The sequence below is a fragment of the Enterobacter sp. Taxon_2 genome, assembly GCF_058355295.1.
Window position 1 is genome coordinate 343,211 of record NZ_CM178024.1, and the last position, 113,467, is coordinate 456,677.

Genomic DNA, 113,467 nt, shown 5'->3' on the forward strand with positions numbered 1-113,467 from the left:
ATTGCGGGCGTCGGCGATGCGAAGCAGTTAGGTCGTATTGGTGCGAAAACCATTATCTATTTCGAAGTGATCACTACGGTGGCGATCATTCTCGGTATCACCCTGGCGAACGTGTTCCAGCCGGGTTCCGGGATTGATATGTCGCAGCTGGCTACGGTGGATATTTCGAAATACCAAAGTACGACCGCTGACGTGCAGAGCCACGCGCACGGCCTGATGGGCACTATCCTGTCGCTGGTGCCGACCAACATCGTGGCGTCGATGGCGAAGGGCGAGATGCTGCCGATTATCTTCTTCTCGGTGCTGTTTGGTCTGGGGCTCTCTTCTCTGCCGGCGACGCACCGTGAGCCGCTGGTCACCGTGTTCCGCTCTATCTCCGAAACCATGTTTAAAGTGACCCACATGGTGATGCGCTACGCGCCGGTAGGGGTGTTTGCGCTTATCGCCGTCACCGTGGCGAACTTCGGTTTTGCCTCCCTGTGGCCGCTGGCGAAGCTGGTGATCCTGGTGCACTTCGCCATCCTGTTCTTCGCGCTGGTGGTGCTGGGGATCGTGGCACGTCTGTGCGGGCTGAGCATCTGGATCCTGATTCGTATCCTGAAAGATGAGCTGATTCTGGCCTACTCCACGGCAAGCTCTGAGAGCGTGCTGCCGCGTATTATTGAGAAGATGGAAGCCTACGGCGCGCCAGCGTCGATCACCAGCTTCGTGGTGCCGACCGGTTACTCCTTTAACCTGGACGGATCAACGCTGTACCAGAGTATCGCCGCTATCTTTATTGCGCAGCTGTATGGCATTGACCTGTCGCTCTGGCAGGAGATCGTACTGGTACTGACGCTGATGGTGACGTCCAAAGGTATTGCAGGCGTTCCGGGCGTTTCGTTCGTGGTGCTGCTGGCAACGCTTGGCAGCGTCGGTATTCCGCTGGAAGGTCTGGCATTTATCGCCGGTGTGGACCGTATCCTCGACATGGCGCGTACGGCGCTGAACGTGGTGGGTAATGCCCTGGCGGTGCTGGTTATCGCCAAGTGGGAGCACAAATTCGACCGCAAAAAAGCGCTGGCGTATGAACGCGAGGTGCTGGGTCGTTTTGATAAGACGGCTGACCAGTAACATCCTAAGCCCGGTGGCGCTGCGCTTACCGGGCCTACGGGTTTTGTAGGCCGGGTAAGGCGAAGCCGCCACCCGGCACTTTACTCCCCGCTTAACGCATCAAACTCTTCGCATCCCGTATCAAACCCTTCCGTGCAGCTCAGGTTCAACCAGTACAGTGCTTTCTGCTTATTTGGCGTGATAAAGCCTTTCTCGCCCTGCCTGAACAACATCCCCGCCCAGTACTCGGCGTAGCCCGTACGCGAAAGGGCTGAACTCCGCTTGAACCACGAGGCGGCCTGCACGTCATCCTGGGCCACCTCTACGCCGTTGGCATAAATCAGCCCCAGCAGCAGTTGCGCATCGACCGCAGAGTCGCTGTCGATATCTTCGGTTGCCGTTTGCAGCAGTCTGATGGCCTGGGGGTAGTCAGTTTTCCCCGCCTGAGTATTCACCAGAATGCGCGCCAGCATGATCGCGCCGCGTTTGCTGCCAGCAATGTTTGCCTGTTGGGCCAGGGCTTTGGCCTGTGCGTAATCGCCCTGCGTAAAAAGGATTTGCGACAACAGAGCCATGGCGTCGACATCGCCGCCTTTTGCGGCTTTCTCTGCCCACAGCGCGGCCTGCTTGCTGTCACCGGAGCTGAAGTACGTATCAGCAAGATAATACTGGGCACGCGCATCGCCGGCTTCCGCCTGCTTCTGATACTGGCTGCCTATCTCATCCGCGCGGGCGAAGGACGTTAAAAACACTAACAACAGAAAAATGGCTTTCATGGATTCTTATCATCTGGGTACACGCCGCGCAGTATAATCGCGGGCGCAAAAGAAAAAAATGGGTGCATTAAGACCTCAGCATCCTACAAGCCGGGCGGAACCGTTGTTCCGCCCGCAGAGGTTAGCCTGCGACGCAGGCTAATTTCGCCGCCACCTCCTGATGCTCACTCTTTATTGTGAGCTCGCAGAGCTTCCCGCGAGTAATAAAGGTAAATATCACTATCGTCAGGCAGATAATAAAGACGATGCCTAACGCAGTTTTTAATGGCGTCATGCCTTTTACTCCTTGTCAAAAAAAGAATAAGAGGCTACTCTCAACTTGTCGGAGTTGAGGGAGTAGCCTCGGGTAAATGAAAATTTCCCGGGGCTTCCTGCTTTCTGTCCCTCAACAATGCTCAAGACAGAAAGTCTTAAGCACCCGCCGCACATCTTATCTCTCTGAATTAAAATGCAAAGATGTAATTTCTTTTCGCGAAAATTACATTATTTCTGCGAGCCGCTTTCCAGAATAATAATTGATATTTTTAATGGATTAAGCGGAAATAAAAAGGGAGTGAATATTTCACTCCCTTTATTCATCGTTTAATTAACGGCATCAACCCATTGCGCTTTCGCGCAGTCGGGCTTTCAGCTTGTTATATTCGTCGATCACGTACTGTTCCGCCGCGTGCTGATCCGCAATCGGCTCAACGTTGACGGCGCAGTATTTATACTCCGGCGTTTTGGTTATCGGGCTTAAGTTCTCCGTTACCAGCTCGTTACAGGCACCAATCCACCACTGATAGGTCATATAGACCGCCCCTTTGTTTGGACGGTCGCTGACCTGCGCTCGGGTGATGATCCGCCCTTTGCGCGAGTTCACCCACACCAGCGCGTCGTCCTCAATACCAAGGCGCTGCGCGTCGGCGGTATTGATTTGCGCATAGCCCGGTTCGTCCGCCAGCGCCGCCAGCGCGGCGCAGTTACCGGTCATCGAACGACAGGAGTAGTGCCCCACCTCACGTACGGTGGAGAGCACCATCGGATACTCGTCAGTGAGTTTATCGATCGGCGCGACCCAGTCGCAGGTGAAGAACTGCGCCAGCCCATTCGGGGTGTCGAACTTCTCTTTAAAGAGGTACGACGTCCCCTGGTCGGTCTCTGACTCATCGCGGCACGGCCACTGGATATACCCCAGCTCACCCATTTTTTCATAGGTTGCCCCGTAGAAGTCCGGACACAGACTGCGCAACTCGTCCCAGATCTCCTGAGTGTTGTTGTAGTGCATCGGGTAGCCCATGCGGGTGGCGATTTCGCTGATGATCTGCCAGTCCGTTTTCAGGTCCCACTTCGGCTCGACCGCCTTAAAGAAGCGCTGGAAGCCGCGGTCTGCCGCCGTGTAGACGCCTTCATGTTCGCCCCAGGAGGTCGACGGTAAAATCACATCCGCCGCCGCCGCGGTTTTGGTCATGAAGATATCCTGGACAATCACCAGCTCCAGATCCTCAAACCCTTTGCGCACCGCCGAGAGCTCGGCGTCGGTCTGGAGAGGGTCTTCACCCATGATGTAGGCCGCACGCACTTCGCCATGCGCCGCGCGGTGCGGCAGCTCGCTGATGCGGTACCCGGTGTGTTCCGGCAGGCTTTCCACGCCCCAGGCTTTCGCGAACTTGGCGCGGTTCTCCGGGAACTTCACGTATTGATAGCCAGGATAAGTATCCGGCAGCGCGCCCATATCGCAGGCGCCCTGCACGTTATTCTGACCGCGCACCGGGTTCACGCCGACGTGCGCCTTGCCAAGGTTTCCGGTCAGCATCGCGAGGCTGGTCAGAGAGCGGACGGTTTCCACGCCCTGGTAGAACTGGGTCACGCCCATACCCCAGAGGATGGCGGCGGTTTTTGCCCCGGCATACATTCGTGCCGCCTGGCGGATCGCCTGCGCGCTGACGCCGGTGATCGCTTCAACCGACTCCGGCGTATAGCCTTCGACTATTTTCTTATACTCTTCAAAGCCTTCCGTACGGGTCGCGACAAATGCCTGGTCGTACAGGTTCTCCTCAATGATGACGTGCCCCATTGCGTTCAACAGCGCGATGTTCGAGCCGTTTTTCAACGCGATGTGCATATCCGCAATGCGCGCGGTTTCAATTTTGCGCGGATCGCAGACGATGATTTTCGCCCCATTCTGCTTAGCGCGAATAACGTGGTTCGCGACGATAGGGTGAGAATCCGCCGGGTTATAACCAAAGATGAAGACGAGATCGGTATTATCTATCTCGTTGATGGCATTACTCATTGCGCCGTTACCGACCGACTGGTGCAGACCTGCAACCGATGGGCCGTGTCAGACGCGAGCGCAGCAGTCGACGTTATTGGTACCAATAACGGCGCGCGCGAATTTTTGCATTACATAGTTGGTTTCATTTCCCGTCCCGCGGGAAGAGCCGGTGGTCTGAATTGCATCCGGGCCATACTTGGCCTTGATGGCGCTCAGGCGCGTGGCGACGTAATCCAGCGCCTCGTTCCAGGAGACGGCTTCCAGCTTGCCGCCGCGCTCGCGGCGGATCATAGGGGTTTTCAGGCGCGGGGTGAGGATTTGGGTATCGTTAATAAAATCCCAGCCGTAGTAACCTTTCAGGCACAGCGTGCCCTGGTTGGTTTTCCCCTGTGCGGCCTCTGCCCGGACGATTTTGCCGTTATCGACCACCAGGTGGATCTTGCAACCTGAGGCACAATAAGGGCAAACCGTGACGACTTTTTTCATCAGTCTGCTCCAGTTAATCGAATCATTCGCACCCACTATGCAGCTTCTATGCCATGTTTTTCGTATGGGTATACCCTGACTTTACGGCCCCTTCGCGGTGAAAACCCTGACAAAAAACAGCCAATCGTCAAAATTGACGTGTCGACAAGGCAGTGGATGTGACATGGGTTGAATTTCCGTCACTGAAAAAACCATTTGACTGGAGCCGACGGCAGAATGGTTCAGACTTAACATAATCCCCTGACGGAAGCATACGATGAAACCGGCGATTCTGGTGGTTGATGACGATACGGCAGTCTGCGAACTGCTTCAGGACGTGCTGAGCGAGCACGTCTTTAGCGTGCTTGTCTGCCATAACGGCCAGGATGCACTGCGGCAGGTGCAGCAGGAGCCGAATATCGCGCTTGTGCTGCTGGACATGATGCTGCCGGATATCAACGGCCTGCAGGTTCTGCTGCAGCTGCAAAAGCAGCGACCGGCGCTACCGGTTGTGATGTTAACCGGGCTGGGCAGTGAGTCAGACGTGGTGGTGGGGCTGGAGATGGGGGCCGACGATTATATTGGCAAACCATTCAACCCGCGCGTGGTGGTCGCCCGCGTGAAAGCGGTATTGCGCCGTACCGGCGTGCTTGCTGCGGAATCCCCTGCAGCGCCCGTCGCGGGCATTGCGTTTAACGGATGGACGCTTGATACCACCCGCTGTGAGCTGAGCGATCCGCAGCGTAATCCCGTCCCGTTAACCCAGGGCGAGTACGGCCTGCTGCTGGCGCTCACGCAAAATGCCCGTCGGGTGCTGAGCCGTGACCGGCTGCTTGAGCTGACCCACAGCGAAAGCGCCGACGTGTTCGATCGCACGATTGACGTGCTGATCATGCGCCTGCGCCGGAAAATAGAGGCTAACCCGCATCAGCCTGCGCTCATCAAAACGATACGCGGGCTGGGTTACGTGTTTGCCACCGATGTGAGCCGGCCCGAACAGGCGGCATAAGGCTTACGTTATCGCCGGAACAATGATGGCGGCAAAAATCGTGATGATGCACAGATACTTGAGGGCGTAATAGGCCTTACGGTTTCTTTTTTTCAGACGCTGCCCCCGCTCGCGACCCGCATGAACGTATTTAAAGATGCGGTTAATGCCGCCAGTGCTGTCATTCTCGTCATTCGGTGAGCTGGCTGCAGACATTAGCGTGGTCCCCACCCAATGGTTAACCGCCTGCGCCCAGCGCCATTTCATCGGACGCTCAATATCGCAGAAGAGAATAATGCGCGTTTGATCCGTTTTATTCTCTGCCCAGTGGACGTAGGTCTCATCAAAAATAACGGCTTCACCGTCCCGCCAGCTGTGGCGCTGCCTGTCGATTTCAATAAAGCAGCGATCGTCATTCGGTGTGAATAAGCCCAGATGGTAACGAACCGAGCCCGCGTAAGGGTCCCGGTGCTTGCCAAGCTTCGCCCCCGCCGGCAGCTCGGCAAACATGGCCGCCTTCACCGAAGGGATTTCACTTACCAGCCGGGTCGTCACCGGGCATAAAGACTGTGCGGAGGGATGGGCATCGGCATACCACTTCAGATAAAAACGTTTCCAGCCGCGTTTAAAAAAGGTGTTAAAGCCAGCGTCGTTATTATTTTCCGCCGCCTTAATATGATGCTGCAAACGCAGCGCCTCTTCGCGAATAATCAGCCAGTTTTCCGTCAGCTTATTTAATTCCGGGAAGCGTTCAGTTTCAAAGAAAGGCTGCCTGGCGGGCAGGGAAGAAAACGTCGTCATAAACATATTGATGGGCGCCATGAACGTCGAATGGTCGAAGAGCTGACGAGAAAGCGTCTGTTTTTCTTTGCCGCGTGAATGCGCATAAATAACGCTGATAATGAAAATACCGATGATGATGACTGCGAACATTTTTCCCTTGTCCTCTTTCTATCTCATTTCGGAAAAGCGTGCGGACAGTGTACTACCCACGCCGAATATGCCAGATGGAGAGAGTGTAGTTCGGGGATGTAAAATTCATAGAACTGTAATGAAATATCGCAATTATTGTTAAATTAAACGCTCTCGCGAATAAACGCCTGCAGCTCGGCCAGCGTTTTTGCACCGTCAATCGCATTGGCTGCCAGCAGGCTTGCCCGCGCGCAGGCGTGCGCCAGATAAATACTCTCTGTCAGCGGCAGCGATTCATGGCAACCGTATAAAAACCCCGCGCAAAACGCATCGCCCGCGCCGACGCTGCCGATAATCTCTTTCTGCTCCAGTAACCATGACGGGATCCAGCGACCTTGCTCACCCGGCGCTTCCCCCCATGCCCCTTCCGGACAGTGGATCACAACCCGCTGACGAACGCCTGCTGCCAGCAGCTGTGCGGCGGCTTCAGCAATATGGGCTGTGTTCAGCGCATCGCTGCCGTCGCGCATCTCCAGCCCGCTAAACTCCCCGGCTTCCAGCTCGTTAATGACCAGATAATCAAGATGGCGCAGGGCAGGGAGCACCAGCGGCTGGTAGCGCGGGTCGCCCTTGCGGGACACCAGATCGAGCGACGTTTCATACCCCTGGTCGCGCATTTGCGCCAGCAGCCGCGCGCTGCGGGTGCCAAATTCGTCATCGGGCATATCCAGGCTGTCGAGCAGCAGCAGGTAGCCGAGATGGAAGATCTTCATCGATCCGTCTAAGCGATCGAAGGCGGGAAGATCCAGCAGGCGGTTGGCGCCCGGCGAGTGGAAAAAGGTGCGCTGTCCGCTGGGATCGGTCATCACCTGCGACATGGAGGTTGGCGCAAAGGTGGTGCGCTGTACGCGCTGGCGGTTGACGTGGTACTGGTCGAGCATCGCCAGAATGTAGTCCCCGTCGCCGTCTTCGCCAATCAATCCCACCGCCTGCAGCGGCAGGCCTGCGTGCATTTTCGCCAGCGTCAGCAGGACGTTGAGCGGCGCGCCGCCGGTTGAGCGTTCGCTGTGGGTGATTTCCGCCAGCCAGCCGCGCTCCGGCCACTGCACGATCTGGTGGACGTGGTCCACCAGCATATTGCCTGCGGCGATGATGCCTTTGCGTTCCATTATGCCTGCCCCGCGCTGCCGAAGATGCGCATCTGTTCGGCGACCGTATCGGTTATCGCCTCTTCTATCCCCAGCAGCAGCTCGGCAAATTCATCATACAGCGGCTGGCGCTTTGCCATACGCTGCTCAACGGCGGCGAGCGCGGCCTGCGACATGCCGGTATAGAAATTGATTTTATGAATGCCCAGCTCAATCGCGCGACGGAAGTCGGCATCGCTAATCCCGGAGCCGCCGTGTAAAACCAGCGGCAGCCCCGTCTGCTGACGGATGGCGTCCAGGCGGGGGAAATCGAGTTTCGGCTCGCCCTTGTATTTGCCGTGCGCGTTGCCGATAGCAACCGCCAGCGCGTCAATGCCGGTTGAATCGACAAATTCGCGCGCCAGCTGCGGGTCGGTAAAGCACGCTTCATCCGCATGCCCGTACAGCGCGCCGCCTTCATCGCCCCCGACCGCGCCCAGCTCCGCCTCCACCGAGACGCCCACCGCATGGCACATCTTCACCACTTCCCGCGTCTGGCGGATGTTTTCCTCATAGCTCAGCGTAGAGCCGTCGAACATCACCGAGCTGAACCCTAAGCGCAGGGCGCGCACTACGGCGTCAAAATGCAGGCCGTGATCGAGGTTGAGCACCACGGGAATAGCGTGACGGGCGGCTTCGAACTTCACCGCTTCGACAAGGGAATCCAGCGACACGTACTTAAAGTGCACTTCGGCGATATTGATGATAAACGGCGAGCGCTCCTGCTTTGCGGCGGCGAACAGCGCGCGCAGGAAGTGGGAGTCGAGCACGTTAAACGCGCCCAGCGCATAGCGGTGTTGTCTGGCGTGCGCAAGACCGTCGGCAAGAGAAATCAATGGCATCATTCACCCCTTATATCCGAAACAGGTTGTACTCGTTGCACAGCACCAGCAGCGCCGGTTCGTCTTCTTCGATGTTGTTATAGCGGGCAACGGGCTGCAAAAAGTGGTTGTCGTGCTCGTCGTCGTTTACTGAGGACACTTCACCGACCAGCACGTCGCCGAAGCCGCGTTCGCCCCAGAAGCTGTGGTAAAGACCGGGCGTCAGGCAGATGCTTTCCCCTGGCGTGAGGCGCAGCTGGCTGCCGGGGGCGTGGGTCTGACGGTAGCCGTCGACGGTGACCGTCACGTCGGTGTTTTCCGTCTCTTCATGCGCCCCGGCATTCCACAATTCTACAATCAGGTTCCCGCCGCCCCGGTTGATAATGTCTTCTCGCTTACGCCAGTGAAAATGCATCGGCGTCACCTGGCCGTCGCGCACGTGCATGATTTTTTCGGCATAGCCTTTTTCATACGGCACGCCGTTGGGCGAGCCGTTGCGCAGGGTAAACAGCGTCAGGCCCTCAGCGGCAAAGTTATTGCCGCCAAACGCCGTCACGTCCCAGCCGAGCTTGAGGTCGAACACTTCCTGCCACGCGGCCTGGTCAAGCTGCTGCCATTTTGTTGGCGGAAAGCTGGCAAAAGGCGGGAGATGAACGTCGTGCATGGAAAAGAACTGCCGCGTGTGGCCGAGAATTTCATTGATGTCGGAGCGTTTCATGGGGACTCCTTGAAAACAGTTCCCTCTCCCTGCGGGAGAGGGAAAAGGATCATTTAACCGTCCACCCCTTATACGTGCCGACGTTCTTTTTATCGATCATCGTCACCGGGATCAGCACGGGCGCTTTCGGCGCAGGTTTGCCCTGGAGAATGTCATAGCCGATCTCCACCGCTTTTGCCGCCATCACCTGCGGATCCTGCGCTGGGGTCGCCACAAACAGCGAATTTTCGCGCTTCAGCGCTTCCTCACCGTCCGGGGAACCATCCACGCCGACGATAAAGAACTCATTGCGCTGCGCCTGCTTCGCGGCCAGATCGGCGCCGATCGCCGTCGGATCGTTAATCGCAAACACGCCGTCGATCTTCGGATTGGCCGCCAGCAGGGAGGTCATGACTTCCAGACCGCCTTCACGACTGCCTTTGGCGTTCTGGTTATCCGAGAGCACTTTGATATCCGGGTGTTTTTTGAACTCCGTCTGGCAACCTTCCACGCGGTTTTGCACCGCTGAGACCGGCGGCCCGTTGATGATCACCACGTTGCCTTTGCCTTTCAGGCGGTCGGTAATGTACTTACAGGCCATTTCGCCCGCCTGGGTGTTATCGGAGGTGATGGTGGCATCAGCCCCTTCCGCCGCCACGTCAACTGCCACGACCACGATCCCGGCGTCCTTCGCGCGCTTCACTGCCGGGCCGATCCCTTTGGAATCCGCGGCGTTGAGGATGATCATGTCTACCTTCGCGGCAATAAAGTTGTCGATCTGAGCCACCTGCTGGCCCAGATCGTACCCGCTGGAAACCAGCGTCACCTTGACGTTATCCCCAGCCAGCTTGCGCGCTTCCAGCTCGGCACCTTTGGTGATCTGCACGAAGAACGGGTTGGCCAGATCGCCCACCGTCACGCCGATGGACTTCAGATCTTTTGCCTGCGCAAACGGCGTTGCGGCAAGCAGCGCGCCAGCACAGAGCGCGGTCACTAACGGTTTCAAACGCATATGGTTTTCCTCGAAGCTGTAGGGTGTTGTTGTTATGCACTTTGATGGTGTCGGGTACGGTATTTGTCGATCAGCACCGCTATGATGATCACCGCCCCTTTGATCACCAGCTGCCAGAAGTAGGAGACGCCCATCAGCGTCATGCCGTTGTTGAGAGTGGCGATGATCAGGGCGCCGACCAGCGTGCCGGTGATCGTGCCGATCCCGCCGACGAAGCTGGTGCCGCCAAGGATCACCGCCGCAATCGCATCCAGCTCGTAACCCGTGCCGAGGTTGCCGTTAGCGCTGTACAGGCGTGAGGCGCTCATGACGCCGCCGAGGCCGGAGAGCAGACCGCTCATGCCGTAGACAAACAGCAGCACCAGCCAGACCTTAATGCCCGTTAAGCGCGCCGCCTGCATGTTGCCGCCCACGGCGTAGATATGAACGCCGAGAGTGGTGCGGCGCAGGATGAACCAGCAGATAGCGATGACCGCGAGGGCGATCACCACCAGCCACGGAATCGGGCCGAGATAGTTATTGCCGATCCACTCAAAGTTGATGTTGGAGTTAATGACCGTCGTGCCGTCGGCCAGCAGATACGCCGCACCGCGCAGCGCCGTATAGGTGCCGAGCGTCACGATGAAGGGCGGCAGTCCGGCGAAGGCCACCAGCGCGCCGTTGAACAGGCCCAGCACCATGCCGAGCATCAGCGCGGCCGGAATGGAGAGCATGGCGAATTCGGGAATGAGAGATACCACCATCGCGGCCACTGCCGTGGTGCCCAGAATCGAGCCCACGGAGAGGTCAATCCCGCCGGTTAAAATGATGAAGGTCATTCCCGCCGCCAGCACGATGTTGATCGACGCCTGACGGGTAATGTTGAGCAGGTTGCTCTCGGTAAAGAAGTTCGGGGCAATAAAGCCAAATACCGCCACAATCAGGATCAGAATCGGCAAAATGCCGACCGTTTGCATCAGATCGCTCATCAGCATTTTTTTTGCGGAGGCGGATTTCGCCACCTGCTGCGGACTGGTTGAATGTGTCATGGTTACACCGCCTGATGATGAGTGTCGTTCACGCCGGTTGCCAGCGTCATGATGTTTTCCTGAGAGATGTCGCGCCCGTGGAGCTCGCCCGCAATGCTTCCTTCACGCATCACGTACACCCTGTCGCTCATCCCCACCACTTCCGGCAGCTCGCTGGAGATCATCAAAATCGCCACCCCTTTGCGCGCCATCTGGTTCATGATGCGGTAGATCTCGCTTTTCGCGCCGACGTCCACGCCGCGCGTGGGTTCGTCCAGAATCAGAATGCGTGGGCCAATCGCCACCCAGCGGGAGATCAGCAGCTTTTGCTGGTTGCCGCCCGAGAGGCCGCCTGCGCGCACCTGAGAATGCGGTACGCGGATGTTAAGCAGGGCAATGGCGTCATCGGAAATCGACTGGGCTTTTTTACGGTTTAGCATGCCGAAGGTGGCATCGCGTTCCAGCGTCGCCATGGTGATGTTCTCCTGCGCCGCCAGCTCCAGAAACAGCCCCTGCTCCTTGCGGTTCTCGGTGAGAAAACCGATGCCGTTTTCGATGGCCGCACGCGGGGAGTGGATCACCACCGGCTCGCCGTCGACCTCAATCATGCCGCCCGTGGCTTTGCGCACGCCGAAGATAAGCTGCGCCAGCTCGGAGCGTCCGGCCCCGACCAACCCCGCCAGCCCGACGATTTCGCCGGAACGTACCTGTAAACTGCACGGCTGTACTTTTTTACCGTCGGTGAGGTGGTGGACGTTGAGGCGCGGGCTGCCGAGGGGGATATCACGCTCTTTGTTGAACAGGTCGCTTAACGGGCGGCCCACCATCATGCGCACCAGCTCAGAGGCATTCAGCTTGTCGCGCGTCAGGCTGCCGACGTACTGCCCGTCACGCAGAACGCTGACGCGGTCAGAGAGTTCATACACTTCCGCCATGCGGTGGCTGATATAGATGATTGCCATTCCTTCATCGCGCAGGCGCAAAATCAGTTCAAACAGGCGATGCGTTTCCCGCGAGGAGAGGGCGGCGGTGGGTTCATCCATCACCAGAATGCGGCTATTGCGGTGCAGCGCGCGGGCGATCTCCACCTGCTGCTGCTCGGCGATGGTCAGCTTCATCACCAGGTCGGTGGCGCTGAACTGCGCGCCGAGACGGTCAATCACCGCCTGCGCCTGGGCGGCCATCTCTTTGCGCTGCACCATCCCGCCGCGCGACAGCTCGCTGCCGAGGAAGATATTTTCGGCAACGGTCAGATTGGGCGCGAGCTGCATCTCCTGATAAATCAGGGTGATGCCCGCGGCCAGTGCATCTTTCGGCCCTTTAATATGAAACGGCTGGCCGTCGATCAGGATCTCGCCGCTGGTGGCGGTATAGGCTCCGGCGAGGATTTTCATCAGCGTACTTTTTCCCGCGCCGTTTTCCCCCATCAGCGCGTGGATCTCACCGGGGAAAACCGTCAAATCCACACCCTTGAGCGCGTGGAAACTGCCAAACGTTTTGGCAATGCTGCGCATCTCTAATACCGGGGTTCTGCTCATGGCGGATCTCCTGTGAATGCCGATTTCTGCACTTCATCACAGGTGCGTAAATGCAAAATGTCAGAAGCTGTTCATATTTGTCATAGTTATGAATAGCTAATGTGGATCACAGTTACGGAGTCAACATGTCTTCACGCCCCCCGTTTTTCGCCAGCGCCCGCGGACGCCTGCTGATATTTAATCTGCTGGTGGTCGCCGTGACGCTGATGGTGAGCGGCGTGGCGGTGCTTGGCTTTCGTCACGCCAGTCAAATCCAGGAGCAGGTTCAGCAGCAAACGCTGGATGACATGACCGGCAGCATGAACCTGGCCCGCGATACCGCCAACGTGGCGACGGCGGCGGTGCGGCTCTCGCAGGTTGTGGGGGCGCTAGAGTACAAAGGGGAAGCCGAGCGCCTGAAGCAGACGCAAATGGCGCTGCGCCGCTCCCTGGAACAGCTTGCCGATGCGCCGCTGGCGCAGCAGGAGCCGGCGCTGGTGGCGCGCATTATTCAGCGAAGCAATGAGTTACAGCAGAGCGTAACGGAGATGCTTGAGCGCGGTCAGCGACGCCATCTGGAACGTAACGCGCTGCTCAGCTCGCTATATCAAAGCCAGAGCTACCTGCGTCATCTGCAGAACATCAACCGCCGCTATGGCAGCAATGTTCCGGATGCGCAGCAGCTGATGGAGATGGATCGGCTGATCGCTGCTGCCATCGACACCCCTTCGCCGCGCGCGACCGTTCATCAACTGGACGCAGTGGCCGCAACGCTGCCCCGAAATGCCGTACAGCCGGTCGTGAAGGAGGTTCTGCCTGATTTTAATGCCGAGCTAGGCAAACTCGCCCCGCTATCGAAGCAGCTGGAAGAGAGCGATCTGGCGATAAGCTGGTATATGTTCCACATCAAGGCGCTGGTGGCGATCCTCAACAGCGACATCAATCAGTACGTCGGGCAGGTGGCGCAGGCCTCCCGGCTTCGTACTGACCAGAGTCATCACGAGCTGCAATCCATCAGCGTGTTTATCAGCATCTTCGCCGTCCTGGCGCTGATCATCACCGGGTGCGCCTGCTGGTATATCTACCGCAATCTGGCCTCTAACCTGACGGCCATTTCCCGGGCGATGTCGCGCCTTGCTCACGGCGAACAGGATGTTTCCGTTCCTGCCCTCCAGCGGCGCGATGAATTGGGTGAACTGGCGCGCGCGTTTAACGTTTTTGCCCGTAATACCGCCTCGCTTGAGCACACCACGCGCCTGCTGAAAGAAAAAACCACGCAGATGGAGATCGACCGCGTCGAGCGTCAGGGGCTGGAAGAGGCGCTGCTGCACAGCCAGAAAATGAAGGCGGTCGGACAGCTGACCGGCGGGCTGGCGCATGATTTTAACAACCTGCTGGCGGTGATCATCGGCAGCCTTGAGCTCACCGACCCCGAATCAAAAGATGCGCCGCGCATTACCCGGGCGCTGAAGGCGGCCGAGCGTGGCGCCTTACTGACCCAGCGCCTGCTGGCGTTTTCCCGCAAGCAATCCCTGACGCCACATGCGGTAGAGATGCTGCCGCTGCTGGAGAATCTTCGGGAACTGATGCGCCACTCCTTGCCCGCCACCCTGACCCTGGAGATTGAAGCGCAATCACCGGCCTGGCCCGCGTGGATAGACGTCAGCCAGCTGGAAAACGCCATCATCAATCTGGTGATGAACGCGCGTGATGCGATGGAAGGGCAAAGCGGGGTGATTAAAATTCGCACCTGGAATCAGCGTGTCACCCGCAGCGACGGTCGCAGGCAGGATATGGTGGCGCTGGAGGTCATTGACCGCGGCAGCGGCATGTCGCAGGAGGTGAAATCCCGGGTCTTTGAACCGTTCTTCACCACCAAGCAGACCGGAAGCGGGAGCGGGTTAGGCCTGTCGATGGTCTATGGCTTTGTGCGCCAGTCCGGTGGGCGCGTGGAGATTGAAAGCGCGCCGGGACAGGGGACGACCGTGCGGCTTCACCTCCCGCGCTCGACGCAGCCCGCCGCTGCAGATGATGAAGCGCTGTCAGCCACCGCCTCCGTCGAGAGCGAGCGCCTGGTTCTGGTGCTGGAGGATGAGGCGGATGTCCGTCAGACCCTGTGCGAGCAGCTGCATCAGCTCGGCTATCTGACGCTGGAAGCGGACAACGGCGAGCAGGCGCTGAGCATGCTGGCGGCGTCACCGGATATTGGCATGTTTATCAGCGACCTGATGTTGCCCGGCAGCCTCAGCGGAGCCGAGGTGATAAACCATGTGCGTAATCATTATCCGCAGCTTCCGGTGCTGCTGATCAGCGGCCAGGATTTACGACCCACGCATAATCCTCAGCTGCCGGACGTTCCGTTACTGCGTAAGCCGTTTACGCGGGTGCAGCTGGCGCAGGCGCTGCGGAAAGTGATGGTAATTTGAGATTCCTCCGCTACCCCCGTTCCCTACCGTTCATTATCGTAAGGTCAGTTCACCTGCGAGTCTGGCCTTATGAAACGTTACTCAACCGCTCTGTTATTCGGTCTGCTGTCACTCACCAGCCAACTGGCTCATGCCGATATTGTTGATGATGCTATTGGCAACATTCAGCAGGCGATCAACGATGCCTATAATCCCAGCAGCAGTCGCAGCAGCAGCGATGACGATCGTTATGACCGCAGCCGTCAAATCGACAGCCGACAGTACGACGATCGTCGTAGACAGCTTGAGGACAGACGACGCCGTTTAGACGAGCGCCAGCGACAGCTGGATGACGACAGGCGTCGGTTAGAAGAGGATGAGCGCAGGTTAGAGGACGATTACGATCGAGGCTAAGTGCGGCCTGTTGCCCTCACCCCAACCCTCTCCCACGGGAGAGGGAGAAAACCTAATCCAGCACCAGCACCATCCCGTCATACCCCGCTTCAATGCCGTCGGGCAGCGGATTATCCATCATCCACACGTCAAACTGATGGCTGATGTGGGTCAGGATCACCTGCGGGCAGCCAATCGCCTCGTTTAGCGCAATCACGGTATTTAAGTCGCAATGGTTTCGCGGCGTATCGTCGCGCGGTGCATGGCTGCAGTCGATAATCATCGCCTGCGGCTGATTGTTGAGCAGGAACTTTACTGTTTTTTCCGGCAGCCCGGCGGTGTCGGAAAGCCAGGCCACGCGGCTGTGGGCCGACTCCAGCAAATACCCGAAGGTCAGTTTTGAATGGTTGAGCGGCAGCGGCGTGACCCGCATTCCCTGAAGCTCAAACATCACAAACGGTTCGACCGTGTGGCTGAAATCCAGAATCCCCGGATGTTTAAACAGGTCGTCGCATCCTGCTTCGTCCGGCGGACCGTAAACCGGAATCGTCGCGCCAACGCCCCAGCGCAGGGGAAAGAGACCCTGAACGTGATCCATATGGTAGTGCGTGAGCAAAAACTGCTGGAAGCTGCCTGCGGGCCAGTCGTCCATCAGGTGCGGAATGCCCGCGTCCAGCAGCGTCACCGCATCGTTGAATTTGACCACCGCGCTACAGGGGCGACGGCGATAGGTCTCCTGCAGGCGCGCCCGGCGACACGCCGCGCAGTCGCAGCCAAAGACCGGCACCAGCTGGGCGCCGCCCGTTCCCGTCAACGTGATTGTCAGACTCATAACGCACCTCTACAGCGGTTTGGTGAATCGGAAATGGCTCTGCGTGTATCCTTCACGAACGTAAAAACGGTGCGCGTCTGTGCGCTTCACGCTGGTGGAAAGTTCGGTCAGCTCCGCGCCGGCCTGCCGTGCCACCTCTTCCGCCCAGGCCAGCAACTGGCTGCCCACCTTTAACCCACGCGCCTGCGGCATCACCACCAGCTCCTGGATTTCGCCGATCCAGCGCGCGTGATGGAGGTGAAACTGCATGTGCAGGCCGATCATGCCGACAACATGTCCGCCCAGCTCGGCAAGCTGGTAGCGCATATTGTGATCCTGGAGGTTGGCAAGAAATCCGGCGTGGAACGCCTGATGGTCGAACTCTGCCTGTTTCAGTTCGCAGATCAGGGCATAGACAATCTGCGCATCGTCGGCAGTAGCGGGGCGAAGCTGGCAGTCAGGCATGCTGTTTCTCCTTCTGACGGATAAGCGATAAAAAGGTATCGACTGACTGTAGCAAACTTCCGTCGTTATTGAGGATGTGGCAGTCGGACGGGGCATAGCGGGCCGCACGCTCTAGCCGCTGATCGATCTCACGGGCTGATTCACGCCCCCGGCTCTGCAGCCGGCTGCGCAGAACGTCCGGCGAAACCTGCAGACAGACCGGTAGTAGGGCTGCTCCATAGCGGGCGCGCGCTTGCGGTAGATGCGCGCGGGAGCCGTTAACCAGCACATCGAACCCCGCATGCAGCCACAGATCGGTCTCAATGCCGATCCCGTAGTAATAGCCGTTGGCGTGCCAGCTCAGCGCCAGCAGGTTTTGCCCGGCACGAATGAAAAACTCCTGCTCGCTCAGGGCGATATGGTTTTCACTCCCTGCATTGGCCGCGCGGGTAATATAGCGGTGCGCCACCAGCAGCTGCGGATGTTCCCGCTGCCGTAAGGCGGACAGCAGGCTGTCCTTACCGGAACCTGAAGGCCCCATTAGCCAGATTAATCTCCCCATCAGAACACCCTTTTTCCCTGACGCCAGACGTGGTCGATATGAACGTGCTCGCCCTTACGGTGGGCGAGTACCAGGTCCGCACGTTTCCCTTCGGCAATTTCTCCGCGATCGTGAAGGTTAAGCGCCGAGGCTGGGTTTTTCGTCACCAGGCGAATCGCCTGCGGCAGTGTAAAGCGGTTGCCCTCGTCGTCGGCCACTCGGAACGCCGCATCCAGCAGGCTGGCGGGGTAGTAGTCGGACGAGAGGATATCCAGCAGGCCGAGGGAAGCGAGCTTGCTTGCCGCAACGTTGCCGGAGTGCGAGCCGCCGCGCACGATATTTGGCGCGCCCATCAGCACGTTCATGCCGTGCTTGCGGGAGGCTTCAGCCGCTTCAAACGTGGTGGGAAATTCGGCGATCACGCTGCCAAGCTGGTGGGATTCAAGCACGTGATCGTGCGTGGCGTCGTCATGGCTGGCCAGCGCGATATTGCGGTCCCGGCACATCGCCGCAATCCTGAGACGGTTAGGCTGTGACCATTGTGCCGCAAGCGCCAGCTGCTCTTCTTCGTAACGGGCCATCTCCGCATCGCTGAGAGAATATTTCCCCTGATAGTATTCGCGATATTTCTCAATATTGGCGAACTGACGCTGTCCCGGCGAGTGGTCCATCAGAGAGACCAGAGAGACCGGCTCGCGCCCGACCAGTTTTTCAAATAGCGGCAGGGTGGTGTGGTGCGGCAGCTCGCAGCGCAGGTGCAGACGGTGCTCGGCGCGGTTGAGGCCGCGTTTTTGCGTCTCCTCCACGGCGTTGATCATCTTCTCCAGGTTCTCCAGGCGATCGCCGCCGTCGCGCACGTCGCCAATGGCCACCGCGTCCAGTACGGTAGTGATGCCGCTGGCGACCATCAGCGCGTCGTGGCTGCTCATGGCTGAATGGGCGGGCCAGTCCACCTTCGGACGCGGGGTGAAGAATTTGTCCAGATTGTCGGTATGCAGTTCAATCAGCCCCGGCAGCAGCCAGCCGCCGTCACCGTCCATCGCTTCAGGGGTACGGCTTTGGGTTTCGGCAAAGGCGCGAATAACGCCTTCATGGACTTCAACCGAGCCATCAACGACTTCATTTTCCAGTACCAGCTTGACGTTATTGATAATCATGCGGGAGTCCCCATTGGGTGCAGTCTGTCTGCGACGCGGGTGCGAACGGTCTCGTCGTGGAAGATCCCGACGATCGCCGCCCCGCGCGCTTTGGCCTGTTCGATCAGCGCCACTACGGCCGCGCTGTTTTTATCGTCGAGCGAGGCGGTGGGCTCATCAAGCAGCAGAATCGGGTAGTCGACAATAAAGCCGCGGGCGATATTGACGCGCTGCTGCTCGCCACCGGAAAAGGTCGACGGGGCAAGGTGCCACAGGCGCTCGGGCACGTTGAGGCGCGTCAGCAGGCTGGCGGCTTTGGCGGCGCAGGTTTCGCGCGGCACGCCGAGATCCAGCAGGGGCTGCATCACCACGTCGAGGGCGGAGATCCGTGGGATCACCCGCAGAAACTGGCTCACCCAGCCGATCGTCGAGCGCCGCACTTCCAGCACTTTACGCGCGGGGGCTTGTACCAGATCCACCCACTCATCATTGTGGCGAATGTGAATATGGCCTTCGTCGGGCAGATAGTTGGCATACAGGGAGCGCAGCAGGGTCGATTTTCCGCTGCCGGAGTGGCCGTGCAGCACCACGCATTCGCCGCGATTAACCTCCAGAGAGGCATTTTGCAGCACCGGCAGACGCACGCCGTTTTGCTGGTGGAGCACAAAGGTCTTACTTACGTTTTGTACTTGGATCATGTTGGCCTCGCGATTCGTTTTGCCGGGTGGCGGCTTCGCTTTACCCGGCCTACAGGTGCTGTGTTCGTAGGCCGGGTAAAGCGCAGCGCCACCCGGCGGCAGTAACCTCAGTTCTGCAACACGGACGACACCAGAAGCTGGGTGTACGGATGGTGGGGATCGTCGAGCACGCGGTCGGTTAACCCACTTTCCACCACCTGGCCCTGCTTCATCACCAGCAGACGGTCCGCCAGCAGGCGCGCGACGCCCAGATCGTGGGTGACAATGACCACCGCAAGGTTCAGATCTACCACCAGGCCGCGCAGCAGGTCGAGCAGGCGCGCCTGCACCGAGACGTCCAGCCCGCCGGTGGGTTCATCCATAAACACCAGCTTCGGGTGCGTGACCAGGTTGCGGGCGATCTGCAGGCGCTGCTGCATACCGCCGGAGAAGGTGGTGGGCAGGTCGTCGATGCGCGAGGCGGGGATTTCAACTTCTTCCAGCCAGTGCTGCGCCGTAGCGCGGATATTGCCGTAATGGCGCGCGCCGGTGGCCATCAGGCGTTCGCCGATGTTGCCGCCCGCCGAGACCTGACGGCGCAGGCCGTCCATCGGGTGCTGATGCACCACGCCCCACTCGGTGCGCAGCAGGCGGCGGCGCTCGCCCTCGCTCATGCCGTAGAGGGAGTGTCCCTGATAGAGTATCTCGCCGTGTTGCGGCGCGAGGCGCGCGGAGATGGACTTCAGCAGGGTGGTTTTGCCGGAGCCGGACTCGCCGACGATCCCCAGCACTTCGCCCGGCCACAGCTCGAACGACACGTCGCTAAAGCCTTTGCCCGGCGCGTAAAGGTGGGTCAGGTTGTTAACCGAAAGCAGCGGTTTCATTGGCCGTTCGCCTCGCTCTGTTGGCGGCAGAAATCGGTGTCGGAGCAGACAAACATCCGTTTGCCCGTGTCATCCAGCACCACTTCATCCAGATAGCTGTGTTTGGATCCGCAGATGGCGCACGGCTCATCCCACTCCTGCACCGTAAACGGGTGATCGTCGAAATCCAGGCTTTCGACACGCGTGTAAGGCGGGACGGCGTAGATGCGTTTTTCACGCCCGGCGCCGAACAGCTGCAGGGCGGGCATCATGTCCATCTTCGGGTTATCGAATTTCGGGATCGGCGACGGATCCATGACGTAGCGCCCATTCACCTTCACCGGGTAGGCGTAGGTGGTGGCGATATGGCCGAAGCGGGCGATATCCTCATACAGCTTCACCTGCATGACGCCGTACTCTTCCAGGGCGTGCATGGTGCGGGTCTCCGTTTCGCGCGGCTCGATAAAGCGCAGCGGCTCCGGAATTGGCACCTGGAAAATCAAAATCTGATCTTCAGCGAGCGGGGTTTCCGGAATGCGGTGACGGGTCTGGATCAGCGTCGCGTCTTCGGTTTTTTCCGTGGTCGCGACGCCCGTTACCCGCTGAAAGAAGTTGCGGATCGACACGGCGTTGGTGGTGTCGTCCGCGCCCTGGTCGATGACCTTCAGCACGTCCGCCTCGCCGATCACGCTGGCGGTGATCTGAATACCGCCCGTGCCCCAGCCGTAGGGCATCGGCATTTCGCGGCCGCCGAACGGCACCTGATAGCCCGGAATGGCCACCGCTTTAAGTATCGCTCGACGGATCATGCGTTTGGTTTGCTCATCCAGATAGGCAAAGTTGTAGCCGCTTAAGTTAGCCATTGGCGCGCTCCCGTTGCAGGCGTTTCAGCAGTTCCAGTTCGGCCTGGAAATCGACGTAGTGCGGCAGCTTGAGGTGCGAGACAAAGCCCGCGGCCTCAACGTTATCCGCGTGGGCCAGCACGAACTCTTCGTCCTGCGCCGGGCCTGCAACGTGCTCGCCGTAGTCCGGTGCCTGCAGCGCACGGTCAACCAGCGCCATCGCCATGGCCTTGCGCTCGCCGAGGCCAAACACCAGCCCGTAGCCGCGGGTAAAGTGCGGGTCTTCATTTTCGGGCGCGACAAAACCGTTCACCATTTCGCATTCGGTCATCAGCAGTTCGCCGACGTTGACGGCAAATCCCAGCTCTTCCGGCACGATTTCGACGTCGATGTAGCCGCTGCGGATCTCAGCCGCAAACGGGTGGTTGCGCCCGTAGCCGCGCTGGGTGGAGTAGGCCAGCGCCAGCAGATAGCCTTCGTCGCCGCGCATCAGCTGCTGCAGGCGGGACGATCGCGAGCACGGGTAAACCGGCGGCGTGCGGGTGATGTCATCCGGCTGCGCGCCGGAATCCGCTTCCGCCTTCGCCAGACCCTGTTTCGCCAGCAGGCTGAAAACGTGCGGAGACGGTTCCTGTTCAGCGTCAGAGGTACTGAGCGGCGGCGCTTCGCCGTTCGCCAGCAGGGTAAAATCCAGCAGGCGATGGGTGTAGTCACAGGTAGGGCCAAGCAGCTGGCCGCCGGGGATGTCTTTATAAACGGCAGAAATGCGGCGCTCCAGGCGCATCTCCGCCGTGTTCACCGGCTCGCTGACCGCCAGTTTGGCAAGCGTGGTGCGGTAGGCGCGCAGCAGGAAGATGGCTTCCACGTTATCGCCGCTGGCCTGCTTCAGGGCCAGCGCCGCCAGCTCGCGGTCGGCGATGCCGCCCTCGGTCATCACCCGGTCGACGGCGAGATTAAGCTGCTGTTCAATCTGGGCGACGCTCAGCTCGGGCAGCTGTTCATCGCCCCGTCGTCTGTGCGCCTGCAGCGCATGGGCGGCGGCGATAGCCTTCTCGCCCCCTTTGACGGCAACGTACATCAGCACACCTCCACATGGGTGGTCCGCGGGATTGCCAGCAGGCGTTCGCCGCAGGTCAGGATCAGGTCAATGCCCAGCGGGAACGGGTGCGGGCGTTCGGTCAGCTCGTGAATGATGCACTCCGGCAACTGCGGCGCGACCATGCGCTCGTCGGCGATGCCTGCCCCGGTGAGGCGCAGCATGCGGCCGCCGCTGAGGCTGGAGACCTGCAGGATCAGCGTGGCGCTGGTTTCCGGGGCGACGGCGCTGCCTTCGCTCAGGGCGTTGAGCTGTTCATGGCTGATTTGCTCGTCGGCCACGGCAAAAACCGCCTGCCGGGGCTGATCGACCAGCGGGGCGCCGGTGTGAAAGCGCAGGTTCTGGCTGGCGATGTCGTTCGACAGCGCGCCCGAGAGCCACACCGGGGTGTCGTTATCGGCAAGCGTCAGCAGCACGCTGGTGGTCGCCAGGTTCAGCGGCAGCCAGCCCTGGGAGAGCTGGTGCAGCGAGACGATCACGCCCGGCTCGCTCATCGCCTTCAGCAGGCGACGAAAACTGTGTTGGGCATCCTGGACGGCCAGGGTAAAAGCAGGTTGAAGCGTCATGCGTTGTCTCCGCGAACGAGCGTAAAGAAGTCGACCCGGCTGGCGTTCACTTCGGCCTGACGTGCGGCAATGCGCGCGGCGCGGTCAGCTTCCAGCGGGGCAATAAGGGTTTCCATCAGCGTCTGGAAATTCGGTTGTTCCTGTAAAAGCGCGTCGATCACCGCGCAGCGCTCGGCGTGGGCTTTATCACGCCCGAGCACGTAGCTGTAGCCCAGCGTGCCGCTGTTCAGACGGATCGCCGCGCGGGTGAGGGTGGCGTCTCCGGCGAAGAAGCGCTCGCCGGTGCCGCCCATGCGCGCCTGGATCTGAACGAGGCCGATCTCCGGGGCGCGGAGGGTGTCGTAATCGGGTGCCAGACTAAGGGCGCTCATGCGGGCAGAGAGCGCGGCAGGCTGGCTGTGGGCCAGAACGCGCATCCAGCGCTGTCGGGTGGCGGTGTCGAAGTGCATTCAGTGCTCCATGGTGAATTCGATCATGTCGGCGCGGGTCAGGCTGACGGAGTATTCCGTCGCGTTGATCTCGCCGTCACGGTGGTTGAGGGTGCGCACGCAGAGCAGCGGGGCCATATTGGGAATTTCGAGCACCTTGCTCTCTTTCGCCTGCGCGCGACGGGCGCTGATGCGCGTCTGTGTGCGCTTGAGCGCAATGCCTGTCGCATCCTGAAGAAAATCATGCAGCGATCCGCTGGAGAAATGCTGCAGCACGGGCCAGAGGGCAAGGTCCGCGAAGTAATGGTCTATCTGGCACACCGCCACGCCGTTGACGCGGCGCAGGGTGCGCAGGTGGATGACGTTATCGCCCTCCTGAATCCCCAGCGCGTCCGCCACGTGGCTGGAGGCCGGGCGTAATACCGAGAGCAGCTTTTCGCTGGTCGGGTGGCTGCCCTGATCCAGCAGGTTCTGGCTAAAGCGCGCCTGGGCGTTAAGCGGGTAGTCGAACGGGCGCATCAGCACCAGCACGCCCACGCCCTGACGGCGCTGGACCCAGCCGCGCTCGACCAGCTGGTCAATGGCGCGGCGCAGGGTGTGTCGGTTCACCTCATAGCGGTCGGCAAGCTGCTGCTCGGCGGGGAGGTAGTCCCCGCAGCGGTAGTGCGTGCGTAGCTCCACTTCGAGCTTTGCCGCAATCTCTTGCCAGCGGGTGGGGTAACTGGTCGGATGTCTGGATAAGTGCATAGAAAACAAAGCCTCGCTTCTCAGATGAAGTGCTTACGCAAACGTTGAGAGAGGAAATCCAGCAGGCTGACGGTGACGATGATGAGTACCATCAGGGCGCAGGTTTGCTGGAACTGGAAACCGCGAATTGCTTCCCACAGGGTGACGCCAATCCCGCCTGCGCCGACCATGCCGACGACGGTGGCGGAGCGAACGTTGGACTCAAAGCGGTACAGGGAGTAGGAGATCAGCAGGGGCATCACCTGCGGCAGGACGCCGTAGAGGATCTCTTCGATTTTGTTGGCACCCGTTGCGCGGATGCCTTCCACCGGGCCGGGCTCGATGGCTTCGACCGCCTCGGAGAGCAGCTTGGAAAGCACGCCGGTGGTGTGGATGAACAGCGCCATTACGCCGGCGAACGGACCCAGGCCGACGGCGACCACGAACAGCATCGCAAAGACCATTTCGTTGATGGCGCGGCAGGCGTCCATCAGGCGACGCATGGGCTGATACACCCACCACGGCACGATGTTTTCGGCGCTCATCAGGCCAAATGGAATAGAGAGAACGACGGCCAGCGCGGTGCCCCAGACGGCGATTTGCAGGGTGACCGCCATTTCGCGGAGATAGTCCTGCCACTGGCTGAAGTCCGGCGGGAAGAAGTCGGCGGCGAAGGTCGCCATGTTGCCCGCGTCTTTGAAGAGCAGCGGATCCATTTCCGCGCCCTTCCAGGAGATAACCAGCACCGCCAGCAGGATGGCCCAGCTTATGAGCGAGAACCAGCTGCGCTTTGGCGGTGGGAGGGTGATGGTTTGCATGTTGGCTCCTTTGGGTTTAGTCCCCTCTCCCTTGAGGGAGAGGGTTAGGGTGAGGGGGAAATGTGCGCGCTGATGCCCTCACCCCGGCCCTCTCCCACAGGGAGAGGGAGAAAGGCACTACTGCACCGCTTTATTCACGCTGGTCATTGCACCGAGCGCGGCGGTCAGGCGGTCGAGGTCTTCAAGCTGGGCCTGAATCGCGGCCACTTTGCTGGTTTTCTCCTCGTCCTTCAGGCCTTTGTTGTCCTTCACGCCCTGCATCTCTTTAAACAACGCCAGCTGACGAATCGGGACCAGCTGCAGGTCGCTTGACGGGCGGAACGGTGCCCAGCCCAGACGTTCGAGGACTGCTTTCTCTTCCGGCGTTTTGCCATAGGTCATAAAGAAGTCGTACACCTTGTCCTTGGTGCTTTCGGACAGGTTTTTACGCCACACAATCGGGTCGCCGGGGATCAGCGGCGATTTCCAGATAACCTTGATCTCTTTCAGCTTGTCCGGTGCGGAGGTCTTCAGCTTGTCGAGGTTTTCGGTGTTGTTGGTGGCAACATCCACCTGCTTGTTGGCCACGGCCAGAGCGTTGGTTTCATGACTGGCGTTCACCGTGCGTTTGAAGTCGCTGGCGGAGGCGTTGTTTTTGGCGAAGACGTAGTAGCCAGGGACAAGGTAACCCGAGGTGGAGTTCGGATCGCCGTTGCCGAAGGTCAGCTCTTTGCGTTTGGCGAGCATGTCGTTGAGGTTGTTGATTGGGCTGTCTTTGTTGACGATCAGCACGCTCCAGTACCCCGGGGAGCCATCTGCCGCGACGGTCTGGGCAAAGACCTGGCCGTTCGCGCGGTCCACCGCTTCCATGGCGGAGAGGTTGCCGTACCAGGCGATGTCCACTTTGTTAAAGCGCATCCCCTGGATGATGCCCGCGTAGTCCGGGGCGAAGAAGGCGTTCACTTTGATCCCCAGCTTGGTTTCCATATCTTTCAGGAACGGTTCCCACTGAGGCTTCAGGTTCTGCTGTGATTCCGTCGAAATAATGCCGAAGTTCAGCGCTTTTTCCTGCTCTTGTGCATACGCCGGGCTTAGGAGGGTGCTGAGGCTGAACATGCTGGTAAAGGCCAGCGCGGCAACGGCTTTGTAGCTCATGTACTTTCCTCGGATCGGGTTTAATTAAGCAGCCTGCGCGTTCTCTTCGACGCGGTTAATGCTGCGGTAGAGATGGTCAAAACGTTCGTTATCAAACTGATGGCTCGCGCCATCAAAGAACACGTGTCCCTGACGCAGGGCGACAATGCGTTCGCAGTAGCGCAGGGCGTAATCCACCTGATGCAGCGTGACCACCACGGTAATGCCGTCGTTCTGGTTAATGTCGCGCAGGGTCTCCATCACGATGCGGGCGGACTCCGGATCCAGCGAGGCAATGGGTTCGTCAGCAAGAATGATTTGCGCTTTCTGCATCAGGGCGCGGGCGATGGCGACGCGCTGCTGCTGTCCACCGGACAGGGTGGAAACGCGCTGGTGGGCGAAATGCGCCATGCCGACGCGGGTCAGCGCCTGTAAGGCTTCCTGCTTTTGGGAAGGGGAGAACCAGCGCAGGCAGGTACGCCAGAACGGGGTGCTGCCGAGCGCGCCAATCAGCACGTTCTCCAGCACCGTCAGGCGGTTTACCAGGTTGAACTGCTGGAAGATGTAGCCCGTCTGGGCGCGGCTCTTGCGGATATCGCTGGCGAGACGCCCCGCGCGCTGCACGGTATTGCCCAGCAGCTCGACGTGGCTTTCCGGCGTTTTATCGCAGATGATAAGGCCGCTTAAATGACGCAGAAGGGTGGATTTACCTGAACCAGATGGCCCGAGAAGCGCCACCATGTCGCCCTGCTGGACGGTCAGATCAACGGCATGCAGAGCCTTATTGTGATTGAAGGTCTTGCTCAGTTTCTCGACGCGGATGACAGTTTGCATGTGCTGGGCCTCACGATAAATGTGGCCTCATGCTGGCGCATCAATGTGACATTTGGGTTAAGTCTGGGTTGCGGGAGTTTGAAGAGTTGAGCGGAGTTTGATGACAGGCGGAGGCAGAACGCCCCCGCCAGAAAATTAGTGCTGCTGTTTAACGACGTTAATCATCCACGGCACGCCGTATTTATCGGTGACTTTACCGAAACCGTGTGCCCAGAAGGTTTCCTGCCAGCCCATTTCGATATTCCCGCCCGCGGCGAGGTTGTCGAACCAGCGCTTGCCTTCATTGACGTCCTGGGTATCGAGTACCAGCGTGAAACCCGCGTACTGTGCGTTGCTGCCCGGCGGCATCCCGTCGCTCATCATGATATCGCTGCCTGCAATGCGGACGTTGGAGTGAGCGATAGCGGAATCCGGAAATTTCATACCGGACGGACAGCCTTCCTCGCTGTTATCGCTTTTTGGCATTTCGCCGAAGGTGATTTTATAGAGAGGTTCTGCGCCGACGGCTTGCTGGTAGAAGGCGGTGGCCTCTGCGCAGTTGCCGGCGAAAGAGATGTAGGGACTTAACGGCATAATCTTTACCTCACGTAAGAAAAGCCCATTAAGTGTAGTTCCCGAAAGCCCGGTAAGCGAAGCGCCACCGGGCGGGTAAATCAGTTCTTTTTCACGAACTCTGATTTCAGTTTCATCGGACCGAAGCCGTCAATTTTGCAGTCGATATTATGATCGCCTTCCACCAGACGGATATTCTTCACTTTGGTGCCAATCTTCAGCATGGAAGAACTGCCTTTTACTTTCAGGTCCTTAATCACGGTTACGCTGTCGCCGTCCGCCAGCAGATTGCCGTTCGCATCTTTTACGACAAGTGCATCAGCATCGTGTGATGGTTCGGCATCATTCCATTCGTGAGCGCATTCCGGGCAGATGAACATGCCATTATCTTCATAGGTGTATTCAGAATTGCATTTCGGGCAGTGTGGGAGTGACATATCGGTATCCTCAAAAAGTGTAAACGCGCTGGAAGTGCCAGCTAAATGACGGCAGTGTGCCGAAAAAGGCGGCAAGTATAGCGCAAATCCACACGGTTGTCGGTGATATTGTGAATTAAAAAAGATGCAAAAAGCGTATCGGGAGTGACACTTCCTGTCAGTCAGATAAGCGATGCTTACGTCATTAGCACGGTGGGAAAAAATTGATGCTAAATATATCGAATATTTTATTGCAGCAAATTGCTACGCCCCTCCATTTCGGATAAGGTGAAGCAACACATCGTTATTTATCTCCTGACCTCGCTGCCATACATATCTTTTGGCAGGGGCGTATTACCTCTCTTTTTAGATGGGTAAATAATGATGATATATCCTGAAGTTTCTTAAAATTGGGCTACGCTTTTTTCTTTTGGCTGTCAGGCCAGGAGGAGAGCTTTACACGCCATGCAAGGATAGCGAATTATTTCTGATTATCATCAATCAGTTATATTTCGGCGAACATGTTTTCCACACGTGATCATATAAGCCTGAACAACATAATTAATACCAGTGGCTTAATAAAAGTAATAAATTTGCGTTAAGGAAAGTCTTTTATCATGCACACACAGACCATTTTTGAATTAAGCCAGGAAGCCGAGCGTTTGTTACAGCTCGCCCTGCAAAATCTTGATACGTTGAAATCAATGCCGGCTGCGATGCTGGAGAGCACAGCGGCTGCCATTACGGGTGAAAAGAACAACGTTTTACCTTTGCATTTTAGTGCGCGCGGCGTCGATGCACAGCAGGCGATGCTGAATAATGAATTACGGAAAATAACCCGGCTGGAAATGGTCCTGGCTATTGTTGGCACCATGAAAGCGGGGAAATCGACCACCATTAATGCGATTGTAGGGACCGAAGTGTTGCCGAACCGCAATCGTCCGATGACGGCGCTTCCCACCCTGATTCGGCACACGCCAGGTCAGAAGGACCCGGTGCTGCATTTTTCACATGCCTCGCCGATTGATGAATTGATTCAACTGCTCCAGAAAAAGCTATGCGATTACGATCGGGGGAAGCTGGCCCAGCATCTTGAAATTGATAAAGACATGAATACGCTGCTGGAGCGCATTGAAAAAGGAGAAGCTTTTGAGAAGCATCACCTTGGCGCGCAGCCGATATTTCATTGTCTGAAAAGCCTCAACGACCTGGTGAGACTTTCCCAGGCGTTAGGTGTGGCGTTTCCGTTCTCTGAATATGCGGCTATCGAACATATTCCGGTCATTGAAGTGGAGTTCGTGCATCTTGCGGGTCTGGATGCTCATCTCGGACAGCTGACGCTGCTCGATACACCCGGGCCGAATGAGGCCGGACAGCCACATCTGCAAAAAATGCTCAACGAGCAATTGTCCCGTGCGTCGGCGGTGCTGGCCGTGATGGATTACACCCAGCTTAAATCCATCTCTGATGAAGAAGTTCGCCAGGCCATTTCCGCTGCGGGAAAATCAGTGCCGTTGTATGCGCTGGTCAATAAATTCGATCAGAAAGATCGCAATAGCGACGATGAAGAGCAGGTCCGGGCGATGATCTCCGGTACCTTAATGAAGGGCAATATTTCGCCTGGCCAGATCTACCCCGTTTCATCCATGTGGGCATATCTGGCGAACCGCGCGCGCTACGAGATGAGTACCCACGGACAGCTGCCGGATCATCAGGAGCAGCCCTGGGTGCAGGATTTTGCCGAGGCTGCGCTTGGACGTCGCTGGCGCACGGCGGACCTGGACGATATCGATCATATTCGTCATTCTGCCGATTTGCTCTGGGAAGATTCGCTGTTTGAACAACCCATACGCAAATTGATTTACGCCGCCTATGCCAATGCCTCGCTATACGCGCTGCGTTCGGCTTCGCATAAGCTCCTTAATTACGCACAAAATGCCCGGGAGTACCTCGACTTCCGCTATCAGGGTCTGACGGTTGCCTTTGAGGCGCTGGAATTGAATATTGCACGTCTGGAAGAGGACACGGCGCTTCTTCAGACGCGCCAGTGCGTCGTGAGCGATGAGGTGAAACATGAAGTTGATGAGGCGCTGAACGCCACTGCGGACTTTATGGGGGCCCAAAAAATCGCGCTTAACCATGCGATTGGCGAGGTGTTCAGCGCTCGGCATATTCTTGATCTGGCAGGCATCGATCGGCAGAACCCTCACGGTGGCGAGCCGCACGAGCTGAAGCAGCTGGTTCTGGACGATGAAGGGCAGGCGCAGATCGCGCTGAGTAAAATCCGCTCCTCCTGCGAGCTGGTGATGCTGGATGCGCAGACGAAGATTTGCCGGGAACTGGCGTTACGCTTCGACCAGCTTGAGTCTACGCTGGCGCGTTCCCTGAACGAAGCCATGCGCCCTATCGAAGCACGTATTAAAGAGCATCTGAGCCATGCGGGTTTTCGGGCGCGAATCAGTTTCCCGGCGTTTCAGGCGAGCCAGCTTAACTTCAATACGCGGGCGCTGTTTAACGATGCGATTGCGCAGGATGACAGTCAGGCAGACCCGCCATCAGGCGGGAGCAGCATGCGGGAAACGGTCTCTCGCTGGCTCAATAATCCGGGCTGGGGCTGGGATGAGTATGTGGAAACGCGCACGCGCTATGTTATCGACATTGCGCAGCTACATGACAAATTTAAGCAACATATTGAGCAGTTTTGTGAACAAATACGTAAAGCTTTGTCCGCGCAGGTCGATGTCTCTGTTACGGCAGGAATGGCAACGTTCTTTGCAGAATTTTCGTTGTGCCTGACCGGGTTACAGGAAAGCTTGCGTGATAGCCTCGCAGTGCGTCAACAGAATGAGCATTCAACCCGAGCGCTCTGCCAGTTGTTGAAGCAAAGTATCACTACTGCGACGTGGATACAGGAAGATACCCGACTGTTACGCGATGATATTCAAACTCTATTCGCGGCAGAGCAACCATGACAACACCACTACTGGACGGTCCCGGGCGAACGCTGGAGTGTATTAATCCAAAATTTATGGTCGATCTGGTACAGGGGGGAGACGCGGCGCGTCATCCTCACCTGGGACCACAGCAGCTTCAGTTTCGTGAGCGTTTGACGCAGGAAATCATGACGCATACCCGGCTACGCCCCTGGGCGATGGCGGGGATGCTCAATGAAAATGCGGGGCTGCGCCTGGGGCTGGCGGAAAAACTGGCCGGCATGCTTGATCCGGGTCATCTCGCGCTGACGCTGATGGCAGAGAAGCTGATTGCTTTGCGCCAGCAGACTCACCCGCGCGCCCCGCAATCCCCTGGGCTGATGCAGCAATACGGTGAACTCGCTTCTCATTTTACCCAACGCGCAGCCTATAAAGAGAAGGCGTTGACCCAGCGCGGGCTCACGGTGCAGGCGGGCGAGCATAGCGAGCAGATTTTCACCCGCTGGCGGGCCGGGCACTATGATGGCTGGTCGCTGGCCGGGCGCTGTTTTATTGTCCTGGAAGAGCTGCGCTGGGGGGCATTTGGTGATGCATGCCGCCTCGCGAATGAAGATGTAGCGGCAATGCTTAAGGATAACCTGCGCAGCATGGCGGCTAACTATCTGGCGCAGGGCATTAATGCGTCACCCACGACCCGCCATTTCTATCACCAATGGCTGACAACGCCGGCCTCTCCGGGTTTAATCGATCATAAAGACATGCTGGGGTGGCTGGGGGACTGGTGTCAGGCGGATCAACATCCGGTGAGCTGGTCAGTCACGCAAAACTGGCAGACCGTCGCGCTGGGTATGCCGAGGCTCTGTTCGGCAAAACGGCTGGTTGACGGGATGGTGGAAGAGATTTTTGGGTAAACCCCTCACCCTGACCCTCTCCCCGCAGGGGAGAGGGGATGGTTTGGGGCGGTGTGTTAATGATTCATTTCTATTGGTTTCGGTTCAGGCTGGGCCTCTTGCATATTCCCGTAGCGTTTCGCATACAGCGCCGTGATGATTGGCACCAGAATCGCGGTGACAATGACGCTGGCGGCAACCAGCGCCGTCGCTGAAGCGGCCACCGGTTCAAAGGCCGGGTTAATCTGGGCAATAATCACCGGGTTTGCGACGGCAGCCCCTGCGGCTGAAGAGGCGGCGACGCCGGCCGTGCCGTTTCCTCCTCCGATCACGCGGTCGGCAATGATCAGCGGAATACCGGTAATGACGATCACGGCGACCCCCAGCACAATACCCAGCAGGCCGGTATCGAGGATAACCTTCAGATTAATGGTGTTCCCCAGTGCGAAGCCGAAGAACGGGATCAGCACCGGCGTGGCTTTGCTGAAGAAATCACGCAGATCGTGATCGAGATTGCCAAGGGCAAAGCCGATCAGGAAGGGCAGGATCGCGCCGACAAAGTGGTGGGGTTCAAAAGAGGCCAGGCCAGCAGACCCCAGGATCAGCATCGTCATCAGCGGACCAGATTCCAGAGACATCAACACAAATGCGCCGGACTCTTCTTTCGTCCCATACTGGTTCATCAGGCTGGCGTACAATCCGCCGTTAGTCATATCCATCGCCGAGACAATCGCCAGGACCGATAATCCCGCGAAGAACCCGGTCTGAATTCCAGTCTCCGGGATGAACATCGCGCATATCATTGCTACCGCCCAGGCTACGGCTATTTTGGTTATCACCAGCGTGCCGGATTTCCGTATTACAGTACCTGTTGCCCGCAAATTAATGGATGCGCCGATACAAAAAAACCAGACGGCAAGAATCGGAACCGTGCCCGTTATCATGCCTTTTGTGAAACCGCCAAAATAAGCCCCGGTATCAGGGGCAAGGGTATTCAGGATGGCGCCCAGTACCAGCGGAACCAGCATCATACCGCCGGGTATGCGTTCTATCGTGGCTTTAATCTTCATGGACAAACCTCACATCGGATCCCGCAGGACGGGTGACAGGTGTTAAAAATTAGTCAATAAATTCAATTAATTGCTCTTGTCGTTTGCGGTGTTTTTTCGATAATCCTGCACGCATAATTAAATGTGTGCTCTCGATTAACCTCATTCTGTAAAACATAAAACGCTGAATTCGGATTTATCATGCGATCATTGGAATATCGATTCAATGAAAATAAAACATCGTTTTAGTTATCTTTGTCACATATTCAATGTAAAACCTGAGTCCGGTTCCTGTTGATGGAAATTTATGTAAATTTGATGTGAATTAACGTGGTTTGTTTTTCTGTTACGAAAGAAATAATGACGTGCGTGAGGATGCTCTTTAGGTAGGTTAAGGAAGTGCTTATTGGCACTCCTTGACAAAAATTTGACTAGGTTGACCGGACGCGAAAATATGTGTGAAGTTGATCACAAATATAAACGCTGGTAGGGTAAAAAGGTCATTAACTGCCCAGGCAGGCGTCAACAGGTTCGGTTGTATCGGCGTAAAACGTCAATGTAAGTAAACCTGCTACGCTTGAATAAGGCGATTCGCATGGAGCGGATCCCATGGTTCACAGAACGCAAACTGGACTGTGAAACAGACAGGGCCGAGTCAACGAGGATAGCTATGCTAAGAAGGAAAAAGATTAAACCCATCACACTTCGCGACGTCACCATTATTGATGACGCAAAGCTGCGTAAAGCCATTACCGCAGCCTCGCTCGGTAATGCGATGGAATGGTTCGATTTTGGTGTCTACGGCTTTGTGGCCTATGCGTTAGGTAAAGTGTTTTTCCCCGGGGCCGATCCCAGCCTTCAGATGATTGCCGCACTGGGTACGTTCTCCGTTCCCTTCCTGATTCGCCCGCTGGGTGGACTGTTCTTCGGTATGCTCGGCGATAAATATGGTCGTCAGAAAATCCTTGCCATCACCATCGTCATTATGTCGATCAGTACATTCTGTATCGGCCTTATCCCGTCTTACGCCACCATCGGCATTTGGGCACCGATTCTGTTGCTGATTTGTAAGATGGCTCAGGGCTTCTCCGTGGGGGGTGAATACACCGGCGCCTCGATCTTTGTTGCCGAGTACTCCCCGGACCGTAAGCGCGGGTTTATGGGAAGCTGGCTGGACTTCGGCTCGATTGCCGGGTTTGTTCTGGGCGCGGGCGTGGTGGTGCTGATTTCAACCGTAGTGGGAGAAGCGAACTTCCTCGACTGGGGCTGGCGTATCCCGTTCTTCCTGGCACTGCCGCTGGGGATCATTGGTCTCTACCTGCGTCATGCGCTTGAAGAAACGCCTGCGTTCCAGCAGCACGTCGATAAGCTGGAACAGGGTGACCGCGAAGGGCTGCAGGATGGTCCGAAGGTATCGTTCAAAGAGATCGCCACTAAGCACTGGCGCAGCCTGCTGACCTGTATTGGCCTGGTGATTTCGACCAACGTGACCTATTACATGCTGCTGACCTACATGCCGAGCTATCTGTCGCATAACCTGCACTACTCGGAAGATCACGGTGTCTTGATTATTATCGCCATCATGGTCGGTATGCTGTTTGTGCAGCCGATTATGGGCTTGTTGAGTGACCGTTTTGGCCGTCGACCGTTCATTATTCTGGGCAGCGTTGCGCTGTTTGCGCTGGCAATCCCGGCATTTATTCTGATTAACAGCGATGTGCTGGGGCTGATTTTTGCCGGTCTGCTGATGCTGGCGGTGATCCTTAACTGCTTTATCGGGGTGATGGCCTCAACGCTGCCCGCGATGTTCCCGACACATATTCGCTACAGCGCGCTGGCCGCGGCCTTTAACATCTCGGTGCTGATTGCCGGTCTGACCCCGACGCTTGCCGCCTCGCTGGTGGAGAGCACGCAGAACCTGATGATGCCGGCTTATTACCTGATGGCGATCGCGGTGATTGGTTTGATTACCGGTATTACCATGAAGGAGACGGCGAATCGTCCTCTGAAAGGCGCGACTCCTGCGGCATCGGATATTCAGGAAGCGAAAGAGATCCTGCGTGAGCACTACGATAACGTAGAGCAGAAGATTGAGGATATTGACGCAGAGATTGAAGAGCTGCAGAAAAAACGCTCCCGACTGGTGGACCAGCATCCACGCATCAACGAGTAATAAAAAAACCCGCCAACGGCGGGTTTTCTTTTATTAGCATCCGGCGGCGATGTAGTCGCCATTGGCACTGATAGGGATCACCGTCAGGAACAGCACCGTCGCGAACAGGATCAGGACTATCCCTCCGGCTATTTTGACTGCCGGTACGAGCCATCTTAATGAGGCGCTTTCTCCGAACCAGCTCACCGTGCGCTCGCGGGCGTAGCGTACTGCCAGTGAAAGCCCCACGATAGAAAGCGCGGTTCCCAAAGACATGGTCATGACGGCGGCCACCCCCCAGGTGACAATGCCCAGCGCGTTCGAAAACATCAGAATCATGATCGCCCCGCTGCACGGGCGTGCGCCAATCGCCAGAATCACACCAAGACGGGTTTTCCAGTCGCTTTGTGTCAGGTTTGCCCCCACGCCATGATGACCGCAGCCACAGTGTTCATCGTGCTGATGAAGCGGTTTGATGGCTGAGATCGTTAACCTGTGTGGACGCAGGCTCTTCAGCGCCTGGTAAATAACAAACGCGCCAAATGCGCCAATAAGCACTGCACTTATCTTCTCCACGTACCAGCGGCTGGTACTGATATCCCCTGAGGCGAGGTTAAACCCTATAGCCAGAATAAAGACAAAAAGAATGGCGCTGACGCCCTGCATCAGGCTACCCAGAAAGGGGACGACCCGGGCGGCCAGCTCGCTTTCCTTATTGGTGGTCAGATAGGTCGTCACAATGAATTTTCCATGCCCGGGTCCGATGGCGTGGAGAACGCCATAAAGGAAAGCGCCCGTTAACAGCCATAATCCGCCGCTGTACTGGTGGTTATTAAGCTGCAGCAGATACATCACCAGATAACGGTGCAGCGTAATTTGTGTGGCGAGACACCACTGGATAAAAGCGTTCCAGTGCGCATGCAGGGTAAAACCGGCAAAGAGGATTGCCAGCAGCATCACTCCTGCTGTAGGGAGACGCCAGTCACGGGCGAGGCGTTGTGTGGTCATGAGGATGGGCCTGCACAGGGGAGAGTATTTGCCGCTAGTATAGTTGATCTTCCCGCGCAATTCGTAGGATCGCATCGCGATCCGCTCATGACTGTGGATAACTTTGTGTATAAAAGGGTATAAGGCGGGGTTTTGCTGGGGAATGCAGCAGTCAGTCATTTTTTTGCAACTTTTCGGTTGCGGTCGTTCGGGAACTCCCTATAATGCGCCTCCATCGACACGGCGGATGTGAATCACTTCACACAACAAGCGGTTCGGTTGAAGAGAAAAAATCCTGAAATAACGGGTTGACTCTGAAAGAGGAAAGCGTAATATACGCCACCTCGCAACGGTGAGCGAAAGCCGCGTTGCACTGCTCTTTAACAATTTATCAGACAATCTGTGTGGGCACTCAAAGTGACATGGATTCTTAACGTCCTCGGACGAAAAATGAATACCAAGTCTCTGAGTGAACATACGTAATTCATTACGAAGTTTAATTCACGAGCATCAAACTTAAATTGAAGAGTTTGATCATGGCTCAGATTGAACGCTGGCGGCAGGCCTAACACATGCAAGTCGAGCGGTAGCACAGAGAGCTTGCTCTCGGGTGACGAGCGGCGGACGGGTGAGTAATGTCTGGGAAACTGCCTGATGGAGGGGGATAACTACTGGAAACGGTAGCTAATACCGCATAACGTCGCAAGACCAAAGAGGGGGACCTTCGGGCCTCTTGCCATCAGATGTGCCCAGATGGGATTAGCTAGTAGGTGGGGTAACGGCTCACCTAGGCGACGATCCCTAGCTGGTCTGAGAGGATGACCAGCCACACTGGAACTGAGACACGGTCCAGACTCCTACGGGAGGCAGCAGTGGGGAATATTGCACAATGGGCGCAAGCCTGATGCAGCCATGCCGCGTGTATGAAGAAGGCCTTCGGGTTGTAAAGTACTTTCAGCGGGGAGGAAGGTGCTGAGGTTAATAACCTCAGCAATTGACGTTACCCGCAGAAGAAGCACCGGCTAACTCCGTGCCAGCAGCCGCGGTAATACGGAGGGTGCAAGCGTTAATCGGAATTACTGGGCGTAAAGCGCACGCAGGCGGTCTGTCAAGTCGGATGTGAAATCCCCGGGCTCAACCTGGGAACTGCATTCGAAACTGGCAGGCTAGAGTCTTGTAGAGGGGGGTAGAATTCCAGGTGTAGCGGTGAAATGCGTAGAGATCTGGAGGAATACCGGTGGCGAAGGCGGCCCCCTGGACAAAGACTGACGCTCAGGTGCGAAAGCGTGGGGAGCAAACAGGATTAGATACCCTGGTAGTCCACGCCGTAAACGATGTCGACTTGGAGGTTGTGCCCTTGAGGCGTGGCTTCCGGAGCTAACGCGTTAAGTCGACCGCCTGGGGAGTACGGCCGCAAGGTTAAAACTCAAATGAATTGACGGGGGCCCGCACAAGCGGTGGAGCATGTGGTTTAATTCGATGCAACGCGAAGAACCTTACCTACTCTTGACATCCAGAGAACTTTCCAGAGATGGATTGGTGCCTTCGGGAACTCTGAGACAGGTGCTGCATGGCTGTCGTCAGCTCGTGTTGTGAAATGTTGGGTTAAGTCCCGCAACGAGCGCAACCCTTATCCTTTGTTGCCAGCGGTTAGGCCGGGAACTCAAAGGAGACTGCCAGTGATAAACTGGAGGAAGGTGGGGATGACGTCAAGTCATCATGGCCCTTACGAGTAGGGCTACACACGTGCTACAATGGCGCATACAAAGAGAAGCGACCTCGCGAGAGCAAGCGGACCTCATAAAGTGCGTCGTAGTCCGGATTGGAGTCTGCAACTCGACTCCATGAAGTCGGAATCGCTAGTAATCGTAGATCAGAATGCTACGGTGAATACGTTCCCGGGCCTTGTACACACCGCCCGTCACACCATGGGAGTGGGTTGCAAAAGAAGTAGGTAGCTTAACCTTCGGGAGGGCGCTTACCACTTTGTGATTCATGACTGGGGTGAAGTCGTAACAAGGTAACCGTAGGGGAACCTGCGGTTGGATCACCTCCTTACCTTAAAGAACCTGCCTTTGCAGTGCTCACACAGATTGTCTGATGAAAAGTAAATAGCAAGGCGTCTTGCGATTGAGACTTCAGTGTCCCCTTCGTCTAGAGGCCCAGGACACCGCCCTTTCACGGCGGTAACAGGGGTTCGAATCCCCTAGGGGACGCCACTTGCTGGTTCGTGAGTGAAAGTCACCTGCCGTCATATCTCAAAACTCATCTTCGGGTGACGTTTGAGATATTTGCTCTTTAAAAATCTGGATCAAGCTGAAAATTGAAACGACACATCTTAAATGGTGTGTTCGAGTCTCTCAAATTTTCGCAATCAGAAGTGAAACATCTTCGGGTTGTGAGGTTAAGCGACTAAGCGTACACGGTGGATGCCCTGGCAGTCAGAGGCGATGAAGGACGTGCTAATCTGCGAAAAGCGCCGGCGAGGTGATATGAACCTTTGACCCGGCGATGTCCGAATGGGGAAACCCAGTGTGATTCGTCACACTATCGTTAACTGAATACATAGGTTAACGAGGCGAACCGGGGGAACTGAAACATCTAAGTACCCCGAGGAAAAGAAATCAACCGAGATTCCCCCAGTAGCGGCGAGCGAACGGGGAGCAGCCCAGAGTCTGAATCAGCTTGTGTGTTAGTGGAAGCGTCTGGAAAGTCGCACGGTACAGGGTGACAGTCCCGTACACGAAAGCACACAGGTTGTGAACTCGAAGAGTAGGGCGGGACACGAGGTATCCTGTCTGAATATGGGGGGACCATCCTCCAAGGCTAAATACTCCTGACTGACCGATAGTGAACCAGTACCGTGAGGGAAAGGCGAAAAGAACCCCGGCGAGGGGAGTGAAAAAGAACCTGAAACCGTGTACGTACAAGCAGTGGGAGCACCTTCGTGGTGTGACTGCGTACCTTTTGTATAATGGGTCAGCGACTTATATTCTGTAGCAAGGTTAACTGTATAGGGGAGCCGAAGGGAAACCGAGTCTTAACTGGGCGTTAAGTTGCAGGGTATAGACCCGAAACCCGGTGATCTAGCCATGGGCAGGTTGAAGGTTGGGTAACACTAACTGGAGGACCGAACCGACTAATGTTGAAAAATTAGCGGATGACTTGTGGCTGGGGGTGAAAGGCCAATCAAACCGGGAGATAGCTGGTTCTCCCCGAAAGCTATTTAGGTAGCGCCTCGTGAACTCATCTTCGGGGGTAGAGCACTGTTTCGGCTAGGGGGCCATCCCGGCTTACCAACCCGATGCAAACTACGAATACCGAAGAATGTTATCACGGGAGACACACGGCGGGTGCTAACGTCCGTCGTGAAGAGGGAAACAACCCAGACCGCCAGCTAAGGTCCCAAAGTCATGGTTAAGTGGGAAACGATGTGGGAAGGCACAGACAGCCAGGATGTTGGCTTAGAAGCAGCCATCATTTAAAGAAAGCGTAATAGCTCACTGGTCGAGTCGGCCTGCGCGGAAGATGTAACGGGGCTAAACCATGCACCGAAGCTGCGGCAGCGACACTTAGGTGTTGTTGGGTAGGGGAGCGTTCTGTAAGCCGTTGAAGGTGTGCTGTGAGGCATGCTGGAGGTATCAGAAGTGCGAATGCTGACATAAGTAACGATAAAGCGGGTGAAAAGCCCGCTCGCCGGAAGACCAAGGGTTCCTGTCCAACGTTAATCGGGGCAGGGTGAGTCGACCCCTAAGGCGAGGCCGAAAGGCGTAGTCGATGGGAAACAGGTTAATATTCCTGTACTTGGTGTTACTGCGAAGGGGGGACGGAGAAGGCTATGTTAGCCGGGCGACGGTTGTCCCGGTTTAAGCATGTAGGCGGAACGATTAGGTAAATCCGGTCGTTTTTTAACGCTGAGGTGTGATGACGAGGCACTACGGTGCTGAAGTAACAAATGCCCTGCTTCCAGGAAAAGCCTCTAAGCATCAGGTAACACGAAATCGTACCCCAAACCGACACAGGTGGTCAGGTAGAGAATACCAAGGCGCTTGAGAGAACTCGGGTGAAGGAACTAGGCAAAATGGTGCCGTAACTTCGGGAGAAGGCACGCTGATATGTAGGTGAAGCCCCTGCGGGTGGAGCTGAAATCAGTCGAAGATACCAGCTGGCTGCAACTGTTTATTAAAAACACAGCACTGTGCAAACACGAAAGTGGACGTATACGGTGTGACGCCTGCCCGGTGCCGGAAGGTTAATTGATGGGGTTAGCGGTAACGCGAAGCTCTTGATCGAAGCCCCGGTAAACGGCGGCCGTAACTATAACGGTCCTAAGGTAGCGAAATTCCTTGTCGGGTAAGTTCCGACCTGCACGAATGGCGTAATGATGGCCAGGCTGTCTCCACCCGAGACTCAGTGAAATTGAACTCGCTGTGAAGATGCAGTGTACCCGCGGCAAGACGGAAAGACCCCGTGAACCTTTACTATAGCTTGACACTGAACACTGGTCCTTGATGTGTAGGATAGGTGGGAGGCTTTGAAGCGTGGACGCCAGTCTGCGTGGAGCCGTCCTTGAAATACCACCCTTTAATGGCTGGTGTTCTAACGTAGACCCGTAATCCGGGTTGCGGACAGTGTCTGGTGGGTAGTTTGACTGGGGCGGTCTCCTCCCAAAGAGTAACGGAGGAGCACGAAGGTTAGCTAATCCTGGTCGGACATCAGGAGGTTAGTGCAATGGCATAAGCTAGCTTGACTGCGAGAGTGACGGCTCGAGCAGGTGCGAAAGCAGGTCATAGTGATCCGGTGGTTCTGAATGGAAGGGCCATCGCTCAACGGATAAAAGGTACTCCGGGGATAACAGGCTGATACCGCCCAAGAGTTCATATCGACGGCGGTGTTTGGCACCTCGATGTCGGCTCATCACATCCTGGGGCTGAAGTAGGTCCCAAGGGTATGGCTGTTCGCCATTTAAAGTGGTACGCGAGCTGGGTTTAGAACGTCGTGAGACAGTTCGGTCCCTATCTGCCGTGGGCGCTGGAGAATTGAGGGGGGCTGCTCCTAGTACGAGAGGACCGGAGTGGACGCATCACTGGTGTTCGGGTTGTCATGCCAATGGCACTGCCCGGTAGCTAAATGCGGAAAAGATAAGTGCTGAAAGCATCTAAGCACGAAACTTGCCCCGAGATGAGTTCTCCCTGAGACTTTAAGTCTCCTGAAGGAACGTTAAAGACTATGACGTTGATAGGTCGGGTGTGTAAGCGCAGCGATGCGTTGAGCTAACCGATACTAATGAACCGTGAGGCTTAACCTTACAACGCCGAAGGTGTTTTGGCGAAGAGACAGACACGATTTTCAGCCTGATACAGATTAACAGAATTTGCCTGGCGGCTTTAGCGCGGTGGTCCCACCTGACCCCATGCCGAACTCAGAAGTGAAACGCCGTAGCGCCGATGGTAGTGTGGGGTCTCCCCATGTGAGAGTAGGGAACTGCCAGGCATCAATTAAGAAGAACCCCGTACCGAAAGGTGCGGGGTTTTTTGCTTTGTGCGTCAGAAATCATGGCGGATGGCGGCTTCGCCTTATCCTGCCTGCAAAATCCGTAGGCCCGGTAAGCGCAGCGCCACCGGGCAGACCAGACCGCACGATCTTACTGGAAAGAGATACAGGAATATAAAAACAGGGAAGGTTTTGGTAAGCGCAGAAAAGCAAAAACCCAGCCATAGGCTGGGTTCTTTAAATAGTGGTGCCCGGACTCGGAATCGAACCAAGGACACGGGGATTTTCAATCCCCTGCTCTACCGACTGAGCTATCCGGGCAACGGAGCGCATTAAACCGCAATCACGCTCTAGCGTCAACATTATTTCGGGAAAAGCTGTTCAACTGCTTAAGTTTGCGGCAATCTGGCGGTTTACGCGCCGAATACGTCGAATTTAACAGGTTCGCTTACGTCAATGCCCCGCCCATACGGCACTGAGCAAAGCGCAGAATATCTTCCGCCAGTCGGTGCGCCGTATCTACGTCGGCCTGGCTACGGTTCACCAGCATGCGGCTCAGGCAGCCCTCCAGCACCAGCTCCATCTGTTTCGCCACCATTGCCGGGTCATCCACTTCCAGCGTGGTCAGTAGCTCGTGGGTGAAGTCATGTGCCGCCCGTTTTTGCTGATCCGCCAGCTGATGGACAGGATGGCTTGGGTCGGGAAAATAAGTGCAGGCGGCGATGAACAGACAACCCGGGTACCGGTTGTTGCTGACACATTCCGTCAGGGCGGTATAGCGCGCCAGCAGCTTTTGTTCCGCAGTCAGTTCTTCATTCAGCATCAGCTGCCTGCGCCAGACATCAACCTGCTGGCTGAGATAGCGCAGGGCATCATAAACAAGCGCCTCTTTATCCGGCCAGAAGCGCTTAAGATCATCCAAGGGGTAATCGATACGGTCGGCTACCATCTCAAGCGTGGTGCTGGCGATCCCTTGAATCTCAAGTAATTGCAGGGCTTGTCCCAGTACGTCTTCACGTTGCACGGTTATCTCCTCCGCTATTCCCAACGGTTTGTCCCGTTTAAAGTGTTGTTTACGGTTGGCGATTGCGCAAATGCGCGTTAAATGCAGCTGCATCCATAAACCCGGTTACACGCTTTTCTGGCTGCTCCTGGCCCTGCTGATTGAAGAACAGAATGGTTGGCAGCCCGAGCACGTTAAGCTGCTTTAGCAGAGCCTTATCCTGCGCATTATTGGCGGTCACGTTCGCCTGAAGCAAAACGGTCTCTTTCAGGGCGCTTTGCACCTGCGGATCGCTAAAGGTATATTTCTCAAACTCTTTGCAGGCAACGCACCAGTCGGCATAGAGATCGAGCATCACCGGTTTGCCTTTTGCCTGTGCGAGCGCGCTGTTGAGCTCATCAACGTTCTTAATCTGGATGAAGTTCAGATGCGCCTGCGTCTGGCCTACCGGCGAGCCGAACGCCCAGTCCTGAAGAGGACGCACGCTCACCAGCGCGGCGGCGAGCAGGAGGATTTGCACCAGGCGCATCCACGCTTTTTTCGCCCCCAGACTGACGATAAACGCCCAGGAGAAGAATGCTACGCCGAGCATCGCCCACAGACGCAAACCCCAGACGTCGCCGATAATACGCTCGAGGAGGAACACCGGCAGCGCCAGAATCACAAAGCCAAACGCGGTTTTCACCGTCTCCATCCACGGGCCGCTCTTCGGCAGAAGTCGATTGCCGAAAACCGTGACCAGAATCAGCGGCAGGCCCATGCCCAGCGCGTAAAGGTACAACGTACCGCCGCCAAGCCACAGATTCCCGCTCTGGGCAATATAGAGCAGGATGGCGCTCAGCGGTGCGGTGGTGCAAGGGGAACAAATTAAACCAGCGATGGCTCCCATCGCGAATACCCCACCCGCCGAGCCACCCTGCTGGCGATTACTCATTAGCGTTAAGCGAGTTTGCAGAGACGACGGTAACTGCAGGGTAAACAGGCCGAACATCGACAGAGCCAGCAGGATAAACACCACCGACAAGCCAATAAGGACGTAAGGATGCTGCAGTGCGGCCTGGAACTGTAACCCGGCAGCGGCAACCACAAGGCCAAGGGCTGTGTAGGTCAACGCCATACCCTGCACGTAAATAAAGGCCAGCAGCAGCGCGCGGGCGGTGGAAAGCCGTTGCTTACCGCCCAGCACGATGCCAGAGATGAGCGGATACATCGGCAGCACGCACGGCGTAAAGGCAATGCCGATACCGATCAGCAAGGCCCACAGCGCGGAGAACGGAAGGTCTGACGCGGCTTCACTTTTACCGCTCTCCCCAGAGGGGAGAGGGGAGAAAGCGGCGGCAGCCTTAACTTCGCTGAGTGGAACGACCTTCGTTTCAGGCGGATAGCAGAATCCCGCGTCCGCGCACCCCTGATAGGTCACCGTCAGGGTCGCACCTTTATCCGCCTGATTCACCGTAACAGGCACGCTCAGGCGCTGGCGGTAGATTTCACTCTTGCCGTAGAACTCGTCCTCATGCCACTCGCCAGAGGGCATCTGTAAAGCGCCCACGCTGGCCTGAGCAGGTGTAATGCTTACCTGCTTGCGATAGAGGTAATAACCCTCTTTCACCTGCCAGTTGAGCGTAAGGTCATGCTGGTTTTGCTGAAAATCGAAAACGAAAGCCTGGTCGGCAGGGATGAAGTTCGAACGGCCGGGCGCGTCAAACAACCCGGCAAAAGCTGACGTGCTGCACAGCAGCAGGATCAGCGTAAGGAAGCGTTGAGCCATGAGAGATAGTCGTTATCGCCATGAACCACTGGCAGGACCAGCAGCTCCGGGGTTTGGTAAGGATGATGAGATTTGAGGCAGTCCAGGAGAGCCTGCTGATTCGCCAGATTAGTTTTGAGCAACATCTGAACTTCGTACTCTTGCTCCAGCTTGCCTTCCCAGTAATAAAGGGAGGTGGCACCGGGGAGGAGCGTCACGCAGGCAGCCAGTTTTTCGGCCAGCACTTTGGCGGCGAGATCCTGGGCAGAGGCTTCATCAGGGGCGGTACACAGTACGACAACAGCATCAGGCGTGTTCACAAGTCGACCTCCTCATCACGAAAGTCTTCACTATATCACGCAAGGCGATTGGTCATTAATGAAACGGGCCGCAGAGCGGCCCGATTTTAACTATTTTTACAACCACTCACCGTTTACAGCACCACGCCGCCAATGATAAAGCCGAGGATCACGCAAAGCGAAATGGCAACCACGCCCGGGATCAGGAACGCATGGTTAAACACATACTTACCGATACGGGTTGAGCCTGTGTCGTCCATCTCCACCGCCGCCAGCAGGGTTGGGTAGGTTGGCAGAACGAACAGGGCAGAAACCGCCGCGAAAGAGGCAATCGCCGTCAGCGGGGTAACGCCCAGCATCAGTGCCGCAGGCATCAGCGCTTTGGTGGTCGCCGCCTGGGAGTAAAGCAGGGTAGCGGCAAAGAACAGCACCACCGCCAGCAGCCACGGATAGTTGTGCAGCAGGTCGCCTGCTACGGTCTGAATGTCGCTGATGTGCGCTTTCACGAAGGTATCACCGAGCCACGCCACGCCCAGCACGCACACGCAGGCGCTCATACCGGATTTGAAGGTGCTGGCGTTCAGCACTTCGCTGGTATCAATTTTACAGGTGATGCTAATCAGCGTCGCGATGGTCAGCATGAACACCACAATCGCTTCGTTACGCGGCAGGACCGGGTTCTGGATCAGGCCCACGGTATCGCTGATAGCCGTCGCATAGAACATGACGGCGACGATACCGATCAGGAACAGCAGCACGGAGCGTTTCGCGTGCGGCTTCAGCTCGAAGACCTGGCTGCCGCGCAGGCTCACTTCACCTTTTGCCAGACGTTCCTGATAAACCGGATCGTCTTTCAGTTCAGCGCCGAGGAAGTTACACAGCACGGCAGTGATCATCACCGCAATCAGCGTCACCGGGATACAGATCCCCAGCAGCGTCAGGTAGCTCACGCCCATCGGCTCCAGGATACCGGCGAAGAAGACTACCGCAGCGGAAATTGGCGAGGCGGTAATCGCAATCTGGGACGCGACGACGGCAATAGAGAGCGGACGAGACGGACGGATACCCTGCTCTTTCGCCACTTCGGTAATCACCGGCAGCGTGGAGAAGGCGGTGTGGCCCGTACCGGCCAGAATGGTCATAAACCAGGTCACCAGCGGGGCAAGGAAGGTAATGTATTTTGGATGGCGGCGCAGCATACGCTCCGCCAGGCTCACCAGGTAGTCCATACCGCCTGCCACCTGCATGGCGGCGATAGCGGCAATAACGGCCATGATGATTTCGATAACGTCAAACGGGATTGCGCCGGGTTTAATCTGAAAGATAAGGGTAAGAACGAGCACCCCGAGACCACCAGCAAAACCGATGCCGATACCCCCGAGTCTTGCTCCCAAATAAATCGCCAACAAGACGATGACGAGTTCTGCTCCAAACATAAGGACCTTCCTTGCTTATTAACAAGTTGATATTGAATTGTTGTATTTCGGTAACGCCTAAAAAGAAAAAAGGCACGTCACAAGTGACGTGCCTTAAGAAGCCTAGCCTGAACGGTTACTGTTCGCTTTCATCGGTATATCGTTTTGCTTTATATGCCGGGTGCATCAGGTTCTGGGCCGAGAAGATATCGTCCAGCTCCGCTTCGGTCAACAGCCCGCGCTCCAGCACCACTTCACGTACGCTCTTACCGGTTTCGGCGCAAATCTTACCGACGATGTCACCGTTGTGGTGACCGATGAACGGGTTGAGGTAGGTGACGATCCCGATGGAGTTATAGACATAACCCTCACAGACTTCTTTATTCGCTGTGATGCCGTTAATGCATTTTTCCAGCAGGTTGTAGCAGGCGTTGGTCAGGATGTGGATAGATTCAAACATCGCCTGGCCAATCACTGGCTCCATCACGTTCAGCTGCAGCTGACCCGCTTCAGAGGCCATGGTCACGGTTGTATCGTTACCGATGACTTTGAAGCAAACCTGATTTACCACTTCTGGCACAACCGGGTTCACCTTGGCCGGCATGATGGACGAACCCGCCTGCAGCTCTGGCAGGTTGATTTCGTTCAGGCCAGCGCGCGGACCGGAGGAAAGCAGGCGCAGGTCGTTACAGATTTTGGACAGTTTCACTGCCAGACGTTTCAGGGCGCTGTGTACCATGACGTAGGCGCCGCAGTCGGAGGTCGCTTCAATCAGGTCTTCTGCAGGCACAACCGGCAGGTTAGAGACTTCAGCCAGCTTCTGTACCGCCAGCTGCTGATAGCCATCCGGGGTGTTCAGACGTGTACCGATGGCGGTTGCGCCAAGGTTCACTTCCAGCAGCAGCTCGGAGGTGCGCAGCAGGTTTTTGGTCTCTTCGTTAAGCAGCACGTTAAACGCGTGGAATTCCTGGCCGAGGGTCATCGGTACCGCGTCCTGCAGCTGGGTACGACCCATTTTCAGGATGTCCTGGAACTCAACCGCTTTACGCTGGAAGCCATCACCCAGCTGGTTGATCGCATCCACCAGTTTCACTACAGAGGCATACACCGCGATACGGAAGCCGGTAGGGTAGGCGTCGTTGGTGGACTGGCATTTGTTAACGTGGTCGTTCGGGTTCAGGTACTGGTATTCACCTTTCTGGTGACCCATCAGCTCCAGGCCAATGTTTGCCAGTACTTCGTTGGTATTCATGTTGACGGAGGTGCCCGCGCCGCCCTGATAGACGTCAACCGGGAACTGGTCCATGCATTTGCCGTTGTTCAGCACTTCATCGCAGGCTGCGATAATCGCATTTGCCGCGCTTTTAGGAATGGTTTGCAGCTCTTTGTTGGCCAGGGCTGCGGCTTTCTTCACCATCACCATGCCACGGACAAACTCAGGGATGTCGCTGATTTTGCTGTTGCTGATGTAGAAGTTTTCAATCGCTCTCAGAGTGTGAACACCGTAGTAGGCATCCGCTGGAACTTCCCTGGTACCCAACAAGTCTTCTTCGATACGAATGTTGTTTAACATGTGAACCTTCTTTTCAAGCTGCCGATGGATTGTACTAAACACACAGTATTTATGTGGTTTTGAATATTTTCTGGCCGACGATTATTCCCTCAATCAGCCAGATGTTCGAGATCATATGCTGATGATAGCGAATTGCCGTAAGCTGGATCACTTATTATCGAGCCGATTCCATGATAATTATTAATCTGTGAAATGGGTCACCGCTTTAATATTTCCAAAAAAAATATCCGTGCAAACTGATTGAATTTTCGCTAACCGTCACCATCTCATACAAACGCGCGTCGCGAACACATTCAGACAGGGGCCCGCCGGCCCTTGCCACACAGGAGATGCCAGTGCGCTGGATACCGTTTATTGCTTTCTTTCTCTATGTTTACATTGAGATTTCCATTTTCATCCAGGTTGCTCATGTGCTGGGCGTCCTGCTGACGCTGATTCTGGTGATTTTCACCTCCGTCATCGGCATGTCGCTGGTGCGTAATCAGGGTTTCAAAAATTTCCTGTTAATGCAGGAGAAGATGGCCGCAGGCGAAAGCCCGGCAGCGGAGATGATCAAAAGCGTATCGCTGATTATTGCGGGGCTGCTGCTGATCCTACCGGGGTTCTTCACCGATTTCCTCGGCCTTCTGCTGCTTCTGCCGCCGGTGCAAAAGCACCTGACCATGAAGCTGCTGCCGCATCTGCGCTTTAGCCGTATGCCCGGCGGTGGGTTCAGCACCGGGCCAGGCGATACCTTTGAAGGGGAATATCAGCGTAAAGATGAACAGCACGACCGTTTAGACCATAAAGACGATCGGTGATAGATTTGCCCGGTGGCGCTTCGCTTACCGGGCGCTACTGGTGCGCATCGCGCTTCGGTAAAAACAGCCACAGTCCTGCCAGCATGACAATCGCGTACAGACTCTTCCATCCCACCATCGCCAGCAACAGCAGGCAAAGCCCACCCCCGATGACCGCCAGTGTTTTATAGCGACCTTGCAGCAAACGACATCCCGCCAGCATGCACAGCAGGTAGATCATAATGAAAATACCGTTGGCGTAGACGATCAGCGCGTCCAGATTGATCTTCAGTGCGTAAATACACAGCGTGCTCAACACGCAGCAGCCCAGCACGGCATTCAGGGCATTCAGCGGAAGCTGGCGTTTAGACAGGCGCGCGAGGCGATTCTCAGGTTTGTCGAGCGCCTGCGACCACACCAGCCGGGCAAAGCTCTGGATATAAATGTTGAGGCTGGCAAAACAGGCCAGATAGCCGATGACGCAGGCGATCCACAGCGCCTTCACACCAAACAGATTAACCACGATACCCGGCAGCGATGCCGCGGCGGCGAGATCCGCGCCGAACGCGTGGAAGTGCAACACCAGCACGGTACACGCCCAGTAGACCGTGCCTGCCAGCAGCAGGCCTATCATCAGCGCCCGGGGGAAATCGCGCTCAGGCTGCTTAAATTCAGAGGCAAGATGGGCAAAGGCTTCCAGACCCACAAAACACCAGAACATGACGGAGAGCGCGGCGAAAAGCTGTGAATGATCGACGTCTGTCACCGCCGGGAAGGGAATTTCCTTGATTGTGATATCGCCCGCCCACCAGATAGCGGCAACGAGCGCGACAATCAGCACCGCAACCAGCGTCTGCAGGTTGGCGCTGGAGCGGGCCCCGCGAGAGCCTACCCACCAGACGATAGCCAGCGTGCCCAGTTCTGCCAGCAACAGCTGCTCGTTATGCCAGCCAAACAGCGCCTGACCAAAGCCGGTCGCAATATGCAATGCCGCAGGAAGGCCAACCGGAATGACGGAGAGAAACAGCCAGCCGGTGACACGCTGCAGCCGCGGCCCAAAGGCCAGACCGACAAAGTGCGCCACGCCGCCCGCGCTGGGGAAATGCCGCCCCAGGATGGCAAACACAATGGCTATCGGGAAAACCAGTACAATCAGCGCTGGCCACGCCCACAGGCTATTATTTCCCGCGACCAGCGCCGCCAGTGCCGGTACGGCAAACACGCCCGTACCTAACAAGGAGGTTGAGAGCAGGCCAACGCCCTGCGCCAGCCCTAACTCCTGCTTGAGTCCACTCATTGACATCGCCCTGCCAGTACCAAAAGAGAGGCGATGGTAACACTTTCGCAAATTTTTTTTTCAACTCCCCCTTGAAGGGGTAAAAAGCTATCCCCATCTCTCAGGGCACTAGTCGGAAAACCGCTTGCGGGCCGGCGTCATCCATAACTGATAATGACTTTCTCAAAGGAGAGCTATCAATGAGTATTCGTCCGTTACATGATCGTGTGATCGTCAAACGTAAAGAAGTTGAAACCAAGTCTGCTGGCGGCATCGTTCTGACCGGTTCTGCAGCAGCCAAATCAACGCGTGGCGAAATCATCGCTGTCGGTAAGGGCCGCATCCTGGAAAACGGAACTGTGCAGCCGCTGGACGTTAAAGTTGGTGACATCGTAATTTTCAACGATGGCTACGGCGTGAAATCCGAGAAGATCGACAATGAAGAAGTGTTGATCATGTCCGAGAGCGACATTCTGGCAATTGTTGAAGCGTAATTTACGCACGAGAATTTGAGGAAATAAGAACATGGCAGCTAAAGACGTAAAATTCGGTAACGACGCTCGTGTAAAAATGCTCCGCGGCGTAAACGTACTGGCAGATGCAGTTAAAGTGACCCTGGGCCCGAAAGGCCGTAACGTAGTGCTGGATAAATCCTTCGGCGCGCCAACCATCACCAAAGATGGTGTTTCTGTAGCACGTGAAATCGAGCTGGAAGACAAGTTCGAAAACATGGGCGCGCAGATGGTGAAAGAAGTTGCCTCTAAAGCGAACGACGCTGCAGGCGACGGTACCACCACCGCGACCGTTCTGGCGCAGGCTATCATCACTGAAGGTCTGAAAGCCGTTGCTGCGGGCATGAACCCAATGGATCTGAAACGTGGTATCGACAAAGCTGTCGCCTCCGCTGTTGAAGAACTGAAAGCGCTGTCCGTACCGTGCTCTGACTCTAAAGCCATTGCTCAGGTTGGTACCATCTCCGCTAACTCCGACGAAACCGTAGGTAAACTGATCGCAGAAGCGATGGATAAAGTCGGTAAAGAAGGCGTGATCACCGTTGAAGACGGTACCGGTCTGGAAGACGAACTGGACGTGGTTGAAGGTATGCAGTTCGACCGCGGTTACCTGTCCCCATACTTCATCAACAAGCCAGAGACTGGCGCTGTTGAGCTGGAAAGCCCGTTCATCCTGCTGGCTGACAAGAAAATCTCCAACATCCGCGAAATGCTGCCAGTGCTGGAAGCCGTTGCTAAAGCAGGCAAACCGCTGGTTATCATCGCTGAAGACGTTGAAGGCGAAGCGCTGGCAACTCTGGTGGTTAACACCATGCGCGGCATCGTGAAAGTGGCTGCGGTTAAAGCACCTGGCTTCGGCGATCGCCGTAAAGCGATGCTGCAGGATATCGCTACCCTGACCGGCGGTACCGTGATCTCTGAAGAGATCGGTATGGAGCTGGAAAAAGCGACCCTGGAAGACCTGGGCCAGGCGAAACGCGTTGTGATCAACAAAGACACCACCACCATCATCGATGGCGTGGGTGAAGAAGCCGCTATTCAGGGCCGCGTGGGTCAGATCCGTAAGCAGATCGAAGAAGCGACTTCCGATTACGACCGTGAAAAACTGCAGGAGCGCGTAGCGAAACTGGCTGGCGGCGTTGCGGTAATTAAAGTCGGTGCGGCGACCGAAGTTGAAATGAAAGAGAAAAAAGCACGCGTTGACGATGCCCTGCACGCGACCCGTGCTGCGGTAGAAGAAGGCGTGGTTGCGGGTGGTGGCGTTGCGCTGGTGCGCGTGGCCGCTAAACTGGCTGGCCTGACCGCTCAGAACGAAGATCAGAACGTGGGTATCAAAGTTGCGCTGCGCGCAATGGAAGCGCCTCTGCGTCAGATCGTGTCCAACGCCGGTGAAGAGCCATCTGTTGTGGCGAACAACGTTAAAGCGGGCGAAGGTAACTACGGTTACAACGCGGCAACCGAAGAATACGGCAATATGATCGACTTCGGTATCCTGGACCCAACTAAAGTAACCCGTTCTGCTCTGCAGTATGCGGCCTCTGTTGCTGGTCTGATGATCACCACCGAGTGCATGGTGACCGACCTGCCAAAAGGCGATGCGCCTGACTTAGGTGCTGCTGGTATGGGCGGCATGGGCGGAATGGGCGGCATGATGTAATCGTGCGCTCTACGTCGTAGAATGTGAAAAACCCCCGGGCAGAAATGCTCGGGGGTTTTTCTTTTGGTCATCTTTTAGGTATAAGATTTACACACGGACAACTACTGTCCAGCTTATTGAAAACGAGGAATAACATGCGCGTAAAAGTCTGTGCAGGGATTGTAGGGGCAGCATTGCTGCTGGCGGGTTGTAGCTCCAGCAATGAGCTGTCGGCAGCGGGCCAGGGCGTTCGCTTTGTGGAAGATAAGCCAGGCAGTGAATGCCAGCTGTTAGGCACGGCAACCGGTGAGCAAAGCAACTGGATGTCTGGTCAGCATGGCGAAGAAGGTGGCTCTATGCGCGGTGCGGCGAATGCCCTGCGTAACCAGGCTGCGGCAATGGGTGGCAACGTGATTTACGGCGTGAGCAGCCCAACGCAGAGTATGCTGTCCAGCTTCGTGCCGACCGCCAGCCAGATGAGCGGCCAGGTCTACAAGTGCCCAAACTGAGTTAACTTGCTGATGGCGCTGCGCCCGGACCCCGTAGGGCAGGTAAGCGTAGCGCCACCTGCCTTTTTAGTGCTGCCGCAGCTGCAAATCCAGCGGCGTCTTGCTCGGCTCTCCGCCAATCTCGCGTGCCAGCTTCGGCACCATATAGCCTGAAACCAGCGTTAACAGTTCGCGCATAATCTGCCGGGCTTCTTCGTCCGTCACCATGAAATGGGCCGCGCCCTGAACGCGATCCAGCACGTGCAGGTAATAGGGCATCACGCCCGCATCAAACAGGGCATTGCTCAGATCGGCCAGCACGCGGGCGCTGTCATTGACGCCGCGCAGCAGCACGCTCTGGTTCAGCAGCGTCACGCCCGCTTTACGCAGTCGCGCCATCGCCGCGCGAAACGCATCGTCAATTTCGTTCGCGTGGTTAATATGGTTCACCAGCAGCACCTGCAATCGGGACTGCTCCAGGCGTGACACCAGGCCGTCCGTGATACGTGCCGGAATAACAATCGGTAAACGGCTGTGAATGCGCAGGCGCTTAATGTGCGGGATGGCTTCAAGCTGAGTCAGCAGCCAGTCCAGCTCATGATCTTTTGCCATCAGCGGGTCGCCGCCGGAAAAAATAATCTCATCCAGCTCCGGATGGGCGGCGATATAGTCCAGCGCGACCTGCCAGTTGCGTTTATTGCCCTGGTTTTCGGCATAAGGGAAGTGCCGACGGAAGCAATAACGACAATTTACCGCACAGCCGCCTTTTACCAGCAGCAGGGCGCGGTTGAGATATTTGTGCAGTAAACCGGGCACCACGCTGTTCTGCTCTTCCAGCGGATCGGTGCTATAACCCGGCGCGGTGACAAACTCATCCTGCGAAGTAAGCGTTTGTTTTAATAGCGGATCGTCGGGATTGCCTTTCTCCATCCGCGCCACAAACGCGCGGGGAACGCGCAGGGCGAACAGGCGCTTTGCCTCGCGGCCTGCAAGCAACTCTGGGTGCTGATCGAGGTCTAAAAGACGCAGCAATTCATCAGGACTGGTGATTACATCGGCAAGTTGCGATAACCAATCTTCTCTGGATGGGGTGTTTAGGGTTACAATATGCGCCATTTTGTGGCTTAGCTACCAGTTAACAAATTTAGAGGGCCTTATGGCAACGTACTATAGCAACGATTTTCGTGCTGGTCTTAAAATCATGATGGACGGCGAACCGTACGCGGTTGAAGCCAGTGAATTCGTTAAACCAGGTAAAGGCCAGGCATTCGCACGCGTTAAGCTGCGCCGTCTGCTGACCGGTACCCGTGTTGAGAAAACCTTCAAGTCTACTGACTCCGCTGAAGGCGCTGATGTTGTTGATATGAACCTGACCTATCTGTACAACGACGGTGAGTTCTATCATTTCATGAACAACTCCACTTTCGAACAGCTGTCTGCTGATGAGAAAGCGGTAGGTGACAGCGCTAAATGGCTGCTGGATCAGGCTGAGTGCATCGTGACCCTGTGGAACGGCCAGCCTATCGCTGTGACCCCACCAAACTTCGTAGAACTGGAAATCGTTGAAACCGATCCAGGTCTGAAAGGTGATACCGCAGGTACCGGCGGTAAACCAGCCAAACTGTCTACCGGCGCCGTGGTTAAAGTGCCACTGTTCGTACAGACTGGCGAAGTGATCAAAGTGGATACCCGCTCCGGCGAATACGTGTCCCGCGTGAAGTAATTTACGTATGATTGAAGGCGCAGCGCCCGCTGCGCCTGATTCTTGCAGGCAGGGATGATGAAACGTACCGTTAAAATTCTGCTTCTGTTAGCGCTTTCCAGCGCATTGCTTTCCGGCTGTAACACCACGCGTGGAATGGGACAAGACATCCAGGATCTCGGTCATATCATTTCTCACGCCGCCAGCTAAGTTCGTCTAATTTTCCTAAAAATGCGTCCTTTTCCGTCAACCGGCGGGATCTTGTCTATTCTTAAGTTGCTATACACAAAACAACTTTGGCTATAAAAGGAAGATATTATGGTTAAGAAGACAATTGCAGCGATCTTTTCAGTCCTGGTACTTTCTTCAGTGTTAACGGCCTGTAATACCACGCGTGGCGTCGGTCAGGATATTTCTGAAGGTGGTAGCGCAATCTCTGGTGCAGCAACAAAAGCTCAGCAGTAATCAATAAACGGTACGGGACCAGCCGGGTTTCGTACCGTCAGCTTTCCGATTCCTGCAGGGATAAAAACGGAGAAAAACGCGTATCCATATGCAATTTCATGCGGATATTGCGTTTATAGGTATAGACCGTTTTTCCGTTGATACTCAGGTGAGCGGCAATTTTTTGATTGCTCGCGCCGTCCATCCACAATGTCAGCACTTTCTCTTCCTGCCGGGTCAGCAAGGGGGCGGCGGCCGCTGGCCTTTCAGCACATGAGCGCGAGATCAATGCGTCGTTGATAACCGTTGCCACTTCTTCGAGACTGGCGTTTTTCAACAACGACGACCACACCGGGAACTGTCCGAGCCAGTCTGTCATGCCGCTGTCCTCTCCCGATTGCAGCAAAATAAACGGTAAGCGTTCACTGGCGTTAAGCAGAGAAGAAAGCTGCTGAAAATGGTGAATGTCCTGCCTGAAGCCGTACAGGTCAGCAATAACCAGCGTAGGTTTCCATTGCAGAATGTGTTCTCTGGCAAGAAACAGATTATTCAGCCCGGTCACAACGTAGTGTCCCGGGAACAAACCGGAATGATTGAGCCATGCTTCAAACCCCGTGCGGGTGAAGTGACAACGGTCAATCAAAAGAATTTTGAACATATTTTATTCGCAGTCGGCTAGTGGTTTGGCTTCCTGCCATCAGAAAGCACATCATCATAGAGAAGTCGGATGAGTGCTAAAAGCCGGAACTCCGCGCCATACTGCGGCTATTTCTTGCCTTAACGTGTTCAGCAAAAAATGATTGAAAAAAAATAGCACGCTAACCACAATAGGTGGCGTAATCTCTGCCTTACGGGACGACCCGTAAGCGTTTCTTTCACCGGGGACGGCCCCAACTTGTATTAAGTTAAGGAGCCTGACATGTCCTGGATCATTCTTTTTATTGCTGGCCTGCTCGAAGTGGTATGGGCGATTGGTCTCAAGTACACCCACGGATTTACCCGCCTGACGCCCAGCGTCATTACCGTTACCGCCATGATAGTCAGTATCGTTCTATTATCCTGGGCGATGCGCTCTCTACCTGTGGGAACGGCTTATGCCGTCTGGACGGGTATTGGCGCGGTGGGTGCCGCTATCACCGGCATTTTGCTGCTGGGAGAGTCAGCGAGTCTGGCGCGTATCGCCAGCCTCGCCTTGATTGTGGCCGGGATCGTTGGGCTGAAGCTCAGCACCCACTAATGGGGTTGTTTCACCCAGATAAGTTTTGACACATCAAACCCTTGCCGGGTCGCGACGTCCAGTATCTGCTGCTTCATTTCTGGTGAAAGTGTTGGCGTGCGGGAAAGTATCCATAGATAGTCGCGATCCGGCCCGCAGACCAGCGCGTGACGGTACTCTCTGTCGAGCGCGATCACGTTATAGCCGCCATAAAACGGGCCAAAGAACGAGACTTTAAGCGCGGCCCGCCGCGGGTCGCCCGTGAAATACGCTTTCCCAATCGACTGTTGCCACATCTCCCGGTCGGGGTTATAGCCCCGGTTGATCACCTGAATACCGCCATCATCCATCGGGCTGTAATTCGCAGTGACCTTCTCTAAGCCCTGCTCAAACCGGTGGTCGAGGCGCGCGATTTCATACCATGTTCCAAGGAAGCGTTGTGCATCAAAAGGCGTGACGACGGTCACGCCAGGCGGTGGGGTAGGGGAACTGCAGGCAACCACTAAAAACGCGGCTGTCACCGCGGCGATAACAGGCAAAATGCGCATAGGAGTTTCCTTACTGTTTTTTGTTAAGTGTAGATGACAGCAAGGAAAATGTGGTTTTTGTACGGCGTCACACCGTGGATTTTGTAGGCCGGGTAAGGCGAAGCCGCCACCCGGCAATGTTTTACTGCAGCGCGTCGAGGATGCGGTATGCCGCATCAACGCGTGCAGGGTTCGGATAGCTTTTATTTGCCAGCATCACAATGCCGAGCTGCTTTTCAGGTATAAAGGCCACGTAGCTGCCAAATCCGCCGGTAGAGCCTGTTTTATGGACCCAGGAGGCCTTAACCGGCGGTGCCGGAGGATTTACTTCTCTCGCAGGCAACGGTGCCAGCGCCACCTTATTGTCGCTACCTTCAACTACGGTTTTGGCATCGACCGGCCAGTTAAGCATTTCCCAGCCTAACCCCTGATACATGGCCCCCACGCGCCAGTAGCGAGACTGCGCCAGGGCAATGCCTTGCCTGAGTGAAGTATCCTGAAGGGAGTCAGGCTTCATGTTCACCATCACCCAGCTCGCCATATCCTTCACGTTAGTTTTTACACCATAGGCTTCCGCGTCGAGCATGCCTGGCGAAACGTGGACCGCTTTACCGTCACGGTATCCCCAGGCGTAATGCGCCTCTTCCGCTTTCGGAACGTTAATCCACGTATGGTCCAGCTTGAGCGGCTTAAAGACCCGCGCCGTTATGGCCTGCTCATAGCTCATGCCGGAAGGTTTGACCGCCAGCGCGCCAAAAAGACCAATGCTGGTATTGGCATAAAGACGCGTGGTGCCCGGCTTCCACTGCGGCTGCCAGTTTTGATAAAAGCGCAGCAGAGAGGCGTTATCTGTGACCTCATCCGGTACCTGTAACGGCAGACCGCCTGCGGTATAGGTTGCCAGATCCAGCATGCGAATCCCCTGCCACTGCTTGCCCGTCAGCTCAGGCCAGTACTTTGTCACCGGATCGCCGAGCGATATCTCACCGCGAGCAATGGCATCGCCACCCAGTACGCCGGTGAAGGTTTTACTTATAGAGCCCAGTTCGAACAAGGTTTGTGGGGTGACAGGTTTGTTTGCCGCGACATCGGCTTTACCGAAGGTAAAGTAGTGCGGCTGACCCTGATAAATCACCGCCACCGCCATACCCGGGATGGCCTGCGCTTTCATCAACGGCGTAACGGTACGTTCCACCACCTCAGCCAGCTGTTTTTCTGACATCGGTGCAGCCAATACCGAGCAGGAGGTGCTGAGCAGCAGGGCACAGCTTAGGGATTTTTTCATCATCAGTTATCTTCCGTAATAGCGGTTCAAGGGAGTGTCCGGGCCCGTCAGACCGCTGTAGTCTGTTGGATTTGACTATGGCTGACAAACGGTTAAATTTAGCATTAGCTGTTAATTTTTCTAACGGACGAGACTATGACGCGCAGCTATCTTCCTCTTAATTCCCTGCGGGCGTTTGAAGCTGCTGCCAGGCACCTCAGTTTTACGCATGCCGCTATCGAGCTGAACGTCACCCATTCCGCGATTAGCCAGCACGTAAAGGCGCTGGAGCAGCACCTTAATTGCCAGCTGTTTGTCCGCGTTTCGCGCGGGCTGATGTTAACCACCGAAGGCGAGAATTTGCTGCCGGTGCTGAATGACTCGTTCGATCGTATTGCCGGGATGCTGGATCGCTTTGCCAGCCAGCGCGCTCAGGAGAAGCTCAAAATAGGTGTGGTAGGGACCTTTGCCACGGGTGTTTTATTCTCAGAGCTCGCGGACTTTCGCCGCTGCTATCCGCATATTGATCTTCAGCTTTCCACCCATAACAATCGCGTCGATCCGGCGGCTGAAGGGCTTGATTACACCATTCGCTACGGTGGCGGCGCGTGGCATGGAACCGATGCTGAATTTCTTTGCGCCGCGCCGCTGTCTGCGCTCTGTACACCCGATATTGCCTCTTGCCTGAAAAGCCCGGCAGATATCCTGAAGTTTACCCTGCTGCGCTCCTACCGACGCGACGAGTGGGCTGCGTGGATGCAGGCAGCGGGTGAACATCCTCCCTCGCCGACGCACCGGGTGATGGTGTTTGACTCGTCCGTGACCATGCTGGAAGCGGCTCAGGCAGGCGTCGGGATTGCCATTGCGCCTGTCGACATGTTTACCCATTTACTCAGCAGCGAGCGCATCGTGCAGCCGTTTGCAACGCAGATTGACCTCGGCAGCTACTGGCTGACAAGACTACAGTCACGGACAGAAACGCCCGCAATGCGCGAGTTTGCTCAGTGGCTGGTGGGGAAGATGCAGAAATAAAAGGCCCGCCGGATGGCGGGCCAGAAGCGTCAGATGGTGACCACGGCAATCAGCGTCACCACGGTCAGGATGGTCGCCAGACCGTAGAACACCCATTTACCACTCGGGACATGGATTTTCAGGTCATGCATCGCATGGTGAATACGGTGCAGACCACACCACAGCGGCAGGACGATCATCAGGAAGATGAACACGCGGCCGATAAAGCTGCCCGCGAATGCCAGTACGCGCTCGTAGCTCAGCGCATCGCCCGGGAACAGCCCCAGCGGCAGCATAATGCCGACCAGCAGGATAATGACGGGGGCGATGATGGCACTCCACATGCCGCCTGCGCCAAACAGGCCCCAGAAGACCGGCTCGTCAGAACGTTTTGGATTTGGATTGATCACAGGTGTCTCCTTACCAGAACAGTGCGACAAACAGAATGACCACAGTGACCAGAATCGTCACCGCCCAGAGCCCTTTAATCACCGGCTCTGGCCCCATTTTTTCGTCTTTAACGATGATGTTCGCCGCTTTTGGCGCCAGTTCAAACCACGTTTTGGTATGAAGCAGCGCGGCCGCGAGCACGATCAGGTTCAGCACAACGATGATCGGGTTTTGCAGAAAACCGACAAAGTTGGCCCAGGTTTCCGGACCGTGCTTGAGGGCAAAAACGCCGTACATCAGCTCAAGGCTGAACCAGACCGCCGGTACCGCCGTGCCTTCACGCAGCATATAGAAGCGATAAAACGGCAGGTTTTTCCACCAGGTGGACGGCATTGGCCGCACATAGGCTTTGCGTTTAGTCGTCATCATGCACTCCTTAGCGTGGTTTCAGGGTTGCGATAAGAAAGTCTTTCGAGCTTTCCACTTTACCCTGCTGAATAGCGGCGGCCGGGTCGACGTGCTTCGGACAGACTTCGGAGCAGTAGCCCACAAAGGTACAGCTCCAGACGCCGTTCTGGCTGTTAAGCTGCGCCATACGTTCTTTTTTACCGTGGTCGCGGCTGTCCTCGTTATAGCGGTGCGCCAGGGTAATGGCGGCCGGGCCGATGAACTCCTTGTTCAGGCCAAACTGTGGACAGGCGGCGTAGCAAAGACCGCAGTTGATGCAGCCGGAGAACTGATGGTATTTCGCCATCTGCGCCGGGGTCTGGGTGTTTGGCCCCTGATCCGGCGTGCGTGGGTTACCAATGATGTACGGCTTAATGGCTTCCAGGCTTTCGATAAAGTGGGTCATATCGACCACCAGATCGCGTTCAATCGGGAAGTTGCCCAGCGCTTCGACCTTAATACCTTTGGTGTACTCGCGCAGGAAGGTCTTACAGGCCAGCTTCGGCACCTTGTTGACCATCATGCCGCAGGAGCCGCAGATCGCCATGCGGCAGGACCAGCGGTAGCTCAGGTCTGGCGCCAGGTTGTCTTTGATATAGCCGAGCGCGTCCAGCAGGGAGGTTTGCTCGTCATAAGGCACTTCATAGAAAGCGCTGTGCGGTGCGGCATCCACTTCCGGATTGTAGCGCACCACTTCAACTTTCATTTTTTGCATCTCAGCCATTCGCCTTCTCCTTCTTCTCGGCGGCTTCTGCTTCTGCACCGTACACGCGTTTAGCCGGCGGCAGCGTGGTGATTTTCACGTCGCTGTAGTCCAGACGCGTGGTGCCATCCGCATCGCGCCAGGCGAGAGTGTGTTTCAGGAAATTGACGTCGTCACGTTCGGTACAGCCTTCGTCCAGACGCTGGTGGGCCCCACGCGACTCTTTGCGCGCCAGAGCAGAGTGCGCCATACATTCCGCGACGTTCAGACCGTGGCCCAGCTCGATGGTGTAGAGCAGGTCGGTGTTGAATACGCTGGAGGTGTCGGTGATGCGCACGCGCTTGAAGCGCTCCTGCAGTTCCGCCAGCTTGTCGACGGTTTTTTGCATCAGCTCAGGGGTACGGTAGATACCGCAGCCTTCTTCCATCGACAGGCCCATCTCGTCGCGGATCTTAGACCAGTTCTCGTTACCCTCCTGGTTCACCAGATCTTTCAGGCGTTTTTCAACGTCTGCGACCTGCGCATCCAGCGCGGCACCGTTGGCTTCACCAGCGGTTGCCGCACGCTCCATTGCGCGCTCGCCCGCCATGCGGCCAAAGACAACCAGCTCGGCCAGCGAGTTAGACCCGAGACGGTTAGCGCCGTGCAGGCCAACGGAAGAACATTCGCCGACGGCGAACAGCCCTTTAATGCGGGTTTCGCACTGCTGATCGGTTTCGATACCGCCCATGGTGTAGTGCGCGGTTGGACGCACCGGGATCGGCTCTTTAACCGGATCCACGCCAACGTAGGCTTTCGCCAGCTCGCAGATGAACGGCAGACGTTCCAGCAGTTTCTTCTCGCCCAGATGACGCAGGTCGAGATAGACCACATCGCCACGCGGCGTGGAGATGGTGTTGCCTTTGCGCCACTCGTGCCAGAAAGCCTGAGAGACTTTGTCACGCGGGCCGAGCTCCATGTATTTGTTCTTCGGCTCGCCGAGCGGGGTTTCCGGGCCCATGCCGTAATCCTGCAGATAGCGGTAGCCGTTTTTATTGACCAGAATACCGCCTTCACCGCGGCAGCCTTCCGTCATCAGAATGCCGGAGCCCGGCAGGCCGGTTGGGTGATACTGCACGAATTCCATATCGCGCAGCGGCACGCCGTGGCTGAGCGCCATGCCCATACCGTCGCCGGTAACGATGCCGCCGTTGGTGTTATAACGATAAACGCGGCCCGCACCGCCCGTCGCCATCACCACTGCATTGGCGCGGATCTGGACGAGCGTGCCTTCCATCATGTTCATCGCCACCAGGCCGCGCGCCTGTCCATCATCCACCAGAATGTCGAGGACGAAATGTTCATCGAAGCGCTGGATTTGTGGGAACTGAAGGGAGGTCTGGAACAGGGTGTGCAGCATATGGAAGCCGGTCTTATCGGCGGCGAACCAGGTGCGTTCGATCTTCATGCCGCCGAAGCGGCGAACGTTGACGCTGCCGTCCGGACGGCGGCTCCATGGACATCCCCACTGTTCAAGCTGGGTCATCTCCGTTGGACAATGGTGCACAAAGTAGTCAACGACATCCTGTTCGCAAAGCCAGTCGCCCCCTGCAACCGTGTCGTGGAAATGGTATTCAAAGCTGTCATGATCCTGCGCAACGGCGGCGGACCCTCCTTCTGCTGCCACTGTGTGACTACGCATTGGATAGACTTTTGAAATCAATGCGATTTTAGCGTTGGGATTAGCTTGTGCTGCAGCAATCGCAGCACGTAATCCAGCCCCGCCAGCGCCTATTACGGCAAGATCGGCTTGAAAAGTTTGCACGACATTCCTCCAGATTTTTGTTATTTCGCAACGCGACAAACTAAAGGTAGTTCACCCGTCCAAAAGGACGATTGCGAAAGCGTTTCCACTGCTCCTTTATGGGTAAAACAGTATAACCGTGTAGATGTCAGGGAAATTTGACGTGTTCGATTTTTTTGCTGTTCTGTCAGGCGATTTATCATGAAGATTGATGAAATACGTCACGCAATTGTTCACCTAAATGAAATGCGCTTTTTTACTGCACAAAATTTGTCTCTGCCCCGGCTAACGAGTAGACTTCGTGCCCTTGTCTGAAATCGGAGAACAACTCATGAGCGAAACGGCCACCTGGCAGCCGAGCGCATCCATCCCTAATCTGTTAAAACGCGCTGCAATTATGGCGGAGATCCGCCGTTTCTTTGCCGACCGCGGCGTCCTGGAGGTGGAAACCCCGTGCATGAGTCAGGCAACGGTAACGGATATTCATCTGGTCCCGTTTGAAACCCGTTTTGTTGGCCCCGGCCACTCTCAGGGCATGAACTTGTATCTGATGACCAGCCCGGAATACCACATGAAACGTCTGCTGGCGGCGGGGTGTGGTCCGGTGTATCAGCTGTGCCGCAGTTTCCGTAATGAAGAGATGGGTCGTCACCACAACCCGGAATTCACCATGCTGGAGTGGTACCGCCCGCATTATGATATGTACCGCCTGATGAATGAGGTGGACGATCTGCTGCAGCAGGTCCTGGACTGCTCGGAAGCCGAAACCCTTTCCTATCAGCAGGCTTTCCAGCGCCATCTGGAAATCGATCCGCTGTCGGCGGACAAAACCCAGCTGCGCGAAGTGGCGGCAAAACTGGATCTGAGCAACGTGGCGGATACCGAAGAGGATCGCGACACGCTGCTGCAGCTGCTGTTCACTTTTGGCGTGGAACCGCAGATTGGCAAAGATCGTCCGACGTTTGTTTATCACTTCCCGGCAAGCCAGGCCTCACTGGCGCAGATCAGTACCGAAGATCATCGTGTCGCAGAGCGTTTTGAGGTCTATTACAAAGGCATCGAGCTGGCGAACGGCTTCCACGAACTGACCGACGCCCGCGAGCAGCAGCAGCGCTTCGAGCAGGATAACCGCAAGCGCGCCGCGCGCGGTCTGCCGCAGCAGCCTATTGATGTTAATCTACTTGAAGCATTAAAAGCAGGTCTGCCGGATTGCTCCGGCGTGGCGCTGGGTGTTGACCGTCTGGTGATGCTGGCCCTGGGCGCAGAGCAGCTTGGCGATGTGATTGCCTTTACGGTCGATCGCGCCTAATAAAATGCCGGGTGGCGCTGCGCTTACCCGGCCTACTATTCCTGTCAATTAACCTTTCCATTTCAGCACGACAACATTAAAAACTGCCACATTCCCTATACACGGGTCTTTTTCTTAATTTGCCCCGTATAGCCACAATATCTGTCTGGTCTTCTGCTACCATCCGCGCAGTTTAATTCCTTTTCGGATGGTTCTATGTCCCAGTCACTCAAAAAGATGACCCTCACCGGGCTCATCCTGATGATATTTACCTCAGTCTTTGGCTTTGCCAACAGCCCGTCAGCGTTCTATCTGATGGGCTACAGCGCGACGCCGTTTTATATCGTTTCTGCTCTGTTCTTCTTTATCCCGTTTGCGCTGATGATGGCGGAGATGGGCTCGGCTTACCGGAAAGAAGAGGGCGGGATCTACTCATGGATGAATAACAGCGTCGGGCCGCGCTATGCGTTTATCGGCACGTTTATGTGGTTTTCATCCTACGTCGTCTGGATGGTGAGTACGGCGGCCAAAGTCTGGGTGCCGTTCTCAACGTTTGCTTTCGGTGCCGATAAAACGCAGGTCTGGTCTTTGGCCGGGCTAAGCTCCACGCAGGTCGTCGGGATTCTGGCGGTATGCTGGATGGTTGTCGTGACGCTGGTGGCGTCTAAAGGTATCAATAAAATTGCCCGGATTACCGCCGTGGGCGGGATCTCGGTGATGGGATTGAACCTGGTGCTGCTGCTGGCGAGCATCGCTATCCTGTGCCTGAACGGTGGTCACTTCGCGCAGGAGGTTAACTTTGCCTCCTCGCCGAACCCGGGCTACCAGTCCGGGCTCGCCATGCTCTCCTTCGTGGTGTTTGCCATCTTCGCTTACGGCGGTATTGAAGCCGTAGGCGGCCTGGTCGATAAGACGGAAAACCCGGAAAAGAACTTTGCGAAAGGCATTATTTTTGCCGCCATCGTGATTTCCATCGGCTATTCGCTGGCGATTTTTCTCTGGGGCGTCAGCACCAACTGGCAGCAGGTGCTGAGCAACAACACCACTAACCTTGGCAACATCACCTATGTGCTGATGAAAAGCCTGGGGATGACGCTGGGGCAGGCGATGAACCTGAGTCCCGAGGCGGCATCGGTAATGGGGGTCTGGTTCGCACGTATTACTGGCCTGTCGATGTTCCTGGCCTATACCGGCGCATTCTTCACGCTGATCTATTCGCCGCTGAAAGCGATTATTCAGGGTACGCCAAAAGCGCTGTGGCCTGCGCGTATGACCCAGCTGAACACCGCAGGCATGCCTGCCAACGCCATGTGGATGCAGTGTCTGCTGGTGTGCGTGTTCATTCTGCTGGTGTCATTTGGCGGCGATACGGCGTCTGCGTTTTACAACAAGCTGACCCTGATGGCGAACGTGTCGATGACGCTACCGTACCTGTTCCTGACCCTGGCGTTCCCGTTCTTTAAGGCGAAGCAGGATCTTGAACGTCCGTTTGTGATTTTTAAAACCCGCGCGGCTACGCTGCTGGCCACCACGGTGGTGGTGCTGGTGGTGGCGTTTGCCAACATCTTCACCATTATCCAGCCGGTAATTGAGGCGAGCGACTGGAACAGCGCGCTGTGGATGGTAGGCGGCCCTACCTTCTTCTCGCTGCTGGCGATGGGGATTTATGAGAATTACCGTCGACGCGCGATGGCATACGTCGCAGAAGTGGCGTAGCGGGAATAGTCCCCTCCCGAAAGGGAGGGGAGACGCGTTACAAACTACCCGCCGGGCGCGTACGCGCCGCTGACGTCAGCGTTCTTCCCGTTTTACGCCCGTCCAGGCTTTCCAGACGCATCTGGAACGGTGGGAACGGCATATCAATACCGTGCTCGCGGAAGCCCGCCAGAATCAGCTGGTGGATCTCATGGCGCAGCGGCATACGGTGTCCCATTTCGGCGGCGTAGATACGCAGCTCGAAAATCTGGATCCCCTGCTGTAAATCCACAAGGAAGACTTCCGGTGCCGGGTTGTCGATCACCAGCGAGCAGCGCTCAGCGGCGGTGTAGAGGATCTGGGTGACCTCTTCGCTGTTAGCGTCCGACGGCGCCGGTACCGTCAGCACCACACGGGTAACGGAGTCTGACAGCGACCAGTTGATGAACTGCTCGGTAATAAACGCCTTGTTTGGCACGATGATCTCTTTCCGATCCCAGTCGCTGATCGTCGTCGCACGGGTGTTGATCTTCGTGATGCTGCCGGTCAGATCGCGGATCGTGACGGTATCGCCAATACGGATCGGTTTTTCGAACAGAATGATCAGGCCGGAGATGAAGTTGGCGAAGATCTCCTGTAAACCAAAACCTAACCCTACACCGAGCGCTGCCACCAGCCACTGGAGCTTCGACCACTCAATGCCGATCATCGAGAAGCCAACCAGCCCGCCAAACAGCATGATCAGATATTTGGTAATGGTCGTGATCGCATAGCCCGTACCCGGCGTTAAATCCAGATGCTGCAGCAGCGCCAGCTCCAGCAGCGCCGGGAAGTTACGCACCAGCTGGGTGGTGATGATCAGCACCAGAATGGCAATCAGTACCGCCCCCAGGGTAATCGGCTCCAGGCTTTCAACACCCTGCACCGTGGAGGTCACGTCCCAGAGCGAGATGTTCTCCAGGAAGCCAAACGCGGAGTGGATCTCCGACCACAGGAAGATGACCGAGAGGAGGGCAATCAGCATCAGGATGGAACGAACCAGGCGCAGGGACTGGGTGCTAATGGCATCCAGATCCAGTTCGACCTCGTCCGCTTCCGTTGTGCCTTCCGTACTGTTGACGTGGTTTGGTTCTTCCTCACCTCGCGCGCGCTGGGCGAGGATCTCCGCCCGGCGGTGCTTGGCACGGTCAAACGCCAGACGGCGGCGCTGGATCAGCATCCAGCGGCGGATCACGTGGTACACCACCAGAAGCAGGAACCAGATGGCCACCGAGGTTTCCAGCCTCGCCAGCAGCGCCTGCGCGGTTGCCAGATAGCCCACCGCGGCTGCCAGCATTGCAAACAGCGGCGCGCTAAGCAGCAGGTTCCAGAGCAGCCGGTTGAACATGTTGTCGCCGCTGCCGGATTTATCCAGATAGAGCGGAATACCCGCGCGTTTCAGGCTGAGCGTGACGATTGCCAGCGCCCCGCATATCAGCATAAAGCAGAGGCGGCCCAGCGAACCTGAGAATTCCCGGTCGTTGAGATTATCGAACATGATCAGCGCCATAATCAGCGGCACAATCAGCCCGATGCTCATCAGGTAGTAACGCATGGCGCGCGCAACGCGATTACGCGGCCAGCCAAAGTGGGTGATGAACAGGCCATTGGGGCGCGCGAAGGTGGCGCATATCATCACCACCCACAGCAGCGGCACCGTGGCGGTGACGCCATCGCCAATCGCTACCGCGAGCGGATAGGGCCAGGCTTCCCGCAGGCCATACCCCAGCGTCATCCACAACACCGGCAGCGGAGAGGCGACAAGAATCGACCAGAATACGGTGCGCAACGTTAGCCAGAAGTGATCCTGGGTGACTTTCCCGACCCTGGAACTGGAACGCTCGAGGAAACGGGTGAAATGTCTGCGCGAGTAAATGCTGAAGCCCACCAGAATCAACGCCCCCAGCAGCGGGAAAATGGTCTCTTTGCTGGTGAACATCATCACGCTGGCCTGTCCCAGCTGGCTGAAGGTGTCCAGCGAAATCAGGCGGCGCAGGTCCTGGACAATCTCAATCGGCCACGAGAAGGTCATCGGACGCACGTCGGACGTCCAGAAGAGATAACGGTGCGTCGCCTCGTTCACCTCTTTCAGCGCATCTTCCAGCTGGCTGTTAGAAACCTTCAGCTTGGTCAGCTCCAGAATCAGCGTATCCCCGCCCTGCAGCAGAGAGTTCAGCAGTTCACGCTGGGTACGCAGCTGGGCTTCCAGAATACGGTTTTGCTCGCTGGTCAGCTGCTGTCCATCAGCCTGACGGATCTGGCGGATTTGCGGCTGTTTATTGAGAAGATCTTCAAAGTGCAGGCGCTGAACGCGCAGCTGGGCCATCTCGGTATCCAGCTGCTGCGGCTTTGGCATTTCCGGCAGGCGCGCGACCTGGGCGCGCAGCGCTTCGCCCAGCAGGTTTGATGACCCGAGCCACTGTGACTGCTCGCGCAGGGTGTTTAACGCCTGACGAACCTGCAAGGTTTGATTGGTCGCCTGACGCTGCTGCGAGGCAACCAGATCCATACGCTGCGCCTGCTGATTCAGCGCGGCAGAAAGCTCACGGTTGACCTTAAACTGCTGGACGATGCCGGAAGGCAGGTTATCGCTGTTTTCTGCCAGCAGTTCGGTACTTTCCAGCGCGCGCTCCGCTTCACGCTGGCGCTGACTATTGAGCTGATTGCGCAGGGCCTGAAGGTAAGCATCCAGCTGCTCGCTCTGCTTCTGAGCGAGTTCAGAGCGCATTCGCGACAGCTCCTGGCGGTTATTGGCGGAAAGCTGCGCCAGCTCCAGCTCATCGACAAGGGCCTTCAGGCGAGCCGATTCTGCCTGCAGGCCCAGATTTTGGGCCTGCGCCTGTGGCGTGTTGCCGTTTTGCGTACCCACGCGGCGCTCAACTTCATTAAGCTGGCGACGGGCGTCGGTTTGCTGCTGCGGAAGCTGGCTGAGGGAGTCGGCAATTTCACGCGCTCGCTCCTGCTCCTGCTGAGCAAGGCGGCTCTTTTCCAGAAGCTGGCTGCTGACCTGCAGGATCTCCTGGTTCAGCGCGTCGGAGGTCATGCCTGCCGGCACATCGCGCGGTTCGTCACGCAGATTATTGAGCTGCGCGCGCAGCGTCTGGGAGAGTTTGGGGAAGTTGTCGATAACCTGCTGATACTGCTGAGCGCGCTCAAGCGAGCCTTTCCGCTCCTCAAGCGCGTTCAGGGCCGCCTGGAGCGACTCGACGGTCTCTGGCTGAGCGGGTTTGGCCGCTTTTGCCTGCTCCAGTTCCTGGGTTATCTGTTTGGCGTCGGGGGCTGTCGCTGCGTACGCCCCCATGCTGAGGCACCAGGCCATCAGTAGAACGATAATCGGGCGCACGTCAGCGATCCTTCTGTTGTTAGCCTTCGTCTTTTTTGTCGTCAACCAGCGGGCTGGCGTCGTGCTCGGCCTGGATCTCTTCCTGTGACAGCGGCGCAGGTTCTGCATCTGGCGTCACGAAGGTTTCTGTCGAGACCGCCAGCGGCTGGCCCAGTTTGGTGACCGACAGGCTTTCGAGTTGTTCAGCCAGCTTCACTTTGCCCGGCGCAAACAGGTTGATCACGGTGGAGCCCAGCTTGAAGCGACCCATTTCCTGACCTTTCAGCAGGGCCACAGAGCCTTCCGCTTCACCGGCAGGCCAGGTCCAGCGTTTGATCACGCCTTCACGCGGTGGAGTGATGGTGCCGGCCCAGACGGTTTCAATGCTGCCTACGATGGTTGCACCCACCAGAATCTGTGCCATAGGGCCAAATTCAGTATCAAACAGGCAGATGACGCGCTCGTTACGGGCAAACAGGTTCGGCACGTTCTGCGCGGTCAGGTGGTTCACGGAGAACAGATCGCCCGGGACGTAAATCATCTCGCGCAGGATGCCGTTACACGGCATGTGCACGCGGTGGTAGTCGCGCGGTGACAGATAGGTGGTGGCAAAGGTACCGTTGCGGAACAGATCCGCCATCAGGTAGTTACCCGCCAGCAGCGCTTCCAGGCTGTAGTTATGGCCCTTCGCCTGCAGGATTTTGTCGTCTTCGATGTTACCCAACTGGCTGATCACGCCGTCTGCCGGCATCACCAGGACGTTAGGGTCGGTGTTCAGCGGGCGCACGTCGTCACGCAGCGGGCGCACGAAGAATTCGTTGAAGGTGCGGTAGCTGGCGGTGTCCGGCTTCTGCGCCTCTTTCATGTCGACCTTGTAATATTTTACGAAAAGGTCGATGACCAGTTTGGTCAGCCAGCCCGCGCGTTTGCTTGCGCCCCAGCCCGCCAGGCGAGTGAGCCACAGTTTTGGCAGAATGTATTGAAGCGAAAGTTTAAATGCGTTTAACAAGGTAGCCTCCAGGCCATTGTTTTGTCGTTCCTGATCCGGCGTTAAGCCGCCGGAACCTGAAAAAAGGGGACGATTTTAGCGATGCTTAGCTTAGTTGTCAGTTATCAGAATCAGAAAAGTTTTTACGCGTTTTTACCTGATCCATGCTCTCAAGAATACGGTGGTAATTCTCGAAGCGGGTCTCCGCGATCTCGCCTTTCTCAACCGCTTCACGGATAGCGCAGCCTGGGTCGTTATCGTGTTTACAGTCGCGGTACTTGCAAGCGCCTAAATAATCATGGAATTCGACAAATCCGTTAAAGATTTGTTCCGGCTCCAGGTGCCATAAACCGAACTCTCGCACGCCCGGGGAGTCGATGACATCGCCCCCGTGCGGGAAGTGATACAGGCGTGACGCGGTGGTGGTGTGCTGGCCCAGGCCCGAGACATCAGAGACATCGTTGGTGAGGATCTCTTGCTGAAGGCCAAGCAGGTTGTTCAGCAGGCTCGATTTGCCCACGCCGGACTGGCCCGCAAAGATGCTGATGCGATCGGTAAGCGCCTCTTCCAGCGGTTTCAGGCCATCTTTGGTATAGCTGGAGACCATCAGAACGCGGTAGCCAATCTTGCGATAGATATCCATCTGCTCATTGACGAAGGCCATGCCGTCGTCGTCCAGCAGATCGATTTTGTTCAGCACGATAATCGGTTCAACCTGCAGCGTTTCGCAGGCGACGAGATATCGGTCGATAATATTGAGCGACAGTTCGGGCAAAATCGCCGATACGATAACAATCTGGTTAATGTTGGCGGCAATCGGTTTGACCCCGTCGTAGAAATCGGGACGGGTTAATACGGACGTGCGCTCATGGACCGCTTCAACGATGCCTTTTACCGTCACGCCTTCCGCCGCCTCTTTACCCGGCCGCCAGACGACGCGGTCGCCGGTCACCAGAGAACGAATGGTCCGGCGGATGTTGCAGCGGTGAATCGCACCATCGGCGGATTCCACGTCAGCGTGCATACCGAAACGGCTGATGACTACGCCTTCCGTTGGGTCGCCAAACAGGTTGTCGTCGTAATCGACCTTCTCCGCAGTGGTTTTAAGACGGCGCTGGTGATTGGCATTCACGCGGCGCTGCTGCCCTTTGGAGAGTTTATTTTTACTCAATCGCACTGGCTCCTGGTCGCCCGTAGGGGGCAAAACCTCTATGATACACTCTAATTAATACTAGTTAACCTGCTACTGCCGGTTATGCGAGAAGGGTGGAAAATAACATGAGCGCGGATGAAAACAACCTGATTTGGATCGATCTCGAAATGACCGGGCTGGATCCCGAGCGCGATCGCATTATTGAAATTGCAACCCTGGTGACGGACGCCAACCTGAATATCCTGGCGGAAGGGCCAACGATAGCGGTGCATCAGTCCGATGACCAGCTGGCGTTGATGGATGAGTGGAACGTGCGTACCCACACCGGCAGCGGTCTGGTGGAGCGGGTGAAGGCGAGCACTATGGGTGACCGTGAGGCGGAGCTGGCGACGCTTGAGTTCCTGAAACAGTGGGTTCCGGCAGGCAAATCGCCAATCTGTGGGAATAGCATCGGCCAGGATCGTCGTTTCCTGTTTAAGTACATGCCGGAGCTGGAGTCTTACTTCCACTACCGCTATCTGGACGTCAGCACGTTGAAAGAGCTGGCGCGTCGCTGGAAGCCTGAAATCCTCGACGGCTTTAAAAAGCAGGGGACGCACCAGGCGATGGACGATATCCGAGAGTCCGTGGCGGAGCTTTCCTACTACCGCGAAAACTTTATTAAGCTGTGATTTTGCGATCCGGCGCCTTGCGTGGCCGGGTTTTTGTCGTTAAATTGTTCAGCTTGCCGATTAAATAAGCATTTGAACTTAATTTCGAAAAAATCGCTTTAAGGGGGGTTGCAGCTAAAAGGATTTCTCGTATAATGCGCCTCCCGTAACGACAGAGAATTACACGTTACGACAGCAACAAAAGCAGTGCAGATTTGCGGGAATAGCTCAGTTGGTAGAGCACGACCTTGCCAAGGTCGGGGTCGCGAGTTCGAGTCTCGTTTCCCGCTCCAAAATTTGAAAGTGCTTCCACAGCACAGACTGCCCAAGCGGGAATAGCTCAGTTGGTAGAGCACGACCTTGCCAAGGTCGGGGTCGCGAGTTCGAGTCTCGTTTCCCGCTCCAAAATTTGAAAGTGCTTCCACAGCACGGACCACCCAAGCGGGAATAGCTCAGTTGGTAGAGCACGACCTTGCCAAGGTCGGGGTCGCGAGTTCGAGTCTCGTTTCCCGCTCCAAATTCTTCTTCATCTCTAAAATATCCACAGCGAAAAGCATCGCTGGGGACGTTTTCTGTTGTCTCTGAAATACTCTTGTGAACAGAGTTATCCACAGAAACTGCGCTTAACCGAAACAGGGTTAAAACTTAGCAGGGTGAATAATATCTTCGTAACGCACTGTATTTACAGTATAAAATTTGATTTCAAAATGTTATTGAGATCACTTGATCTCTTCTCCAGCCCAGATGGCGCTTGAGTTTGTAATTTTATTCACAGGCTGTGAATAGTTCAGGCATCCCGCGGAAGCCCTTTTTCAATCACCCTCACCAGACGCTGTTTCTTCGGGAGCTGCACCTCGACCACGCAGGCATTACGTTTCTCAATTTGCTGCGCAATCGCCCATTCTATGTGCTCATCAAGAAGTGGGTGCTCACCTCTACGGCTTTCAAGCGCCCGCACGTTCGCTTCATCCCACGGGGCATTACCCAGCGCGACGGCCACATTTCGCAGCCAGCGCAGATGCCCGATACGGCGAATGGCCGAACCTTCCGTCACCTTCAGGAACCAGGCCTCGGTCCAGGCGAACAGCTCGATGAGCGGCGGCGCATGGAGCGCCTTACGCGGGCTGAAATCCTCTTCGTCCGTAAGCTGCGAATAGCGGTTCCACGGGCAGATGAGCTGGCAATCGTCGCAGCCGTAGATGCGGTTGCCGATAAGCGGTCGGAACTCCTCTGGAATGGCCCCTTCCAGTTCGATAGTGAGGTAGGAGATGCAGCGGCGCGCATCAACGGTGTAAGGCTCGACGATGGCACCCGTTGGGCAGATGGTCATACAGGCCACGCAGCGGCCACAGTCTTCCTCTACCGGGCCGTCTACCGGCAGCGGTAAATCAATCAGCAGTTCACCCAGAAAGAAGAACGATCCGGCGTCGCGGCTGAGGATTAGTGAGTGCTTACCTGTCCAGCCAAGCCCGGCTTTTTCGGCAATCGGGCGCTCAAGAATAGGCGCAGAATCGACAAAAGGTCTAAAATTCAGCGAAACACAGTGCTGCTGAATAGTTTCCCCGAGTTTTTTTAAACGGTTACGCAAAAGCTTATGGTAATCACGTCCCAGGGCGTACCGGCTGACGTAACCCAAAGATGGATTTTTTAGCGTGCGCGCAAAGGCCGCGTTGGCGGGCAGATAGTTCATGCGCACGCTGATGACGCGTAATGTGCCCGGCAAAAGCTCGTGTGGACGGGCGCGCATCATGCCATGACGCGCCATCCACTCCATTTCGCCGTGGTATTGTTTGTCCAGCCAGGCCTGTAGTCTCGGCTCGCTGGCGGAAAGGTCGGTATCGGTAATACCCACCTTCTGGAAGCCAAGCTCAGCACCCCACTGTTTTATTTTTTGCGCTAATTCATTGAGATCGAGGGGCTGTGACATGACGGACCATACGGTGAAGAAAAACCCCGCAAGTATACCACATTCCATCTGGCATGCGGATGACCTCCGGCGCGCCGAAAAAGAGGCCGCAGACAGCCTCGGGATTACCCTGTATGAACTGATGCTACGCGCGGGTGAGGCGGCGTTTAACGTTGCCCGCAGCGCGTACCCGCAGGCCGCCCACTGGCTGATTCTGTGCGGTCACGGCAATAACGGCGGCGATGGCTACGTCGTCGCCCGTTTGGCGGTTGCGGCAGGTATCCGCGTGACCTTGCTGGCTCTCGAAAGTGATAAACCGCTGCCGGAAGAGGCCGGCGCGGCGCGGGAGGCGTGGCTTAACGCAGGCGGTGTGATCCATGCGCCTGATATCGTCTGGCCGGAAGAGGTGGATCTGATTGTTGACGGGCTGCTGGGCACGGGGCTGCGCAGCGCGCCTCGTGAGAACATTGCCGCACTCATTGAACACGCTAACAGACATTCCGCGCCGATAGTCGCCCTGGATATCCCCTCTGGCCTGATTGCACAAACCGGCGCGACGCCGGGGGCGGTGATTCAGGCTGCACATACGGTGACCTTCATCGCCCTCAAGCCGGGGTTACTGACCGGTAAAGCGCGGGATGTCGTCGGCGTGCTGCACCACAGTGCGCTGGGGCTGGAGAGCTGGCTCGCCGGGCAGGAAATGCGCATCGCGCGTTTTGATGCATCGCAGCTTGCAGCGTGGCTCCCGCCGCGCCGGCCGACCTCCCATAAGGGCGATCACGGCAGGCTGGTGATTATTGGCGGCGACCATGGTACGGCAGGTGCGATTCGCATGACCGGCGAAGCGGCTCTGCGCAGCGGTGCCGGATTAGTGCGAGTACTCACTCGCATTGAAAATATTGCGCCGATTATCACCGCCCGACCGGAGCTGATGGTGCATGAGCTTACGCCCCAGGCGCTTGAAGAGAGCCTCGAATGGGCGGATGTGGTGGTGATCGGTCCCGGGCTTGGGCAGCAGGCATGGGGTAAACAGGCCCTGCAAAAGGTCGAGAATTTTCGTAAACCGATGCTGTGGGATGCCGACGCGCTTAACCTTCTGGCAATAAACCCGGATAAGCGTCACAATCGCATTCTGACGCCACACCCCGGCGAAGCCGCGCGGCTGCTTAACTGCAGCGTGGCAGAAATTGAAAGCGATCGCTTACTTTCTGCTCAGTGTCTGGTAAAACGTTACGGAGGTGTTGCTGTTTTGAAAGGGGCAGGAACCGTTGTCGCCAGTGAGGAGACGCAGGGCATTATTGATGCCGGAAATGCGGGCATGGCGAGCGGCGGTATGGGCGATGTGCTTTCCGGCATCATCGGCGCATTGCTTGGACAGAAACTTCCCCTTTATGATGCAGCCTGCGCGGGCTGCGTGGCTCACGGCGTTGCGGCGGATAAACTGGCTGCGCGTTACGGTACACGCGGTATGCTGGCCACCGATCTTTTTTGCACGCTGCGGCGTGTTGTTAACCCGGATGTGATTGACGTAGAAAATGACTAATCGAGCGATTCCTTTACCTGATGAACAAGCCACTTTAGAACTCGGCAAGCGCGTGGCGCAGGCCTGTCAGGGGGCAACCGTCATTTATCTGTATGGTGATTTAGGTGCGGGTAAAACCACCTTTAGCCGGGGTTTTTTGCAGGCGTTAGGGCATAACGGGAATGTCAAAAGCCCAACCTACACGCTGGTAGAACCGTACACCCTTGGAAATCTCATGGTGTACCACTTCGATTTATACCGCCTTGCGGATCCTGAGGAGCTGGAATTTATGGGGATCCGTGATTATTTTGCCAACGACGCCATTTGCCTGGTGGAGTGGCCGCAACAAGGTGCGGGTGTGCTGCCTGACCCGGATGTCGAAATTCACTTAGATTACCAGGCACAAGGGCGTGAGGCACGCATCAGTGCTGTTTCCTCATCAGGCAGTTCCTTACTGGCGCGACTGGCCGGTTAAGCGTAGGGATGACGGGATGATAAATCGCGTTAAAGGTTGGTTGTTGGCTGCCACCGTGCTGCTGTGCGCGCAGGCCGGGGCGGCAAACCTCTCAGATATTCAGGTATCGAACGGCGAAAGCCAGGCCCGGATCACGTTCAGCTTTATGGGCGATCCTGAATATGCGTTTTCACAGCCAGACAGCCACAGCGTGGCGCTGGATATCAAACAGACAGGCGTGATTCAGGGGCTACCGCTGCGGTTCAGCGGTAACAACCTGGTGAAAAGTATCCGTTCGGGAACACCGCAGGATAGCCAGTCGCTACGCCTGGTGGTCGATCTGACCGAAAAGGGCATAACGAAGGCGGTGAAGCAGCAAAACGGGGCGAACTATACGGTGGTCTTTACCATCAATGCCGACGCACCGCCACCGCCTCCACCGCCGCCGGTCGTAGCGAAGCGCGTGGAAGAACCGATATATACGCCGCGTCCTTCTGAACCTGCGCGTAATCCGTTTAAATCGCAGAACGATCGCATTACTGCTGCAACCAGCAGCGATACGGTGACGCGTCCGGCGGCCAGCGCGCGACGCGCGACGGCCAGCGGTGACAAAGTGATTATCGCCATTGATGCGGGTCACGGCGGGGAAGATCCGGGGGCGATTGGCCCTGGCGGCACGCGAGAAAAAAACGTGACGATCGCTATCGCGCGTAAACTGCGTTCGCTACTCAATGACGACCCTATGTTTAAAGGCGTGTTGACCCGCGACGGGGATTACTTTATCTCCGTAATGGGACGCTCGGATGTGGCGCGTAAGCAAAACGCGAATTTCCTGGTCTCCATTCATGCGGACGCCGCACCGAATCGTAGCGCCACCGGCGCCTCGGTTTGGGTGCTGTCAAACCGTCGCGCCAACAGCGAAATGGCCAACTGGCTGGAAGAGCATGAGAAGCAGTCTGAACTGTTAGGCGGCGCGGGCGACGTGCTGGCGAACAGCCAGTCCGATCCGTACCTCAGCCAGGCGGTGCTGGATTTACAGTTCGGTCATTCTCAGCGCGTCGGGTATGATGTCGCCACTAACGTATTGAACCAACTGCAAAGCGTTGGCGTGCTGCATAAGCGTCGTCCGGAACATGCCAGCCTCGGCGTTCTGCGCTCGCCGGATATCCCGTCCATCCTCGTCGAGACGGGCTTTATCAGTAACAACGGTGAAGAGCGTCTGCTGGGAAGCGACAGCTACCAGCAGCAAATTGCCGAAGCGATTTATAACGGTCTGCGTAAATATTTTGATGCCCATCCGCTGCAGTCTGCGCCACAGAGTGGTGCTGGCCAGACGGCCAGCGCAGCGCTGCCGGGTGAGATGACCGCGACCAACTAAGGAGAATTCATGCCGATTCAGGTTCTACCGCCGCAGCTCGCGAACCAAATCGCCGCCGGTGAGGTGGTGGAACGCCCTGCGTCGGTGGTGAAGGAGCTGGTGGAAAACAGCCTCGATGCGGGCGCAACCCGCATCGATATTGATATCGAACGCGGTGGCGCGAAGCTTATTCGCATTCGCGACAACGGCTGTGGCATTAAAAAAGACGAGCTCGCGCTGGCGCTGGCCCGTCACGCCACCAGTAAAATTGCCTCTCTGGATGACCTGGAGGCGATTATTAGCCTCGGTTTTCGCGGTGAAGCGCTGGCCAGTATCAGCTCGGTTTCGCGCTTAACGCTGACCTCCCGTACCGCCGAACAGCAGGAAGCCTGGCAGGCTTACGCCGAAGGGCGCGATATGGATGTGACGGTGAAACCCGCAGCGCACCCTGTCGGCACGACGCTTGAAGTATTAGATCTCTTCTACAACACCCCCGCCCGACGCAAGTTTATGCGTACCGAGAAGACCGAGTTCGGCCATATCGACGAGATCATCCGGCGTATCGCACTGGCGCGATTCGATGTCACCATCAACCTCAGCCACAACGGCAAGGTGATGCGCCAGTATCGCGCGGTGGCAGAAGGTGGACAGAAAGAGCGCCGTTTGGGGGCGATCTGCGGTACGCCGTTCCTTGAACAGGCCCTGGCCATTGAGTGGCAGCACGGCGATCTGGCGCTGCGCGGCTGGGTTGCCGATCCAAACGCGAGCAGTGCTGCGTTTGCGGAGATCCAGTATTGCTACGTCAACGGCCGCATGATGCGCGACCGTCTCATCAATCACGCGATTCGCCAGGCCTGCGAAGACAAACTGGGTGCCGATCAGCAGCCTGCTTTCGTCCTTTATCTGGACATCGACCCCCACCAGGTGGATGTGAACGTCCATCCCGCCAAGCATGAGGTACGGTTCCACCAGTCGCGTCTGGTTCACGACTTCATTTATCAGGGCGTGGCCACCGTGTTGCAGCAGCAGGCAGAGCCAACGCTGCCGCTGGAGAACGACGCTACTGTACCGCGTCCGCTGCCCGAAAACCGTGTGGCGGCAGGGCGCAACCATTTTGCGGAGCCTGCTGTTGCGCGTGAACCGGAAGCCCCGCGTTACTCCCCGGCTGGTAGCGCGCCGCGTCCAACGGGCGCGAACTATCCGAATGCCCAGCCTGGCTATCAGAAGCAGCAGGGCGCGTTGTACCGCAAGCTGCTGGAAACGCCAGCCGTGGAACGTAAAGAGCACATTCCGGCCGCTCAGCCTTCTCTGGACGGCCATAGCCAGAGTTTTGGCCGGGTGCTGACGATTATCGCGCCGGATATGGCACTGCTTGAGCGTGACGGCAAATTGATGCTTCTGGCACTGCCGGTCGCCGAACGCTGGCTTAAGCAGGTGCAGCTCACGCCTGGCGAAAATGCCGCCTGCGCGCAGCCGTTGTTAATTCCGGTTCGCCTGAAAATATCCCCTGATGAAACAAGGGTATTGCAGCGCGCCGAGTCGCAGCTGGCGCAGATGGGTATTGAAACTGTGCTCGAACCACAACATGTGACAATTCGTGCAGTGCCTTTACCCTTACGCCAACAAAATTTACAAAACTTGATTCCTGAACTGATAGGCTACCTGGCGCAGCAAACAGCGTTTAATGCCGCCAACACCGCGCAGTGGATCGCCCGCCATCTGGCAAGCGAACACACGCCGTGGAGTATGGCGCAGGCCATTAGCGTGCTGGCGGAGGTGGAACGCCTCTGTCCGCATCTGGTGAAAACGCCGCCGGGTGGGTTATTACAACCTGTTGATTTACAAACGGCGATGAACGCCCTGAAACATGATTGACGCAAGTAAGGCGAGCCTGCCTAAGGCAATTTTTTTAATGGGCCCAACGGCCTCCGGCAAAACGGCGCTCGCCATTGAGTTGCGTAAAGTTTTGCCTGTAGAGTTGATTAGCGTCGACTCCGCCCTCATCTACCGGGGGATGGACATCGGCACGGCGAAGCCTGACGCAGAAGAGCTGCGTGCGGCACCGCACCGTTTGCTGGATATTCTCGACCCGGCTCAGGCGTACTCCGCAGCGGATTTCCGCCGGGATGCCTTAGCCGAGATGGCCGAGATAACGGCGGCGGGACGTATACCGCTGTTGGTTGGCGGAACCATGCTCTATTTCAAGGCGTTGCTGGAGGGATTGTCACCCCTGCCATCCGCGGATCCGGAAATAAGAGCGAAAATTGAGCAGCAGGCGGCAGAGCAGGGTTGGGACGTTTTGCATCAGCAACTGGCGGAAATTGACCCGGTTGCCGCAGCACGGATCCATCCAAATGATCCGCAAAGGCTTTCCCGGGCACTGGAAGTTTTTTTCATTTCGGGTAAAACTTTAACGGAACTGACGCAAACGTCAGGAGACGCTCTGCCGTATCAGGTGCATCAGTTCGCCATCGCCCCGGCGAGCCGTGAACTGCTCCATCAGCGAATTGAGCAGCGTTTTCATCAGATGTTAGCTTCAGATTTTGAAGCAGAAGTGCGGGCGCTATTTGCCCGTGGAGATTTGCATACGGACATGCCTTCCATTCGTTGTGTGGGATACCGCCAGATGTGGTCGTATCTTGAAGGTGAGATTTCATACGATGAAATGGTTTATAGAGGTGTTTGCGCCACGAGACAGTTAGCGAAGCGCCAGATCACCTGGTTGCGCGGTTGGGACGGCGTTCACTGGTTAGACAGTGAAAAACCGCAACAGGCGTTAAACGAAGTGATTGAGGTTGTTGGTGATATCGCTCACTGAATGTGTACAATTGAGACGTATCGTGCGCAATTTTTCAGAATCGCAAGGTTCTAAGTACAAAACAAGCATATAAGGAAAAGATAGAATGGCTAAGGGGCAATCTTTACAAGATCCGTTCCTGAACGCATTGCGTCGGGAACGTGTTCCAGTTTCTATTTATTTGGTGAATGGTATTAAGCTGCAAGGTCAGATTGAGTCTTTCGATCAGTTTGTGATTCTGTTGAAAAACACGGTCAGTCAGATGGTCTACAAGCACGCTATTTCTACTGTTGTTCCGTCCCGTCCGGTATCTCATCACAGCAATAACGCTGGCGGCGGCACTGGTAGTAACTACCATCATGGCAGCAGCGCGCAGGGCTCTTCAACGCCGGCGCAGGACAGCGACGAAACCGAATAAGGTTTCGCACTGTTATCCACACGGGGAGCCAGGGATCCTGCGTTCCCCGCTGATCTTTTTAGAGAGGTTTACGCTTGTTTGACCGTTATGATGCCGGTGAGCAGGCGGTGCTGGTACACATCTATTTTTCGCAAGACAAAGATATGGAAGACCTCCAGGAGTTTGAATCTCTGGTCTCTTCCGCCGGTGTCGAAGCAATGCAGGTGATTACCGGTAGCCGTAAAGCGCCGCACCCAAAGTATTTTGTTGGTGAAGGTAAAGCAGTCGAAATTGCGGATGCCGTAAAAGCAACCGGCGCGTCAGTCGTGTTGTTTGATCATGCGCTGTCTCCAGCCCAGGAGCGCAACCTGGAAGCCCTTTGCGAATGCCGTGTTATCGATCGCACGGGTTTGATTTTAGATATTTTTGCTCAGCGTGCACGTACCCACGAAGGGAAACTGCAGGTTGAGCTGGCGCAGCTGCGCCATCTGGCAACGCGTCTGGTGCGTGGCTGGACACACCTTGAAAGACAAAAAGGCGGGATTGGTTTGCGCGGCCCGGGTGAAACCCAGCTCGAAACCGACCGTCGTTTGCTGCGTGGCCGAATTACCCAGATCCTCTCACGTCTGGAACGTGTAGAGAAACAGCGTGAACAGGGACGTCGGGCGCGAACGAAAGCCGACATCCCGACGGTGTCGCTGGTGGGCTATACCAACGCCGGTAAATCCACCCTGTTTAACCAGATAACCGAGGCCCAGGTGTATGCCGCAGACCAGCTGTTTGCGACCCTGGACCCTACGCTGCGCCGTATTGACGTTGCAGACGTCGGTGAAACGGTGCTGGCGGATACCGTAGGGTTTATCCGCCATCTGCCGCATGACCTGGTGGCGGCGTTTAAAGCCACCCTGCAGGAGACGCGACAGGCGACTCTGCTGCTGCATGTGATTGATGCGGCAGACGTGCGCGTGCAGGAGAACATCGACGCGGTAAACGTGGTGCTCGAAGAGATCGACGCCCATGAGATCCCAACGCTGTTGGTCATGAATAAGATCGATATGCTGGACGATTTCGAACCGCGTATCGACAGAGATGAAGAGAACAAACCGATTCGGGTCTGGCTTTCTGCCCAGACCGGTATTGGTGTGCCACTGCTTTTCCAGGCTTTGACAGAACGTCTTTCCGGTGAGGTAGCTCAGCACACGCTGCGACTGCCGCCACAGGAAGGCAGGCTGCGCAGCCGGTTTTATCAGCTTCAGGCGATAGAAAAAGAGTGGATGGAGGATGACGGCAGCGTGGGGATGCAGGTGCGTATGCCGATCGTTGACTGGCGTCGCCTCTGTAAACAAGAACCTGCGCTGGTCGACTATATCGTCTGATCAGAAAGGGGATGCCTGAATAATTCGCCCTTGCATAACAAATATGGAGCATATACATGGCGTGGAATCAGCCCGGTAATAACGGACAAGACCGCGACCCGTGGGGAAGCAGCAAACCTGGCGGCAACTCTGAGGGAAATGGCAACAAAGGTGGTCGCGAGCAGGGGCCGCCGGATCTGGATGATATCTTCCGCAAGCTGAGCAAGAAGCTTGGTGGCCTTGGCGGAGGAAAAGGTTCTGGCTCGGGTGGCAATTCCACTCAGAGTTCGCGCCCGCCAATGGGGGGCCGCGTAGTGGGCATCGTGGCCGCTGCGGTGGTCATCATCTGGGCAGCCAGCGGATTCTACACCATTAAAGAAGCAGAGCGCGGCGTGGTCACCCGTTTCGGCAAGTTCAGCCATCTGGTTGAGCCGGGTCTGAACTGGAAGCCGACCTTCATTGACGACGTGACCGCGGTAAACGTGGAATCCGTCCGTGAACTGGCCGCCTCTGGCGTGATGCTGACCTCTGACGAAAACGTGGTGCGCGTTGAGATGAACGTGCAGTACCGCGTGACCGATCCTGAGCGTTATCTGTTTAGCGTGACCAGCGCCGATGACAGCCTGCGTCAGGCGACCGACAGCGCCCTGCGCGGTGTGATCGGTAAATACACCATGGACCGTATCCTGACCGAAGGTCGTACCGTTATTCGTAGCGATACCCAGCGCGAGCTGGAAGAGACCATTCGTCCGTACAACATGGGTATCACCCTGCTGGACGTCAACTTCCAGGCTGCGCGTCCGCCGGAAGAGGTGAAAGCCGCATTTGACGATGCGATTGCTGCCCGTGAAAACGAACAGCAGTACATCCGTGAAGCAGAAGCGTACACCAACGAAGTTCAGCCACGCGCTAACGGTCAGGCGCAGCGTATTCTGGAAGAAGCGCGCGCGTATAAGACGCAGACCATCCTGGAAGCTCAGGGTGAAGTGGCTCGCTTTGCGAAGATCCTGCCGGAATATAAAGCGGCACCGGAAATTACCCGTGAGCGTCTCTATATCGAGACCATGGAAAAAGTGCTGAGCCACACCCGCAAAGTGTTGGTTAACGACAATAAAGGCGGAAACCTGATGGTTCTGCCGCTGGATCAGATGCTGAAAGGCAGTTCTGCGCCAGCAGCGAAAGGCGACACCAGCGGCGCGAACAACCTGCTGCGTCTGCCGCCAGCCTCAACAGGCAGCGCCAGCACGAACACAACGCCTTCTTCGAACGATGGTGACATTATGGACCAACGCCGTGCTAACGCGCAGCGTAACGACTACCAGCGTCAGGGGGAATAAGGATGCGTAAGTCAGTTATTGCGATCATCGTCATCGTACTGGTCGTGCTTTATACCTCGATCTTTGTGGTGAAAGAAGGCGAGCGTGGGATCAAGTTCCAGTTCAGCAGCGTCGTGCGTGATGGCGACAAACGCCCGGTAATTTACGAGCCGGGCCTGCACTTCAAGGTGCCGTTCATCCAGTCAGTGAAAACGCTTGATGCGCGTATCCAGACCATGGATAACCAGGCTGACCGTTTCGTGACCAAAGAGAAGAAAGACCTGATCGTTGATTCCTATATCAAATGGCGTATCAGCGATTTCAGCCGTTACTTCCTGGCAACAGGCGGCGGTGACGTTTCTCAGGCAGAAGTGCTGCTGAAGCGTAAGTTCTCTGACCGTCTGCGTTCCGAGATTGGTCGTCTGGATGTGAAAGACATCGTGACCGACTCCCGCGGTCGTCTGACCCTGGAAGTTCGCGATGCCCTGAACTCCGGTACCGCGGGCACGGAAGACGAAGTTTCAACCCCGGCAGCAGATGATGCGATTGCCAAAGCGGCTGAACGCGTTCAGGCGGAGACCAACGGTAAAGTGCCGGTGATCAACCCGAACAGTATGGCTGCGCTGGGTATCGAAGTGGTTGACGTGCGTATCAAGCAGATCAACCTGCCAGCAGAGGTGTCTGAGGCGATTTACAACCGTATGCGCGCCGAGCGTGAAGCGGTAGCCCGTCGTCACCGTTCACAGGGCCAGGAAGAGGCTGAGAAGCTGCGTGCAGCAGCGGATTACGAAGTCACCAAGACGCTGGCGGAATCTGAGCGCCAGGGCCGTATCCTGCGCGGTGAAGGTGATGCCGAAGCGGCGAAGCTGTTCGCTGATGCCTTCAGCCAGGATCCTGACTTCTACGCCTTTATCCGTAGCCTGCGTGCTTACGAGAATAGCTTCCAGAGCAACCAGGATGTGATGGTGCTCAGCCCGGACAGCGATTTCTTCCGTTATATGAAGACGCCGACTAACGCAACGCGATAAACTCAGGCTCGTTTGAGTATTCAAACCACCGCTCTTAACGGAGCGGTGGTTTTCTTTTATAAGGAATAAAAATGAATTCAACGATCTGGCTCGCACTGGCTTTGGTCCTGGTGCTGGAAGGCCTTGGACCGATGCTCTATCCACGCGCCTGGCGTCGAATGATCGCCACGATGAGCCAACTGCCGGATAATATTTTGCGTCGTTTTGGCGGTGGTCTTGTGGTTGCGGGCATCGTGATCTACTACATGTTGAGGAAAACGATTGGCTGATCAAAAAGTAGGCGCAATCGGCGTATTTTGAGGTCAAAAAGTGCTGTATATCTGAAAAAGCGATGGTAGAATCCATTTTTAAGCAAACGGTGATTTTGAAAAAAATGGGTAACAACGTCGTCGTACTGGGCACCCAATGGGGTGACGAAGGTAAAGGGAAGATTGTTGATCTTCTGACTGAACGGGCTAAATATGTTGTACGCTACCAGGGCGGTCACAACGCAGGCCATACTCTCGTAATCAACGGTGAAAAAACCGTCCTCCATCTTATTCCATCAGGCATTCTTCGTGATAACGTCACCAGCATCATCGGTAACGGCGTTGTGCTGTCTCCTGCTGCGCTGATGAAAGAGATGAAAGGTCTGGAAGACCGTGGTATCCCTGTTCGTGAGCGTCTGCTGCTCTCCGAAGCCTGCCCACTGATCCTGGATTATCACGTGGCGCTGGACGTCGCGCGTGAGAAAGCGCGCGGTGCGAAAGCGATCGGTACCACCGGTCGTGGCATCGGCCCGGCTTACGAAGATAAAGTTGCACGCCGCGGTCTGCGCGTAGGCGACCTCTTCGACAAAGCAACCTTCGCTGAAAAACTGAAAGAAGTGATGGAATATCACAACTTCCAGCTGGTGAACTTCTACAAAGCTGACGCTGTTGACTACCAGAAAGTGCTGGATGACGTCATGGCGATTGCAGACATTCTGACCGGTATGGTTGTTGATGTGTCCGATCTGCTGGACCAGGCGCGCAAGCGTGGCGATTTCGTCATGTTCGAAGGCGCGCAGGGTACGCTGCTGGACATCGACCACGGTACCTATCCGTACGTTACCTCCTCTAACACCACTGCAGGTGGCGTGGCGACCGGCTCTGGCCTGGGTCCACGTTATGTGGATTACGTTCTGGGCATCATCAAAGCGTACTCCACTCGCGTGGGTGCGGGTCCATTCCCGACCGAGCTGTTTGATGAAACCGGCGAGTTCCTGTGCAAGCAGGGTAACGAGTTTGGCGCGACCACCGGTCGTCGTCGTCGTACCGGCTGGCTGGATGCGGTTGCAGTACGTCGTGCAGTGCAGATCAACTCCCTCTCTGGCTTCTGCCTGACCAAGCTGGACGTACTGGACGGCCTGAAAGAAGTGAAAATCTGCGTAGGCTACCGTATGCCAGACGGCCGCGAAGTGACCACCACTCCGCTGGCAGCTGACGACTGGGAAGGCATTGAGCCAATCTACGAAACCATGCCGGGCTGGTCTGAGACCACTTTCGGTGTGAAAGAGCGTAGCGGCCTGCCGCAGGCGGCGCTGGATTACATCAAGCGTATTGAAGAACTGACCGAAGTGCCGATCGATATTATTTCTACCGGCCCGGATCGTACTGAAACGATGATCCTGCGCGACCCGTTCGACGCATAATCTTCGTGAATTCTGGCCTGCGGGGAGACCCGTAGGCCGGATAAGCGTAGCGCCATCCGGCGAACGCTCCTGGATCTCCGCTTTTTCGCCCCGTCTGTCAAATAAATTAGCCGCTAACTATCTGGCTGGTTTATCATCATTAATGAATATCTCTGCGGTTTGACCGCGTTTTCCCTTTTTTCCTGAGGTTGATGTGCAGTTAACAAGTTTCACCGATTACGGCTTACGTGCGCTGATTTACATGGCGTCGTTACCCGAGGGGAAGATGACCAGTATCTCTGAAGTTACAGAGGTCTACGGCGTATCCCGTAATCATATGGTCAAAATAATCAATCAACTTAGTCGTGCCGGATACGTTGCTGCCGTCCGCGGGAAGAATGGTGGGATCCGTCTCGGTAAACCGGCACAGAGTATTCGTGTGGGCGACGTGGTACGTGAACTGGAGCCGCTGTCTCTGGTGAACTGCAGCAGCGAGTTCTGCCACATCACGCCCGCTTGCCGCCTGAAAAAGGCGCTTTCAAAGGCCGTGCAAAGTTTTCTCATGGAACTGGATAACTACACGCTGGCCGATTTGGTTGAAGAGAATCAACCGCTTTATAAATTATTGCTGGTGGAATGAAGAAAATTTCCACCGGAGCTGACAACGGAGGAACCGACATGTCACATGATCCTTTCCAGGAACGCGAAGCCGAAAAATACGCGAATCCTATTCCCAGCCGCGAGTTCATCATTGAACACTTAACAAAACGCGAAAAACCCGCCAATCGTGAAGAACTTGCCGTTGAACTAAACATTGAAGGTGAAGAGCAAATTGAAGCCCTTCGCCGCCGCCTGCGCGCAATGGAGCGTGACGGGCAGCTGGTCTTTACCCGCCGCCAGTGCTATGCGCTGCCAGAACGTCTCGATCTGCTGAAAGGGACCGTCATTGGTCACCGCGATGGCTTCGGCTTCCTGCGCGTGGAAGGCCGTAAAGACGATCTGTACCTCTCATCTGAACAGATGAAAATGTGCATTCACGGCGACCAGATCCTGGCGCAACCGCTGGGCGCTGACCGTAAAGGTCGCCGCGAAGCGCGCGTGGTACGCGTTCTGGTGCCAAAAACCAGCCAGATCGTTGGCCGCTACTTTACCGACGCGGGCGTGGGCTTCGTGGTGCCGGACGACAGCCGTCTGAGCTTCGACATCCTCATCCCACCTGAAGAGGTGATGGGCGCCCGCATGGGCTTTGTTGTTGTGGTGGAACTCACCCAGCGCCCAACCCGTCGCACTAAAGCGGTAGGTAAAATCGTCGAAGTGCTTGGCGACAACATGGGCACCACAATGGCCGTTGATATGGCGCTGCGTACCCATGAAATTCCGTACATCTGGCCGAAAGCGGTTGAAGAGCAGATCGAAAGCCTGCGCGAAGAAGTGCCGGAAGAGTCCAAAGCGGGCCGCGTGGATCTGCGCTCCCTGCCGCTGGTCACTATCGACGGTGAAGACGCCCGCGACTTCGATGACGCCGTCTACTGCGAGAAAAAACGCGGCGGCGGCTGGCGCCTGTGGGTCGCTATTGCAGACGTAAGCTACTATGTTCGTCCGCACACTCCGCTGGATAACGAAGCGCGCAGCCGCGGTACCTCGGTCTACTTCCCGTCCCAGGTTGTGCCGATGCTGCCGGAAGTGCTGTCTAACGGCCTGTGCTCCCTGAACCCGCAGGTTGACCGCCTCTGTATGGTTTGCGAGATGACCATCTCCACCAAAGGGCGCTTAACCGGCTACAAGTTCTACGAAGCGGTGATGAGCTCGCACGCGCGTCTGACCTATACCAAGGTCTGGCATATGCTGCAGGGCGACCAGGATCTGCGCGAACAGTACGCGCCGCTGGTTAAACACATCGAAGAGCTGCATAACCTTTACAAAACGCTGGATCAGGCGCGCGAAGAGCGCGGCGGGATCTCCTTTGAGAGTGAAGAAGCGAAATTCATTTTCAACGCGGAACGCCGCATTGAGCGTATCGAGCAGACCCAGCGTAACGATGCGCACAAGCTGATCGAAGAGTGTATGATTCTGGCGAACATCTCGGCGGCACGATTCGTCGAGAAAGCCAAAGAGCCTGCGCTGTTCCGTATTCACGATAAACCGTCGACGGAAGCCATCACCGCGTTCCGCTCCGTGCTGGCCGAACTGGGTCTGGAGCTGCCTGGCGGTAACAAGCCAGAGCCGCGCGATTACGCCGAGCTGCTGGAGTCCATTGGCGATCGTCCTGACGCAGAAATGCTGCAGACGATGCTGCTGCGCTCAATGAAGCAGGCGATTTACGATCCGGAAAACCGCGGTCACTTCGGCCTGGCGCTGCAGTCTTACGCCCACTTTACCTCGCCGATCCGTCGCTATCCTGACCTCTCTCTGCACCGTGCGATCAAGTATCTGCTGGCGCAGGAGCAGGGCCATAAAGGGAACACCACCGAAACCGGTGGCTACCACTATTCGATGGAAGAGATGCTGCAGCTGGGTCAGCACTGCTCCATGACCGAACGTCGTGCTGATGAAGCAACACGTGACGTGGCGGACTGGCTGAAGTGTGACTTTATGCTCGATCAGGTGGGTAACGTCTTTAAAGGCGTGATTGCCAGCGTGACCGGCTTTGGTTTCTTCGTTCGTCTGGACGAGCTGTTCATCGACGGTCTGGTGCACGTCTCCAGCCTGGATAACGACTACTACCGCTTCGACCAGGTCGGTCAGCGCCTGATTGGCGAATCTGGCGGCCAGACATATCGTCTGGGCGACCGTGTGGAAGTGAAGGTCGAAGCCGTGAATATGGACGACCGTAAGATCGACTTCAGCCTGATCTCCAGTGAGCGCGCGCCGCGTAACGTCGGGAAAACCGAGCGTGAAAGGGCGAAAAAAACCGGTAACGGTAAACCAGGTGGCGGTAAACGTCGCCAGGCGGGCAAGAAGGTAAACTTCGAGCCGGACAGCGCGTTCCGCGGCGAGAAGAAGCAGAAGCCGAAGGCGGCGAAGAAAGAAGCCCGTTCAGCGAAAAAACCGTCCGCGAAAACGCAGAAAATAGCGGCTGCCACCAAAGCGAAGCGCGCGGCCAAGAAAAAGCAGGCGGAGTAAAGTCTCCCCGCACCCTGACCCTCTCCCTAACCGGGAGAGGGGAAATACTTATTACGAGAACCATCAATGAGTGAAATGATTTACGGCATCCACGCGGTGCAGGCCCTTCTCGAGCGCGCACCGGAGCGTTTTCAGGAAGTGTTTATTCTGAAAGGGCGTGAAGATAAGCGTCTGATGCCGCTGATCCACGCCCTGGAAGCGCAGGGCGTGGTGATCCAACTGGCGAACCGCCAGTTCCTGGATGAGAAAAGTGAAGGTGCGGTTCACCAGGGGATCATTGCCCGCGTGAAGCCAGGTCGTCAGTACCAGGAAAACGATCTGCCGGATCTGATTGCCGAGCTGGATAACCCGTTCTTCCTGATCCTCGATGGCGTTACCGATCCGCATAATCTCGGCGCGTGCCTGCGTAGCGCCGATGCGGCGGGCGTGCACGCGGTGATTGTGCCGAAAGATCGCTCCGCGCAGCTGAACGCAACGGCGAAGAAAGTGGCCTGCGGCGCGGCGGAAAACGTTCCGCTGATCCGCGTGACCAACCTGGCGCGCACCATGCGTCTGCTGCAGGAAGAGAACATCTGGATCGTCGGTACCGCCGGTGAAGCGGATCATACTCTGTACCAGAGCAAAATGACCGGCCGTCTGGCTCTGGTGATGGGTGCGGAAGGTGAAGGCATGCGTCGTCTGACCCGCGAGCACTGTGACGAGCTGATCAGCATCCCAATGGCGGGTAGCGTGTCGTCCCTGAACGTTTCTGTTGCGACGGGTATCTGCCTGTTTGAAGCGGTGCGTCAGCGGGGAGAATAAACAGCAAGGCCGTCCACAGGACGGCCTTTTGTGTTTTCTCCCTCTCCCCGTGGGAGAGGGCCGGGGTGAGGGCACCAGACGGTGACAAACTCACTCCTCTAACGACCGCAAATGGTCATCCTTCCTCAGCGTCATCAGCGCGAAAATACTCACTACCGCCGTCGCCATCACGTAGTACGCCGGAATATCCAGGTTGCCCGTCTGCTTAATCAGGCCGGTGATGATTAACCCTGCGCATCCCGAGAAAATCGCGTTCGACAACGAGTAGGCCAGCCCCAGCCCCGTATAGCGCACGCGCGTCGGGAACATCTCAGATAGCATTGCCGGGCCTGGCCCTGCCAGCATCCCGACCAGACCGCCCGCAATCAACACCACAACAGCCTTCACCGCCAGCGTACTCGACTCTGCCTGAAGAATTTTCAGCAGCGGCAGGGCGAGGATCAGCAGCAGCGCGGTGGCGATAATCATCACCGTGCGGCGCCCGATCCGGTCGCTCAGGATCCCCGACGGAATGATGGTGAGTGCAAAACCAATATTCGAAATCACCGCTATAAGCAGCGCCTGGTTAAACCCGGTGTGCAGCGCCGACTGCAGATAGGTCGGCATAATCACCAGGTAGGTATACCCTGCCGCAGACCAGACCATTACGCGCCCAATCCCCATCGCGATGGCCCGGAGCGTGGCGGCAGTATCCGCCTGAGCGACAGCCGGTTTGTCCTGCTGCTGCACAAAGCTGGGCGTCTCTTCCATGCTGACACGAAGCCACAGCGCAACGACGCCCATGGGTAACGCCAGGAAGAACGGAATACGCCAGCCCCAGTCGTGCAGGGCTTCCTGCGTGAGGAGGGCAGAGAGCAGCGCCACGATGCCTGCGCCCGCTAAAAGCCCCAGCGCCACGGTAAACGACTGCCACGCGCCATAGAGCCCACGCTTGCCGCGCGGGGCAAACTCCGTCATCAGCGAGACCGCACCGCCGTACTCACCGCCCGCAAACAGTCCCTGTAGGATGCGCAGCAGCGTAATAATGAGCGGTGCGGCAATCCCGATACTGGCATAGACCGGCACAATGCCGATGGCGGCGGTAGCGAGCGTCATCAGCACCAGCACAATAATGAGCGTCGGTTTACGGCCAATCCGGTCGCCGATGCGGCCAAACACCACCGCACCCAGCGGGCGGAAGAAGAAGGCAATGGCAAACGAGGCGTAGGTGAGGATCAGGCTGGTGAGCCCCGCTTCCCCTTCAAGCTGGAAGAAGTTCTTCGCAATGACGGTCGCCAGAAAACCGTAGACCGCAAACTCATACCACTCGATAAAGTTACCAATGGAGCCGGCAATTAATGCTCGCTTGTGCGCATCCGGTTGCATAACGATCCTCACTGAAAAGGGTAAGAATAAATTATTCAACAAAAGCGAAGTCATGAAATAGTTTATTCTTATGTTCTGTGAGCTATTTCACGAATGATATCAGCGGGATCGTGAACGTGTGACTCCCCTCCCATGCAGCGTGTGCGCGGTCTGTCCATACTTATCGTCATTGCCACTGAAGGAGGGAGACAGCATGCACTGGCAGACCCATACCGTTTTCAATCAACCTGCACCGCTTTCCAACAGTAACCTTTTCCTCTCGGACTGCGCCCTGCGCGATGCGGTCGCGCGTGAAGGGGCCGAGTGGGATATCGAACTCCTCGCCAGCATTGGTCAGCAGCTGGGTACGGCGGAGTCGCTGGAGCTGGGCAGGCTGGCGAACGTGAATCCGCCGGAGTTGCTTCGCTATGACGCCACCGGGGAGCGGCTGGATGACGTCCGCTTTCACCCGGCATGGCACCTGCTGATGCAGGGACTTTGTGCCAACCGCGTGCATAACCTGGCGTGGGAAGAGGAGGCGCGTAAAGGGGCGTTTGTCGCGCGGGCCGCACGCTTTGTGCTTCATGCTCAGGTGGAGGCGGGCACGCTGTGCCCTGTCACCATGACGTTTGCCGCGACACCGCTCCTGCAGCAGGCGCTCCCCAAACCCTTTCACGACTGGCTGACACCGCTGCTCAGCGATCGCTACGATCCTCATCTTGCGCCCGGCGCGCAAAAGCGCGGCCTGCTGATCGGTATGGGGATGACGGAAAAGCAGGGCGGCTCGGACGTGCTGAGCAACACCACCAGGGCGGAAAAATGCAGCGACGGCAGTTATAGGCTGGTGGGACATAAATGGTTTTTCTCCGTCCCGCAAAGCGATGCGCATCTCGTGCTGGCGCAGGCGAAGGGCGGACTATCCTGCTTTTTTGTGCCGCGCTTTTTACCTGACGGGCAGCGCAACGCCGTCCGGCTGGAGCGCCTTAAGGACAAGCTCGGGAACCGCTCCAACGCCAGCAGCGAGGTGGAATTCCTTGATGCCTCCGGCTGGCTGCTGGGGGAAGAAGGCGAAGGGGTACGGCAAATCCTCAAAATGGGCGGGCTGACGCGCTTTGACTGCGCGCTGGGCAGCCACGGACTGATGCGCCGTGCGCTCTCCGTGGCGCTGTACCATGCGCATCAGCGCCAGACCTTCGGCAAAAATCTTATCGATCAGCCGCTCATGCGCGAAGTGCTAAGCCGGATGGCGCTGGTGCTGGAGGGGCAAACGGCGCTGCTGTTCCGCCTGGCGCGGGCGTGGGATAAACGCGCGGATCCGCAGGAGGCGGCATGGGCACGGCTGTTTACCCCGGCCGCCAAATTTAGCGTGTGCAAAGCGGGCATCCCGTTTGTCGCTGAAGCGATGGAGGTGCTGGGCGGAGTAGGATACTGCGAGGAGAGCGAACTTCCCCGCCTGTATCGCGAGATGCCGGTGAACAGCATCTGGGAAGGGGCCGGCAACATCATGTGCCTGGACGTGCTGCGCGTGCTGGCGAAGCAGCCGGGTATACACGATCGGCTTGCCGATGAGTTTGCACAGGTCAAAGGGCAGGACAGACACTTCGACCGCAGCTGGCGACAGCTTCAGCAAAAACTGCGTAAACCGCAGGAGGCGCAGGGGCGGGAGATCGCGCAGCAGCTTTTCTTGCTGAGTGCCGGGAGCGAAATGCTGCGGCACGCATCGCCTCCGGTGGCGCAGGCGTGGTGCCGCATGATGCTGGATACCCGTGGCGGAACGGTGATGAGCGAGCAGGTGCAAAGTGACCTGCTGCTGCGTGCGACGGGCAGAGTCGGCTAGCCTTTTAGCTGGAACAGGCTCACCAGCTGAGCCAGGTGTGAACCCTTCTCGCGCAGCGTTTGAGCCGTTTGTTCGCTGCGTGAGATGCGGTCGGCATTGATATGCGACGCTTCGCCAATGTGGGTCATGGCGAGGTTCACCTGACCGATCCCGGCGGACTGCTCGCGTGAGGCATGGTTAATCTCGGTGACCAGCTGGCTGATGTTATCGATATGAACAATGATGTCATCCATCGCCAGGCGCGTCTGTTCAGACAGCGCATGACCCTCACTGACTTTCCTGAGCGTATCGCCAATCAGCTGTTCAATCTCCTTCACCGCATTAGCGCTGCGTCCCGCCAGGGCGCGAACTTCTTGCGCTACCACCGCAAACCCTTTTCCATGCTCGCCCGCGCGGGCCGCTTCCACTGCCGCATTCAGCGCCAGGATATTGGTCTGGAAAGCGATGGACTCAATCACGCGCGTGATGTCTGCGATGCGTTTTGACGCTTCGCGAATGTCGTCCATGGTCGACACCGCGTGGGTGACCGTCTCACCGCCCTGATGCACCGCGAGCGAGGTTTCACCCACCAACTGCTGCGTTTGCTCCATGTTGGCGGCATTTTGCTGCACGGTGGCGGCCAGCTGCTCCATGCTGGCGGAGGTCTCTTCCACGCTGCTGGCCTGCTTGTTGATCTGCTCTGAAATCTCGCCGGTATCGGCGGCCAGCGCGTTGGTACCTGAATGGATTTCGCCTGCGGCCTCGCGGACCTGCAGGACAATTTTTTGCAGGCCGCCACCGATGCCGTTGATGGCGTCGATCAGCTGGCCGACTTCGTCCTGACGCGTCACGGGCAGGCTGGAACGGAGATCCCCTGCGGCATATTGCCGGGCAAGATGGATCACATTGCGCAGCGGTCGGGTCAGCACCCGGCGAATCAGGACTACAAACAGACCAGCAAACAGGATGGATAAGGCCGTACCGGCGAGGAGGAAACCGTCGCGCATGGCGGTGACGCTTGAGAGCAGCACCGATTTATCCACTTCACCCACGATAGTCCAGTTCCAGCCTGGCAGCGGGGTATAAGCCATTTTCAGCGTGCGGCCGTCGTCGCTTACGCGCTCCAGCGTGCCGGGTTTATCACTCAGAAGCTGTTGCTGCGTCGCGTCGTCCCACTTCGGCAGTTTTCCCTCTTCGCTGGCGTGGAAAAGGTATTGCCCGCGCGTTTTGCCGTTGCTGCGATCCAGCACGAAGAAGTGACCGCTCTCGCCCAGGCGGCGGTTGAGGATTTTCTCACGCATGACGTTCCAGGAGTGAGTGATGTCTACCCCGACAAAGACGATCGCAATGACCTGTCCTTCGGCGTTTTTAACCGGCTGGTACTGGGTGATGTAGCGTTTGCCAAACAGCAGCGCCAGGCCGCGGTAGACTTCACCTTTGTTGACGGCGGCAAAGGCCGGGCTGGCGTTATCCAGAACGGTACCCATTGCCCGCTCGCCGTTCTCTTTACGCAGGGAAGTGGCTACGCGAACAAAGTCGTTACCGCTGCGTACAAACAGCGTCGAAATGGCTCCCGTACGGTTCAGGAACGCGTCCGAAAGCGTGTTGTTTTCATGCAGCCCGGTATCTCCGCCTTTCAGAAGCGGAACGCTGAGCCCGTTAATTGTCAGGGTTTGGGAAGCATCAATGTTCAGGGGCTGCGGTAAAAAGGTGGTGAACAGACGGGTATAGCTCTCAACCTCTTCACTCAGGCTGGTGTTAAACATCTGCACCATGTCGACCATGCCGGTGGACTGATTATGCAGATCTTCTACCGCAAGGGCTTCAAGCTGCTGGCTGGCTTTTTGACTGAGCAGAAAAGTGAAAAGCAGAAACAGCGTGGCGACACTGACGCCGGTAAGCAGTGACAGCTTCGCACCCAGGCCTGCGCGGCGAAAAATGTTGATCATAAATTGCTCATCATTGAAAAGGTATGGTTCTTCAACGGCAGAGCGGGGATTACGTTTACTGATTTAATGTAACAAAATGTTATTTTATTGTTCTTGATTTGTTTTTTATAAAATAAAAAATTTGCAAAAACGAAAAGCCACTAAAAATAAGTGGCTTTTATCAGGAGGGAGATTACACGTAGAGAATGGCCTGTACCCGCCAGTGGTCGATATGGTTATCTTCCTGCATCTGGATGATGCGATACCATGAAGCACCCTGCTCATCGGCCTTTAATGCCACGACACGTTCAACGTCTTGCGGGCTCCCCGAGATATTATTCACGGAGATCTGGCCAATTTCATTCAGGCCAGTCACACAATCAGCACTGGCGAATTCTGCTGACTGCGCGGTGGTGCTCAGCAGGCCTGCTGAGAGCAACAGTGAGGTCAAAGCAAGAGTTCGTTTCATCGTCAGCTCCATTTCACATATATCCGGTATCCGCCGGGCAATCCTTCGCAAATAAACTCCCTTCCATTGACGCGGGCATGGAGTTTATTGTGGACAGGAAAATGTCTATGGACGCAAAGCAGTGTAAATCTCGTTCAAAAGTAAACCATTATTTCCGGTACAAAATGGCCTGTGAATACCACTGTCCCGTTATGATGGTTTCGTCGATCATAATGATGACGTAATAATCTGCTTTGGCGGCGACGGCCTGTGCTTTTATTGCCGCTTCTGCGTCATCCGGAGAGCCGCGAACCAGCGCGGAGATGGTGCCCATTCGTTGTAATCCTTCCGTCTGATTACGACGAATCTCCTGTGGATGATCGGCGACCGGTGGAGCGGGTTGCGGCGTTCCCTGCAGCGCGCTACAGCCACTGAGCAGAAACACCAGCAATAAAGCAGCAAACCTGCGCATAACCATATCTCGTTTCCTGATAGCCATAGTGTAGTTGTCTGTGAATTTAGTTTTGGGGGAATGTTCCCGAAGTGTTATCTGGGACGTATATTTCGAATGAAAATGACGTGAAAGCGTAACCCAGTTCTCAACATTATGAATCATACATTCGCACAGGGTCGACAATGATTGAAATTGAAATACGCCATCTCGGCGACCATGAAATTTTACACGCGATGCCAGCGGGTAAACGTGATAAACCGCTGCCTGTTGTGGTTTTTTATCATGGGTTTACCTCATCGAAGCTGGTTTACAGTTATTTTGCGGTCGCGCTGGCGCAGGCGGGGTTTCGGGTAGTGATGCCGGATGCACCCGACCACGGCGCACGCTTTTTGGGTAACGAACAGGCGCGTCTTGGGCAGTTCTGGCACATTCTGCACGGGAGTCTGACCGAGTTTGCCGGGCTGCGCGATGCGCTGTATGAGGCAGGGCTGGTGGCCGACAATCGTCTGGCCGTGGCTGGGGCGTCGATGGGCGGTATGACGGCGCTGGGGATTATGACGCATCATCCTGAAGTGAAGTCTGTCGCCTGTCTGATGGGCTCGGGCTATTTTAAGTCGCTGGCGAAGACGCTTTTTCCCCCTCAGGATTTAGCGGAAATCGCCGCGACGCTCGAAGAGTGGGACGTGACCCGGGCATTGCCGCGCCTGGCCGATCGCCCGCTGCTGCTGTGGCACGGTGACGCGGATGATGTGGTCCCGCCCGAGGGAACCTTCCGCCTGCAGCAGGCGTTAATGAGTGAAGGACTGGACGATAATCTGACCTGTCTATGGGAACCGGGCGTCCGCCACCGCATCACGCCAACGGCGCTGGATGCCACGGTAGCGTTTTTCCGCCAGCACCTTTAAACGCGCAGCACTTTTACGCCCTGATCTTCCAGCTTCTGGAGGATCTCAGGGTTGGCGCCTTTGCCGGTGATCACCATGTCGATCTGTTCGGCACGGCTGAATAACATCCCTGCGCGCTCGCCCACTTTGCTGCTGTCGACCAGCACAACGAGCTTGCCCACAACGTTAAGCATGTTTTGTTCCGCCATCGCGGTCAGCATATCGGTTTTATACAGGCCATCTGCCGTCAGGCCTTTGCCACTGGTAAACATCCAGTGCCCGGCATAGAGACTGTTTTCGCTGTCCTGAGGGCTAAGGGTGATGGACTGGCTTTTGTTGTACTGACCGCCCATGATCACCACGCTCTCATGCTCCTGGTCGATGAGATAATTGGCGAGCGGTAAGTAGTTGGTGATGATTTGCACTGGCTTGCCGCACATTTCACGGCCCAGCAGAAACGCCGTGGAGCCGCAGTTGATGACCACGCTCTCGCCGGGATTCACCAGCTGCGATGCGGCTCTGGCAATCCGCACTTTTTCATCATGATTCTGCGCCTGATGAATATTCATCGGAGACCAGCGAGGGCGCTGCTGGCTGATCGCTTCCGCGCCGTTGCGGACCTTTTTCAGCTTGCCGCTTTCATCCAGCTTGTTGATATCCCGCCGCGCCGTTGCCGGGGAGATGCCTAAACGTTCGATCACTTTCTCGACGGTGATAAACCCGGTTTGCGCCAGGAGTTCCAGGAGAATTTGATGCCGTTGCGCTTCCGTCATGAGCTATTCCGATAAGAATTGATTTGAAAAGATGATATTTGAAATAGCGTGAAATTACTAAAAGAAATATGACATCGCCAGACATCATGTCTGGCGATGCGGCTGCACAATCAGAGGAAGGACTTGAACGGCAGGTCAGGCTCAATGGTGAAGCAATCATCGAAACCACGTGGGTAGTGATATTCGAAATTATCTTTGTCCAGTGGCCAGGTGAACTTGCCGCCGACCTGCCAGATGAACGGCTTGAAGCCATACTTCAGGCGGTCTTTTTTCATTTCCCACAGCACGCGGATCTCCTGCGGATCGGCCTGGAAGTTTGACCAGATATCGTGGTGGAACGGAATCACCACTTTGGTATTCAGCGCTTCCGCCATGCGCAGCATGTCGGCGCTGGTCATTTTGTCGGTAATACCGCGCGGGTTCTCGCCGTAGGAGCCCAGCGCCACGTCAATCTGATGCTCGTTACCGTGCTTCGCGTAGTAGTTGGAGTAGTGAGAGTCGCCGCTGTGGTACAGGGAGCCGCCAGGGGTTTTAAACAGATAGTTAACCGCGCGCTCATCCATACCGTCCGGCAGTACACCCGCGGCTTTCTGATCGGCAGGCAGGGTGATCAGTGCTGTACGGTCAAAGGCGTCCAGCGCGTGAATTTCAATATCTTTAATTTTCACCACGTCCCCAGGCTTCATCACGATGCAGCGCTCTTTCGGCACGCCCCAGCCGATCCACAGATCCACGCAGGTCTGTGGCCCGATAAACGGCACATCGTCAGCACAGTTTTGCATCACCGCAGCCGCCACGTTCACGTCGATATGATCGTTGTGATCGTGAGTAGAAAGGACGGCGTCGATCTGGCGAATGGCAAACGGATCGAGCACAAACGGTGTGGTACGCAGGTTCGGCTGCAGTTTTTCCACGCCCGCCATGCGCTGCATCTGATGGCCTTTTTTCATCAGCGGGTTGCCGTGGCTCTGCTTGCCGGTGCCGCACCAGAAATCGACACAGATATTGGCGCCACCCTCTGATTTCAGCCAGATACCGGTACAGCCCAGCCACCACATTGCAAACGTGCCAGGAGCAACCTGTTCCTGCTCGATCTCTTCATTCAGCCAACTGCCCCACTCCGGGAAGGTGCTCAGAATCCATGACTCACGGGTGATGGTGTTCACTTTACTCATCGTTTTGACTCCTGGTTTAATCAAAAGTAATCACATGGTGATTTGTTGTGATTAATGCTGGCACCATTTGATGCGCTTTGCAATGGCAAAAATGCGGAATTTTATCTGCGCAACTTCACGTACTCTGCACTTATTCCTTGTTAGACTATCCAGTATTAAGCATTAATTGCATGAATTATAAAGGTTAATTTATTTCTCATGTACGGTAGTGAAAATCATTACTAACACCATGGAAATAAATTGCGTGATACGTCACAAATAATCAAATGCAATCTTGTGGTGATTATTTGTGATTAATAGAGTGATGACACCAACCACACAGGGATTGCCCCTCGTGTTCTCATTTCTGGAGAGAGTTATGGAGATCCTCTACAACGTCTTTACCGTGTTCTTTAATCAGGTAATGACCAACGCCCCGCTGCTGCTGGGTATCGTGACGTGTCTGGGTTATATCCTGCTGCGCAAAAGCGTCAGCGTGATTATTAAAGGCACCATCAAAACCATTATCGGTTTCATGCTGTTGCAGGCGGGGTCAGGCATTCTGACCAGCACCTTTAAGCCGGTCGTCGCCAAAATGTCGGAAGTGTATGGCATCAACGGTGCCATCTCTGACACTTACGCCTCAATGATGGCGACCATTGAACGCATGGGTGATGCCTATAGCTGGGTGGGGTATGCGGTGCTGCTCGCCCTGGCGCTGAACATCATCTACGTTCTTCTGCGCCGTATTACCGGCATTCGCACCATCATGCTCACCGGCCACATCATGTTCCAGCAGGCGGGGCTGATCGCGGTTTCTCTCTATATCTTCGGCTACCCAATGTGGACCACGATTATCTGCACCGCGGTGCTGGTCTCGCTCTACTGGGGTATCACCTCCAACATGATGTACAAGCCTACTCAGGAAGTGACTGACGGCTGCGGTTTCTCCATCGGCCATCAGCAGCAGTTTGCCTCCTGGATTGCCTATAAAGTTGCACCGTACCTGGGCAAAAAAGATGAGAGCGTTGAAGACCTCAAGCTGCCGGGCTGGCTGAATATTTTCCACGACAACATCGTTTCAACCGCGATTGTGATGACCATCTTCTTCGGCGCCATTCTGCTCTCCTTCGGCATTGACGTTGTTCAGGCGATGGCGGGTAAAACGCACTGGACGGTTTATATCCTGCAGACCGGCTTCTCCTTCGCGGTGGCCATTTTCATCATCACTCAGGGCGTGCGTATGTTCGTCGCCGAACTGTCGGAAGCCTTCAACGGCATCTCGCAGCGCCTGATCCCTGGTGCGGTGCTGGCGATTGACTGTGCCGCTATCTACAGCTTCGCGCCAAACGCGGTGGTCTGGGGCTTTATGTGGGGCACCATCGGCCAGCTGATTGCGGTGGGCATCCTGGTCGGCTGCGGCTCCTCAATCCTGATTATTCCAGGCTTTATCCCGATGTTCTTCTCCAACGCCACCATCGGCGTCTTCGCTAACCACTTCGGCGGCTGGCGCGCGGCGCTCAAGATCTGCCTGGTCATGGGTATGGTGGAAATCTTTGGTTGCGTATGGGCGGTGAAGCTCACCGGTATGAGTGCCTGGATGGGCATGGCGGACTGGTCAATTCTGGCACCGCCGATGATGCAGGGCTTTGCCTCCGTCGGGCTGGTCTTTATGGCCGTCATCATCCTGATTGCTCTGGCTTATATGTTCTTCGCTGGCCGTTCGCTGCGAGCTGAAGAAGATGCGGAAAAACAAACAGCAGAAGTCTCTGCTCATTAAGGAGTTTCGATTATGACCGTACGTATCCTGGCTGTGTGTGGTAATGGGCAAGGCAGCTCCATGATCATGAAGATGAAAGTGGACCAGTTTTTAACCCAGTCAAACATTGACCACACGGTGAACAGCTGCGCGGTGGGTGAATACAAAAGTGAGCTGAACGGCGCGGACATCATCATCGCCTCTACCCATATCGCCGGCGAAATTAGCGTGTCGGGCAATAAATATGTGGTGGGCGTGCGCAACATGCTGTCGCCTGCGGATTTCGGACCAAAACTGCTGGAAGTGATTAAAGAGCACTTCCCACAAGACGTGAAGTAAGGACGCCACATGAAACTACGTGATTCGCTGGCAGAGAATAATTCCATCCTTTTACAGGCTGAGGCCAGCACCTGGCAGGAAGCGGTGAAGCTGAGCGTGGATCTGCTGGTTAAGGCTGACGTTGTCGAGCCGCGTTACTACCAGGCCATTCTTGATGGCGTCGCGCAGCACGGCCCTTATTTTGTGATAGCGCCAGGGCTGGCAATGCCGCATGGGCGTCCTGAAGAGGGCGTGAAGAAAACCGGCTTCGCGCTGGTGACGCTGAAAACGCCGCTGGTGTTCAACCACGAAGATAACGACCCGGTCGACATCCTGATCACCATGGCCGCCGTGGATGCTAACACCCACCAGGAAGTGGGCATCATGCAGATCGTCAATCTGTTTGATGACGAAGCTAATTTCGACCGTTTACGCGCCTGCCGTACCGAGCAGGACGTGCTGGATTTAATTGATAACGCCACAGCGGCGGCAGTCTAAGAGGAATTGAACATGTCATTACCTATGTTGCAGGTTGCGCTGGATAACCAAACTCTGTCCCACGCTTACGAAACCACCCGTCTGATCGCGGAAGAAGTCGATATCATCGAAGTGGGTACCATTCTGTGCGTGGGCGAAGGCGTGCGTGCCGTTCGCGACCTGAAGGCGCTCTATCCGCATAAAATCGTGCTGGCAGATGCCAAAATTGCCGACGCAGGCAAAATCCTTTCCCGCATGTGCTTTGAAGCGAATGCTGACTGGGTCACCGTGATCTGCTGTGCGGATATCAACACCGCCAAAGGCGCGCTGGACGTGGCAAAAGAGTTTAACGGCGACGTGCAGATTGAGTTGACCGGTTTCTGGACCTGGGAGCAGGCGCAGGAGTGGCGCGATGCGGGCATTCAGCAGGTGGTGTACCACCGCAGCCGCGACGCGCAGGCCGCAGGCGTGGCGTGGGGCGAAGCGGATATCAGCGCGATCAAACGTCTGGCGGATATGGGCTTCAAAGTCACCGTCACCGGCGGTCTGGCGCTGGAAGATCTGCCGCTGTTCAAGGGCATTCCGATTCACGTCTTTATTGCCGGTCGCAGCATTCGTGATGCGGCGTCTCCGGTGGAAGCGGCGCGTCAGTTCAAACGCTCAATCGCTCAGCTTTGGGGCTAAGGAGCGGGTATGTTGTCAAAACAGGTCCCGCTTGGCATCTATGAAAAGGCACTCCCTGCGGGGGAGTGCTGGCTGGAGCGGTTACAGCTGGCAAAACATCTGGGCTTCGATTTTGTCGAAATGTCCGTGGATGAGACGGACGAGCGTCTCTCTCGCCTCGACTGGAGCCGCGAACAGCGCCTGGCGCTGGTGAGCGCCGTTGCTGAAACGGGCGTGCGCGTGCCGTCCATGTGCCTGAGCGCCCACCGTCGTTTTCCGCTCGGCAGCGAAGACGATGCCGTACGCGCGCAGGGGCTGGAGATCATGCGTAAAGCCATTCGCTTTGCGCAGGATGTCGGTATCCGCGTGATCCAACTGGCGGGTTATGACGTTTACTATCAGGAAGCCAACGATGAAACGCGCCGTCGTTTCCGTGACGGCCTGAAAGAGAGCGTTGAGATGGCCAGCCGCGCGCAGGTCACGCTGGCGATGGAGATCATGGACTACCCGTTAATGAATTCCATCAGCAAGGCGCTGGGCTACGCGCATTATCTGAATAACCCGTGGTTCCAGCTTTATCCCGATATCGGCAACCTGTCGGCATGGGATAACGACGTGCAGATGGAGCTGCAGGCAGGCATGGGGCATATCGTGGCGGTGCATGTCAAAGATACCCGTCCTGGCGTGTTTAAAAACGTACCGTTCGGCACCGGGGTGGTGGATTTTGAACGGTGCTTCGAGACGCTCAGGCAGACAGGCTATTGCGGGCCTTACCTGATTGAGATGTGGAGCGAGACGTCGGACAACCCGGCAGCGGAAGTGGCGAAGGCGCGGGACTGGGTGCGCGAACGTATGGCGCGGGCAGGGTTGCTGGAGGCTGAACATGCTTAAGCTTAAACAGCAGGTCTTTGAAGCCAATATGGATCTGCCGCGCTATGGCCTGGTCACCTTCACCTGGGGTAACGTGAGCGCGATCGATCGCGAGCAGGGGCTAATCGTGATTAAGCCGAGCGGTGTGGCGTATGACACCATGAAAGCAGACGATATGGTGGTGGTGGATCTCGACGGAAACGTCGTGGAGGGAAAATGGCGTCCCTCTTCAGATACCGCAACCCATCTGGCGCTGTACCGGCGTTATCCGTCCCTCGGCGGCGTGGTGCATACCCACTCCACGCACGCGACGGCCTGGGCACAGGCCGGGCTGCCCATCCCGGCGCTGGGCACGACCCACGCGGACTACTTCTTTGGCGACATCCCCTGCACGCGGGCATTAACGCAGGATGAAGTGGAAGGTGAATACGAGCTCAACACCGGAAAGGTGATTATCGATACGCTGGGAGAATGTGAGCCGCTGCATACGCCGGGTATTGTGGTCTATCAGCACGGCCCGTTCGCCTGGGGAAAAGATGCCCACGACGCCGTTCATAATGCGGTCGTCATGGAGGAAGTGGCACGCATGGCGTGGATTGCCCGCGGCATCAACCCACAGCTTCAGGGCATTGATGATTACCTGATGAATAAGCATTTCATGCGCAAGCACGGCCCGAATGCCTACTACGGGCAGAAGTGAATAAGCGCTCTGGAATACCGAAAAACAGTTGTAACCGGTGGTATTCCGGAGCCATTCACAAAAAAAAGCCCCCGGGCAGGGGGCAACGTCAACTATGGCTATGTTCTCGTTGTTGGCTTTCCTGGTGCTAGCGTTAATGCGTTATCGGTAAATATCTGCACTGGCGTGCATGTTGCCGTTGCTGCCGGGCTCACGGGTTAACATCACGTGGTAATAGGTTGCGCCCTGCGCATCGGTTTCTTCATTAAGGGCCTGATCTGCTTCACTTTCCGTGGCGAAATTATGATTGATGTAAATGACGCCCAAGCTTTGCACATCATCCATGTTTCTGGCCTGTCGGCTGTCTATCTTGATGGCTGCCATCGCGTTTGCACTGAGCAAAAGCGCCGCCATTATGGCTAATGCGATTTTTTTCATGATATGCGCTCCACGACTGCGTGCTGCGAGAGGGGGGATGCTCCTTCTTTAATTCAGGTGATCTCTGATTAAAGTGTAATCACTCATCCGGCGGGGATGCGTGACCATTTCTGATGCAGTTGTTCAAAAAAACAACGCTTCCGGGTGTGACCAATTTTAAATCACCCACTTAGACCCGCTTCGCGCTTTGTGCGAATTATTTGTGCAATCAGCTTGAGTTTCCAGGGGCGCGCAAGTATTATGACGCGTCAATTTTTCAGCCGACCTTTAACACGTTCCTTGCCTCCCCGGGCCTCGGCTGACCCAGACAGGAGGCTGAATAATCCGTAAGGAGCAATTCGATGCGTCATTACGAAATCGTTTTTATGGTCCATCCTGACCAGAGCGAACAGGTTCCGGGTATGATCGAGCGTTACTCTGCTGCCATCACTGGTGCAGAAGGTACGATCCACCGTCTGGAAGACTGGGGCCGCCGTCAGCTGGCTTACCCGATCAACAAACTGCACAAAGCACACTACGTTCTGATGAACGTTGAAGCGCCGCAGGAAGTGATCGATGAGCTGGAAACTACCTTCCGCTTCAACGATGCCGTTATCCGCAGCATGGTTATGCGTACCAAAAACGCAGTTACCGAAGCATCTCCGATGGTTAAAGCGAAAGACGAGCGCCGTGAGCGTCGCGATGATTTCGCAAACGAAACCGCAGATGATTCTGATGCTGGGGATTCTGAAGAGTAATTTCTGATGACCAACCGTCTGGCGTTGTCCGGCATCGTATGCAGGGCTCCCCTTCGAAAGGTCAGTCCATCAGGAATTCCGCATTGCCAGTTCGTGCTTGAGCATCGTTCTGTGCAAGAGGAAGCCGGGTTTCACCGGCAGGCGTGGTGCCAAATGCCCGTTATTATTAGCGGACACGAAAACCAGGCCATTACTCACAGTTTAACGGTCGGTAGCGCAGTAATCGTTCAGGGGTTCATCTCTTGCCACAAGGCAAAGAACGGCCTGAGCAAAATGGTTCTGCATGCCGAGCAGATTGATTTGATAGATTCTGGAGACTAGCCATATGGCACGTTATTTCCGTCGTCGCAAGTTCTGCCGTTTCACCGCGGAAGGCGTTCAAGAGATCGACTATAAAGATATCGCAACGCTGAAAAACTACATCACCGAAAGCGGTAAGATTGTCCCAAGCCGTATCACCGGTACTCGTGCAAAATACCAGCGTCAGCTGGCTCGCGCTATCAAACGCGCTCGCTACCTGTCCCTGCTGCCGTACACTGATCGTCATCAGTAATCGGGCACGGTCCATTAATACGACTTTAAGAGGATAAGGTAATGCAAGTTATTCTGCTTGATAAAGTAGCAAACCTGGGCAGCCTGGGTGATCAGGTTAACGTTAAAGCGGGTTACGCACGTAACTTCCTGGTTCCACAGGGTAAAGCTGTTCCAGCTACCAAGAAAAACGTAGAGTTTTTCGAAGCACGTCGCGCTGAACTGGAAGCCAAACTGGCTGACGTTCTGGCGGCTGCTAACGCTCGCGCTGAAGCAATCAACGCACTGGGCACCGTTACCATCGCGTCTAAATCTGGCGACGAAGGTAAACTGTTCGGTTCCATCGGTACCCGCGATATCGCTGATGCAGTATCTGCTGCAGGCGTTAAAGTGGCTAAGAGCGAAGTTCGTCTGCCGAACGGCGTTCTGCGTACCACTGGTGAGCACGAAGTTGACTTCCAGGTTCACAGCGAAGTGTTCGCTAAACTGGTTGTTAACGTTGTAGCTGAGTAATTTTTTACTCTGCTCACGTTGAAACGCCGGCCTTGTGCCGGCGTTTTGCGTTTTAGAGATCCGGGCTCTTAACGCGCCCTGATAAAACTGCCGTCTGGCTGGCGGGTAAACAGTACCTGTTGTCCACTTCCCGTATCAATCGTTAACCCTGTCACCACCCCGCTGGCATTCTGGCGAATCTGTACCATCTGACCATTCTGCAGGTTACTGAGCGGTTTACCCGCACCTTCCACCTTCGCCATGGCATACACGTCGGTTGGCGGCAGGTTGTGGTCGCGGAACAGCTGTGCCAGGGTTTTGCCCGGCTCTACGCGATAGGAGCGCCACTGTTGCTCAATGCCGGTGGGCTGCTGCGTCTGAGGCTGAGACGGGGCGGCGGCTTGATCCTGCGGCTGTTCATCCTGAATGGGCTCTGGCTCAACCGGCGCAACCTGACCCGGATCGTTAGACGGGGAGACGAGCTGCGTCTGCATCGGCTGTGCGTCAGGCTGCGGCCGCGTCTGCGACTGAATGTCCAGTTGGGCATTGCGGGTGACGGGTGCGGTATCGACATCATCGCCCCCGGAAGGAAGCAGGAAGCCCACAATCACCATCAGCGCACCAATGATGATCCCTCTGCGATGCAGAGGAGGCAGCGGGTCCATGATGCGAAAATTGTCCGGCGCCTGCCAGATTTTCGCCAGGGTAGGTTTCAGTTCAAATCGCCCGGGCATGGCACTCCTCCTGCTCCGCGTATTTTTTATCCTGTGCCCCGAAGTATAGTTTGCTAACTGCCTGAACGGCGTAGTAAACCCGACATCCGTGACATCAGTTCGGGATTAATCCTGGTTATCTCTATTGTTTCTGTTTCGTCGCGGTTTGTCACCTTAACTTCAGACAAAGTTTTACCCATAAGGGCATGGCTGATATGCTGCCCGCTACTTTAAATGTGATGGAAGGAAAACCCATGACCACCCCGACTTTTGACACTATCGAAGCGCAGGCAAGTTACGGTATCGGCTTGCAGGTAGGACAGCAGCTGAGCGAATCCGGCCTGGAAGGTCTGTTACCAGAAGCGCTGGTGGCGGGTATCGCTGACGCGCTGGAAGGCAAACAGCCTGCCGTTCCGGTTGACGTCGTGCACCGTGCGCTGCGTGAAATCCACGAACGTGCTGACGCCGTGCGCCGTGCGCGCTTTGAAGAGATGGCCGCCGAAGGTGTGAAATATCTGGAAGAGAACCGCGAGCGTGAAGGCGTGAACAGCACCGAGTCTGGTCTGCAGTTCCGCGTGATCAATCAGGGCGACGGCGCAATCCCGGCGCGTACCGACCACGTTCGCGTGCACTACACCGGTAAGCTGATCGACGGTACCGTGTTCGACAGCTCCGTGGCGCGCGGCGAACCGGCTGAGTTCCCGGTAAATGGCGTTATCGCAGGCTGGATCGAAGCCCTGACCCTGATGCCAGTGGGTTCCAAATGGGAACTGACTATCCCACACAACCTGGCCTACGGCGAGCGCGGCGCTGGCGCGTCCATCCCGCCATTCAGCACCCTGGTCTTTGAAGTCGAGCTGCTGGAAATTCTGTAATCGAATTTTCTTATTTCCTCTCCCCGATTGGGGAGAGGAAAATAGTGTAAAAACCTATAGTTACGGTGCTATCAACATTTTATCTTGCAAACGAAACTGTTGCGTGTATTTTTGTGAGCTGTTTCGCGCTGTATGAGTGATATGACACTCACTTTCAACATATTATTAACATAATATCTAAATCATAGTATTCATCCCGCCGATTCTTACCTAATATCGATTAGCCCTTACAAGGGAACGTCATCTTTTGACGTATTTAAAGGCCAGAAGAGCCTTAACAACACAGACAGGCATAAACAGGAAAATATCACATGGTAGATCAGGTCAAAGTCGTCGCCGACGAAGAGGCGTCGTCTGAACAGTCGCTACGGCGCAATCTCACAAACCGTCATATTCAGCTCATTGCGATTGGGGGTGCCATCGGTACCGGGCTGTTTATGGGGTCAGGCAAAACCATCAGTCTCGCCGGACCGTCAATCATATTCGTTTATATGATTATCGGTTTTATGCTGTTCTTCGTGATGCGTGCAATGGGTGAACTGCTGCTCTCGAACCTCGAATACAAATCCTTCAGCGACTTCGCTTCAGACCTGCTCGGGCCGTGGGCGGGCTATTTCACCGGCTGGACCTACTGGTTCTGCTGGGTCGTCACCGGTATGGCGGACGTCGTGGCGATTACCGCCTATGCGCAGTTCTGGTTCCCGGGGCTCTCGGACTGGGTCGCCTCGCTGGCGGTTATTGTGCTGCTGCTGAGCCTGAACCTCGCCACCGTCAAAATGTTCGGTGAGATGGAGTTCTGGTTTGCGATGATCAAAATCGTGGCCATTGTTGGGCTCATCGTGGTGGGCCTGGTAATGGTGCTTACCCACTTCCAGTCACCAACCGGCGTTCAGGCGTCGTTTACCCATCTGTGGAATGACGGCGGCTGGTTCCCGAAAGGCATCAGCGGCTTCTTTGCTGGCTTCCAGATTGCGGTGTTCGCGTTTGTGGGGATTGAGCTTGTCGGAACGACCGCTGCGGAAACCAAAGATCCGGAGAAGTCCCTGCCGCGCGCCATCAACTCCATTCCGGTGCGTATCATCATGTTCTACGTCTTCGCGCTGGTCATCATTATGTCCGTGACGCCGTGGAGCTCCGTGGTCCCTACCAAGAGCCCGTTCGTCGAGCTGTTCGTGCTGGTAGGCCTGCCTGCTGCCGCAAGCCTGATTAACTTCGTGGTGCTGACCTCTGCTGCCTCGTCTGCCAACAGCGGCGTATTCTCCACCAGCCGTATGCTGTTTGGTCTGGCGCAGGAAGGCGTGGCGCCGAGCGCGTTCGCCAAGCTCTCTAAGCGTGCGGTACCGGCAAAAGGGTTGACCTTCTCCTGCATGTGCCTGCTGGGCGGTGTGGTGATGCTCTACGTGAACCCAAGCGTGATTGGCGCGTTCACCATGATCACCACGGTCTCTGCGATCCTGTTTATGTTCGTCTGGACCATCATCCTCTGTTCATACCTGGTGTACCGCAAGCAGCGTCCACACCTGCATGAAAAATCGATCTACAAGATGCCGCTGGGCAAGCTAATGTGCTGGGTGTGCATGGCGTTCTTTGTCTTCGTGCTGGTTCTGCTGACGCTGGAAGATGATACCCGCCAGGCACTCATCGTCACGCCGCTGTGGTTTATCGCGCTGGGGCTGGGCTGGGTGTTTATCGGTAAGAAACGGATGGCAGGCGTAAGGTAAAAGCAAAACGGCAACGTCAGTTGCCGTTTTTAGTTTTTGCACCCTCTCCCTGTGGGAGAGGGCTGGGGTGAGGGCATCAGGCCGCAGCGGCCTTTTTTATTCCCCCGCTAAAGCCCGCGGGAACAGAACGTTGTTCTCAAGACTGATGTGTTCCATCAGGTCGTCGATCGTTTCGTTAATACCGTTGTACATCGCTTTCCACGTTGTGCACGCTTCTGGCGGCGGCGTGACGTTGTGGGTGGTGTGTTTGATCACTTCCAGCAGTTCACCCGCGTCATCGTGCTCGCTTTCCATCACGCTGATGGGTCCCATCGCCTGGCTTCCCATTCCCTGTTTAATCATCGGGAAGAGGATCTGCTCTTCTTTCATCATGTGGCTGGAAAGCTCTTCGTGCAGCAGGGTCAGGTACTTCGCCAGACCGCGCGGTACGGAAGGTTTGTCGGCATGGACGCGCTCGACTTTGGTCGCCTGCAGGATCAGCTCCGGCAGCTGTTCACGGTGACGGTCATGGTATCGCACGAGGATATGGTCGATGATTTCCGCGAGCGGAGCGGTTCGCCAGTCTTTGTCGACGGGCTGCTCGGCCAGCAGCGCCAGCTCGGCTTCAATCACCTCAACGTCCAGCTCTTTGCGTGAAGCCGCACGCGCCAGGGTTTGCTTACCGCCGCAGCAGTAATCCATATCGTATTTACGGAACAGCGCAGAAGCGCGAGGAATGGAGAGCGCCAGCTCGCCAAGGGATTGGTCGCGAAAGGCCATAGCAGTTACCTCGTCATCAATAATATAAGATGCATATTAAATGCATCTTTAAGCTGGCGCTATAACCCTTTAGAGGGACGGGAAAAAGTGAGATGCAGATCACAAAAAAATATCCGATTTAACTCTCTGAATGGGCTCAGGAAAGTGGTTTCGAAACTTTTTAAAGGTGGAGAAACAGTAAACAACCCGCTGTGCCTGCCGATATATCCACGTCAGACAAACCTGCATATAACAAAGGCAACGCATGTTTAAACGTATAAAAGTCATTACCCTTCTGATTTCGGTGCTGCTCGTGCTCGGCATCATGCAAGTGATTTCCGCCGGTATCTTTATCAACGCCCTGAACAACGATAAAGACAACTTCACCGTGGCGCAGCTCTCCAGCAAGAACGTGGCGGAGTTTACCGATGCGTGGATCAGCCTGAACCAGGCGCGTGTCACCCTGAACCGCGGGATGCTGCGCCTGCAAAGCAGCATGGCCTCTCAAATTAACGGCGGTCAGCTGAATGAGCTGGTGACCACGGCGAAAAATCTGCTGACTGAAGCGCAGGTTCATTACGATAAATACTATGCCTTGCCGAATACGCCAGGCCTGGATGAGAACCTGACGAATCGCCTTGAGGAGCAGTACCGTAATTACTCTACAACGCTGACGCAAATGAATGTTCTGCTGAGCCAGGGCAATCTGGAAGATATGTTCAAGCAGAATGCCGAACAAAAACAGAACGCGATGCAGGCGGTTTATCGTGAATGGCGTGAAGCGCAGGCCGCGCTCACAGATAAAGGCATTCAGGATAACGAAAGTGATTACAAGCGCATCCTGTGGATCCTCTCTGCGGTCATGCTGCTGGTGATTGTGGTGATTATCTCCAGCTGGATTGCTATGCGCCGCGTGCTGCTGCTGCCGCTGGAAGAGGTGATTAACCATATTCGCGCCATTGCGGCGGGGGATTTAACCCAGCCGATTCAGGCCGACGGTAAAAATGAGATGGCCATCCTGGCGCGCAACGTTCAGGAGATGCAAACCTCGCTGGCGAACACGGTGGGCGTGGTGCGTGAAGGCGCCGATACGATTTACACCGGTGCAGGCGAAATCTCTGCGGGCAGTAACGATCTCTCTTCCCGTACCGAGCAGCAGGCCGCTTCTCTTGAAGAAACGGCAGCCAGCATGGAACAGCTGACAGCAACCGTGAAGCAGAACGCCGATAACGCGCGTCAGGCGTCCCGTCTGGCGCTGGACGCCTCCTCAACGGCGAAGAAGGGCGGTAACGTGGTGGAAGGCGTGGTGCGTACGATGGATGAGATCGCCACCAGTTCCAGCAAAATCGCGCAAATTACTAACGTGATCGACGGTATTGCCTTCCAGACGAACATTCTGGCGTTGAACGCGGCGGTAGAAGCGGCGCGCGCGGGCGAGCAGGGCCGCGGTTTTGCGGTGGTGGCAGGGGAAGTGCGTACCCTCGCACAGCGCAGCGCTCAGGCGGCGAAAGAGATCAAAGCGCTTATTGATGATTCCGGTGAGCGCGTGAACGCGGGCTCGCAGCTGGTTAACGAAGCCGGGGCCACGATGGCCGAGATCGTCAATGCGGTTACCCGCGTCACCGACATCATGGGCGAAATTGCCTCGGCCTCTGACGAGCAGAGCCGCGGTATCGACCAGGTGGGCCAGGCGGTAGCCGAGATGGACCGCGTGACCCAGCAGAACGCCTCGCTGGTGGAGGAGTCTGCGGCCGCAGCGGCGGCGCTGGAAGATCAGGCTGCACGCCTGAACGAAGCGGTCGCGGTGTTCAAAATCACCCGCAATCAGGCGGTTAAAGCGGCACCGGTGAAAATCTATGTGCCAAAAGCGCAGCCTGTAGCCGCGGCGTCTGAAGGGAACTGGGAAACGTTTTAACATCATGCCGGGTGGCGCTGCGCTGACCCGGCCTGTGAAACCGTTCCATGTAGGCCGGGTAAGGCGTAGCCGCCACCCGGCAAAATCACATCTCCGACGCCGGAATAACCCGCGGTTTTTCCGGCTTCGCTCTCACCGCCATCACCACCCCTATGACCAACAGCGCGATCCCGCAGGCCGTGAATAACGGCGGCACGCTCTGGCGCATCAGGAAGGTATAAAGCAGTCCGGCCAGGGTTTCGAAGACAATCAGCGGCCCTAAGATCACCGTCGGCAGCTTCTGGCTGGCAATGTTCCAGCACAGCGCGCCCACCCATGAACACAGCACCGCAATCGCCACCATCAGGCCGATAAACACCCACGGTCTTGGCCCGAAGGGCTGGGTGAAGTCCGGCTGCTGATGGCCCAGCCAGAGGCATGCGCCGAGATACCCCACGACGGATACGGGCAGCGTGACCAGCGCCTGCGCCGTTGCCCACATCATCGGATGCTTGTCCGGATTCTCACGCAGCCAGCGCGCATTGCGCAGGGCATACCATGCCCAGCACGCCACGGAAATGAACGCCAGCAGAATGCCAGACCCGTAACGCCACAGGTCAACATCCGCCTGCCCATGACGCAGCTCGGCAATATTGACGCATATCAGTCCCAGGGCAGTGCAGATCAGCGCCGGTGCCATTTTTGACCACGCCAGTTTGCCATCGCGGTGGCTGTAGAGCAGGTTAGCAAAGACGGGGATGACGACCGGCAGCGTGCCGATAATCATGGTCGATACCGGCGCACCGGTACGCTGAATGGCACTCGCGAGGCAAACGTAATAGATAAGATTGCCCATCATGGTCAGCACCAGCGCGGTCCCCCAGTCCTGACGGCTGAGCTGACGCAAGCGCGCCCGTCCCAGCCACGCCAGGGGCAGGGCAATCAGCCCCAGCGCCAGATAACGTCCGGTCGACTGCAGTATTGCCGGATACTCGGGTACGATCAGCGGGCCGACAAAAATCAGCCCCCACATCATCCCGGCCAGCAGGGCATACAACACTCCACTAATCATTTTTCCATCCACAGGTATTTACGCTGTTCTCAGTGTAGGAGGGGCAAATGCGCGCGTATTGTATGAGGTTGCGCATTAGCGCCGGGTGACCTGCTTCTGGTAGCGCACGGGGGTAATGCCGTAGCGGTGGGTAAACGCGCGGGTGAGATGCGACTGATCGGTCAGCCCGGTTGCGGCGGCGACCTCTGCCGCGGGCATGCCGTGCGTGAGGAACGCTTTGGCGCGCCAGAGGCGAATGGCCATCAGCATCTGATGTGGCGTCACGTGAAAATGGGCTTTGAACTGGCGCTGGAAATGATACGGGCTGAGTGAAACGACGCTGGCCAGTTCGTCCAGCGTCAGAGCGCGCATATAGTTGTCATGCAGATACTCGCGTACCCGTTCAAAGCGGTGCGCACCTTCCTGAACCCGCGGCGCGTGATGAGCAAACGGCTGAAAGGTCTCAATCAGATCCAGCAGTAATCCTTTTTGCGCAAGCGGATCGTCCGTGTGCCACAGGCCGTAAATGAGCCTGCCGATTTGCTGCGAGCGCAGCGGGTCATGACGCGTTACGTCGCTAAACCACCAGTGTCGGAGGCCGGTCACCTCTTCCAGCAGGTCGGGTTCGATATAGACCATCCGGTAGCGCCAGCCGCCCTCGGTGGCGGATTCGCCGGTGTGGATCTCGTCCGGGTTCATGGTAACGACGGATTTTTCCGCCGCGAGATGCTGGGTACCGCGATAGCGAAAGCGTTCGGCACCGGTTTCAATCGTGCCGATCCCGAAGGCTTCATGGGTGTGAGGCTCAAAGGCGTAGTCAGAAATATGGGCATGATAAAGCTCCAGGCCCGGCAGCTGCGCCAGATGGCGAAAGCGCGCGCTGTCTCTTTCATCATTAAACTGTTCCGGTACGCCTTGCACGGTGAGCCTCCTCGCGTTCATCTATTTTATTATCAGAGATGACCGGCGTTTATGCACTAAACATCTTTGCCCGGACCGTCTTACGATAATCCCCCGGTGACACCGTGGTTTTATGCTTAAACTGGCGGTTAAAGTGCGCAATGTCCTGATAGCCAACCGCATTGGCGATCTCCTGAATGCTCAGATTGGTGGATTGCAGCATCGTCATGGCGGATTCAATTCTGGCGGTTAATAAATACTGCAGGGGGGACATGTCGGTGGCATTTTTAAAGCGACGGTTGAAGTTGCGCAAACTCATGCCAGCCATATCGGCAAGATTTTGCATGGATATATCCGAGGCGCAGTTGGCTTTTATCCAGATTTGAATTTGAACAATATCTTCATCCGGATGCGGTTTGTTTTCTTCACTGTAACACTGGCGATCAAACTGACTTCGAATTTCATGGAAAAAGGTCCGCTGGGTATGTGTGGCTACCCGTTTCCCGTATATCGTTTCGATGAAATGGATGGTCAGATCTGAGAGGGCTTTGACGCTGGCGGCACAGTAAATATTATCGGCCTGCGTGAGAAAATGTTTGGTTTGTAATTTTACGTTGGGGTAGTCGCGCGAGAACTGTTTGAAGTAGTGCCAGTGGGTGGTGGCAGGTTTCCCGTTGAGCAATCCCGACTCCGCCAGGAAACAGCAGCCCGTTCCGACGGCCGCGATGCGGGTCCCTCGCGCCGCCTGTTCGCTAAGCCATGCCAGGAGCTCAGGCTGTTGTCTGACCACCGCGCGAGGATTGCGCCACAGGGCGGGAAGATAGATAACGTCATAGTGCCTGTCTGCGGCAAGGGTGGTATCGGCGGTAATGCTGAAGCCACTGTGCGTCAGGATGGGCTCGTTATTTATGCCAATAGTATGAACTTTCAGTATATTCTCCGGACGACAGAGTCTGAATGAAGACGTCTCCGGTTTGTGCGTGTCTGCATGGGATGTTGTTTTTTGCTCGGCTAAATAGCTACTGGCTGCGGCTTTCCACATTTCAATCGGAAGACTGAGACCGGAACTTAGCATGCGTTCACATAACACAAATCCTATTTGTGTATTTGTCATTTTTGATTAATACCTGTTTTGACTATTATTTTTGGTAGCTCATCGTTGTCCTGGCCAAAAAAGTCAGCATTTTGGCTGGATTTTCATATTAGCTTTTGTTGGTAATTTGTAAACTAATATCTGAAATTATCGCACTTACTTAACAAAATAAATCCACGACCACTACAGGATGAATTATGGCGAAATTACCCGTAATAACGGCTTTTGGCGGCTATGGTCCAGCTGGTCGTAGTTCTTCACATCATGCATTTCGTCGAATGATTATTGAGTCATTATCGGAAGAGGAAAGACAAGCGACGTTATTATCGTTAGCCATTCTGATGGGCGTGCTTAAATATGATGAGGGCGGATATTGCGACATTTCCGGTAAAAGATTTACACCTGCTCAGGCTGCCGCGAAGATAAAAGACGAGGCGCTTGAGGGAACCCTTATCCGAAAAATTACGCGCGACTATTTTGATGTCGATGCTATCGTCAGCCATGCAAAATTGAATATAGTTTCAGGCGAAGAGGGATTCAGTTTTAATATATCTTCCAGACAATTACCTCAACCCTTACCGGCGGGATGGCACGTTGAAGAATTAGCGGATCAGCGTGTGCGTATAACCGTTAAAGGAGAGATGGACTGTAAAATTGAGGCATTGTTGCGCACGGAGGTTCAGGCTGCAGGTTTGCTGCCGCAGGGATTCCGCCCGGGTGACCATTACAGTTCGCAGTTCCATCCGCGGGCGCTACAAATGGCG

At 56.2% G+C, this 113,467-nt stretch carries 107 protein-coding genes, 5 tRNA genes and 3 rRNA genes (2 of these 115 cut by a window edge); 56 read left to right on the forward strand and 59 right to left on the reverse strand.

What is annotated here, in order from left to right:
* Positions 1-1,113, forward strand: the 3' portion of a protein-coding gene (gltP, locus tag AC4IC4_RS01550; RefSeq protein ID WP_024906735.1) for a glutamate/aspartate:proton symporter GltP. 201 nt of this gene lie to the left of the window's left edge; only the last 1,113 of its 1,314 coding nucleotides appear in the window; its start codon lies beyond the left edge, outside the window; the stop codon is at positions 1,111-1,113.
* 80 nt (positions 1,114-1,193) lie between these two features.
* Here the strand turns inward: gltP and AC4IC4_RS01555 are convergent, their stop codons facing one another.
* From AC4IC4_RS01555 to fdhF, 3 genes are all read right to left on the reverse strand, one after another.
* Entirely contained in the window at positions 1,194-1,868 is a 675-nt protein-coding gene (locus tag AC4IC4_RS01555) for a tetratricopeptide repeat protein (protein ID WP_032650614.1), read from the reverse strand.
* Positions 1,869-1,989: 121 nt separating this feature from the next.
* Entirely contained in the window at positions 1,990-2,142 is a 153-nt protein-coding gene (locus AC4IC4_RS01560) for a Hok/Gef family protein (protein ID WP_013095084.1), read from the reverse strand.
* 321 nt (positions 2,143-2,463) lie between these two features.
* The gene (fdhF, locus tag AC4IC4_RS01565; RefSeq protein ID WP_081758227.1) at positions 2,464-4,611 is read right to left on the reverse strand and encodes a formate dehydrogenase subunit alpha; all 2,148 of its coding nucleotides are present in this window, start codon (positions 4,609-4,611) and stop codon (positions 2,464-2,466) included.
* A 256-nt stretch (positions 4,612-4,867) separates the two neighbouring features.
* On the opposite strand from fdhF, the gene AC4IC4_RS01570 reads away from it, so the two are divergent.
* Complete coding sequence (locus tag AC4IC4_RS01570; RefSeq protein WP_024906738.1) at positions 4,868-5,599, forward strand: response regulator; 732 nt, start codon at positions 4,868-4,870, stop codon at positions 5,597-5,599.
* A gap of 3 nt (positions 5,600-5,602) precedes the next feature.
* Here AC4IC4_RS01570 and lpxO read toward each other — a convergent pair whose 3' ends face one another.
* The 7 genes from lpxO to AC4IC4_RS01605 form a co-directional block, all read right to left on the reverse strand.
* A complete protein-coding gene (gene lpxO, locus AC4IC4_RS01575; RefSeq protein WP_491472030.1) occupies positions 5,603-6,511 on the reverse strand; it encodes a lipid A hydroxylase LpxO in 909 nt (302 codons plus the stop codon).
* Positions 6,512-6,654: 143 nt separating this feature from the next.
* A complete protein-coding gene (locus AC4IC4_RS01580; RefSeq protein WP_032650620.1) occupies positions 6,655-7,659 on the reverse strand; it encodes a carbohydrate kinase family protein in 1,005 nt (334 codons plus the stop codon).
* Positions 7,659-8,519, reverse strand: coding sequence for a ketose 1,6-bisphosphate aldolase (locus AC4IC4_RS01585; protein ID WP_491472791.1), 861 nt, complete (start codon positions 8,517-8,519; stop codon positions 7,659-7,661). The genes AC4IC4_RS01580 and AC4IC4_RS01585 overlap by 1 nt, the downstream gene beginning before the upstream one ends.
* Positions 8,520-8,529: 10 nt before the next feature.
* A complete protein-coding gene (locus tag AC4IC4_RS01590) occupies positions 8,530-9,216 on the reverse strand; it encodes a D-lyxose/D-mannose isomerase (RefSeq protein WP_491472031.1) in 687 nt (228 codons plus the stop codon).
* Between the two features lie 49 nt (positions 9,217-9,265).
* Positions 9,266-10,207, reverse strand: a complete 942-nt coding sequence (locus AC4IC4_RS01595; RefSeq protein WP_021242935.1) for an ABC transporter substrate-binding protein — start codon at positions 10,205-10,207, stop codon at positions 9,266-9,268.
* Positions 10,208-10,239: 32 nt separating this feature from the next.
* Positions 10,240-11,235 (reverse strand): ABC transporter permease subunit, encoded by a 996-nt coding sequence (locus tag AC4IC4_RS01600; RefSeq protein WP_048990313.1) that lies wholly within the window; start codon positions 11,233-11,235, stop codon positions 10,240-10,242.
* Between the two features lie 2 nt (positions 11,236-11,237).
* Entirely contained in the window at positions 11,238-12,752 is a 1,515-nt protein-coding gene (locus AC4IC4_RS01605) for a sugar ABC transporter ATP-binding protein (RefSeq protein ID WP_023334199.1), read from the reverse strand.
* A gap of 125 nt (positions 12,753-12,877) precedes the next feature.
* Between AC4IC4_RS01605 and AC4IC4_RS01610 the strand changes: the two genes are divergently transcribed.
* Together AC4IC4_RS01610 and yjdP are read left to right on the forward strand one after the other, a co-directional pair.
* Positions 12,878-15,157 (forward strand): ATP-binding protein, encoded by a 2,280-nt coding sequence (locus tag AC4IC4_RS01610; protein ID WP_491472032.1) that lies wholly within the window; start codon positions 12,878-12,880, stop codon positions 15,155-15,157.
* 69 nt (positions 15,158-15,226) lie between these two features.
* On the forward strand, positions 15,227-15,550 hold the full coding sequence (gene yjdP, locus AC4IC4_RS01615; RefSeq protein WP_032650638.1) for a DDRRRQL repeat protein YjdP: 324 nt from the start codon (positions 15,227-15,229) through the stop codon (positions 15,548-15,550).
* A 52-nt stretch (positions 15,551-15,602) separates the two neighbouring features.
* Here the strand turns inward: yjdP and phnP are convergent, their stop codons facing one another.
* From phnP to AC4IC4_RS01695, 16 genes are all read right to left on the reverse strand, one after another.
* On the reverse strand, positions 15,603-16,361 hold the full coding sequence (phnP, locus tag AC4IC4_RS01620) for a phosphonate metabolism protein PhnP (RefSeq protein ID WP_491472033.1): 759 nt from the start codon (positions 16,359-16,361) through the stop codon (positions 15,603-15,605).
* A 9-nt stretch (positions 16,362-16,370) separates the two neighbouring features.
* Complete coding sequence (gene phnO, locus AC4IC4_RS01625; RefSeq protein ID WP_024906746.1) at positions 16,371-16,805, reverse strand: aminoalkylphosphonate N-acetyltransferase; 435 nt, start codon at positions 16,803-16,805, stop codon at positions 16,371-16,373.
* Positions 16,798-17,349, reverse strand: coding sequence for a ribose 1,5-bisphosphokinase (gene phnN, locus AC4IC4_RS01630; RefSeq protein ID WP_090420717.1), 552 nt, complete (start codon positions 17,347-17,349; stop codon positions 16,798-16,800). The genes phnO and phnN overlap by 8 nt, the downstream gene beginning before the upstream one ends.
* A complete protein-coding gene (gene phnM / locus AC4IC4_RS01635) occupies positions 17,346-18,482 on the reverse strand; it encodes an alpha-D-ribose 1-methylphosphonate 5-triphosphate diphosphatase (protein WP_473712488.1) in 1,137 nt (378 codons plus the stop codon). Before phnM ends, phnN begins: the two co-directional genes overlap by 4 nt.
* Entirely contained in the window at positions 18,479-19,159 is a 681-nt protein-coding gene (gene phnL / locus AC4IC4_RS01640) for a phosphonate C-P lyase system protein PhnL (RefSeq protein ID WP_032650642.1), read from the reverse strand. The genes phnM and phnL overlap by 4 nt, the downstream gene beginning before the upstream one ends.
* A gap of 107 nt (positions 19,160-19,266) precedes the next feature.
* Entirely contained in the window at positions 19,267-20,022 is a 756-nt protein-coding gene (gene phnK, locus AC4IC4_RS01645) for a phosphonate C-P lyase system protein PhnK (RefSeq protein ID WP_473701779.1), read from the reverse strand.
* The gene (locus AC4IC4_RS01650; RefSeq protein WP_032650644.1) at positions 20,019-20,864 is read right to left on the reverse strand and encodes an alpha-D-ribose 1-methylphosphonate 5-phosphate C-P-lyase PhnJ; all 846 of its coding nucleotides are present in this window, start codon (positions 20,862-20,864) and stop codon (positions 20,019-20,021) included. The genes phnK and AC4IC4_RS01650 overlap by 4 nt, the downstream gene beginning before the upstream one ends.
* Complete coding sequence (locus AC4IC4_RS01655; RefSeq protein ID WP_491472034.1) at positions 20,857-21,921, reverse strand: carbon-phosphorus lyase complex subunit; 1,065 nt, start codon at positions 21,919-21,921, stop codon at positions 20,857-20,859. The genes AC4IC4_RS01650 and AC4IC4_RS01655 overlap by 8 nt, the downstream gene beginning before the upstream one ends.
* Complete coding sequence (gene phnH, locus AC4IC4_RS01660) at positions 21,921-22,505, reverse strand: phosphonate C-P lyase system protein PhnH (protein ID WP_032650648.1); 585 nt, start codon at positions 22,503-22,505, stop codon at positions 21,921-21,923. The genes AC4IC4_RS01655 and phnH overlap by 1 nt, the downstream gene beginning before the upstream one ends.
* Positions 22,502-22,954 carry a phosphonate C-P lyase system protein PhnG gene (phnG, locus tag AC4IC4_RS01665; RefSeq protein ID WP_491472035.1) on the reverse strand — a complete coding sequence of 151 codons (453 nt, stop codon included), beginning with the start codon at positions 22,952-22,954 and terminating at the stop codon, positions 22,502-22,504. The genes phnH and phnG overlap by 4 nt, the downstream gene beginning before the upstream one ends.
* Positions 22,955-23,680, reverse strand: coding sequence for a phosphonate metabolism transcriptional regulator PhnF (gene phnF, locus AC4IC4_RS01670; protein WP_032662528.1), 726 nt, complete (start codon positions 23,678-23,680; stop codon positions 22,955-22,957).
* A 20-nt stretch (positions 23,681-23,700) separates the two neighbouring features.
* Entirely contained in the window at positions 23,701-24,477 is a 777-nt protein-coding gene (phnE, locus tag AC4IC4_RS01675) for a phosphonate ABC transporter, permease protein PhnE (protein ID WP_491472036.1), read from the reverse strand.
* A 117-nt stretch (positions 24,478-24,594) separates the two neighbouring features.
* Positions 24,595-25,611, reverse strand: a complete 1,017-nt coding sequence (phnD, locus tag AC4IC4_RS01680) for a phosphonate ABC transporter substrate-binding protein (protein WP_024906756.1) — start codon at positions 25,609-25,611, stop codon at positions 24,595-24,597.
* Positions 25,612-25,635: 24 nt separating this feature from the next.
* Entirely contained in the window at positions 25,636-26,424 is a 789-nt protein-coding gene (phnC, locus tag AC4IC4_RS01685; protein ID WP_048990326.1) for a phosphonate ABC transporter ATP-binding protein, read from the reverse strand.
* A 135-nt stretch (positions 26,425-26,559) separates the two neighbouring features.
* A complete protein-coding gene (gene yjdN / locus AC4IC4_RS01690; protein ID WP_491472037.1) occupies positions 26,560-26,997 on the reverse strand; it encodes a VOC family metalloprotein YjdN in 438 nt (145 codons plus the stop codon).
* Positions 26,998-27,077: 80 nt separating this feature from the next.
* Positions 27,078-27,413 (reverse strand): zinc ribbon domain-containing protein YjdM, encoded by a 336-nt coding sequence (locus tag AC4IC4_RS01695; protein ID WP_023310096.1) that lies wholly within the window; start codon positions 27,411-27,413, stop codon positions 27,078-27,080.
* A 596-nt stretch (positions 27,414-28,009) separates the two neighbouring features.
* Between AC4IC4_RS01695 and crfC the strand changes: the two genes are divergently transcribed.
* Entirely contained in the window at positions 28,010-30,364 is a 2,355-nt protein-coding gene (gene crfC / locus AC4IC4_RS01700) for a clamp-binding protein CrfC (RefSeq protein WP_491472038.1), read from the forward strand.
* On the forward strand, positions 30,361-31,236 hold the full coding sequence (locus AC4IC4_RS01705) for a diguanylate cyclase regulator RdcB family protein (protein WP_024906760.1): 876 nt from the start codon (positions 30,361-30,363) through the stop codon (positions 31,234-31,236). Before crfC ends, AC4IC4_RS01705 begins: the two co-directional genes overlap by 4 nt.
* A 56-nt stretch (positions 31,237-31,292) precedes the next feature.
* On the opposite strand, the gene kdgT is transcribed toward AC4IC4_RS01705, so the two are convergent.
* Positions 31,293-32,285: a 2-keto-3-deoxygluconate transporter gene (gene kdgT, locus AC4IC4_RS01710; RefSeq protein WP_024906761.1), complete on the reverse strand. Its 993-nt coding sequence runs from the start codon at positions 32,283-32,285 to the stop codon at positions 31,293-31,295.
* A 649-nt stretch (positions 32,286-32,934) separates the two neighbouring features.
* Here kdgT and proP point away from each other — a divergent pair.
* Positions 32,935-34,437 (forward strand): glycine betaine/L-proline transporter ProP, encoded by a 1,503-nt coding sequence (proP, locus tag AC4IC4_RS01715; protein ID WP_491472039.1) that lies wholly within the window; start codon positions 32,935-32,937, stop codon positions 34,435-34,437.
* A 33-nt stretch (positions 34,438-34,470) separates the two neighbouring features.
* Here proP and AC4IC4_RS01720 read toward each other — a convergent pair whose 3' ends face one another.
* On the reverse strand, positions 34,471-35,424 hold the full coding sequence (locus tag AC4IC4_RS01720) for a nickel/cobalt transporter (protein ID WP_048990339.1): 954 nt from the start codon (positions 35,422-35,424) through the stop codon (positions 34,471-34,473).
* A gap of 497 nt (positions 35,425-35,921) precedes the next feature.
* On the opposite strand from AC4IC4_RS01720, the gene AC4IC4_RS01725 reads away from it, so the two are divergent.
* The 4 genes from AC4IC4_RS01725 to rrf all read left to right on the forward strand — a co-directional run bounded on the left by AC4IC4_RS01725 (position 35,922) and on the right by rrf (position 40,896).
* Positions 35,922-37,461: ribosomal RNA gene (locus AC4IC4_RS01725) — 16S ribosomal RNA — on the forward strand.
* Positions 37,462-37,546: 85 nt separating this feature from the next.
* Positions 37,547-37,622: transfer RNA gene (locus AC4IC4_RS01730), tRNA-Glu, on the forward strand.
* Between the two features lie 183 nt (positions 37,623-37,805).
* Positions 37,806-40,711: ribosomal RNA gene (locus AC4IC4_RS01735) — 23S ribosomal RNA — on the forward strand.
* Between the two features lie 69 nt (positions 40,712-40,780).
* A 5S ribosomal RNA gene (gene rrf, locus AC4IC4_RS01740) occupies positions 40,781-40,896 on the forward strand.
* The 16S, 23S and 5S rRNA genes sit together here with 1 tRNA gene alongside, the layout of an rRNA operon.
* Positions 40,897-41,141: 245 nt before the next feature.
* On the opposite strand, the gene AC4IC4_RS01745 is transcribed toward rrf, so the two are convergent.
* The 6 genes from AC4IC4_RS01745 to aspA all read right to left on the reverse strand — a co-directional run bounded on the left by AC4IC4_RS01745 (position 41,142) and on the right by aspA (position 46,933).
* A tRNA-Phe gene (locus tag AC4IC4_RS01745) sits at positions 41,142-41,217 on the reverse strand.
* A 127-nt stretch (positions 41,218-41,344) separates the two neighbouring features.
* The gene (locus tag AC4IC4_RS01750) at positions 41,345-41,920 is read right to left on the reverse strand and encodes a transcriptional regulator (RefSeq protein ID WP_491472040.1); all 576 of its coding nucleotides are present in this window, start codon (positions 41,918-41,920) and stop codon (positions 41,345-41,347) included.
* Between the two features lie 49 nt (positions 41,921-41,969).
* Complete coding sequence (locus AC4IC4_RS01755) at positions 41,970-43,667, reverse strand: protein-disulfide reductase DsbD (protein ID WP_491472041.1); 1,698 nt, start codon at positions 43,665-43,667, stop codon at positions 41,970-41,972.
* Complete coding sequence (gene cutA / locus AC4IC4_RS01760) at positions 43,643-43,966, reverse strand: divalent cation tolerance protein CutA (RefSeq protein ID WP_014168278.1); 324 nt, start codon at positions 43,964-43,966, stop codon at positions 43,643-43,645. Before cutA ends, AC4IC4_RS01755 begins: the two co-directional genes overlap by 25 nt.
* A 113-nt stretch (positions 43,967-44,079) precedes the next feature.
* Positions 44,080-45,381 (reverse strand): anaerobic C4-dicarboxylate transporter, encoded by a 1,302-nt coding sequence (locus AC4IC4_RS01765; protein ID WP_491472042.1) that lies wholly within the window; start codon positions 45,379-45,381, stop codon positions 44,080-44,082.
* A 115-nt stretch (positions 45,382-45,496) separates the two neighbouring features.
* Positions 45,497-46,933 (reverse strand): aspartate ammonia-lyase, encoded by a 1,437-nt coding sequence (gene aspA, locus AC4IC4_RS01770; protein ID WP_003855923.1) that lies wholly within the window; start codon positions 46,931-46,933, stop codon positions 45,497-45,499.
* 335 nt (positions 46,934-47,268) lie between these two features.
* On the opposite strand from aspA, the gene AC4IC4_RS01775 reads away from it, so the two are divergent.
* Positions 47,269-47,733: an FxsA family protein gene (locus AC4IC4_RS01775; RefSeq protein WP_032651318.1), complete on the forward strand. Its 465-nt coding sequence runs from the start codon at positions 47,269-47,271 to the stop codon at positions 47,731-47,733.
* Between the two features lie 34 nt (positions 47,734-47,767).
* Here AC4IC4_RS01775 and yjeH read toward each other — a convergent pair whose 3' ends face one another.
* Positions 47,768-49,009: an L-methionine/branched-chain amino acid transporter gene (gene yjeH / locus AC4IC4_RS01780; RefSeq protein WP_024907355.1), complete on the reverse strand. Its 1,242-nt coding sequence runs from the start codon at positions 49,007-49,009 to the stop codon at positions 47,768-47,770.
* Between the two features lie 179 nt (positions 49,010-49,188).
* Between yjeH and AC4IC4_RS01785 the strand changes: the two genes are divergently transcribed.
* From AC4IC4_RS01785 to AC4IC4_RS01795, 3 genes are all read left to right on the forward strand, one after another.
* Complete coding sequence (locus AC4IC4_RS01785; protein WP_003855929.1) at positions 49,189-49,482, forward strand: co-chaperone GroES; 294 nt, start codon at positions 49,189-49,191, stop codon at positions 49,480-49,482.
* Positions 49,483-49,513: 31 nt separating this feature from the next.
* Positions 49,514-51,157 (forward strand): chaperonin GroEL, encoded by a 1,644-nt coding sequence (gene groL, locus AC4IC4_RS01790; RefSeq protein ID WP_023310114.1) that lies wholly within the window; start codon positions 49,514-49,516, stop codon positions 51,155-51,157.
* Positions 51,158-51,291: 134 nt separating this feature from the next.
* Positions 51,292-51,645 carry a DUF4156 domain-containing protein gene (locus tag AC4IC4_RS01795; RefSeq protein ID WP_024907354.1) on the forward strand — a complete coding sequence of 118 codons (354 nt, stop codon included), beginning with the start codon at positions 51,292-51,294 and terminating at the stop codon, positions 51,643-51,645.
* Positions 51,646-51,711: 66 nt separating this feature from the next.
* On the opposite strand, the gene epmB is transcribed toward AC4IC4_RS01795, so the two are convergent.
* Positions 51,712-52,740, reverse strand: coding sequence for an EF-P beta-lysylation protein EpmB (gene epmB, locus AC4IC4_RS01800; protein ID WP_049123429.1), 1,029 nt, complete (start codon positions 52,738-52,740; stop codon positions 51,712-51,714).
* Positions 52,741-52,780: 40 nt separating this feature from the next.
* On the opposite strand from epmB, the gene efp reads away from it, so the two are divergent.
* The 3 genes from efp to ecnB all read left to right on the forward strand — a co-directional run bounded on the left by efp (position 52,781) and on the right by ecnB (position 53,791).
* Positions 52,781-53,347 (forward strand): elongation factor P, encoded by a 567-nt coding sequence (efp, locus tag AC4IC4_RS01805; protein WP_010427766.1) that lies wholly within the window; start codon positions 52,781-52,783, stop codon positions 53,345-53,347.
* A gap of 57 nt (positions 53,348-53,404) precedes the next feature.
* The gene (locus tag AC4IC4_RS01810; RefSeq protein ID WP_024907352.1) at positions 53,405-53,536 is read left to right on the forward strand and encodes an entericidin A/B family lipoprotein; all 132 of its coding nucleotides are present in this window, start codon (positions 53,405-53,407) and stop codon (positions 53,534-53,536) included.
* A gap of 108 nt (positions 53,537-53,644) precedes the next feature.
* Positions 53,645-53,791: a lipoprotein toxin entericidin B gene (gene ecnB, locus AC4IC4_RS01815; RefSeq protein WP_003025482.1), complete on the forward strand. Its 147-nt coding sequence runs from the start codon at positions 53,645-53,647 to the stop codon at positions 53,789-53,791.
* A gap of 37 nt (positions 53,792-53,828) precedes the next feature.
* Here the strand turns inward: ecnB and AC4IC4_RS01820 are convergent, their stop codons facing one another.
* Positions 53,829-54,428 (reverse strand): helix-turn-helix transcriptional regulator, encoded by a 600-nt coding sequence (locus AC4IC4_RS01820; protein ID WP_024907351.1) that lies wholly within the window; start codon positions 54,426-54,428, stop codon positions 53,829-53,831.
* A 261-nt stretch (positions 54,429-54,689) separates the two neighbouring features.
* Between AC4IC4_RS01820 and sugE the strand changes: the two genes are divergently transcribed.
* Positions 54,690-55,007, forward strand: coding sequence for a quaternary ammonium compound efflux SMR transporter SugE (sugE, locus tag AC4IC4_RS01825; protein WP_008502938.1), 318 nt, complete (start codon positions 54,690-54,692; stop codon positions 55,005-55,007).
* Here sugE and AC4IC4_RS01830 read toward each other — a convergent pair.
* On the reverse strand, positions 55,004-55,534 hold the full coding sequence (locus tag AC4IC4_RS01830; protein WP_491472043.1) for a lipocalin family protein: 531 nt from the start codon (positions 55,532-55,534) through the stop codon (positions 55,004-55,006). The two genes, sugE and AC4IC4_RS01830, sit on opposite strands and share 4 nt — an antisense overlap.
* Before the next feature lie 121 nt (positions 55,535-55,655).
* Positions 55,656-56,801, reverse strand: a complete 1,146-nt coding sequence (gene blaACT / locus AC4IC4_RS01835; RefSeq protein ID WP_491472044.1) for an ACT family cephalosporin-hydrolyzing class C beta-lactamase — start codon at positions 56,799-56,801, stop codon at positions 55,656-55,658.
* Between the two features lie 132 nt (positions 56,802-56,933).
* Between blaACT and ampR the strand changes: the two genes are divergently transcribed.
* Positions 56,934-57,809 (forward strand): LysR family transcriptional regulator AmpR, encoded by an 876-nt coding sequence (gene ampR, locus AC4IC4_RS01840; protein WP_024907348.1) that lies wholly within the window; start codon positions 56,934-56,936, stop codon positions 57,807-57,809.
* A gap of 29 nt (positions 57,810-57,838) precedes the next feature.
* On the opposite strand, the gene frdD is transcribed toward ampR, so the two are convergent.
* From frdD to frdA, 4 genes are read right to left on the reverse strand one after another with little or no spacing between them, the layout of a single operon-like run.
* Positions 57,839-58,198, reverse strand: coding sequence for a fumarate reductase subunit FrdD (gene frdD, locus AC4IC4_RS01845; protein WP_013095272.1), 360 nt, complete (start codon positions 58,196-58,198; stop codon positions 57,839-57,841).
* Between the two features lie 10 nt (positions 58,199-58,208).
* Positions 58,209-58,604 (reverse strand): fumarate reductase subunit FrdC, encoded by a 396-nt coding sequence (gene frdC / locus AC4IC4_RS01850; RefSeq protein ID WP_024907347.1) that lies wholly within the window; start codon positions 58,602-58,604, stop codon positions 58,209-58,211.
* 10 nt (positions 58,605-58,614) lie between these two features.
* Positions 58,615-59,349, reverse strand: coding sequence for a succinate dehydrogenase/fumarate reductase iron-sulfur subunit (locus AC4IC4_RS01855; RefSeq protein WP_023310124.1), 735 nt, complete (start codon positions 59,347-59,349; stop codon positions 58,615-58,617).
* Positions 59,342-61,132, reverse strand: coding sequence for a fumarate reductase (quinol) flavoprotein subunit (gene frdA, locus AC4IC4_RS01860; protein ID WP_024907346.1), 1,791 nt, complete (start codon positions 61,130-61,132; stop codon positions 59,342-59,344). Before frdA ends, AC4IC4_RS01855 begins: the two co-directional genes overlap by 8 nt.
* Positions 61,133-61,442: 310 nt before the next feature.
* Here frdA and epmA point away from each other — a divergent pair, with 310 nt between their 5' ends.
* Both epmA and yjeM read left to right on the forward strand, forming a co-directional pair.
* Positions 61,443-62,420: an elongation factor P--(R)-beta-lysine ligase gene (gene epmA, locus AC4IC4_RS01865; protein ID WP_024907345.1), complete on the forward strand. Its 978-nt coding sequence runs from the start codon at positions 61,443-61,445 to the stop codon at positions 62,418-62,420.
* A 195-nt stretch (positions 62,421-62,615) separates the two neighbouring features.
* Positions 62,616-64,115, forward strand: a complete 1,500-nt coding sequence (gene yjeM / locus AC4IC4_RS01870; protein ID WP_491472045.1) for a glutamate/gamma-aminobutyrate family transporter YjeM — start codon at positions 62,616-62,618, stop codon at positions 64,113-64,115.
* Between the two features lie 37 nt (positions 64,116-64,152).
* Here yjeM and mscM read toward each other — a convergent pair whose 3' ends face one another.
* From mscM to rsgA, 3 genes are all read right to left on the reverse strand, one after another.
* A complete protein-coding gene (mscM, locus tag AC4IC4_RS01875) occupies positions 64,153-67,476 on the reverse strand; it encodes a miniconductance mechanosensitive channel MscM (RefSeq protein ID WP_491472046.1) in 3,324 nt (1,107 codons plus the stop codon).
* Positions 67,477-67,495: 19 nt separating this feature from the next.
* The gene (gene asd / locus AC4IC4_RS01880) at positions 67,496-68,464 is read right to left on the reverse strand and encodes an archaetidylserine decarboxylase (RefSeq protein WP_463726492.1); all 969 of its coding nucleotides are present in this window, start codon (positions 68,462-68,464) and stop codon (positions 67,496-67,498) included.
* 97 nt (positions 68,465-68,561) lie between these two features.
* Complete coding sequence (gene rsgA, locus AC4IC4_RS01885; RefSeq protein ID WP_008502927.1) at positions 68,562-69,614, reverse strand: small ribosomal subunit biogenesis GTPase RsgA; 1,053 nt, start codon at positions 69,612-69,614, stop codon at positions 68,562-68,564.
* 107 nt (positions 69,615-69,721) lie between these two features.
* Between rsgA and orn the strand changes: the two genes are divergently transcribed.
* The 4 genes from orn (at position 69,722) to AC4IC4_RS01905 (ending at position 70,763) form a co-directional block, all read left to right on the forward strand.
* A complete protein-coding gene (orn, locus tag AC4IC4_RS01890; protein WP_008502926.1) occupies positions 69,722-70,267 on the forward strand; it encodes an oligoribonuclease in 546 nt (181 codons plus the stop codon).
* Positions 70,268-70,463: 196 nt separating this feature from the next.
* Positions 70,464-70,539 (forward strand) — tRNA-Gly (locus AC4IC4_RS01895).
* Positions 70,540-70,575: 36 nt separating this feature from the next.
* Positions 70,576-70,651 (forward strand) — tRNA-Gly (locus AC4IC4_RS01900).
* 36 nt (positions 70,652-70,687) lie between these two features.
* Positions 70,688-70,763 (forward strand) — tRNA-Gly (locus tag AC4IC4_RS01905).
* A gap of 270 nt (positions 70,764-71,033) precedes the next feature.
* Here AC4IC4_RS01905 and queG read toward each other — a convergent pair.
* Positions 71,034-72,173 carry a tRNA epoxyqueuosine(34) reductase QueG gene (queG, locus tag AC4IC4_RS01910; protein WP_491472047.1) on the reverse strand — a complete coding sequence of 380 codons (1,140 nt, stop codon included), beginning with the start codon at positions 72,171-72,173 and terminating at the stop codon, positions 71,034-71,036.
* Between queG and nnr the strand changes: the two genes are divergently transcribed.
* From nnr to rlmB, 14 genes are all read left to right on the forward strand, one after another.
* Positions 72,172-73,695 carry a bifunctional ADP-dependent NAD(P)H-hydrate dehydratase/NAD(P)H-hydrate epimerase gene (gene nnr, locus AC4IC4_RS01915; protein WP_491472048.1) on the forward strand — a complete coding sequence of 508 codons (1,524 nt, stop codon included), beginning with the start codon at positions 72,172-72,174 and terminating at the stop codon, positions 73,693-73,695. The genes queG and nnr overlap by 2 nt on opposite strands.
* Positions 73,688-74,149: a tRNA (adenosine(37)-N6)-threonylcarbamoyltransferase complex ATPase subunit type 1 TsaE gene (gene tsaE, locus AC4IC4_RS01920; protein WP_491472049.1), complete on the forward strand. Its 462-nt coding sequence runs from the start codon at positions 73,688-73,690 to the stop codon at positions 74,147-74,149. The genes nnr and tsaE overlap by 8 nt, the downstream gene beginning before the upstream one ends.
* 16 nt (positions 74,150-74,165) lie before the next feature.
* Complete coding sequence (amiB, locus tag AC4IC4_RS01925) at positions 74,166-75,506, forward strand: N-acetylmuramoyl-L-alanine amidase AmiB (protein ID WP_024907338.1); 1,341 nt, start codon at positions 74,166-74,168, stop codon at positions 75,504-75,506.
* Positions 75,507-75,515: 9 nt separating this feature from the next.
* Positions 75,516-77,360 (forward strand): DNA mismatch repair endonuclease MutL, encoded by a 1,845-nt coding sequence (gene mutL, locus AC4IC4_RS01930; protein ID WP_491472050.1) that lies wholly within the window; start codon positions 75,516-75,518, stop codon positions 77,358-77,360.
* Entirely contained in the window at positions 77,353-78,303 is a 951-nt protein-coding gene (gene miaA / locus AC4IC4_RS01935) for a tRNA (adenosine(37)-N6)-dimethylallyltransferase MiaA (protein ID WP_032651346.1), read from the forward strand. The genes mutL and miaA overlap by 8 nt, the downstream gene beginning before the upstream one ends.
* Before the next feature lie 85 nt (positions 78,304-78,388).
* Positions 78,389-78,700, forward strand: a complete 312-nt coding sequence (hfq, locus tag AC4IC4_RS01940; protein WP_023334248.1) for an RNA chaperone Hfq — start codon at positions 78,389-78,391, stop codon at positions 78,698-78,700.
* Positions 78,701-78,774: 74 nt separating this feature from the next.
* Positions 78,775-80,055 carry a ribosome rescue GTPase HflX gene (hflX, locus tag AC4IC4_RS01945; protein ID WP_023310136.1) on the forward strand — a complete coding sequence of 427 codons (1,281 nt, stop codon included), beginning with the start codon at positions 78,775-78,777 and terminating at the stop codon, positions 80,053-80,055.
* A 56-nt stretch (positions 80,056-80,111) separates the two neighbouring features.
* Positions 80,112-81,371 carry an FtsH protease activity modulator HflK gene (gene hflK / locus AC4IC4_RS01950; RefSeq protein WP_024907334.1) on the forward strand — a complete coding sequence of 420 codons (1,260 nt, stop codon included), beginning with the start codon at positions 80,112-80,114 and terminating at the stop codon, positions 81,369-81,371.
* A 2-nt stretch (positions 81,372-81,373) separates the two neighbouring features.
* Positions 81,374-82,378, forward strand: coding sequence for a protease modulator HflC (gene hflC / locus AC4IC4_RS01955; protein ID WP_024907333.1), 1,005 nt, complete (start codon positions 81,374-81,376; stop codon positions 82,376-82,378).
* Positions 82,379-82,449: 71 nt separating this feature from the next.
* The gene (locus AC4IC4_RS01960) at positions 82,450-82,647 is read left to right on the forward strand and encodes a DUF2065 domain-containing protein (RefSeq protein ID WP_003855996.1); all 198 of its coding nucleotides are present in this window, start codon (positions 82,450-82,452) and stop codon (positions 82,645-82,647) included.
* A 104-nt stretch (positions 82,648-82,751) separates the two neighbouring features.
* On the forward strand, positions 82,752-84,050 hold the full coding sequence (locus tag AC4IC4_RS01965) for an adenylosuccinate synthase (protein ID WP_024907332.1): 1,299 nt from the start codon (positions 82,752-82,754) through the stop codon (positions 84,048-84,050).
* A gap of 193 nt (positions 84,051-84,243) precedes the next feature.
* On the forward strand, positions 84,244-84,669 hold the full coding sequence (gene nsrR / locus AC4IC4_RS01970) for a nitric oxide-sensing transcriptional repressor NsrR (RefSeq protein WP_023334253.1): 426 nt from the start codon (positions 84,244-84,246) through the stop codon (positions 84,667-84,669).
* Positions 84,670-84,707: 38 nt separating this feature from the next.
* Positions 84,708-87,152, forward strand: coding sequence for a ribonuclease R (gene rnr, locus AC4IC4_RS01975; RefSeq protein WP_148770159.1), 2,445 nt, complete (start codon positions 84,708-84,710; stop codon positions 87,150-87,152).
* A gap of 66 nt (positions 87,153-87,218) precedes the next feature.
* Entirely contained in the window at positions 87,219-87,953 is a 735-nt protein-coding gene (rlmB, locus tag AC4IC4_RS01980) for a 23S rRNA (guanosine(2251)-2'-O)-methyltransferase RlmB (RefSeq protein WP_010427468.1), read from the forward strand.
* Between the two features lie 90 nt (positions 87,954-88,043).
* On the opposite strand, the gene AC4IC4_RS01985 is transcribed toward rlmB, so the two are convergent.
* Positions 88,044-89,318, reverse strand: coding sequence for an MFS transporter (locus tag AC4IC4_RS01985; RefSeq protein ID WP_491472051.1), 1,275 nt, complete (start codon positions 89,316-89,318; stop codon positions 88,044-88,046).
* Between the two features lie 193 nt (positions 89,319-89,511).
* Between AC4IC4_RS01985 and AC4IC4_RS01990 the strand changes: the two genes are divergently transcribed.
* Positions 89,512-91,134: an isovaleryl-CoA dehydrogenase gene (locus AC4IC4_RS01990; RefSeq protein WP_491472052.1), complete on the forward strand. Its 1,623-nt coding sequence runs from the start codon at positions 89,512-89,514 to the stop codon at positions 91,132-91,134.
* Here the strand turns inward: AC4IC4_RS01990 and AC4IC4_RS01995 are convergent.
* The 3 genes from AC4IC4_RS01995 to bsmA all read right to left on the reverse strand — a co-directional run bounded on the left by AC4IC4_RS01995 (position 91,131) and on the right by bsmA (position 93,988).
* Positions 91,131-93,062 carry a methyl-accepting chemotaxis protein gene (locus AC4IC4_RS01995; RefSeq protein WP_491472053.1) on the reverse strand — a complete coding sequence of 644 codons (1,932 nt, stop codon included), beginning with the start codon at positions 93,060-93,062 and terminating at the stop codon, positions 91,131-91,133. The two genes, AC4IC4_RS01990 and AC4IC4_RS01995, sit on opposite strands and share 4 nt — an antisense overlap.
* A gap of 172 nt (positions 93,063-93,234) precedes the next feature.
* The gene (gene yjfN / locus AC4IC4_RS02000; RefSeq protein WP_032645202.1) at positions 93,235-93,522 is read right to left on the reverse strand and encodes a DUF1471 family protease activator YjfN; all 288 of its coding nucleotides are present in this window, start codon (positions 93,520-93,522) and stop codon (positions 93,235-93,237) included.
* A gap of 136 nt (positions 93,523-93,658) precedes the next feature.
* Positions 93,659-93,988: a biofilm peroxide resistance protein BsmA gene (gene bsmA, locus AC4IC4_RS02005; RefSeq protein WP_024907326.1), complete on the reverse strand. Its 330-nt coding sequence runs from the start codon at positions 93,986-93,988 to the stop codon at positions 93,659-93,661.
* A gap of 137 nt (positions 93,989-94,125) precedes the next feature.
* Here bsmA and yjfP point away from each other — a divergent pair, with 137 nt between their 5' ends.
* Complete coding sequence (gene yjfP, locus AC4IC4_RS02010) at positions 94,126-94,848, forward strand: esterase (RefSeq protein WP_491472054.1); 723 nt, start codon at positions 94,126-94,128, stop codon at positions 94,846-94,848.
* On the opposite strand, the gene ulaR is transcribed toward yjfP, so the two are convergent.
* Together ulaR and ulaG are read right to left on the reverse strand one after the other, a co-directional pair.
* Positions 94,845-95,600: an HTH-type transcriptional regulator UlaR gene (gene ulaR, locus AC4IC4_RS02015; RefSeq protein WP_024907324.1), complete on the reverse strand. Its 756-nt coding sequence runs from the start codon at positions 95,598-95,600 to the stop codon at positions 94,845-94,847. The genes yjfP and ulaR overlap by 4 nt on opposite strands.
* 110 nt (positions 95,601-95,710) lie before the next feature.
* Positions 95,711-96,775: an L-ascorbate 6-phosphate lactonase gene (gene ulaG, locus AC4IC4_RS02020; RefSeq protein ID WP_024907323.1), complete on the reverse strand. Its 1,065-nt coding sequence runs from the start codon at positions 96,773-96,775 to the stop codon at positions 95,711-95,713.
* 358 nt (positions 96,776-97,133) lie between these two features.
* Between ulaG and ulaA the strand changes: the two genes are divergently transcribed.
* Genes ulaA through AC4IC4_RS02050 form a run of 6 tightly spaced genes read left to right on the forward strand, consistent with a single transcriptional unit; the run spans position 97,134 to position 101,541 of the window.
* A complete protein-coding gene (gene ulaA / locus AC4IC4_RS02025) occupies positions 97,134-98,534 on the forward strand; it encodes a PTS ascorbate transporter subunit IIC (RefSeq protein ID WP_491472055.1) in 1,401 nt (466 codons plus the stop codon).
* A gap of 12 nt (positions 98,535-98,546) precedes the next feature.
* On the forward strand, positions 98,547-98,852 hold the full coding sequence (gene ulaB, locus AC4IC4_RS02030) for a PTS ascorbate transporter subunit IIB (RefSeq protein ID WP_003856022.1): 306 nt from the start codon (positions 98,547-98,549) through the stop codon (positions 98,850-98,852).
* A 9-nt stretch (positions 98,853-98,861) separates the two neighbouring features.
* Positions 98,862-99,329 (forward strand): PTS ascorbate transporter subunit IIA, encoded by a 468-nt coding sequence (gene ulaC, locus AC4IC4_RS02035; RefSeq protein WP_024907321.1) that lies wholly within the window; start codon positions 98,862-98,864, stop codon positions 99,327-99,329.
* A gap of 12 nt (positions 99,330-99,341) precedes the next feature.
* Positions 99,342-99,992 carry a 3-keto-L-gulonate-6-phosphate decarboxylase UlaD gene (gene ulaD / locus AC4IC4_RS02040; protein WP_008502901.1) on the forward strand — a complete coding sequence of 217 codons (651 nt, stop codon included), beginning with the start codon at positions 99,342-99,344 and terminating at the stop codon, positions 99,990-99,992.
* A 9-nt stretch (positions 99,993-100,001) separates the two neighbouring features.
* Positions 100,002-100,862, forward strand: a complete 861-nt coding sequence (locus tag AC4IC4_RS02045; protein ID WP_491472056.1) for an L-ribulose-5-phosphate 3-epimerase — start codon at positions 100,002-100,004, stop codon at positions 100,860-100,862.
* Entirely contained in the window at positions 100,855-101,541 is a 687-nt protein-coding gene (locus AC4IC4_RS02050; protein WP_473701939.1) for an L-ribulose-5-phosphate 4-epimerase, read from the forward strand. The genes AC4IC4_RS02045 and AC4IC4_RS02050 overlap by 8 nt, the downstream gene beginning before the upstream one ends.
* A 141-nt stretch (positions 101,542-101,682) precedes the next feature.
* Here AC4IC4_RS02050 and yjfY read toward each other — a convergent pair whose 3' ends face one another.
* On the reverse strand, positions 101,683-101,958 hold the full coding sequence (gene yjfY, locus AC4IC4_RS02055) for a DUF1471 family protein YjfY (RefSeq protein WP_010427445.1): 276 nt from the start codon (positions 101,956-101,958) through the stop codon (positions 101,683-101,685).
* A gap of 341 nt (positions 101,959-102,299) precedes the next feature.
* Between yjfY and rpsF the strand changes: the two genes are divergently transcribed.
* The 4 genes from rpsF to rplI are packed head-to-tail and all read left to right on the forward strand — an operon-like array spanning position 102,300 to position 103,739.
* Positions 102,300-102,695, forward strand: coding sequence for a 30S ribosomal protein S6 (gene rpsF, locus AC4IC4_RS02060; RefSeq protein WP_014068637.1), 396 nt, complete (start codon positions 102,300-102,302; stop codon positions 102,693-102,695).
* A 6-nt stretch (positions 102,696-102,701) separates the two neighbouring features.
* Positions 102,702-103,016, forward strand: coding sequence for a primosomal replication protein N (priB, locus tag AC4IC4_RS02065; protein WP_008502895.1), 315 nt, complete (start codon positions 102,702-102,704; stop codon positions 103,014-103,016).
* Positions 103,017-103,020: 4 nt separating this feature from the next.
* Positions 103,021-103,248: a 30S ribosomal protein S18 gene (rpsR, locus tag AC4IC4_RS02070; RefSeq protein WP_000135199.1), complete on the forward strand. Its 228-nt coding sequence runs from the start codon at positions 103,021-103,023 to the stop codon at positions 103,246-103,248.
* A 41-nt stretch (positions 103,249-103,289) separates the two neighbouring features.
* Positions 103,290-103,739: a 50S ribosomal protein L9 gene (gene rplI, locus AC4IC4_RS02075; protein ID WP_023310148.1), complete on the forward strand. Its 450-nt coding sequence runs from the start codon at positions 103,290-103,292 to the stop codon at positions 103,737-103,739.
* Between the two features lie 68 nt (positions 103,740-103,807).
* Here rplI and AC4IC4_RS02080 read toward each other — a convergent pair whose 3' ends face one another.
* Positions 103,808-104,452 carry an OapA family protein gene (locus tag AC4IC4_RS02080; RefSeq protein WP_048989485.1) on the reverse strand — a complete coding sequence of 215 codons (645 nt, stop codon included), beginning with the start codon at positions 104,450-104,452 and terminating at the stop codon, positions 103,808-103,810.
* 233 nt (positions 104,453-104,685) lie between these two features.
* Here AC4IC4_RS02080 and bamJ point away from each other — a divergent pair, with 233 nt between their 5' ends.
* Together bamJ and cycA are read left to right on the forward strand one after the other, a co-directional pair.
* Positions 104,686-105,306: a BamJ family beta-barrel-assembly machinery protein gene (gene bamJ / locus AC4IC4_RS02085; RefSeq protein ID WP_008502892.1), complete on the forward strand. Its 621-nt coding sequence runs from the start codon at positions 104,686-104,688 to the stop codon at positions 105,304-105,306.
* 311 nt (positions 105,307-105,617) lie between these two features.
* On the forward strand, positions 105,618-107,027 hold the full coding sequence (gene cycA / locus AC4IC4_RS02090) for a D-serine/D-alanine/glycine transporter (RefSeq protein WP_024907315.1): 1,410 nt from the start codon (positions 105,618-105,620) through the stop codon (positions 107,025-107,027).
* A 96-nt stretch (positions 107,028-107,123) separates the two neighbouring features.
* Here the strand turns inward: cycA and ytfE are convergent, their stop codons facing one another.
* Positions 107,124-107,786 carry an iron-sulfur cluster repair protein YtfE gene (ytfE, locus tag AC4IC4_RS02095; protein WP_290094351.1) on the reverse strand — a complete coding sequence of 221 codons (663 nt, stop codon included), beginning with the start codon at positions 107,784-107,786 and terminating at the stop codon, positions 107,124-107,126.
* Positions 107,787-108,030: 244 nt separating this feature from the next.
* Here ytfE and AC4IC4_RS02100 point away from each other — a divergent pair, with 244 nt between their 5' ends.
* Entirely contained in the window at positions 108,031-109,680 is a 1,650-nt protein-coding gene (locus AC4IC4_RS02100) for a methyl-accepting chemotaxis protein (protein WP_491472057.1), read from the forward strand.
* Positions 109,681-109,765: 85 nt separating this feature from the next.
* Here the strand turns inward: AC4IC4_RS02100 and AC4IC4_RS02105 are convergent, their stop codons facing one another.
* The 3 genes from AC4IC4_RS02105 to AC4IC4_RS02115 all read right to left on the reverse strand — a co-directional run bounded on the left by AC4IC4_RS02105 (position 109,766) and on the right by AC4IC4_RS02115 (position 112,724).
* On the reverse strand, positions 109,766-110,731 hold the full coding sequence (locus AC4IC4_RS02105) for a DMT family transporter (protein ID WP_491472058.1): 966 nt from the start codon (positions 110,729-110,731) through the stop codon (positions 109,766-109,768).
* Between the two features lie 75 nt (positions 110,732-110,806).
* Positions 110,807-111,631 (reverse strand): AraC family transcriptional regulator, encoded by an 825-nt coding sequence (locus tag AC4IC4_RS02110; protein ID WP_024907311.1) that lies wholly within the window; start codon positions 111,629-111,631, stop codon positions 110,807-110,809.
* Positions 111,632-111,680: 49 nt separating this feature from the next.
* On the reverse strand, positions 111,681-112,724 hold the full coding sequence (locus AC4IC4_RS02115; protein WP_228117543.1) for a GlxA family transcriptional regulator: 1,044 nt from the start codon (positions 112,722-112,724) through the stop codon (positions 111,681-111,683).
* A gap of 620 nt (positions 112,725-113,344) precedes the next feature.
* On the opposite strand from AC4IC4_RS02115, the gene AC4IC4_RS02120 reads away from it, so the two are divergent.
* Positions 113,345-113,467, forward strand: the 5' end (the start) of a protein-coding gene (locus AC4IC4_RS02120) for a beta-ketoacyl synthase (RefSeq protein ID WP_491472059.1). The gene runs 1,332 nt beyond the window's last position; the window shows 123 of its 1,455 coding nt (coding positions 1-123); its start codon is at positions 113,345-113,347; its stop codon lies beyond the right edge, outside the window.

Bases quoted from the DNA above. Each gene is read 5' to 3' on its own strand.
- AC4IC4_RS01705 (WP_024906760.1), top strand. From the start codon at position 30,361: ATGACAACACCACTACTGGACGGTCCCGGGCGAACGCTGGAGTGTATT.
- AC4IC4_RS01755 (WP_491472041.1), bottom strand. From the start codon at position 43,667: ATGGCTCAACGCTTCCTTACGCTGATCCTGCTGCTGTGCAGCACGTCA.
- AC4IC4_RS01570 (WP_024906738.1), top strand. From the start codon at position 4,868: ATGAAACCGGCGATTCTGGTGGTTGATGACGATACGGCAGTCTGCGAA.
- bsmA (WP_024907326.1), bottom strand. From the start codon at position 93,988: ATGGCTATCAGGAAACGAGATATGGTTATGCGCAGGTTTGCTGCTTTA.
- rplI (WP_023310148.1), top strand. From the start codon at position 103,290: ATGCAAGTTATTCTGCTTGATAAAGTAGCAAACCTGGGCAGCCTGGGT.
- ulaR (WP_024907324.1), bottom strand. From the start codon at position 95,600: ATGACGGAAGCGCAACGGCATCAAATTCTCCTGGAACTCCTGGCGCAA.
- phnC (WP_048990326.1), bottom strand. From the start codon at position 26,424: ATGCAAACTGTCATCCGCGTCGAGAAACTGAGCAAGACCTTCAATCAC.
- AC4IC4_RS02115 (WP_228117543.1), bottom strand. From the start codon at position 112,724: ATGACAAATACACAAATAGGATTTGTGTTATGTGAACGCATGCTAAGT.
- rpsR (WP_000135199.1), top strand. From the start codon at position 103,021: ATGGCACGTTATTTCCGTCGTCGCAAGTTCTGCCGTTTCACCGCGGAA.
- AC4IC4_RS01765 (WP_491472042.1), bottom strand. From the start codon at position 45,381: ATGTTTGGAGCAGAACTCGTCATCGTCTTGTTGGCGATTTATTTGGGA.
- blaACT (WP_491472044.1), bottom strand. From the start codon at position 56,801: ATGATGAAAAAATCCCTAAGCTGTGCCCTGCTGCTCAGCACCTCCTGC.
- yjdN (WP_491472037.1), bottom strand. From the start codon at position 26,997: ATGCCGTTAAGTCCCTACATCTCTTTCGCCGGCAACTGCGCAGAGGCC.
- ytfE (WP_290094351.1), bottom strand. From the start codon at position 107,786: ATGGCCTTTCGCGACCAATCCCTTGGCGAGCTGGCGCTCTCCATTCCT.
- cycA (WP_024907315.1), top strand. From the start codon at position 105,618: ATGGTAGATCAGGTCAAAGTCGTCGCCGACGAAGAGGCGTCGTCTGAA.
- queG (WP_491472047.1), bottom strand. From the start codon at position 72,173: ATGTCACAGCCCCTCGATCTCAATGAATTAGCGCAAAAAATAAAACAG.
- amiB (WP_024907338.1), top strand. From the start codon at position 74,166: ATGATAAATCGCGTTAAAGGTTGGTTGTTGGCTGCCACCGTGCTGCTG.
- AC4IC4_RS02080 (WP_048989485.1), bottom strand. From the start codon at position 104,452: ATGCCCGGGCGATTTGAACTGAAACCTACCCTGGCGAAAATCTGGCAG.
- aspA (WP_003855923.1), bottom strand. From the start codon at position 46,933: ATGTTAAACAACATTCGTATCGAAGAAGACTTGTTGGGTACCAGGGAA.
- AC4IC4_RS01595 (WP_021242935.1), bottom strand. From the start codon at position 10,207: ATGCGTTTGAAACCGTTAGTGACCGCGCTCTGTGCTGGCGCGCTGCTT.
- phnK (WP_473701779.1), bottom strand. From the start codon at position 20,022: ATGAAACCGCTGCTTTCGGTTAACAACCTGACCCACCTTTACGCGCCG.
- AC4IC4_RS02050 (WP_473701939.1), top strand. From the start codon at position 100,855: ATGCTTAAGCTTAAACAGCAGGTCTTTGAAGCCAATATGGATCTGCCG.
- yjeM (WP_491472045.1), top strand. From the start codon at position 62,616: ATGTCCCAGTCACTCAAAAAGATGACCCTCACCGGGCTCATCCTGATG.
- yjdP (WP_032650638.1), top strand. From the start codon at position 15,227: ATGAAACGTTACTCAACCGCTCTGTTATTCGGTCTGCTGTCACTCACC.
- hflC (WP_024907333.1), top strand. From the start codon at position 81,374: ATGCGTAAGTCAGTTATTGCGATCATCGTCATCGTACTGGTCGTGCTT.
- ulaC (WP_024907321.1), top strand. From the start codon at position 98,862: ATGAAACTACGTGATTCGCTGGCAGAGAATAATTCCATCCTTTTACAG.
- efp (WP_010427766.1), top strand. From the start codon at position 52,781: ATGGCAACGTACTATAGCAACGATTTTCGTGCTGGTCTTAAAATCATG.
- rlmB (WP_010427468.1), top strand. From the start codon at position 87,219: ATGAGTGAAATGATTTACGGCATCCACGCGGTGCAGGCCCTTCTCGAG.
- hfq (WP_023334248.1), top strand. From the start codon at position 78,389: ATGGCTAAGGGGCAATCTTTACAAGATCCGTTCCTGAACGCATTGCGT.
- phnM (WP_473712488.1), bottom strand. From the start codon at position 18,482: ATGATTATCAATAACGTCAAGCTGGTACTGGAAAATGAAGTCGTTGAT.
- kdgT (WP_024906761.1), bottom strand. From the start codon at position 32,285: ATGAAGATTAAAGCCACGATAGAACGCATACCCGGCGGTATGATGCTG.
- AC4IC4_RS01560 (WP_013095084.1), bottom strand. From the start codon at position 2,142: ATGACGCCATTAAAAACTGCGTTAGGCATCGTCTTTATTATCTGCCTG.
- yjfP (WP_491472054.1), top strand. From the start codon at position 94,126: ATGATTGAAATTGAAATACGCCATCTCGGCGACCATGAAATTTTACAC.
- yjfY (WP_010427445.1), bottom strand. From the start codon at position 101,958: ATGAAAAAAATCGCATTAGCCATAATGGCGGCGCTTTTGCTCAGTGCA.
- frdC (WP_024907347.1), bottom strand. From the start codon at position 58,604: ATGACGACTAAACGCAAAGCCTATGTGCGGCCAATGCCGTCCACCTGG.
- AC4IC4_RS01795 (WP_024907354.1), top strand. From the start codon at position 51,292: ATGCGCGTAAAAGTCTGTGCAGGGATTGTAGGGGCAGCATTGCTGCTG.
- AC4IC4_RS01555 (WP_032650614.1), bottom strand. From the start codon at position 1,868: ATGAAAGCCATTTTTCTGTTGTTAGTGTTTTTAACGTCCTTCGCCCGC.
- AC4IC4_RS01820 (WP_024907351.1), bottom strand. From the start codon at position 54,428: ATGTTCAAAATTCTTTTGATTGACCGTTGTCACTTCACCCGCACGGGG.
- yjfN (WP_032645202.1), bottom strand. From the start codon at position 93,522: ATGGAGCTGACGATGAAACGAACTCTTGCTTTGACCTCACTGTTGCTC.
- AC4IC4_RS01960 (WP_003855996.1), top strand. From the start codon at position 82,450: ATGAATTCAACGATCTGGCTCGCACTGGCTTTGGTCCTGGTGCTGGAA.
- phnE (WP_491472036.1), bottom strand. From the start codon at position 24,477: ATGCAAACCATCACCCTCCCACCGCCAAAGCGCAGCTGGTTCTCGCTC.
- AC4IC4_RS01785 (WP_003855929.1), top strand. From the start codon at position 49,189: ATGAGTATTCGTCCGTTACATGATCGTGTGATCGTCAAACGTAAAGAA.
- AC4IC4_RS01590 (WP_491472031.1), bottom strand. From the start codon at position 9,216: ATGAAACGCTCCGACATCAATGAAATTCTCGGCCACACGCGGCAGTTC.
- tsaE (WP_491472049.1), top strand. From the start codon at position 73,688: ATGACTAATCGAGCGATTCCTTTACCTGATGAACAAGCCACTTTAGAA.
- epmA (WP_024907345.1), top strand. From the start codon at position 61,443: ATGAGCGAAACGGCCACCTGGCAGCCGAGCGCATCCATCCCTAATCTG.
- AC4IC4_RS02045 (WP_491472056.1), top strand. From the start codon at position 100,002: ATGTTGTCAAAACAGGTCCCGCTTGGCATCTATGAAAAGGCACTCCCT.
- AC4IC4_RS01855 (WP_023310124.1), bottom strand. From the start codon at position 59,349: ATGGCTGAGATGCAAAAAATGAAAGTTGAAGTGGTGCGCTACAATCCG.
- phnO (WP_024906746.1), bottom strand. From the start codon at position 16,805: ATGCCTGACTGCCAGCTTCGCCCCGCTACTGCCGACGATGCGCAGATT.
- phnF (WP_032662528.1), bottom strand. From the start codon at position 23,680: ATGCACTTATCCAGACATCCGACCAGTTACCCCACCCGCTGGCAAGAG.
- epmB (WP_049123429.1), bottom strand. From the start codon at position 52,740: ATGGCGCATATTGTAACCCTAAACACCCCATCCAGAGAAGATTGGTTA.
- ulaA (WP_491472055.1), top strand. From the start codon at position 97,134: ATGGAGATCCTCTACAACGTCTTTACCGTGTTCTTTAATCAGGTAATG.
- AC4IC4_RS01995 (WP_491472053.1), bottom strand. From the start codon at position 93,062: ATGATCAACATTTTTCGCCGCGCAGGCCTGGGTGCGAAGCTGTCACTG.
- AC4IC4_RS01695 (WP_023310096.1), bottom strand. From the start codon at position 27,413: ATGTCACTCCCACACTGCCCGAAATGCAATTCTGAATACACCTATGAA.
- proP (WP_491472039.1), top strand. From the start codon at position 32,935: ATGCTAAGAAGGAAAAAGATTAAACCCATCACACTTCGCGACGTCACC.
- AC4IC4_RS01990 (WP_491472052.1), top strand. From the start codon at position 89,512: ATGCACTGGCAGACCCATACCGTTTTCAATCAACCTGCACCGCTTTCC.
- bamJ (WP_008502892.1), top strand. From the start codon at position 104,686: ATGACCACCCCGACTTTTGACACTATCGAAGCGCAGGCAAGTTACGGT.
- AC4IC4_RS01580 (WP_032650620.1), bottom strand. From the start codon at position 7,659: ATGGAACGCAAAGGCATCATCGCCGCAGGCAATATGCTGGTGGACCAC.
- AC4IC4_RS01985 (WP_491472051.1), bottom strand. From the start codon at position 89,318: ATGCAACCGGATGCGCACAAGCGAGCATTAATTGCCGGCTCCATTGGT.
- ulaD (WP_008502901.1), top strand. From the start codon at position 99,342: ATGTCATTACCTATGTTGCAGGTTGCGCTGGATAACCAAACTCTGTCC.
- AC4IC4_RS01720 (WP_048990339.1), bottom strand. From the start codon at position 35,424: ATGACCACACAACGCCTCGCCCGTGACTGGCGTCTCCCTACAGCAGGA.
- AC4IC4_RS01655 (WP_491472034.1), bottom strand. From the start codon at position 21,921: ATGTACGTTGCCGTCAAAGGGGGCGAGAAGGCTATCGCCGCCGCCCAT.
- crfC (WP_491472038.1), top strand. From the start codon at position 28,010: ATGCACACACAGACCATTTTTGAATTAAGCCAGGAAGCCGAGCGTTTG.
- ulaB (WP_003856022.1), top strand. From the start codon at position 98,547: ATGACCGTACGTATCCTGGCTGTGTGTGGTAATGGGCAAGGCAGCTCC.
- rnr (WP_148770159.1), top strand. From the start codon at position 84,708: ATGTCACATGATCCTTTCCAGGAACGCGAAGCCGAAAAATACGCGAAT.
- AC4IC4_RS01610 (WP_491472032.1), top strand. From the start codon at position 12,878: ATGTCTTCACGCCCCCCGTTTTTCGCCAGCGCCCGCGGACGCCTGCTG.
- ecnB (WP_003025482.1), top strand. From the start codon at position 53,645: ATGGTTAAGAAGACAATTGCAGCGATCTTTTCAGTCCTGGTACTTTCT.
- ulaG (WP_024907323.1), bottom strand. From the start codon at position 96,775: ATGAGTAAAGTGAACACCATCACCCGTGAGTCATGGATTCTGAGCACC.
- AC4IC4_RS01830 (WP_491472043.1), bottom strand. From the start codon at position 55,534: ATGCGCATTTTGCCTGTTATCGCCGCGGTGACAGCCGCGTTTTTAGTG.
- yjeH (WP_024907355.1), bottom strand. From the start codon at position 49,009: ATGAGTGGACTCAAGCAGGAGTTAGGGCTGGCGCAGGGCGTTGGCCTG.
- phnH (WP_032650648.1), bottom strand. From the start codon at position 22,505: ATGACGCTTCAACCTGCTTTTACCCTGGCCGTCCAGGATGCCCAACAC.
- groL (WP_023310114.1), top strand. From the start codon at position 49,514: ATGGCAGCTAAAGACGTAAAATTCGGTAACGACGCTCGTGTAAAAATG.
- phnG (WP_491472035.1), bottom strand. From the start codon at position 22,954: ATGCACTTCGACACCGCCACCCGACAGCGCTGGATGCGCGTTCTGGCC.
- priB (WP_008502895.1), top strand. From the start codon at position 102,702: ATGACCAACCGTCTGGCGTTGTCCGGCATCGTATGCAGGGCTCCCCTT.
- miaA (WP_032651346.1), top strand. From the start codon at position 77,353: ATGATTGACGCAAGTAAGGCGAGCCTGCCTAAGGCAATTTTTTTAATG.
- rpsF (WP_014068637.1), top strand. From the start codon at position 102,300: ATGCGTCATTACGAAATCGTTTTTATGGTCCATCCTGACCAGAGCGAA.
- AC4IC4_RS01965 (WP_024907332.1), top strand. From the start codon at position 82,752: ATGGGTAACAACGTCGTCGTACTGGGCACCCAATGGGGTGACGAAGGT.
- AC4IC4_RS01810 (WP_024907352.1), top strand. From the start codon at position 53,405: ATGAAACGTACCGTTAAAATTCTGCTTCTGTTAGCGCTTTCCAGCGCA.
- nnr (WP_491472048.1), top strand. From the start codon at position 72,172: ATGACGGACCATACGGTGAAGAAAAACCCCGCAAGTATACCACATTCC.
- phnL (WP_032650642.1), bottom strand. From the start codon at position 19,159: ATGATCCAAGTACAAAACGTAAGTAAGACCTTTGTGCTCCACCAGCAA.
- AC4IC4_RS02100 (WP_491472057.1), top strand. From the start codon at position 108,031: ATGTTTAAACGTATAAAAGTCATTACCCTTCTGATTTCGGTGCTGCTC.
- AC4IC4_RS01585 (WP_491472791.1), bottom strand. From the start codon at position 8,519: ATGCCATTGATTTCTCTTGCCGACGGTCTTGCGCACGCCAGACAACAC.
- ampR (WP_024907348.1), top strand. From the start codon at position 56,934: ATGACGCGCAGCTATCTTCCTCTTAATTCCCTGCGGGCGTTTGAAGCT.
- phnD (WP_024906756.1), bottom strand. From the start codon at position 25,611: ATGAGCTACAAAGCCGTTGCCGCGCTGGCCTTTACCAGCATGTTCAGC.
- sugE (WP_008502938.1), top strand. From the start codon at position 54,690: ATGTCCTGGATCATTCTTTTTATTGCTGGCCTGCTCGAAGTGGTATGG.
- lpxO (WP_491472030.1), bottom strand. From the start codon at position 6,511: ATGTTCGCAGTCATCATCATCGGTATTTTCATTATCAGCGTTATTTAT.
- mutL (WP_491472050.1), top strand. From the start codon at position 75,516: ATGCCGATTCAGGTTCTACCGCCGCAGCTCGCGAACCAAATCGCCGCC.
- AC4IC4_RS02105 (WP_491472058.1), bottom strand. From the start codon at position 110,731: ATGATTAGTGGAGTGTTGTATGCCCTGCTGGCCGGGATGATGTGGGGG.
- AC4IC4_RS01650 (WP_032650644.1), bottom strand. From the start codon at position 20,864: ATGGCTAACTTAAGCGGCTACAACTTTGCCTATCTGGATGAGCAAACC.
- AC4IC4_RS01605 (WP_023334199.1), bottom strand. From the start codon at position 12,752: ATGAGCAGAACCCCGGTATTAGAGATGCGCAGCATTGCCAAAACGTTT.
- hflK (WP_024907334.1), top strand. From the start codon at position 80,112: ATGGCGTGGAATCAGCCCGGTAATAACGGACAAGACCGCGACCCGTGG.
- orn (WP_008502926.1), top strand. From the start codon at position 69,722: ATGAGCGCGGATGAAAACAACCTGATTTGGATCGATCTCGAAATGACC.
- AC4IC4_RS01600 (WP_048990313.1), bottom strand. From the start codon at position 11,235: ATGACACATTCAACCAGTCCGCAGCAGGTGGCGAAATCCGCCTCCGCA.
- phnP (WP_491472033.1), bottom strand. From the start codon at position 16,361: ATGAGTCTGACAATCACGTTGACGGGAACGGGCGGCGCCCAGCTGGTG.